Origin of the sequence: Streptomyces olivaceoviridis, assembly GCF_014650115.1 — a bacterium.
In the GTDB taxonomy this organism is placed as follows: Bacteria; Actinomycetota; Actinomycetes; order Streptomycetales; family Streptomycetaceae; genus Streptomyces; species Streptomyces olivaceoviridis.
This window is the reverse complement of the sequence record NZ_BMUI01000009.1, coordinates 1-113,918: the sequence shown is the minus strand read 5'-3', so window position 1 is coordinate 113,918 and position 113,918 is coordinate 1. Positions and strand designations below refer to the sequence as shown.

The window sequence follows — 113,918 nt, the reverse complement described above, 5'->3', positions numbered from 1 at the left end:
ATCAAGCTCAACGTCCACACCCGCCACGAAGCCGCGCGCAAGCTCCACCATCCCGAGCGCGAATAGGGCTGCGCGACGGATTCGTCACCTCAACTGAATTTGCAGTTGATGTTCTGGCTGCCGGTGAAGGTGCTGTTCCCCTGTGCGGCCTGCCCCGTGGGGTAACAGATCTGGAGGAGTGGCGGGACGCCCAGAAGCGAGAGAAGTCCCCCGCCGTCCTGCGCCTGGGTCCCGGCGAGAATGTTGTTGTTGTTGGTGTTGGTAGTCGTGTTCCTGTCCCCGTTGTTGTTGTTATTGTTGTTGTTGTTCACCCCATTACCGGCATTGTTGTTATTATTGTTGTTGGTGTTATTGCGGGTGGTCGTGTTCGTGGTGCTCTGCGTGTCGGTGCCTTCCTGTCCCCCGCCGTAGGGGGCCTGGAGCAGTGACGTGACGCCCAGGCGTGACAGGAGTCCCCCGTCGCCCTGAGCCTGTGCGCCGCCGGCGCTGAAGAGCACCACCGTGATCGCGGCGGTACTGATCGCGGCGAACCGCTTGGTGAGCTTCACTCGGCCAACCTTTCGTCGTCCCTGGTGCCGCATTCTCGAAGGACAGGATGACGACGGCGGGCCTTGGACAATCCACAGGCACGCGGTGACGCCCGCGTTTTCCCCCGGACAGCCTCAGGATTCCGCGCGGCTCACGAGGTCGGAAACAACGGCCACCGAAACGGTGAATACGGCCTTCACCGGTGGCCGCCCGCCATCTTTTCGAGCCGGGCGATGCGCTCTGCCATCGGCGGGTGCGTGGAGAACATCTTGGACAGTCCCTGGCCCGGACGGAAGGGATTCGCGATCATCATGTGGCTCGCCGTCTCGATCCGGGGCTCGGGGGGCAGCGGCAATTGCTGGGTGCCCGTCTCCAGCTTGCGCAGGGCGCCGGCCAGGGCGAGCGGGTCGCCGGTGAGCTGGGCGCCGGAGGCGTCCGCCTCGTACTCCCGGGAGCGGCTGATGGCCAGCTGGATCAGGGTGGCGGCGAGCGGGCCGAGGATCATGATCAGCAGCACGCCCAACAGGCCGGGGCCGTCGTCGTCGTCCGAGCGGCCGACCGGGATCAGCCAGGCGAAGTTGACCAGGAACATGATCACCGAGGCGAGCGCGCCGGCGACCGAGGAGATCAGGATGTCCCGGTTGTAGACATGGCTCAGTTCGTGGCCGATGACGCCGCGCAGCTCCCGCTCGTCCAGCAGGCGCAGGATGCCTTCCGTGCAGCACACGGCCGCGTTGCGCGGGTTGCGGCCCGTGGCGAAGGCGTTCGGGGCCTCCGTCGGCGAGATGTACAGCCGGGGCATGGGCTGGCGGGCCTGCGTGGACAGTTCCCGCACCATCCGGTACAGCGCCGGCGCCTCGAACTCGCTGACCGGGCGGGCGCGCATCGCGCGCAGGGCCAGCTTGTCGCTGTTCCAGTACGCGTACGCGTTCGTGCCCAGAGCGACCAGGACCGCGACGACGAGTCCCGCGCGGCCGAAGAAGCTACCGATGACGATGATGAGTGCGGACAGTCCCCCGAGGAGTACGGCGGTCCTGAGCCCGTTGTGCCGGCGGTGCACGGTGCGCCCTCCAAGTCGTGCAGCTGGGGAACACTCTGATCCAGTGGACCCTCCCGCTGATGACAACGCCAGGCGGCGGCCACGAGTTCCCCGGTGCGTACGGCGGTGCGCGACGGCCGTCCGGGTGACGTGCGGGTTCGGCCACGCGCGCGTGCCGGCACGAGTGCCCCACACGCGCGTGGCGACTCCTCAGAACAGTCCGCCGGCCGCGAAGCGGAGGACCAGCTGGGGTGCTCCGGAGAGGGCGACGGCGACGGCTCCCGTGAGGGCGAGGGTGGCGGTGACGGGCGCCGGGACGCGGTGCCGGGCGGGCTCGCCCTCGGGTGCGCGGAACAGCAGGGCCGTCCACTGGAGGTAGTAGAAGAGGGCGATCACGACGTTGACGGCCATCACGACGGCGAGCCAGCCGAGGCCCGCGTCGACGGCCGCCGAGAACACGGTGACCTTGGCGAACAGGCCGATGACACCCGGCGGCAGCCCGGCCAGGCACAGCAGGAAGAAGGCCAGCAGGAGCGCGCCGATCGGATGGGTGGCGTACAGGCCCCGGTAGTCGCTGATCCGGTTCAGGGTGCGGCTGCGGCCCACCAGGGCGGCCACCGCGAAGGCGCCGAGGTTCACGGCGGCGTACATCAGGGCGTACGCGACCGTGGAGCCGATCGCCTTCTGGGCGTCCTTGGTGTACCCGGCGGCGGCGATCGGCACCAGCAGGTAGCCGGCCTGGCCGACGGAGGACCAGGCGAGCAGCCGTACGGCGCTGTACGCGCGTGTGGCCTGCTGACGCAGGGCGGCGACGTTGCCGACGGTCATGGTGAGGGCGGCCAGGGCGGCGAGCGCGGGCCCCCAGACGTCGGCGTACGACGGGAACGCGACGACCGTGACGAGGATCAGCCCGGAGAACCCGACGGCCTTGCCGACGACGGACAGGTACGCGGCGACGGGCAGGGGCGCGCCCACGTAGGTGTCGGGCACCCAGAAGTGGAAGGGTACGGCGGCCGTCTTGAAGGCGAAGCCGACGAGGGTGAGGACGACGCCGGTCTGGGCGAGGGTGTGCAGCTGTCCGTCGACGTGCGGGAGGCGTTGGGCGACCTGGGTGAGGTAGAGGGTGCCGGTGGAGGCGTAGACGAAGCTGATGCCCATCAGGCTGACCGCGGTGGCGGTGACCGAGGAGAGGAAGAACTTCAGGGCGGCCTCGGAGGACCGCTTGTCGCCGTGCCGGATGCCGACGAGCGCGAAGGCCGGCAGGGAGGCGACCTCCAGGGCGACGATCAGGGTGGCCAGGTCCCGGGAGGCGGGCAGCAGGGCGGCACCGGCCGCCGAGGACAGCAGCAGGAACCAGAACTCGCCCGCGGGGACGCGCCGCCGCTCGTCGTCCAGGTGGGTGATGGAGAGCAGGGCCGCCAGCAGGGCGCCGCCGAGGACCAGGAACTGGATGACGAGGGTGAAGTGGTCGGCGGTGTAGCTGCACGCGCGTGCGGGGCCCGTGAGGCAGAAGGTGCTGCGGTCGCCGTCCAGGAGGGGCAGGAGCAGCAGGGTCGCCGCGGCGAGGCCCGCGACCGAGATCCAGCCGAGCAGGGCCTTGCGGGGCTCCGGCAGGAACAGGTCGGCGACGAGGACGACGAGCGCCACGACGGCCGTGAGGGTGGGCGGGGCGATCGCGAGCCAGTCGACGGACTGGACCAGCGACTCGGCAAGCGGCTGGGCGCTCATCGGGTGCCTCCTGCGAGGAGCTGCTGCACGGCCGGGTCGGTCAGGCCGAGCAGGGCCTTCGGCCACAGTCCGGCGAGGACGGTGAGGGCGACGAGCGGGGTCCAGGCGGCGAACTCGTACCCGTGGACGTCGGCGAGCTTCGGCACCTCCCGCTCCGCGTCGCCCATGCAGACGCGACGGACCACGATCAGCATGTACGCGGCGGTGAGCAGGGTGCCGAACGCGCCGATCGCCATGAAGGTGAGGAAGGCGGGGCGGCTGAGGTCGGCGGCGGGCCGGAACGCCCCGAACAGGGCCAGCATCTCGCCCCAGAACCCGGCGAGTCCGGGCAGGCCGAGGGAGGCGACGGCACCGAAGGCGAGCAGGCCGCCGAGGCGCGGGGCCCTGCCGTACAGCGCGGCGCCGCTCTGCGATCGATCCGGCGCGGCGGAGCCGCTCGGTGAGGGGTGGTGGTCGGGCGACGGGAGGGCCAAGGTGTCGAGGTCGGTGGTGCCGGTGCGGTCCTTCAGGGCGCCGACCAGGAAGAACAGCAGGCCGGTGATGAGGCCGTGGGCGATGTTGGCGAACAGGGCGCCGTTCACGCCGGTCGGGGTCATGGTGGCGATGCCGAGCAGGACGAAGCCCATGTGGCCGACGGAGGAGTACGCGATGAGGCGCTTGAGGTCGCCCTTCGCGCCCCGCTTGGCGAGGGCCAGGCAGGCCAGGGACCCGTAGATGATCCCGACGACGGCGAACGCGGCGAGGTAGGGCGCGAACGTGTGGAAACCGTCCGGCGCCACCGGCAGCAGGATACGGACGAAACCGTACGTACCCATCTTGAGCAGGACGCCGGCCAGCAGGACCGAGCCGACGGTCGGCGCGGCGGTGTGGGCGTCGGGCAGCCAGCTGTGCAGCGGCCACATCGGCGCCTTCACCGCGAGCCCGATCCCGATCGCCAGAACGGCGATGACCTGCACGGATGCGGTCAGCGACCGGCCGTTGTCAGTGGCGAGTGCCACCATGTCGAATGTGCCCGCCTTGATTCCGATCAGGAGCAGGCCGAGCAGCATGACCACGGAACCGAGCAGCGTGAACAGGATGAACTTCCACGCGGCCCGGGTCCGGCCCTCGCCGCCCCAGCGGGCGATGAGGAAGTACATCGGGATGAGCACCATCTCGAACGCGAGGAAGAACAGCAGCAGGTCGAGGACGGCGAAGGTCGCGAGGGTGCCGGCCTCCAGCAGGAGCAGCAGGGCGACGAACGCCTTCGGGGACGGGCCCGACGGCGGCTTGAAGTAGGAGTAGAGCGCGCAGAGGAAGGTCAGCAGCGCGGTCAGGACCAGAAGGGGGAGGGAGATGCCGTCGATGCCGAGGTGGATCCGCACGTCGAGTGCGGGGATCCAGCTGATGTCGGTCGTGGCCTGCATCTTCGACGGGTGGTCGTGGTCGAAGCCGAGCGCGAGGACGATCGCGGCGATGAGGACCGCGCCGGTCACGGTCACGCCGTGCCGGAGCACGGCCTGCTCGGGCGACTTCCCCTTCAGTCCGGGCGGGGCCGGAAGGAGAGCGGCGACGGCGCCGAGGAGCGGGCCGACGACGACGAATGCCAGAAGGAACTGCATCACGGACTCGTTGATATCGATCACGCCTGCTCACACTCCCGTGGCGACGAGGAGGACGGCGACCGCCAGGACGACGGTGCCGGCGAGCAGCGCGCTCACATAGGTCTGCACATTGCCGGTCTGCGCCCGCCGCACGGCGGCCCCGAGCAGCCGGGGCAGGGCGGCGGCGCCGTGGACGTAGGTGTCGACGACCTCGCGGTCCAGGAACCGGACGAGACTCGCCCCGGCCTGGACCGGGCGGACGAACAGCGCCGTGTACACGGCGTCCAGGTGGAAGCCCGCAGCCGCGTGCCGGTGCAGCGGGCCGAGCAGTAGCCGTGACGGGTCCGCCGGGTCGGGGGCGTAGGCGATGTCGCCGTAGGCCGGCTCGTGGGTGGCGATGGCCTCGGCCTCGACCAGTCCTGCGTCCTCCTCGGGGTGGGCGGCGACCGCGCCCAGCGGGGTGCCCGCGGCGAGCCGGGTGGTGCGCTGCCAGCAGCCGTACGTGAGCAGCCCTCCGACCAGGGCGAGGCCCGTGCCCAGGACCGAGGTGAGGGGGGTGGGGGTCAGGTCGCGGCCGTCGAACCAGTCGGGCAGCGCGCGGTAGGCGAGCCCGCCGAGAGCGAGGGAGGGGATCGCCAGGACCCAGAGCACCACGGTCATCGTCAGCGGCTGGCGGCCGTGGTCGGGGGCCTCGGGGCCCTGGCCGCGGAAGGCCAGCAGCCACAGCCGGGTGGCGTACGCGGCCGTCAGCACGGCGGTGAGCAGGCCTGCGACGAGGACGATCCAGCCGGCGACGGCGGGGGCGTGCCCGGTGTGGCCGGAGGTGACGTGCTCGGCGGCGCCGAGGACGGACTCCTTGGAGAAGAAGCCGCTGAAGGGCGGGATCGCGGCCAGGGCGAGCAGCGCCACGGTCATCGTCCAGTAGGCGTCCGGGATGCGGTCGCGCAGGCCGCGCATGCGGGACATGGCGGCCAGCGAGTTGGTGCCGGCGGCATGGATGATCACGCCGGCCGCGAGGAACAGCAGCGCCTTGAAGGCGCCGTGCGTAAGGAGGTGGAAGACGGCCGCACCGCGGTCGCCGACGGCGAGGGCGCCGGTCATGTAGCCGAGCTGGCCGATCGTCGAGTAGGCGAGGACCCGCTTGATGTCGTCCTGGGCGAGCGCGGCGAGACCGGAGCCGGCCATGGTGACGGCGGCCATGACGGCGAGCACCACCATCGCGGCCTGGGAGGCTTCGAAGAGCGGGAGGAGACGGGCGGTGAAGTAGACACCGGCGGCGACCATCGTCGCGGCGTGGATCAGCGCCGAGACGGGCGTCGGGCCCGCCATCGCGTCCGGGAGCCAGGTGTGCAGCGGGAACTGCGCCGACTTGCCCGCGACGCCCGCGAGGAGCAGCAGCGCGATCACCGTCGGGTGGTCGATGCCGCCGCTCGCGACGGCGCCGAGGACGCGGGTGATGCGGAAGGACCCCGCGTCGGTGGCCAGCGCGAACAGACCGATGAGGAACGGCACGTCGCCGAGCTTGGTGACCAGGAATGCCTTCAGGGAGGCGGCGCGGGCCTCGGGGGTCTCCCAGTAGTGGCCGACCAGGAAGTAGGAGCAGATGCCCATGACTTCCCAGCCGACCAGCAGCACGATCAGGTCGCCGGAGTAGACGACCAGCAGCATCGCGGAGGTGAACAGGGAGACGAGAGCGGCGTACGAGGGGTAGCGCGGGTCGTCCCGCAGATAGCCGGTGGAGTAGATCTGCACGCAGGCCGCGACGAACGCGACCAGGACGGCGACGAGCGCGGCGAAACCGTCGATGTGCAGGGCCAGCTCGATCGGCACCGATCCGGTGGGCGTCAGTTCGGTGTGGGCGTCGACGGCCGCGTCGCCGCCCTGCCGTGCGGCGACCAGCGCGGCCAGCACCAGGGAGGCCAGCGGCGGCAGCACGGCGAGCGGGCGGACGAACCCGGGCGTGGTGCGGCCGAGGAGGAGGCCGGCCGCGGCGCCCAGGAACGGCAGGAGGGGGACGAGGACGGCGAGGGTGGTCGTGGTCACGCGGTGGCCTCAGCCTTCTCGGCCGCGGGGGTGCCGGGGCCTTCGGTCTCGGGGCCCTCGGCGGTGTCGCGGAGCTTGTCGATGTCGGAGGTGCCGCGGTTGCGGTAGACGGCGAGCACGATCGCCAGGCCGATGCCGATCTCGGCGGCGGCGATGGCGATGGTGAACAGGGTCAGCGCCTGACCGGAGTGCAGGGTGTCCCGCGCGGCGCGGCTGAGCCAGACGTCGAAGGCGACCAGGTTGAGGTTGACGGCGTTGAGCATCAGCTCGACCGACATCAGGACCAGGATCGCGTTGCGGCGGGCGAGGACGCCGTACAGGCCGGTGCAGAACAGGAGGGCGGAGAGTACGGCGGGGTAGGCGAGGTGCATCAGCGGACACCTTCCTTCCCGGGGACCGCGGGGCCGGCGTCGGCCTTGGCCTTGCGGGACAGGACGATCGCGCCGACCAGCGCGGCGAGGAGCAGCACGGACAGGGCCTCGAAGGGCAGTACCCAGTGCCGGAACAGGCTCGCGCCGGTGACCTCGGTGGTGCCGGCGGCCGGGCCGCCCAGGTCGATCCAGGTGGTCCGGAAGGCGTCGACGACCACCCAGACCAGGGCGACGGCGGCGGCGACCGCGACCGTGAGGGCGGCCCAGCGGTTGCCGGAGTCGGCGTCCGGGGAGCGGCCGATGGGGGCCCGGGTGAGCATCAGACCGAACAGAAGGAGGACGACGACCGATCCGACGTAGATCAGGACCTGCACCCAGGCGATGAACTCGGCCGTGAGCAGCAGGTACTCCACGGCGAGCCCGCCGAGCGCGACCACCAGCCACAGGGCGGCGTGCACCAGTTGCCGGGTGGTGACCGTGATCAGCGCGGCGCCGAGGGTGACCAGGCCGACGAGCAGGAACGCGATCTCGACGCCGGTCGGGGACAGGAAGCCCGGTGTTCCGGAAGCGGTCACCGTGGCCGCGGCGAGGGTCACGACTCCCCCTCCCGCTGCTCGGCCGGGTCGGCCTGGGCGGCGGCCAGCTTCTCGGCGGTCTTGCGGGCGGCGGCGATCTCCTTGGGCTCCTCCGCGCCGGGGTCCAGGGCGGGCGGGGCCGGCACGGTCCACATCCACTCGCGGAGCTTGTCCCGCTCGTGGGTGAGGTCGCGGATGTCGGTCTCGGCGTACTCGAACTCCGGGGACCAGAACAGGGCGTCGAAAGGACAGACCTCGATGCAGATACCGCAGTACATGCACAGGGAGAAGTCGATCGCGAACCGGTCGAGTACGTTGCGGCTGCGCTCGCGCCCGCCGGGGGCGGCGGGCGGGACCGTCTCCTTGTGCGAGTCGATGTAGATGCACCAGTCCGGGCACTCCCGGGCGCACAGCATGCAGACCGTGCAGTTCTCCTCGAACAGGCCGATCACGCCACGGGTGCGGGGCGGGAGTTCGGGCAGGACGTCCGGGTACTGCTCGGTGACGTGTTTCCTCGTCATCGTGCGGAGGGTGACGGCCAGGCCCTTGGCGAGGCCGCTGCCGGGGATGGGGGCCATGGTTAGCTGATCACCACCTTGACGATGCCGGTGAGGGCGATCTGGGCGAGGGAGAGGGGGACGAGGAGGGTCCAGGACAGCTTCTGGAGCTGGTCCTCGCGCAGCCGCGGGTAGGTGACGCGGAGCCAGATCACGAGGAAGGCGAGGATCGCGGTCTTCAGCAGGGTCCACAGCCAGCCCAGGCCGTCGTGGCCCCACGGCCCGTGCCAGCCGCCGAGGAAGAGGACGGTGGTCAGGCCGCACAGGACGACGATCCCGGCGTACTCGGCGAGGAGGAAGAGCGCGAACCGCAGTCCGGTGTACTCGGTGTACGCGCCGAAGATGATCTCCGAGTCGGCGACCGGCATGTCGAACGGCGGGCGTTGCAGCTCGGCGAGTCCGGCGACGAAGAAGACGATCGCTCCGACGATCTGCCACGGCAGCCACCACCAGTGGAAGGCGTGCACGATGCCGGGCAGGGAGACGGTGCCCGCCGCCATCGCGACCGAGGCCGCCGCCAGCAGCATCGGGAGTTCGTAGGCGAGCAGCTGGGCGGCCGTGCGCAGGCCGCCGAGCAGGGAGAACTTGTTGGCGCTGGCCCAGCCGGCCATCAGCGAGCCGAGGACGCCGACGCCCATCACCGCGAGCACGAAGAACACGCCGGCGTCCAGGACCTGGCCGACGGCGCCCTCGCTCGGGCCGATGGGGATGGCGAGGAGGACGAGGAGGTACGGCAGCAGGGCCACGGCGGGGGCGAGCTGGAAGACGCGGCGGTCGGCGCCCGCCGGGACCACGTCCTCCTTCTGCGCGAACTTCACGCCGTCCGCGATGAGCTGGGCCCAGCCGTGGAAGCCGCCCGCGTACATCGGTCCGAGCCGGCCCTGCATGTGGGCCATCACCTTGTGCTCGGTCTGGCCCACGATCAGCGGGAAGGTGAGGAAGACGACGAAGACGACCACGAGTCGCAGGGCGACGTCCCACGCGCCGTTCACTGCGGGCCTCCTGCGGGGTCGTCGGGAGTGGTCGGGTCGGGGGTGGTGGCCGGGTCGCTCCCCGGGGCGTCGGGGCGCGGCTCGGGGGCGCGTGCCTGCTCCTGTTCCGGCTGCGGCTGCGGCTGGGGTGCCTGCGGGGGCGCGGGCGCGCGGTCGGGCTCGGGCTCAGGTTCCGGTGTCGGCTCCTCGCCCGACGCCGACGGCGACGCCGACGCCGACGTGGGCTGCGGCTGCGGCTGCGGCTGCGGCTGCGGCTGCGCGGACTGCTCCGGCTCCGCAGGCGGCTCCAGCCCCGGCCCCGGCCCCGGCTCCGGCTCCGGCTCCGGCTCCGGCTCCGGCTCGGCGAACGCCGGGCGGGCGTGGTGCCACGGGGCGTCGGAGCTGCGGGGGGCGGTGCTGCGGGGGGCGGTGCTGCGGCGGGTGGGACGGGTCGCGTCGGCCGGTCCCGCCGACTCTGCCCGTCCGGCCGACTCCGCCGACTCCGCCGGTTCCGTCGGCTCCGTCGGCTCCGCCCGTCCCGTTCGCTGTGCCGGGCCTGCCTGTTCCGCAGGTTCCGTCGGTCCGGTCCCCTTCGTCGAGGCCGGTTCCGGCGCCGTGGGGGTGCGCTGCGAGGCCGAGCCCTCCGAGGCGCTGCGGGCACGGCGCGGCCGGGCGGGTGCGGGCGTCGGGCCGGGCTCGTGCGCCACCGAGGCCTCGGCGGCCGGCCCGTCCGCGGGTCCCTGCACCGCCGCCCGGGTGGCGTCGCCCTCGGTCGCGGCCTGCTTGCGGCTCGCCGCGTCCTCGCCCGGCACCGCCGCCTGGCTCACCGAGCCCTCGCTCGCACTCCGCATCCGACGCGGCCGACCGGCGGCACCAGCGGCACCAGCCTCCCCGGCCCCACTCGCGGCAGCGGCCTGGCTGGCCGAGCCCTCCGAGGCCGAGCGGGTGCGCCGTACCGGACGCTCCCCCGCCGCGCCTCCCGCCGCCGCCCTGGCCGGGCGGGTCGGGGCGGGTGGGAGCTGGCCCTTCAGGGGGCCCCACTCGTTGGGGTCGGGGACGCCGGGGGGCAGCATCTGGCGGCGTTTCGGGCCGCCGTGTTCGGACTCGCCGGGTTCCTTCGCGCCCGGCCACGCCTTGGCGACGCGGGCGGCGAGGACGAAGTCCTTGCGGAGGGGGTGACCTTCGAAGGTCTCGGGGAGGAGGAGGTGCTCCAGCCCCGGGTGGCCCTCGAAGACGACGCCGAACATCTCGTGGGTCTCGCGCTCGTGCCAGGCGGCACCGGCGTAGACGCCGACGGCGGAGGGAAGGGCCGGGGCGTCGTGCGGCACGGTCGTGCGGACGAGGAGCCGGCGGACCGGGCGCAGGGCGACGACGTGCGCGCAGACCCGGAAGCCGGTGCCCGGCTCGTCGACCGCGCTCAGCCAGTCGAAGTAGGTGCAGGACAGGGTCGTACGGGCCGTCTCCAGGGCGGTGAGCCAGGCGGACGGCGGTACGTCCACGGTCAGGACGTCGTAGGACTCCTCGGCCGTGGCCCCCGTACCGAAGAGTTCCTCGGCGGGGGCGGGCAGCCAGCCGGCGGCCGTGCTCATCGCGGGCCCCCTTCACCGGCCGGCGCCGGGGGCCGCAGCAGGCCGCTCTGGAGGGCGGCGGCGGACGGCCGGGCGGGCCCGTTGTCGTAGCGCTCGCCCAGCGACTCGCGGGCGATCTTCTCCTGGAGCTTGAGGATGCCCTGGAGCAGCGCCTCGGGACGCGGCGGGCAGCCGGGGACGTAGACGTCGACGGGGATGATCTGGTCGACGCCCTTCGTCACCGAGTACGAGTCCCAGTAGGGGCCGCCGCAGTTGGAGCAGGCGCCGAAGGAGATGACGTACTTGGGTTCCGGCATCTGCTCGTACAGGCGCTTGACCGCCGGGGCCATCTTGTCCGTCACCGTGCCCGAGACCACCATCAGGTCGGCCTGGCGGGGGCCCGGCGCGAACGGGATCACGCCGAGGCGGATGAAGTCGTGGCGGGCCATCGACGCGGCGATGAACTCGATCGCGCAGCAGGCGAGGCCGAAGTTGAAGACCCAGAGCGAGTAGCGGCGGCCCCAGTTCAGGACGACCTTCATCGGCTCGGGAGCGAGGCGGGCGAGCGCGCCCAGCCTCTTCGGCTCCGGCAGGTACACCGACTCGGAGGTGGAGGGGTTCACGTCCATGCCAGGACGCCCTTCTTGTATGCGTACAGCAGGCCGACGGCGAGGAAGCCGAGGAAGATGAACATCTCCACCAGGGTCGTCGCGCCGTAGCCGGGGGCAGCGAAGACCGTCGCCCAGGGGAACAGGAAGATCGAGTCGACCGCGAAGATCACGTACAGGAAGGCGTAGACGTAGTAGCGGACCTGGGTGTGGGCCCAGCCCTCGCCGACGGGGTCGACGCCGCACTCATAGGTCAGGAGTTTCTCCGGTGTCGGCACCACCGGGCGCAGCAGGCGGCCCGCGCCGAAGGCGACCGCGACGAAGAGCACGCCGATGAGGGCGAGCAGTCCGACCACCGAGTAGGACCGGAAGTAGCCGGCCGCGACGACGTTCACCGCGGCGTACGACGAGTCCCCCGACGTCTCCCGCACCGTCCGTCCCTCGCTTCCTGACCTCGTTGACCTCGTTGACCTGTACGCACGGGAGTCTAGGCCCTGATAAAGAATCGGTAAGCAGCCCGTCAGGCCGTGAGACAGCCGGTACCCGGGACGGGGTGGGGTTTTCCCCCGGCGGCGGAGGGCGGCGTACCGCATGGCGTGGACGGTGCCGCGCACGGCAGGCTGATCAGCATGACCGCTCCCAGCCCCGCCGCCGACCGGACCGGCGGCACCGACGAACGTGACGGCCGCGACGGAAACGACGGACCCGACGGACCCGACGGCCTGCACCGGCTGCCGCCGCCCCGGCCGGCCTATGAGGCGCACACCTGGAAGGAGATCGCGTATCTCCTGCTGAACCTGCCGGTGGCGCTGTTTGGATTCACGTACGCGGTCACCGTGCTGGTGGCCGGCGGCACCCTCACCCTCACCGTGATCGGTCTCCCGCTGCTCGCGCTGTCCCTGCTGGGCGCCCGGCAACTGGGCAAGCTGGAACGGGCCCGGGCCCGGAAGCTGCTCGGGGTGCGGGTGGAGGAGCCCTCGCCGCTGCCGCTCGCCAAGGGCGGGGGCCCGGTGCAGCGGCTGTGGATGGCGCTGAAGGACCCGGTGGGCTGGCGCACGCTGCTGTACGACGCCATCCGGCTGCCCTGGGGCATCCTCACCTTCTGCACGGTGCTGATCTCGCTGTTCGTGCTGTGGCCGGTGCTGCCGTACCTGGCGCGGGGCATGACGAACCTGGACCGGGCGATGGTGCGGGGGCTGCTGTCGCCCTCGGACGAGCTGGAGCGCCGGATCGCCGAGCTGGAGTCCGACCGCGGGATCGTGGTGGACACGGCGGCGGCGGATCTGCGCCGGATCGAGCGGGACCTGCACGACGGGGCCCAGGCGCGGCTGGTCAACCTGGCCATGGGACTGGGCCTCGCCAAGGAGAAGCTGCTGGAGGACCCCGACACGGCGGCGGCGATGGTGGCGGAGGCGCACGGCGAGGTGAAGCTGGCCCTCCAGGAGCTGCGCGACCTGGCCCGGGGCATCCACCCGGCCGTGCTCACCGACCGCGGCCTGGACGCGGCCCTGTCGGCGGTCTCCTCCCGCTGCACGGTGCCGGTGAAGGTGACCGTGGACCTGCCGGCCCGGCCGGCGGCGGCCATCGAGGGCATCGCCTACTTCACCGTCTCCGAGCTGCTCCAGAACATCAGCAAGCACAGCGGGGCCCGGTCCGCCTCCGTCGACGTGTGGCGCTCGGAGGAGCGGCTGCTCATCCAGGTCCGGGACGAAGGCCGGGGCGGCGCCCGGCTGGACGGGGGCAGCGGGATGCGGGGCCTGGCGGACCGGCTGGGCGCGGTGGACGGCCTGTTCGTGGTCGACTCCCCGGCGGGCGGCCCGACGGTGATCACGGCGGAGCTGCCCTGGCGGGACCGGCAGGAGTAGCCCGGCCCGCACATGCACGGGAACGGCCCGGCCTGCACAGGGCACGGAAGTGGTCCCGCCCGCACAGGGCACAGGAGCAGCCCCGCCCATACATTTCACAGGAGCAGCCCCGCCCGCGCATGGCCGGCCACCGCGGCGCCACGCGCGCGTGAGACGCGGAAACGCCTCACGCGCGCGTGGCGTCGTTTCCGCGCCGCGCGTCGGCAGCGCCTGCCACGGCACTACGGCCGGCCACGGCACCGCTCCGACCACGGCGCTACGGCGGGACGGAGCGCGGGGGTGGGGAAAACCCCCCGCTCAAGACGCCGACGGACTCCATACCCCGGCAGCGCCCGGCGGACGACCCTGGAGGTACGGCTGGAACCGCCGCCGGAACGAGGAGAACGGGACGACACCGATGGTCACGGACTACGGACAGGGGTACGCCACCCGCAGCGAGCCGCGGCACCGGCTGCCCGCCGGGCTGCGGGCACCCTTCGAGGCGCGCAGCTGGCGCGAGTTCGGCTACGTGCTGCTGAGCCTGCCGGTGGCGGCCGTCCTGTTCAGCTGGACGGTGACGATGGTCACGCTCGGCGCGGGCCTGCTGGTGACCTTCCTCGGCATCCCGGTGCTCGCGGCGGCGCTCGCCGGCTGCCGGGGCTTCGGCGTGCTGGAGCGGGCGCGGGCGCGCGGCCTGCTCGGCCTTGAGGTGGCCGACCCGGAACCGCTGCGGATGCGCAAGCCGGGCGCGGCGGCCTGGATGGGCGCGATGCTCAAGAGCGGCGCCTCCTGGCGGCACGTGCTGTACGCGCTGGTGCAGTTCCCGTGGGCGGTGTTCTCGTTCTCGGTGGCGGTGACCTTCTGGTCCTGCGGCTGGGGGCTGCTGAGCTATCCGCTGTGGTTCTGGGTGTTCCCGACGTACGCCGGCGAGGGCGGGATCCAGCTCTACGGCGACGCCCACCACAGCGTCTACCTCGACAACCCCTTCGAGATCACCGTCACGGCGCTGATCGGGCTGGTGTTCACCCTGGCCACGCCCTGGCTCGTACGGGCCCTGACGACCGTGGACGGGCTGCTCGTGCGCGGGCTGCTCGGGCCCTCACCGCTGTCGGCGCGAGTGGTGGAGCTGGAGTCGGACCGGGGGGTCGTGGTCGACACGGCCGCCGCCGATCTGCGCCGCATCGAGCGGGACCTGCACGACGGGGCGCAGGCCCGGCTGGTGAACCTGGCGATGGATCTGGGGCTGGCCAAGGAGAAGCTGCGGGAGGACCCGCGGACGGCGGCGCGGATGGTGGAGGAGGCGCACGGCGAGGTGAAGACGGCCCTCCAGGAACTGCGCGACCTCGCCCGGGGCATCCACCCGGCCGTGCTCACCGACCGTGGCCTGGACGCGGCCCTGTCGGCGGTCGCCTCGCGCTGCACGGTGCCGGTGCGGGTCGAGGTCGACCTGCCGGCCCGGCCCGCGCCCGCCATCGAGGGCATCGCCTACTTCACCGTCTCCGAACTGCTCCAGAACATCAGCAAGCACAGCGGCGCCCGGTCCGCCTCCGTCGACGTGTGGCGCTCGGAGGACCGGCTGATGCTCCAGGTGACCGACGACGGCGTGGGCGGCGCCGACGCCTCCCGGGGCTCCGGGCTGGCCGGTCTCGCCGCCCGCCTGGACGCGGTGGACGGCATCCTCATGGTGGACTCCCCGGCGGGCGGCCCCACCCGGGTGATCGCGGAACTCCCCTGGCGCGGCTGAACGCCCGCCCGCCTCAGAGCCGGAGCGGCGGAGCGGCGGAGCGGCGGAGCAGCAGTGCTGCGGCGGAGCGCCGGTACACCCGCGCGGCGGAAGCGGCGGCACGCCTGGGCGCCCCAGCGACGGCGCGCCTGGGCGGCGGAACAGCGGCACGCCCGAGCACCTGAGTGGCAGAGCGGCGAGACGCCTGAACGTCAGAGCGGCCGGACGCCCGCGCCACGGAACGGCGGAACGGCCGACGCCCGCACGCCCGCACGCCCGCGCGCCCGCGCCACGGAACCGCGGGGGCGGCCGGGCGCCGGCACGGCGGCACACCCAGGCACCGGAACGGCGGAACGGCCGACCCCCACGCGCCTGGGTGACGGGGCGCGTGCGGATCCGCCCGAGCCCCGAAGACGCGCCCGGGTCGCGCCCCCGTATTCCCCCGAGATTCCCCCGGTCGGCGGCGTTCCGGGCGGATTGCTGGAATGCTGGACCCCTGGAGGACGCCCCGGGCGGACGGCGTCGCGGGGGATCGGGCTGTGGGGGGCCGGAAGAATCGTGGAGGACAGGGTGCGGGTGGTCATCGCCGAGGATTCAGTGCTGCTGCGGGAGGGCCTGACCCGGCTGCTGACCGACCGCGGGCACGAGGTCGTGGCGGGCGTCGGCGACGCGGACGCGCTGGTGAAGACCATCTCCGAGCTGGACGAGCGGGGCGAGCTGCCCGACGTGGTCGTGGCGGACGTACGGATGCCGCCGACGCACACCGACGAGGGCGTCCGGGCAGCCGTACTACTGCGCCGGCTGCACCCCGGGCTCGGGGTGCTGGTGCTGTCGCAGTACGTCGAGGAGCGCTACGCCACCGAACTGCTGGCCGGTTCCAGCCGGGGCGTCGGCTATCTGCTCAAGGACCGGGTGGCGGACGTCCGGGAGTTCGTGGACGCGGTGGTGCGGGTCGCCGAGGGCGGTACGGCGCTGGACCCGGAGGTGGTCGCACAGCTGCTCGGCCGCAGCCGCAAGCAGGACGTGCTGGCGGGGCTGACGCCGCGGGAGCGCGAGGTGCTGGGGCTGATGGCGGAGGGGCGGACGAACTCGGCCGTCGCCCGGCAGCTGGTGGTCAGCGACGGCGCCGTGGAGAAGCACGTCAGCAACATCTTCCTGAAACTCGGCCTGGCCCCGAGCGAGGGGGATCACCGGCGGGTTCTGGCCGTTCTCACCTACCTGAACTCCTAGTCGGCCGGTCCGGTGTCAGCCTCCCGTCAGCGCCCCGTCAGCCTCTCCCGCTTCGGTGGAGGCGGGTACCCGGAAGGAAGGCCCGGAGCGACCCGTAGGGGGCGACCGGGGGTCCGGTCGGGAGCCGCAGAAGAGAACCTGTACACGCGCGGGGAGCGCCTTGACCGGTGCTCAGGCGATGCGGGACATGATGGACACACAGCGCGACAGGCCGTCTCGAAATGTCGTCCAATCACTGGATGGCTCGGGAAGGCGACCCTAACCGACGTAGGGTTGATCCTGGGATGGTCCGTGGGACGACCGGCCCCGGACAGCCGCCTCGAAGGAGGTCCAGTTCAGTGACCAGCCAGGTCAGCAGCCCAGCGGAGCAGACCGACGGAACCGTCGTGGGAGAGCAGCGCAAACCGGGCGGCGCGAAGGACGTGCGGCGCCTGGACCGGGTGATCATCCGGTTCGCGGGGGACTCGGGTGACGGCATGCAGCTCACCGGGGACCGTTTCACCTCGGAGACCGCTTCCTTCGGCAACGACCTCTCCACCCTCCCGAACTTCCCCGCCGAGATCCGCGCCCCCGCCGGCACCCTGCCGGGTGTCTCGTCCTTCCAGCTCCACTTCGCCGACCACGACATCCTGACCCCCGGAGACGCGCCGAACGTCCTGGTCGCCATGAACCCGGCCGCCCTGAAGGCCAACATCGGCGACCTCCCGCGCGGAGCCGAGATCATCGTCAACACCGACGAGTTCACCAAGCGGGCCCTCCAGAAGGTCGGGTACGCGAGCGACCCGCTCCAGGACGGTTCGCTCGACGGCTACAGCCTCCATCCGGTGCCGCTGACCACGCTCACCGTGGAAGCGCTGAAGGAGTTCGACCTCTCCCGCAAGGAGGCCGAGCGCAGCAAGAACATGTTCGCGCTGGGCCTGCTGAGCTGGATGTACCACCGGCCCACCGAGGGCACCGAGAAGTTCCTGAAGTCGAAGTTCGCGAAGAAGCCGGACATCGCCAGGGCCAACGTCGCGGCGTTCCGCGCGGGCTGGAACTTCGGCGAGACGACCGAGGACTTCGCGGTCTCCTACGAGGTCGCGCCGGCCACCAAGGCCTTCCCGGTCGGCACGTACCGGAACATCTCCGGCAACCTCGCCCTGGCCTACGGCCTGATCACCGCGTCCCGCCAGGCGGATCTGCCGCTGTTCCTGGGGTCGTACCCGATCACGCCGGCCTCGGACATCCTGCACGAGCTGAGCAAGCACAAGAACTTCGGCGTGCGCACCTTCCAGGCCGAGGACGAGATCGCGGGCATCGGCGCGGCGCTGGGCGCGGCGTTCGGCGGCTCGCTGGCGGTGACCACGACGAGTGGCCCCGGTGTCGCCCTGAAGAGCGAGACGATCGGCCTCGCGGTCTCGCTGGAGCTACCCCTGCTGGTGGTGGACATCCAGCGCGGCGGCCCGTCGACGGGTCTGCCGACCAAGACCGAGCAGGCCGACCTGCTCCAGGCGATGTACGGCCGCAACGGCGAGGCGCCGGTGCCGGTGGTCGCGCCGCAGACCCCGGCCGACTGCTTCGACGCCGCCCTGGAGGCGGCCCGGATCGCGCTGACGTACCGGACACCGGTGATGCTGCTGTCGGACGGCTACCTGGCCAACGGCTCCGAGCCGTGGCGCATCCCCGACCTGGACGAGCTGCCCGACCTGCGGGTGCGGTTCGCCTCCGGCCCGAACCACACGCTGGAGGACGGCACCGAGGTCTTCTGGCCGTACAAGCGGGACCCGAAGACACTGGCCCGGCCGTGGGCGATCCCGGGCACCCCGGGCCTGGAGCACCGCATCGGCGGCATCGAGAAGCAGGACGGCACGGGCAACATCTCCTACGACCCGGCCAACCACGACTTCATGGTCCGCACCCGGCAGGCCAAGGTCGACGGCATCGACGTCCCCGGCGTGGAGGTCGACGACCCGCACGGCGCGAAGACCCTGGTGCTCGGCTGGGGCTCGACCTACGGCCCGATCACGGCGGCGGTACGGCGGCTGCGCGCGGCCGGCGAGTCGATCGCCCAGGCCCATCTGCGCCACCTCAATCCCTTCCCGCGCAACCTCGGCACGGTCCTGAAGGGCTACGACAAGGTGGTCGTCCCCGAGATGAACCTCGGGCAGCTCGCCACCCTCATCCGGGCGAAGTACCTGGTCGACGCCCACTCCTACAACCAGGTCAACGGCATGCCGTTCAAGGCGGAACAGCTCGCCGCGGCGCTGAAGGAGGCCATCGATGACTGACGCCACCAACGGGCTGCTCCAGCTGGTCCCCAAGGCCGAGGCCAAGCAGTCGATGAAGGACTTCAAGTCGGACCAGGAGGTGCGCTGGTGCCCGGGCTGCGGTGACTACGCGATCCTCGCGGCCGTCCAGGGCTTCATGCCGGAACTGGGCCTCGCGCGGGAGAACATCGTCTTCGTCTCCGGCATCGGCTGCTCCTCCCGCTTCCCGTACTACATGAACACCTACGGGATGCACTCCATCCACGGCCGCGCCCCGGCCATCGCGACGGGCCTGGCCTCCTCCCGCCGGGACCTGAGCGTGTGGGTCGTCACCGGCGACGGCGACGCGCTGTCCATCGGCGGCAACCACCTGATCCACGCCCTGCGCCGCAACGTCAACCTGAAGATCCTGCTGTTCAACAACCGGATCTACGGCCTGACGAAGGGCCAGTACTCGCCGACCTCCGAGGTCGGCAAGATCACCAAGTCGACGCCGATGGGCTCGCTGGACGCGCCGTTCAACCCGGTGTCGCTGGCCATCGGCGCGGAGGCGTCCTTCGTGGCGCGCACGATCGACTCGGACCGCAAGCACCTGACCGAGGTGCTGCGCGCCGCCGCCGACCACCCCGGCACGGCGCTGATCGAGATCTACCAGAACTGCAACATCTTCAACGACGGCGCGTTCGACGCCCTGAAGGACAAGCAGCGGGCCGAGGAGGCGCTGATCCGGCTGGAGCACGGGCAGCCGATCCGCTTCGGCGCCGACGGCGCGAGAGGGGTCGTGCGCGACCGGCGGACCGGTGACCTGGAGGTGGTGACCGTGACCCCGGAGAACGAGGCGGAGGTCCTGGTGCACGACGCCCACACCGCGTCCCCGACCACGGCGTTCGCCCTGTCCCGGCTGGCCGACCCGGACACCCTGCACCACACCCCGATCGGGGTGTTCCGCTCCGTCGAACGGCCGGTCTACGACACGGCGATGGCCGAGCAGCTCGACACCGCGATCGAGCAGAAGGGCAAGGGCGACCTGGCCGCGCTGCTGACGGGCGGGGACACCTGGACGGTCGTCGGCTGATCCGTCCGCCGGTTCAGGAGGCCCGGGACTGGTTCCCCCGGGCCTCTTCGTACGCGCCGCGGCTCGCGTCGTAGGCCTGGCGGCTCTCGTCGTACGCGCGGCGGCTCTCGTCGTAGGACCGGCGGGCCTCCGCCACCGCGTCCATGCGGGCGTGCGTCCACTGGGCGAGGGCCCGGACCTGCTCCGCCGCTTCCCGGCCGAGTGCGGTGAGCGAGTAGTCGACGCGGGGCGGGATGACCGGCTTGGCGTCCCGGTGGACCAGGCCGTCGCGCTCCAGGGTCTGGAGCGTCTGGGTGAGCATCTTCTCGCTGACGCCCCGGCCGCCGAGGCCGCTGATCGCACGGCGCAGCTCGCTGAACCGGTACGGCCGCTCCAGCAGTTCGATGAGGACGAGGACACCCCAGCGGCTGGTGACGTGTTCCAGGACCAGGCGGTGCGGGCACATCGCCTCGGCGTCCACCGCGTTCTTGCTTACCGACATACCAGTACCTTACTTCAAAGTGGGTACTTTCGTTCGGTTAGTGCAGCTCCTAGGGTGAGTGACATACCCACCGGAGAAGGAGTCACCCCTCATGAGCATCGTCGTCACCGGAGCCACCGGACACCTCGGCCGGCACGTCGTGGAGCAGCTGCTGGAGAAGGTCCCGGCCGAGCGGATCACCGCCGTCGTGCGGGACGAGGCGAAGGCCGCCGATTTCGCCGCCCGCGGGGTGAAGCTGGCCGTCGCGGACTACAACGCGCCCGAGACCTTCGACGGCCTGTTCGCCGCCGGTGACAAGGTCCTGCTGATCTCCGGCAACGAGTTCGACAAGGGCCGGGTGGGACAGCACACGGTCGTCATCGAGGCGGCCAGGGCGGCCGGCGTGGCGCTGCTCGCCTACACCAGCGCCCCGGGCACCCTGACGGCCGCGCTGGCGGACGACCACCGGGCGACCGAGCAGGTGCTCCTCGCCTCCGGCCTGCCCTACAGCCTGCTGCGCAACGGCTGGTACCACGAGAACTACACCGAGAACCTGGCACCGGTGCTGGAGCACGGCGCGGTCCTGGCCGCCGCCGGTGACGGCCGGGTCTCCTCCGCCGCCCGCGCCGACTACGCCGCCGCCGCGGTCGCGGTGCTGACCGGCGAGGGCCACGAGAACACGACGTACGAGCTGGGCGGCGACGAGGCGTGGAGCTTCGCCGAGTACGCGGCCGAGCTGAGCCGGCAGACCGGCAGGGAGATCGTCTACAACCCGGTCCCGGTGGAGGCCCTCACCGGCATCCTGACCGGCGCCGGGGTGCCCGCGCCGGTGGCCGGGATCCTGGCGGGCGTGGACGCGTCGATCGAGAAGGGCGAGCTGGTCGTCTCCTCCGGCGACCTGTCCCGGCTGACCGGCCGTCCGACGACGCCGCTCGCACAGGCCGTCACCGCCGCGCTCAAGGGCTGACCCGGGCGGGCGTCCCCGGCTGTCATGACCGTATGGCGATACGAGCATGACAGCCGGGGACGCCCGGCGTTACCTTCGTCCTCGTGCGTCCACGCCGGACGCGCGGGCGAGAAGGAGGGGACGTGGCCGCGACGTCCGAGGGTGAGCACCGCACAGGCCTGCTGAACGGCTTCGCCGCCTATGGGATGTGGGGGCTGGTGCCCCTGTTCTGGCCGCTGCTCAAACCGGCCGGCGCCCTGGAGATCCTGGCCCACCGCATGGTGTGGTCCCTGGTGTTCGTGGCCGCCGCGCTGCTCTTCGTACGCCGCTGGGCCTGGGCCGGAGAACTGCTGCGCCAGCCCCGGCGGCTCGGCCTCGTCGCCGTGGCGGCCGGTGTCATCACCGTGAACTGGGGCGTCTACATCTGGGCCGTGAACGCCGGCCACGTCGTCGAGGCCTCGCTCGGCTACTTCATCAACCCGCTGGTCACCATCGCGATGGGCGTGCTGCTCCTCAAGGAACGGCTGCGCCCCGTGCAGTGGGCGGCGGTCGGCATAGGTCTCGCCGCCGTCGTCGTGCTGACCGTCGGCTACGGCCGCCCGCCGTGGATCTCCCTCTGCCTCGCCTTCTCCTTCGCCACCTACGGCCTGGTGAAGAAGAAGGTGGACCTCGGCGGTGTCGAGTCGCTCGCCGCCGAGACGGCGATCCAGTTCCTGCCGGCGCTCGGCTACCTGCTGTGGCTGACCGCGCACGGCGACGCCAGCTTCCTGCACGACGGCGGCGGACACGCCGCCCTGCTCGCCTCCACGGGCATCGTCACCGCCCTCCCGCTGGTCTGCTTCGGCGCGGCGGCGATCCGCGTGCCCCTGTCCACACTGGGCCTGTTGCAGTACCTGGCCCCGATCTTCCAGTTCGTGCTCGGCATCCTGTACTTCCACGAGGCCATGCCGGCCGAGCGGTGGGCCGGGTTCGCGCTGGTCTGGCTGGCGCTGGTCCTGCTCACGGGCGACGCGCTGCGGTGGGCCAGGCGACCCGCACGGCTCGCGGTGCCGACGGCCCGCATGGTCGACACGTCGCCCTCGCCGTCACCCTCGGCGTCACCATCACCATCACCGTCGGCTTCGGCTTCGGCGGATGCCTGACCGGAGGACCACAGTCGCCCAAGTGGGCGGAGTACCCCCCTCCACCGACGCGTCCGGCTATAAGTGGGAGCCATGACCACACAGGCGCCCGCCCCGCTGCACTGGAAGCTCGTCGTCGACGCGGCCGACCCGCACGCACAGGCCGACTTCTGGGCCGCCGCGCTGCACTACACCCCCGAGGACAACAGCGCCCTCGTCGAACGGCTGCTGTCCCTCGGCGCGCTGTCCGGCGAGGCCACCGTCGAGTACCACGGGCGGGCCGCGTTCCGTGACCTGATCGCCGTACGGCACCCCGACGACCCGTACGACCCCGAGACCGGCACCGGGCTCGGGCGGCGGCTGCTGTTCCAGCGGGTACCGGAGCCGAAGACCGTGAAGAACCGGCTCCACCTCGACGTCCACGCCGGCCCGGAACGGCGCGCGGAAGAGGTGGCACGCCTTCAGGCGCTGGGCGCGCGGGTGGTGCGCGAGGTCAAGGAGCCCGGGGGCCGGTGGGTGCTGATGGCGGACCCGGAGGACAACGAGTTCTGCGTGCAGTGACCCCGGGTGCGCCTGCTCCGGGCGGGGCCGGTCAGGACCTCGCCGCCGCCTTGGCCGCGCGGTCGGTCAGACGGACCATGCGGGCGCGGGCGGACTCCAGCGGGCCCGGGTCGTCCGCGGCGGGGCCCGGCTCGGCGGTGAGGTCCGTCCACAGGTCGATCAGGTCGCGGCCCAGCCGCAGGCCCTCCTCCGGGTCACGCACCGCGCGCCAGGCGGTGGCCGCGCTGCGCACGTTGTCGTAGGCGGCCTCCCCGTCCCGTGCCTGGCGGCGCAGCCGGGCCACGTCCAGGGACAGCCGGAAGGCGCGGACCGGGTCACCGGCCAGGTAGGCGATGTAGGCGGACAGTTCGAGCAGGTGCAGCACCTCGGCGTGGCGCGGGCCGAACACGGCGGTGGCCTCGGCGAGCGTCCGGTCGGCCAGTTCCGCCGCCGTGTCGATACGGCCCGCCCGCACGGCCTCGTTGATCCGGCTCATCGGCTCGGTGAGCAGTTTCGCGCCCTCGGCGGTCTCGGTCAGCGGCCCGTCGCCGAGCACCTCCTCGGCGACCGCGTCGAATCCACGGGCCGGGGTGGGGGCGGGGGCGGGGGGCTCCGGCGGTACGGCGGCGAGGGCGCTGTGGGCCGCGGGGCCCTGGGGGTCCGTGCCGGGACCGTCCATCACCGGCGCCGGTCCGAACTGCCCGGTCGGGGGCTGCGCGGTCGGGGCCTGCGTGGTCCCCGGCGTCCCGGCCGCCGCCGGCCGCGGGTTCACCCGGACCGCCTTCCCCGTCACCCGGCTGGAGCCGTCCGCCGAGACCTCCAGGGGGACCACGCAGCCCGCGAGGTCGTCGTGGACCGTGGCACGTATGGGCGCGCCGACGCTGATGGCCAGGCGCTGAAGGTGGTCGAGCACGGCCTGCTGGATCTCCTCGCCCGGTGCCGCCACGACCGACGCCCCGTCCACCGACGCGCCTCCCGCGCCGAACACCCGGACGGACACCGCCGCCGCAGGCCCCACGGGCTGCCGCGCCCGCTTCTTCTCGAAGCTGACTCCAGCCATCGGTGTCCCTCACTCCCCCGGCGTCGCGATCCGGTCGTACGCGTCCTGCCCACCAGTGTGTCCGCTCCCCACGGTTTTCCACGTCACCGCGACGTCACAGCCTCGCACCAGCCGCACCCTGGCGGAGGTTGCTTGCGTATGCATAGAATGCACACGCATTCAATCGGGGTGCGACACGAACGCGTCTGGGGGACCCATGAGCCGCCGTTTCCTCTTCGTCCTGGGCAGCGCCCGCGAGGCGGGCAACACCGAACTGCTGGCCCGCGAGGCCGCCGCGCACCTGCCCGGCGACAGCGAACAGCACTGGATCCGCCTCGCCGACCACGCCCTGCCCGACTTCGTGGACCTGCGGCACGACAGCGACCACGTCCGGCCGTCCCCGGACACCCCGGCCGGCCTGCTGCTGGACGCCACGCTGGCGGCGACGGACATCGTGATCGCCTCGCCGCTGTACTGGTACTCGGTGTCCAGCCTCACCAAGCGCTACCTGGACCACTGGTCGGCCTGGCTGCGCACCCCGGGCGTCGACTTCAAGGCGACGATGGCGGGCCGTACGCTCTGGGGCATCGCCGCGCTGGCGGACGACGAGCCGTCGGTCGCCGACCCGTACGCCGGCACGCTCAACAACTCGGCCGCCTACCTGCGGATGCGCTTCGGCGGGGTCCTGCTCGGCAACGGCAGCGCGCCCGGCGACGTACGCGAGGACGCCGACGCGCTGGCACGCGCGAAGACGTTCTTCGCGCAGGACGCGCCCCTCGCGCGCTTCCCGTACGAGGCCGTCGGCACCGCACCTCGGTGAGGGGGTGCTAGGCGTTGATGTCCTTCGCCGTGAACCGCGCCCAGGCCGCCGCACCGAACACGGCCGCGTACAGCGCCTGGAGACCGAGGTTCTTCACCAGGTCGTCCCAGTAGACGGGGTCGCGCATCAGGTCGGCGAAGGACAGCCAGTAGTGCGGGAACAGGTACGGCTGGAGCGCGTGCAGCTGGGGTATCTGGTCGACGATCTGCACGGTGATGAGCAGGCCGACCGTGGTGGCCATCGCCGCGATGCCGCTGTTGGTGAGCGTCGACACGAACAGGCCGAGGGCCGCCACACCGACCAGTGACGCGGCGACGACCAGGGCGATCAGCAGGGCGCGGCCCAGTCCCTCGGCGAAGCTGATCCGGGTGCCGGAGATCGTCGTCAGCTCGCCGAGCGGGAAGAGCAACGCGCCGACGAGCAGTGCCGAGACGGCGACGACCAGCGTGGCCAGCAGGCAGAAGGCCAGCACCGTCGCGTACTTGGTGAGCAGCAGCCGGGTACGGCCGGCCGGCGCGACCAGCAGATAGCGCAGGGTGCCCGCGCCGGCCTCCCCGGCGATCGCGTCGCCCGCGACGACGCCGACCGCCATCGGCAGGAAGAACGGCAGGGTCGCGGCCAGCGCGGTGAACACCAGGAACAGGCCGTTGTTGGTGATCTGCGAGATGAACGCCGGGCCCTCGCCGCCTCCGCCCGCCGGCCCGCCGCCCCGCGTCTCGATCTTCACGGCGATCCCGACCAGCACCGGCACCGCGGCCAGCACCCCGAGCAGGGCCAGCGTGCGCCAGCGGCGCACGGTGGTGACCAGCTCGCTGCGCAACAGCCCGAGGGTCCACAGGGGGTTCGGCCGGCGCCCGGCGCCCGCCAGGAGCACATCAGCCCGCGACATCGAAGCCCTCCCCGGTCAGTGCCACGAACGCGTCCTCCAGCGAGGCCCGTTCGACGGTGAGGCCCCGGACCCGGACGCCCGCCGTGACCAGGGCCGCGGTCACCTCGGCCAGATCCCGCGCGGGTGGTTCACCGGTGACCCGGTCCCCGTCGGCCGTCACGTCCCCGACGCCCAGTTCCTTCAGCACGCGTGCCCCCTCGGCCGGGTCCGGGGTGGTCACCACCAGCCGGTCGCGCGCCCCGGCGGCCAGGTCGGCCACCGCGCCCTGGGTGACGAGCCGGCCCTGCGCCATGACCGCCGCATGGGTGCACACCTGCTCGATCTCGTCGAGGAGGTGGGAGGAGAGGAAGACGGTCGTGCCGTCGGCGGCCAACTCCCTGATCAGGGTGCGGATCTCGCGCATGCCCTGCGGGTCGAGGCCGTTGGTGGGCTCGTCCAGGACGAGCAGTCTGCGCGGCTGGAGCAGCGCGGCGGCCAGTCCCAGACGCTGTTTCATGCCGAGCGAGTACGCCTTCGCCTTCTTGCCGGCGGCGGCTGCGAGACCGACCCGGTCCAGCGCCGTGGCGACACGGGCGCGCCGGGTGCGCGGGTCGGCGGTCGGGTCCGCGGCGTCGTAGCGCAGCAGGTTGTCCCGGCCGGAGAGGAAGCCGTACAGGGCGGGTCCCTCGATGAGGGCGCCGACCTGCGGGAGGACCGTACGGGCCGCCCGCGGCATGGGCCGGCCGAGCACCCGGGCGGTGCCCGCGGTCGGCTCGATCAGGCCCATCAGCATGCGGATCGTGGTGGTCTTGCCGGAGCCGTTCGGGCCGAGGAAGCCGAAGACGCTGCCCGCCGGGACGGTCAGGTCCAGACCGTCCACGGCGAGCTGTCCGCCGCGGTAGCGCTTGGTGAGGCCGCGTGTGGCGATCACACTCGCCGCCGTGTCGCCCGGCTCCGACTGCGTGGCGGACGGCTCGTCCATCGGCTCCCCTCGGTTCATCCGGTTCGTCTCATTCGGTGCGGTGCGCCCGGGAGGTCACTTCCCCGCGTCGGCCGCCTTCACCAGGGCCTCCTTGGTCACCGTGCCGGCGTACACCTTGCCGTCGTCGGTGATCAGGGCGTTGACCAGGCGGGTGGAGAAGACCGTGCCCTTGCCGAACTTCCCGGAGACCGGGTCGCCCAGCGAACCGAGGAAGCCGCCGAGGTCACCGCCCTGGGAGCCGGTCGGCAGGCCGCCCTTGGCACCGGTGTCGAAGGTGGCGACGGACGTCCAGCCCTTGCCCAGCACCTTCAGCCCGTCCTTGCCCGCCAGGCCCCCGGCGAAGTCCTCGCCGTGCTTCGGGGCGTGCTCCCGGGCCCCGGGGGCGTCCTTCCCCTCGGTGACCTTCGCGCCCTTGGGCGGCGTGAAGGCGAACGTGGAGGCGGCCGGCCGGGCGAAGGAGACCTGGGTGAAGCCCGCGTCGAGCACGGCGGCGCCGCCGCTGCTCGGAGTCAGCGTGAACTTCAGCGGCATGCCGGTCTTCGCGTCCACGGCGATGCTGATCGCGCCGACCGTGGTGCCGGACTGCTTGGGCCGGATCAGCAGCTTGTAGGCGTCGCGCCCGGCGACCTGCGCGGTGCCGTCGACGGTGACGGACGTGGTGTCGTCCACCGACTTCAGGGCCTGGTCGGCGAAGTCCTTGGGGGTGGCCGGCGGCTCGGCCTCGCGGTCCTTGCCGGAGCCGGCCCCCGTGGAGTGGTAGACCTCGTTGCTCTTGCTGTCGTAGCCCCAGACGTCCTTGCCGTCGCGGATGAGGCTGTACTCGGCGCCGCTCTCCAGCAGCGACAGCTTCTGCCGGTCCGGGCCGTCGGCGGCGACGCGCAGGGTGTGCGTGCCGGAGACCAGCTCGGTGAGCTTGGCCTGCGGGTCGGCGGAGGAGCCGTCGCCCGAGCCGCCCCGGCCCGCGCCGGACATCAGGCCGTTCTCCAGGCCGCCGAGGTCGGGCAGGCCGAGATCGGTGCTGATCTTCACCGTGCCGGACAGCTGCTGCACGTCCGACGTGGCGATCTTCTCGATGAGCTGCTGTGCGCTGATCTTCGGCAGGTCGGGGTCACCGGAGTCGGCGAGCGCCGGGACCAGCCCGATCGTGGCCGCCGCCACCCCCACCACCGCGACCGGCACGGCGTACCGGGCGGCCTTGCGCCGGCCGGAGCGCGGGTGCTCGTCGCGCGCGGCGCCCACTGCGTCGTCGGATTCGTACGGTGCCATGTGTGCCTTACCTCCGTCGTCGGCGGCGGCTGTCCTCACGCTGGTCCACTGCTCCGCTGGTCCACCCTGAGCCGCCATTCTCACCCGAAACGGTGAGGAGTGGTGATTTCCGTGGTGTCCATCTGACCAAATCGGCTGTGAACAAGCGTCAGACCTCGGAGCCAACTCCGTCTACGCCTGCGGTATGACACCCGGCGGTGGTTTCTCCGCCCGACCCGTAGGGGTCGTGCCGGACGCCGGGGCCCGTACGGGTGACCGGCCGGGTCAGCCGGCGCGGTGCACGACCGCGTCGCACAGCTCGATCAGCGCCGCCTTGGCATCGCACTCGCGCAGCGGGGCGAGCGCGGCCCGCGCCTCCTCCGCGTACCGCACGGTGTCCCGGCGGGCCTGCTCCAGCGCGGGGTGCGCGCGCAGCGCGGCCAGTGCCTGGGCGTGCCGGGCGTCGTCGCTGAGGTCGGAGTCCAGCAGCTCGCACAGCGCGACGTCCTCGGGCAGGCCCAGCCGGGCGGCCCGCTCACGCAGCCGGAGCACCGGCAGGGTGGGGATGCCCTCGCGCAGGTCGGTGCCCGGGGTCTTGCCGGACTCGTGGGAGTCGGAGGCGATGTCCAGGACGTCGTCAGCGAGCTGGAAGGCGACGCCGAGCCGTTCGCCGTACTGGGTGAGGACATCGACGACCGTCTCGTCCGCGCCGGACATCATCGCGCCGAACCGGCACGACACCGCCACCAGGGAGCCCGTCTTGCCGGCGAGCACGTCCAGATAGTGCTCAACCGGGTCTCGGCCGTCCGAGGGACCCGCGGTCTCCAGGATCTGGCCGGTGACGAGCCGTTCGAACGCGAGTGCCTGCACCCGGACCGCCTCGGGGCCGAGGTCGGCGAGGATCTGGGAGGCGCGGGCGAAGAGGAAGTCGCCGGTGAGGACCGCGACGGAGTTGCCCCAGCGCGTGTTGGCGCTGTCCACGCCACGCCGTACGGCCGCCTCGTCCATGACGTCGTCGTGGTACAGCGTGGCCAGATGGGTCAGCTCCACGACGACGGCCGAGGGCACCACGCCCGGCGCGTAGGGGTCGCCGAACTGGGCGGCGAGCATCACCAGGAGTGGCCGGAACCGCTTCCCGCCCGCCCGCACGAGGTGCTGCGCGGCCCCCGTGATGAACGGGACCTCGCTCTTGGTGGCTTCGAGCAAGCCTTCCTCGACAGCCGCCAATCCGGCCTGGACATCGGCTTCCAGAGCCTGGTCCCGCACGCTCAGCCCGAACGGCCCGACGACGGTCACGAGGGGTCTCCTGTCTGCTGGTGTCTGCTGGCGATTACACGGTTTGTCGATAGGTCGCTGCCCTCACTCAAGTCAGCGTATCCGGTCCTGTTTCGATCACCGATAGCGCCCACCGGTCCAGCCCGGGCGATACCGGATCATGACCGGCATGGTTTTGATCACACAGTGTGAGCGGATTTTTCTCCATATAAGAGTAATCCGGACACTGTGCCCGCACCTCGGCAACGACGCTCCCCCCATGCCCGGTTCCGCCATCTCCCCGACTTCCGACGCGAATCCCTCTAATCCCCCATGTCCGAATTGAAACTGTTTGCTATTTCGTGAGTTGGGTCACGCTCCCGGCCGACCCTCCTCCGCGGGCCGACCGTCGTGACTCCTTGCCCCGTCGGCGAGTTGAGGATTGGCAACCGCAAAGGATCAAGTACCCCATACGCTGTCGATCAAGGTCAAACCGCACGTTGTATGAATCCGGCCCTTGTTCCCGACATGTGCTCTCGCATACGTTCCGGGCCGTCGGGCGGACGCCGAATCCTGCCGCCGCCCGCATACCCATCGACGAACTCATTCGTACGGCAGGAGCGGGGGACCCAGGTAAGCCGCCGGTCCGGAACGGCACACGCCGCGCCGGGACGGCCAGGGGTGAAGCCATGCCTCCGTCAGGAGCACGGCCGGGCACCTCCCCGCCCGAACCCGACAGCTCACCTCGCAGGCGCCGGAGAGGAACGCCCCCATGTCTGCTGTCGCCCAGCCCCGCCGTACCCGGAACAGCCGCCTCGTCCGCGCGCTCACCGCCGTCGGCACCGGTGCCGCCGTCCTCGCCCTGCCGCTCATCGGCGCGGCCAGCGCCTCCGCGGCCCCCAGCACCGCCACCACCACGGCGGCCACCACCCCCGCCGGCTACCCGGACAACCTCGACGGCTGGATCCGCGAGTCGCTGGCGGTCATGGCCGAGAAGCACATCCCGGGCACCTACAACGGCATCTACCGCAACATCATCCGCGAGTCCTCGGGCAACCCGAAGGCCATCAACCTCTGGGACTCCAACGCCGCCAAGGGCATCCCCTCCAAGGGCCTGCTCCAGGTCATCGACCCGACGTTCAACGCGTACCACGTGGCCGGAACGTCCTTCGACATCTACGACCCGGTCGCCAACATCACCGCCGCCTGCAACTACGCGGCCGCGCGGTACGGGTCCATCGACAACGTGTTCAGCGCGTACTGACCGGCACGGGCGGCCGGGCCGGACGCTCCCGACATCCCGGTCAGTCGGCCGGGAAGAGTCCTTCGAGGACGACGGCGATGCCGTCGTCCTCGTTCGACAAGGTGACCTCGTCGGCCACCGCCTTGAGTTCCGGATGGGCGTTGGCCATGGCCACACCGCGCCCGGCCCATTCGAACATCGGGATGTCGTTGGGCATGTCACCGAAGGCGAGGGCCCGTTCGGCGGCGATCCCGAGCCGTTCGGCGGCCAGCGCCAGCCCGGTCGCCTTCGTCACCCCGCACGGCTGGAGCTCCACCGTGCCCGGCCCCGACATGGTGACCGTCGCGAGCGAGCCCACCGCCGCTCGGGCCACGGCCGCCAACTCGTCGTCGGACAGCGTGGCGTGCCGCAGCAGCACCTTGCTGATGGGCGCGCACCACAGGTCGTCCCGCCGGCCGACCCGCACCGCGGGCAGCGTCGGGTGGGGCATCCGGTAGCCGGGCTCGATGAGCGTGAGCCCGTCCACGCCGTCCTGGTCGACCGCCGCGTAGACCTGCCCCACCTCCGCCTCGATCTTGCCGAGCGCCGTCTCGGCCAGCTCCCGGTCCAGCCGGACCGACCACAGCAGACGGTCGGTCGCCGCGTCGTAGACCTGGGCCCCCTGCCCGCACACCGCGAGCCCGGCGCGGCCGAGGTCCGCGAGCAGCGGTCGCACCCGCGGGGCCGGGCGGCCCGTCACCACCAGGTGCCGGGCGCCGGCCCGCGCCACCCGCGCGAGCGCGGCGAGGGACCGGTCCGAGACGGTGTCGTCGCCGCGCAGCAGCGTCCCGTCCAGGTCAGTGGCGATCAGTGCATATGCCGGGGTGGGTGCCATGATCAGAGAATACGGACAACACGCTCCGCCGACTCACCCCTCATGCCCCGCACTTGCGTACCGCTCCCGCCCAACCCCTCGCCGCGGACGGCGCGATGGGCGGTGCGCGGCCGTGGGCCGCGGCCGATGCGGGACCGGGCGCCGTGAAGCGACCTTGAGCAGAGGGCTGCCGTCCTCTGCCTCTGCCTCTGCCTCTGCCTCTGCCTCTGCCTCTGCCTCTGCCTCCAACCTTTCGATCACCTGGTGAGGCACTGCCCAAGACACGCGGCTCGGCCGTAACGTGTGGCCCGACCACATGGAACGCAGTGCCATGCATGGCCCGGATGAGAGTGAGGCAGCACCCCATGCCCCCCTTCGACGTCCCCGAGGGTGACCCCTTCGGTCCGCGCAACCTCCCCTACGGCGTGTTCTCGCCCTCCGGCAGCACGGAGCGGAGGATCGGCGTCCGGCTCGGGAACCACGTCCTCGACGCGGGCGCCGCAGCCGCCGCGCTCGGCTCGCCCCACCAGCCGCTGCTCGCCCGGCCCACCCTCAACCCGCTGCTGGCCGCCGGCCGCGCCACCTGGTCGGACGTACGGCGCGCCCTCACGTCCTGGGTCACGGACCCGGCGCACCGCACGGCCGTCGAGCCGCTGTTCCACCCCCTGTCCGAGGTGACCCTGCACCTTCCCTTCGAGGTCGCGGACTACGTCGACTTCTACGCCTCGGAGAACCACGCCCGGAACGTCGGCCGGATCTTCCGCCCCGACGCCGAGGACTCCCTCACCCCCAACTGGAAGCACCTGCCGATCGGTTACCACGGCCGCTCCGGAACCGTGGTCGTCTCCGGCACGGACGTCGTACGGCCCTCCGGGCAGCGCAAGGGCCCGGCCGACCCCGCGCCCGTCTTCGGCCCCTCGATCCGGCTGGACATCGAGGCCGAGGTCGGCTTCGTCGTGGGCGTGCCGTCGCGGCTCGGCACCCCGGTGGCGCTCGGCGACTTCCGGGAGCACGTCTTCGGGCTCTGCCTGCTGAACGACTGGTCCGCGCGGGACATCCAGGCCTGGGAGTACGTCCCTCTCGGCCCGTTCCTCGGCAAGTCCTTCGCCACCTCGGTATCGGCGTGGATCACCCCGCTGGAGGCGCTGGAGCACGCGCGCGTGGCGCCTCCGGAGCGCACGCATCCGCTGCTGCCCTACCTGGACGACTCGGCGCCCGGCACCGAGCCCGGCGGTTACGACCTCCGCATCTCGGTCGCGGTCAACGGCCATGTGGTCTCCGAACCGCCCTTCTCCACCATGTACTGGACCGCCGCCCAGCAGCTCGCCCACCTGACCGTGAACGGCGCCTCGCTGCGCACGGGCGACCTGTACGGCTCCGGCACGGTGAGCGGTCCCACCGAACGCCAGCGCGGCTCCCTGCTGGAACTGACCTGGAACGGCCGCGACCCCCTCGAACTCCCCGACGGCAAGCGGACCTTCCTGGAGGACGGCGACGTGGTCACCCTGTCGGCATGGGCCCCGGGCGCGGACGGCAGCCGGGTGGGGCTGGGGGAAGTCAGCGGGCGGGTGGTGTCGGGCTGACACCGCGGAGGGTTGCCGGGCGGGGGTTGCCGGGCAGAGAGCGCCGGACAGAGGGCGCCGGACGGACGGGCCGGGCGGACCGGGTGGCAGGCGGGCCGGGTGGCTTGCGTAGCGGGCCGATCGGTCGCGGCGGGGGTCGCGGGCCCGGGTCGGTCCCGGCCGATCGGTGTCGACACCTGACTCCGGCCGCCCGTCTTCGTCATACTGACGGGGCACGCACCACGCGCGAGCCGCCGTCGCGTGACGCGTGCCCGGCACCACCGTCACCCGCACACCTCTCCGACCAGAACCGGAGCCCCGGCATGACTGTCTGCCTGCTCCTGCTGAGCGTCGTCGCCCTGACGGCCGCCGTACCGGCGCCGCGCGCGCTGACCCGTGCCGCCTGGCCCGAGCGGGAACCCGTGGTCGCGCTGTGGGTGTGGCAGTGTCTCGTCGCCACCGTCCTGCTGTGCTGCCTGACCGCGCTGGTCCTGGGCGCGGCGGCCGTCTTCCACACCGTCCGCGACCATGTGTTCGCGCCCGCGCCGCCCGCCGTCACCGCCGCCTACGACCTGTCCACCGCACCGGGGTGGGCCGCCGCGCTCACCGTGCTGCTGGCCTGCGGGGCCGCCTGGACGACGGCGATGCTGGCCCGCGAACTCGTCGAGGCCCGCCGCAGCCGCGGCCAGGCCCGAGCGCACCTGCGCGAGCGCGCCCCCGAGCTGCCGGCCGGACTGCCGGCGGCGCGCGGGCCGATGCTGGTGCTGGAGGACGAGTACCCGGACGCCTGGTGGATGCCGGGGCACCCGGCCCAACTGGTCGTCACCACAGGCGCGTTGCACCGCCTCACCGACCTTCAGCTGGACGCCGTCCTCACCCACGAGCGCGGGCACGCCCGCGCCCACCACGACTGGCTGCTGCACCTGTCCACCGCCCTCGCCACGGGCTTCCCGCGCGTGCCGCTCTTCGCCCACTTCTGCGACCAGACGCACCGCCTGGTCGAACTGGCCGCCGACGACACGGCCTCCCGGCGCTGCGGGCACCTCACCACGGCCCTCGCCCTGATCGAGCTGAACCAGCACCGGGGTGTCCTGTCCTGCGACTCCAGCCGCCGCCTCCTCGGCGAGCGCGTCGACCGCCTGCTGGAGCCGCCGCCCCGGCTGCTGCGCCGGCACCGGGCGCTGACGACGACGGTGGCCGCGCTGGTGCCGCTGCTCCCACTGCTCATCACCTTCGCCCCGGGCCTGACGGCACTGTCCTTGAGGGTCTGACGGCACCGCGCAGGCTCCGCCCCGGGGTCCTGGGCTGTCCCGGGGGTCCGGGCCTCCCGGTTATATCCAGTCGTCCGGTTCCGGCTCGTCCGTCGGCTCGGGCCAGTCGGCGTCCTGGCTGTCGGCGGCGGCCGGGGCGTCGGCGGTGGCCAGGGCGGCAGCGGCGGCCGGGGCGTCGGCGGCCACCGGGGCGGCCCCGTCCAGGGAGGCCAGCACCTGGATGACCCCTTCGCCGTACGTCGCCAGCTTCTTCTCGCCGACGCCGTTCACCGTGCCCAGCTCCCGCACCGACCCGGGCCACCGGGTCACGATCTCGCGCAGGGTGGCGTCGTGGAAGATGACGTACGCCGGGACGCCCTGCTCCCGGGCCTGTTCGGCGCGCCAGGACCGCAGGGCCTCGAAGGCGGGGAGCAGCGCCTCGGGCAGCTCGACCGCGACGGCCTTGGCCTTGCGGTCGCCGCCGGAGGAGCCGGTGGAGCGCGACCGGGAGGCGGTCGGCTTCTTCGGCTCCTTGCGCAGCGGCACCTCGCGCTCCCGCCGCAGCACCGAGCCGCTCGCCTCGGTGAGCACCAGCGTGCCGTACTCCCCCTCGACCGCGAGGAGTCCCTGGGCCAGCAGTTGCCGGATGGCCCCGCGCCACTCGCCCTCGGAGAGATCCTGGCCGATGCCGAAGACGGACAGCTGGTCGTGGTCGAACTGGATCACCTTGCCGGTGCGCTTGCCGAGCAGGATGTCGACGATCTGCATCGCGCCGAACTTCTGCCCGCGCTCCCGCTGCAACCGCACCACCGTGGACAGCACCTTCTGCGCGGCGATCGTGCCGTCCCAGGTCTCGGGCGGGGTGAGGCAGGTGTCGCAGTTGCCGCAGGCCGCGGCCTCGGGGTCCTGGCCGAAGTAGGCGAGCAGCTGGCCACGGCGGCACTGGGCGGTCTCGCACAGCGCGAGCATGGCGTCGAGGTGGGCGGCGGCCCGGCGGCGGAACGCCTCGTCGCCCTCGCCGGACTGGATCAGCTTGCGTTGCTGTATGACGTCGTTCAGGCCGTACGCCATCCAGGCCGTCGACGGCAGCCCGTCGCGGCCCGCCCGGCCGGTCTCCTGGTAGTACCCCTCGATCGACTTGGGCAGGTCCAGGTGAGCGACGAAGCGTACGTCCGGCTTGTCGATGCCCATGCCGAAGGCGATGGTCGCGACCACGACCAGGCCGTCCTCGCGCAGGAACCGGGCCTGGTGCGCCGCGCGCGTGGCCGCCTCCAGGCCCGCGTGGTACGGCACCGCCTGGACGCCGTTGGCGGTCAGGAACTCCGCCGTGCGCTCCACCGAGTTGCGCGAGAGGCAGTACACGATGCCGGCGTCGCCCGGGTGCTCCTCGCGGAGGAAGGCGAGCAGCTGCTTCCTGGGGTCGGCCTTGGGCACGATCCGGTACTGGATGTTGGGCCGGTCGAAGCTGGCGACGAAGTGCCGGGCCGTCGGCAGGTTCAGCCGCTGGGTGATCTCCTGGTGGGTGGCGCGGGTGGCCGTGGCGGTGAGGGCGATCCGCGGGACGTCCGGCCAGCGCTCGCCGAGCAGGGACAGGGCGAGATAGTCCGGGCGGAAGTCGTGGCCCCACTGGGACACACAGTGGGCCTCGTCGATCGCGAAGACGGAGATCTTGCCGCGGGAGAGCAGGTCCAGCGTGGCGTCCACGCGCAGCCGCTCCGGGGCCAGGTACAGCAGGTCCAGCTCGCCGGCCAGGAACTCGGCCTCGACCATGCGCCGCTCGTCGAAGTCCTGGGTGGAGTTGATGAAGCCGGCGCGGACACCGAGGGCGCGCAGGGCGTCCACCTGGTCCTGCATGAGGGCGATCAGCGGCGAGACGACCACGCCCGTGCCGGGCCGGACCAGGGCCGGGATCTGGTAGCACAGCGATTTGCCGCCGCCGGTCGGCATGAGGACGACGGCGTCGCCGCCCGCCACCACATGCTCGATGATCGCCTGCTGCTCGCCCCGGAAGGCGCCGTATCCGAAGACCCGGTGCAGCGTGGCCAGCGCCTCGCTGTCGGCCGCGCCCGGCCCCTCGGTCACCTGTGCCATCTCGCTGATACCGCCCGTCACGCCCATCGTCCTGTCCCCCGTCGGTCCCCCGTGTGTCGTCTCTCGACCGCTGCCTCCACCATAGGGGTCCGGACCGACAGTCCCGGAGTTATCCACAGGCTCGGTCGTTTCCGTGCGGCATCGGTCAGCCGTCGCCGGCGTGACCCCGGAGAACACCGCTGCCCGGCACCCTCCGGTGAGGGTGCCGGGCAGCGGCGCGGGCCCGCGGGCGTCAGCGCACGAAGACCCCCGCCTGGTTCGCCAGGTCCAGGAAGTACTGCGGCGCCACGCCGAGGACCAGCGTCACGGCCACGCCCAGCCCGATCGCGAGCGTGGTCAGCGGTGACGGGACGGCGACGGTCGGGCCCTCCGGCCGCGGCTCGCTGAAGAACATCAGCACGATCACGCGGATGTAAAAGAACGCGGCGATGGCCGAGGAGATCACACCGATCACGACCAGCGGGGCCGCGCCGCCGTCCGCCGCCGCCTTGAACACGGCGAACTTCCCGGCGAACCCGGAGGTCAGCGGGATACCGGCGAAGGCCAGCAGGAACACCGCGAACACGGCCGCCACCAGCGGCGAGCGACGGCCGAGGCCCGCCCACTTCGACAGGTGGGTCGCCTCGCCGCCCGCGTCGCGCACCAGCGTGACCACGGCGAACGCGCCGATCGTGACGAAGGAGTAGCCCGCCAGGTAGAACAGCACCGACGACACGCCGTCCTTCGAGGTGGCGATCACACCCGCGAGGATGAACCCGGCGTGCGCGATGGACGAGTACGCCAGCAGCCGCTTGATGTCGGTCTGGGTGATGGCGACGATCGCACCGCCGAGCATGGTGATGATCGCCACGGCCCACATGACCGGCCGCCAGTCCCAGCGCAGCCCGGGCAGGACGACGTACAGCAGGCGCAGCAGCGCGCCGAACGCGGCCACCTTCGTCGCCGCGGCCATGAAGCCGGTCACCGGGGTGGGCGCGCCCTGGTAGACGTCGGGCGTCCACATGTGGAACGGCACCGCGCCCACCTTGAACAGCAGGCCCATCAGGAGCATGGCGCCGCCGACCAGCAGCAGCGCGTCGTTGCCCATGGTGTTGGCGAGGGCCGGGTCGACGTCGGTGACCGTGCCGTCGACGACCTGGGCGATGCGCGCGTACGACATCGAGCCCGCGTAGCCGTACAGCAGCGCGATGCCGAACAGGGTGAACGCGGAGGCGAACGCGCCCAGCAGGAAGTACTTGACCGCGGCCTCCTGCGACATCAGCCGCTTGCGGCGGGCCAGCGCGCACAGCAGGTACAGCGGCAGGGAGAAGACCTCCAGGGCCACGAACAGGGTCACCAGGTCGTTCGCCGCCGGGAAGATCAGCATGCCGCCGACCGCGAAGAGCAGCAGCGGGAAGACCTCCGTGGTGGTGAAGCCCGCCTTCACGGCGGCCTGCTCGCTGTCGCTGCCGGGTACGGAGGCGGCCTGCGCGGCGAAGGAGTCGACCCGGTTGCCGTGCGCCGCCGGGTCCAGGCGCCGCTCGGCGAAGGTGAACAGGCCGACCAGGCCGGCCAGCAGGATCGTGCCCTGGAGGAAGAGGGCCGGGCCGTCGACCGCGATGGCGCCCATCGCCGCGATGTGCGCCTTCGTGGTGCCGAACCCGTCGGCCGCGAGCGCGACGACCGCGGCGAACGCGGCGCACAGGGCGACGACGGACACGAACACCTGCGCGTAGTAGCGGGACCGGCGCGGCACGAACGCCTCGATGAGCACCCCGACCAGCGCCGCGCCGATGACGATCAGCGTCGGCGACAATTGTCCGTATTCGATCTTCGGCGCGTCGATCTTCGAGATCGGTTCGGCCGCGGTTGTCCACAGACTGTGGACGGCTGGTGCGCTCACTTGGCCGCCTCCACCTCGGGCTTGGGGTCCTTCTTCTGGACGTCGGACATGGTCTGCTTGACCGCCGGGTTGACGATGTCCGTCACGGGCTTCGGATAGACGCCCAGGAAGATCAGCAGCACGATCAGCGGGGCGACGACCACCAGCTCACGCACGCGGAGGTCGGGCATCGCGGAGACCTCCGGCTTCACCGGGCCCGTCATCGTCCGCTGGTACAGCACGAGCGTGTACAGCGCGGCGAGGACGATGCCGAAGGTGGCGATGACGCCGATCACCGGGTAGCGCGTGAACGTGCCGACCAGGACGAGGAACTCGCTGACGAACGGCGCCAGTCCGGGCAGCGAGAGGGTGGCGAGGCCGCCGATCAGGAAGGTGCCGGCGAGCACCGGGGCGACCTTCTGCACGCCTCCGTAGTCGGCGATGAGCCGGGAGCCGCGCCGGGAGATGAGGAAGCCGGCGACCAGCATCAGGGCGGCCGTGGAGATGCCGTGGTTGACCATGTAGAGCGTGGCGCCCGACTGGCCCTGGCTGGTCATCGCGAAGATGCCCATGATGATGAAGCCGAAGTGCGAGATCGACGCGTAGGCCACCAGGCGCTTGATGTCCCGCTGGCCGACGGCGAGCAGTGCGCCGTAGACGATGCTGATGAGCGCCAGGACGAGGATGACGGGCGTCGCCCACTTCGACGCCTCCGGGAACAGCTGGAGGCAGAAGCGGAGCATCGCGAAGGTGCCCACCTTGTCGACGACCGCGGTGATGAGGACGGCCACCGGGGCGGTGGACTCCTGCATGGCGTTGGGCAGCCAGGTGTGCAGCGGCCACAGCGGCGCCTTCACCGCGAAGGCGAAGAAGAAACCGAGGAACAGCCAGCGTTCGGTGCTGGTCGCCATGTGCAGCGAGCCGTTCGCGCGGGCCTCGGCGATCGCCGTGAGCGAGAAGTTCCCGGCGACCACGTACAGGCCGATCACCGCGGCCAGCATGATCAGACCGCCGGCCAGGTTGTAGAGCAGGAACTTCACCGCCGCGTACGACCGCTGCGTGGCGGCCGTCTCCTCGCCGTGCTCATGGGCACGGTCCCCGAAGCCGCCGATGAGGAAGTACATCGGGATGAGCATGGCTTCGAAGAAGATGTAGAAGAGGAAGACGTCGGTGGCCTCGAAGGAGACGATCACCATCGCCTCCACGGCCAGGATCAGCGCGAAGAAGCCCTGGGTGGGCCGCCAGCGGCGGCTGCCGGTCTCCAGCGGGTCGGCGTCGTGCCAGCCCGCGAGGATGATGAACGGGATCAGTACGGCGGTCAGCGCGATCAGCGCGACCGCGATGCCGTCGACGCCCAGTTCGTACCTGACCCCGAAGTCCTTGATCCAGGCGTGGGACTCGGTGAGCTGGTAGCGGGAGCCGTCCGGGTCGAAGCGGACCAGGACGGTGATCGCCAGGGCGAGCGTGGCGAGCGAGACGACCAGCGCCAGCCATTTGGCGGCGGTGCGCCGGGCGGCCGGTACGGCGGCCGTGGCCACCGCCCCGAGGGCCGGGAGCGCCGCCGTCGCTGTCAACAGGGGGAAGGACATCGGTATCAGACCGCCCTCATCAGCAGGGTCGCGGCGACCAGGAGTGCCGCGCCGCCGAACATCGAGACCGCGTAGGAGCGGGCGAAGCCGTTCTGGAGCCGGCGCAGCCGTCCGGACAGGCCGCCGAAGCCGGCCGCCGTGCCGTTGACGACGCCGTCGACCAGGGTGTGGTCGACGTAGACCAGGGAGCGCGTCAGGTGCTCGCCGCCGCGCACCAGGACCACGTGGTTGAAGTCGTCCTGGAGCAGGTCGCGGCGGGCCGCCCGGGTGAGCAGGGAGCCGCGCGGGGCGACGGCCGGGACGGGCTTGCGGCCGTACTGGGCCCAGGCGATGGCGACGCCGACGACCAGGCACACCATGGTGGCGCCGGTGACCGTGGCCGCGCTGAGCGGGGAGTCGCCCTCGCTGTGGCCCGTGACGGGCTCCAGCCAGTTGAGGAAGCGGTCGCCGATGCTGAAGAAGGCACCGCCGAAGACCGAGCCGACGGCGAGGACGATCATGGGGATCGTCATGACCTTCGGGGACTCGTGCGGGTGCGGCTCGGCGTGCTCGCCACGGGTCTCGGCGGCGGGCTCCACGCTGGGCTCGGCCGGGGACGGGGTCGGGGCGTTGCGCCACCGTTCCTCGCCGAAGAACGTCATCAGCATCACGCGCGTCATGTAGAAGGCGGTGATGGCCGCGCCCAGCAGGGCCGCGCCGCCGAGGATCCAGCCCTCGGTGCCGCCCTTGGCGAACGCCGCCTCGATGATCTTGTCCTTGGAGAAGAAGCCGGACAGGCCGGGGAAGCCGATGATGGCGAGGTAGCCGAGGCCGAAGGTGATGAACGTGACCGGCATGTACCTGCGCAGGCCGCCGTAGCGGCGCATGTCGACCTCGTCGTTCATGCCGTGCATCACGGAACCCGCGCCGAGGAACAGCCCGGCCTTGAAGAAGCCGTGCGTCACCAGGTGCATGATCGCGAAGACGTAGCCGATGGGGCCGAGGCCCGCCGCGAGGACCATGTAGCCGATCTGCGACATGGTCGAGCCGGCCAGCGCCTTCTTGATGTCGTCCTTGGCGCAACCGACGATCGCACCGAACAGGAGCGTGACGGCGCCGACGACCGTGACGGCCAGCTGCGCGTCGGGGGCGGCGTTGAAGATGGCGCCGGAGCGGACGATCAGGTAGACGCCCGCGGTCACCATCGTCGCCGCGTGGATGAGGGCGGAGACCGGGGTCGGGCCCTCCATGGCGTCCCCGAGCCAGGACTGCAACGGCACCTGGGCGGACTTGCCGCAGGCGGCGAGCAGCAGCATCAGGCCGATCGCGGTGAGCTTGCCCTCGGAGGTGTCACCGGTGTGGCTGAGGACCGGGCCGAAGGCGAAGCTGCCGAAGGTGGTGAACATCAGCATGATCGCGATCGACAGGCCCATGTCGCCGACCCGGTTGACCAGGAAGGCCTTCTTCGCGGCCGTGGCGGCGCTGGGCTTGTGCTGCCAGAAGCCGATCAGCAGGTACGAGGCGAGACCGACGCCCTCCCAGCCGACGTACAGCAGCAGGTAGTTGTCGGCGAGGACGAGCAGCAGCATCGCCGCGAGGAACAGGTTCAGATAGCCGAAGAAGCGGCGGCGGCGCTCGTCGTGCTCCATGTACCCGACCGAGTACAGGTGGATCAGCGAGCCGACGCCCGTGATGAGCAGCACGAACGTCATGGACAGCTGGTCCAGGCGGAAGGTGACGTCCGCCTGGAAGCCGGCCACCGGGACCCAGCTGAACAGGTGCTGCGTCAGGGTGCGCTGCTCCGCGCCCTTGCCGAGCAGGTCGGCGAAGAGGATGAGGCCGAACACGAAGGAGGCGGCCGACAGGAGCGTGCCGATCCAGTGGCCGACGCGGTCCAGGCGCCGGCCACCGACCAAGAGGACGGCCGCTCCGAGCAGGGGCGCCGCGATGAGCAGCGCGATCAGGTTCTCCACGATTCTTCCGACCCCTTACAGCTTCATCAGGCTGGCGTCGTCGACCGAGGCCGAGTGGCGGGCACGGAACAGCGACACGATGATCGCGAGGCCCACCACGACCTCCGCGGCGGCGACGACCATCGTGAAGAAGGCGATGATCTGGCCGTCGAGGTTGCCGTGCAGCCGGGAGAAGGTGACGAACGCGAGGTTGCAGGCGTTCAGCATCAGCTCGATGCACATGAAGACCACGATGGCGTTGCGCCGGATCAGGACGCCGGTCGCGCCGATCGTGAACAACAGGGCGGCGAGGTAGAGGTAGTTGACCGGGTTCACTTCGACGCCTCCTCGGGCCGCTTGAACGTCTCCGGCTCGATCGCCCGGCGCTCCAGGCGCTCCTCCGCGCGCTGCTCCAGCGCCCGCAGGTCGTTGAGCGCCTCGGTGGACACGTCACGGATCTGCCCGCGTTCGCGCAGCGTCTTGCTGACGGTCAGCTCGGACGGGGTGCCGTCGGGCAGCAGACCCGCGATGTCCACGGCGTTGTGCCGGGCGTAGACACCGGGGGCGGGCAGCGGCGGGAGGTGCTTCCCCTCGCGGACGCGCTGTTCGGACAGCTCGCGCTGCGTCTTGGCGCGCTCGGTGCGCTCCCGGTGGGTGAGCACCATGGCGCCGACCGCGGCCGTGATGAGCAGCGCGCCGGTGATCTCGAACGCGAAGACGTACTTGGTGAAGATGAGGGACGCCAGCCCCTCCACATTGCCGTTCGCGTTCGCCCGGCCGGTGCCGGTGAACTCCTTCAGGGAGGCGTTGGCGATGCCGGCGAACAGCAGGACCCCGAAGCCGACCCCGCACAGAAGGGCCAGCCAGCGCTGGCCCTTGATGGTCTCCTTCAGGGAGTCCGCGGCCGTGACGCCTACGAGCATCACCACGAACAGGAACAGCATCATGATCGCGCCGGTGTAGACGACGATCTGCACGATCCCGAGGAAGTAGGCACCGTTGGCGAGGTAGAACACCGCGAGGACGATCATGGTGCCGGCGAGGCAGAGCGCGCTGTGCACGGCCTTCTTCATGAAGACGGTGCACAGGGCGCCGATCACCGCGACCGTGCCGAGGACCCAGAACTGGAAGGCCTCACCGGTGGAGGTGGTGTAGGCGGCGAGGTGCTGCGCGGTCATCGGCCGATCACCTTCTCCGAGGCCGGCTCGTCCTCGCCGAAGGTGGAGGCGGCCTCCTGCGGGACCTCGCCCTTGGAGACGGCCACCTGACGGACCGTGCCGGGCGCGGCCTGCGTCACCAGGCCGCGGTAGTAGTCCTGTTCGTCGGTCCCCGGGAAGATCGAGTGCGGCGTGTCGACCATGCCCTCTTCGAGTCCGGCGAGCAGCTGCTCCTTGGTGTAGATGAGGTTGGCGCGGCTGGAGTCGGCCAGTTCGAACTCGTTCGTCATCGTCAGCGCGCGCGTGGGGCACGCCTCGATGCACAGCCCGCACAGGATGCAGCGGGCGTAGTTGATCTGGTAGACGCGGCCGTACCGCTCGCCCGGCGAGTAGCGCTCCTCGTCGGTGTTGTCGGCGCCCTCCACGTAGATGGCATCGGCGGGGCAGGCCCAGGCGCACAGCTCGCAGCCGACGCACTTCTCCAGGCCGTCCGGATGGCGGTTGAGCTGGTGCCGTCCGTGGAACCGCGGAGCCGTGGTCTTCTTCTGCTCCGGGTACTGCTCGGTCAGCCGCTTCTTGAACATGGCCTTGAAGGTCACGCCGAAGCCGGCCACGGGGTTCTGGAAGCCGGGCTCGGTCCGCCCGGACTCCTGAGGCTCCTCAGCCATCGGACGCCTCCTTTCCATCCGAAGTTCCGTCACTGACAGTGTCCGGTCCAACACTGACAATCAGCTCCCGCTCGCCCCACCGGGGGCGGCGCCGCGGCGCCGGCGGCAGCTCCTGCCCGGGCAACGGCGGCACCGGGAACCCGCCCGCCATCGGGTCGAACGCCGGCTGCCGGCCGGCGGGCTCCTCGGCCGGCCCGGCCTTGTCGCGGAACATGTCCGCGACGAAGGAGACCAGCAGCAGGGCGAGGACACCGCCGCCGACGTAGAGGGCGATGTCGGCGAAGTCGTAGTTCTCGTTGCGCAGGGCGCGGACGGTCGCGACCAGCATCAGCCAGGTCAACGAGACCGGGATGAGGACCTTCCAGCCGAGCTTCATCAGCTGGTCGTAGCGGACGCGCGGGAGCGTGCCGCGCAGCCAGATGAAGAAGAACAGCAGCAGCTGCACCTTGATGACGAACCAGAGCAGCGGCCACCAGCCGTGGTTCGCGCCCTCCCAGAAGGAGCTGACCGGCCAGGGGGCGCGCCAGCCGCCGAGGAACAGGGTGGTCGAGACGGCCGAGACCGTCACCATGTTCACGTACTCGGCGAGCATGAACATCGCGAACTTGATCGACGAGTACTCGGTGTTGAAGCCGCCGACCAGGTCGCCCTCGGACTCCGGCATGTCGAAGGGGGCGCGGTTGGTCTCGCCGACCATGGTGACGATGTACAGGATGAAGGAGACCGGCAGCAGCAGGATGTACCAGCGGTCGTGCTGCTGCGCCACGATCGTGGACGTCGACATCGACCCCGAGTAGAGGAACACGGAGGCGAACGCGGCGCCCATGGCGATCTCGTACGAGATCATCTGCGCGCAGGAGCGCAGGCCGCCCAGGAGCGGGTAGGTGGACCCGGAGCTCCAGCCCGCCAGCACGATGCCGTAGATGCCGACCGAGGCGATGGCGAGGATGTAGAGCATCGCGATCGGCAGGTCGGTGAGCTGCATCGTGGTGCGGTGGCCGAAGATCGAGATCTCGTTGCCGGCCGGTCCGAAGGGGATCACCGCGATCGCCATGAAGGCCGGGATGGCCGCGACGATCGGCGCGAGGACGTAGACCACCTTGTCCGCGCGCTTGACGATGAGGTCTTCCTTGAGCATCAGCTTCACGCCGTCGGCGAGCGACTGGAGCATGCCCCAGGGGCCGTGCCGGTTGGGGCCGATGCGCAACTGCATCCAGGCGACGACCTTGCGCTCCCAGACGATGGAGAACAGCACGGTCACCATCAGGAACGCGAAGCAGAAGACCGCTTTGACGACGACCAGCCACCAGGGGTCGCGGCCGAACATCGAGAGGTCTTCAGCGGCGAGGTACGGGCTCATGCCTCCACCTCCTTGGGGGCCTCTTCGGCGACTGCCGCCGGGCCGATGCGGACGAGGGAGCCGGGCCGTGCCCCGGTGTCGGAGGCGACGCCGGCACCGACGGAGTTCAGCGGGAGCCAGACCACCCGGTCGGGCATCTCGGTGATCTGCAAGGGCAGTCCGACCGTGCCGGCGGGGCCGGTGACGGTCAGGATCTCGCCGTCCGCGACGCCCGCCTCGGCGGCCGTCGCGGCGGACACGCGCGCGCGTGCGGCGTGCCGGGTTCCGGCGAGCGCCTCGTCGCCCTCCTGGAGGACGCCCTGGTCGAGCAGCAGCCGGTGCCCGGCGAGCACGGCCTCCCCGGCGGCCGGGCGGGGCAGCGCGCCCGCGATCTCCATGGGCCCCGAGGCACGGGGGCCGTCCCAGGAGCCGAGCCGGTCGATCTCCGCGCGCGTGGTGCGCAGGTCCGGCAGGCCCAGCAGGCGGCGCCCGTCGGCGCCTTCGGCACCGTCCATGGCGTCGGCGAGCATGTGCAGCACCCGTGTGTCGGTCGGCGCGAGCGGGCGGGTCATCTGGTCGGGCTTGAGCGCGGCCTCGAAGAAGCGCACGCGGCCTTCCCAGTTGAGGAAGGTGCCCGCCTTCTCGGCGACCGCGGCGACCGGCAGGACGACGTCGGCGCGGGCGGTGACCTCGCTGGGCCGCAGCTCCAGCGACACCAGGAAGCCGACGTTCTCCAGCGCCTCACGCGCGCGTGCCGGGTCGGGCAGGTCGGCGACCTCCACTCCGGCGACCAGGAGCGCCGAGAGTTCGCCGGTGGCGGCGGCCTCGACGATCTGGTGGGTGTCGCGTCCGTAGCGCGCCGGGAGTTCGGTGAGGCCCCAGGCCGCGGCGACCTCCTCCCGCGCGCGCGGGTCGGTCGCCGGGCGACCGCCCGGCAGCAGCGAGGGCAGCGCGCCCATCTCGACGGCGCCGCGCTCACCGGCCCGGCGCGGGATCCACACCAGTTCGGCGCCGGTCGCGGTGGCGGCGCGCAGCGCGGCGGTGAGTCCGCCCGCGACACCGGCCAGCCGCTCCCCCACGACGATGACGGCGCCCTCGGCGCGCAGGGCCTCCGCGGCGAGCGTGCCGGGCTCCTCCAGGCCGACGCCGCTCGCGAGCGCGTCCAGCCACTCCGTCTCGGTGCCCGGCGCGGCCGGCAGCAGCGTGCCGCCCGCCTTCTCCAGGCCCCGGGTGGCGTGCGTGGCCAGCGAGAACACCCGCTGCTTGCGCTTGCGCCAGGCCTTGCGCAGCCGCAGGAAGACGCCGGGTGCCTCCTCCTCCGACTCGAAGCCGACCAGCAGGACGGCGGGCGCCTTCTCCAGGGAGGTGTACGTGGCACCCGTGCCTTCCCAGGACTCCGTCCGGGGGGACCCCCCGAGGTCCCGGCCCCGGCCGGCCACCCGGGCCGCCAGGAAGTCGGCCTCCTCGCCGCTGTGCACGCGCGCGCGGAAGTCGATGTCGTTGGTGTCGAGCACCACGCGCGCGAACTTGCTGTACGCGTAGGCGTCCTCGACGGTCAGCCGGCCCCCGATGAGGACACCGGCCCGGGAGCGGGCGGCGCTCAGGCCCCGCGCGGCCACCTCCAGGGCCTCCGGCCAGGAGGCGGGCTCCAGGACACCGTCGGCGTTGCGCACCAGCGGCGTGTCGAGGCGGTCCTTCTGCTGCGCGTACCGGAACGCGAAGCGTCCCTTGTCGCAGATCCACTCCTCGTTGACCTCGGGGTCGTAGGCGGCGAGCCGCCGCATGACCTTGCCGCGCCGGTGGTCGGTGCGGGTGGCGCAACCGCCGGAGCAGTGCTCGCACACCGACGGGGAGGAGACGAGGTCGAAGGGGCGGGAGCGGAACCGGTAGGCGGCCGAGGTGAGCGCGCCCACCGGGCAGATCTGGATGGTGTTGCCGGAGAAGTACGACTCGAACGGGTCTCCCTCGCCGGTGCCGACCTGCTGGAGCGCGCCCCGCTCGACCAGCTCGATCATGGGGTCGCCCGCGATCTGGTTGGAGAAGCGGGTGCAGCGGGCGCACAGCACGCACCGCTCGCGGTCGAGCAGCACCTGGGTGGAGATCGGTACGGGCTTCTCGTAGGTCCGCTTCTTGCCGTCGAAGCGGGACTCGGCGTTGCCGTGCGACATCGCCTGGTTCTGCAGCGGGCACTCGCCGCCCTTGTCGCAGACCGGGCAGTCCAGCGGGTGGTTGATGAGCAGCAGCTCCATCACACCGTGCTGTGCCTTCTCGGCGACCGGCGAGGTCAGCTGGGTCTTCACGACCATGCCGTCCGTGCACGTGATCGTGCAGGACGCCATCGGCTTGCGCTGGCCCTCGACCTCGACGATGCACTGGCGGCAGGCGCCGGCCGGGTCCAGCAGGGGGTGGTCGCAGAAGCGCGGGATCTCGATGCCGAGCTGCTCGGCGGCCCGGATGACCAGGGTGCCCTTGGGCACGCTGATCTCGATGCCGTCGATCGTCAGCGTGACGAGGTCCTCCGGCGGGACCGCCGCCTCTCCCCCACCCGCGGGAGCACTGGTGGTCACGGTCATGCGTTCACCTCCGGGCGGTCCGCCCAGGCCGTCGACTTGGCCGGGTCGAAGGGGCAGCCCCGGCCCGTGATGTGCTGCTCGTACTCCTCGCGGAAGTACTTCAGCGAGGAGAAGATCGGGGACGCGGCGCCGTCGCCGAGGGCGCAGAAGGACTTGCCGTTGATGTTGTCGGCGATGTCGTTGAGCTTGTCGAGGTCCGACATCACGCCCTTGCCGGCCTCGATGTCCCGCAGCAACTGCACCAGCCAGTACGTCCCTTCGCGGCAGGGTGTGCACTTGCCGCAGGACTCGTGGGCGTAGAACTCGGTCCAGCGGGTCACCGCCCGCACCACGCAGGTCGTCTCGTCGAAGCACTGGAGCGCCTTGGTGCCGAGCATGGAGCCGGCGGCGCCGACGCCCTCGTAGTCGAGGGGGACGTCGAGGTGCTCGTCGGTGAACATCGGCGTGGAGGAGCCGCCCGGCGTCCAGAACTTCAGGCGGTGGCCCGGCCGCATGCCGCCGCTCATGTCGAGGAGCTGGCGCAGCGTGATGCCGAGCGGGGCCTCGTACTGGCCGGGGCTCGCGACATGGCCGCTGAGCGAGTAGAGCGTGAAGCCCGGGGACTTCTCGCTGCCCATCGACCTGAACCAGTCCTTGCCGTTTTTCAGGATGGCGGGAACCGACGCGATCGACTCGACGTTGTTCACCACAGTGGGACAGGCGTAGAGGCCTTCCACCGCAGGGAAGGGGGGACGGAGCCGCGGTTGACCACGGCGGCCTTCGAGCGAGTCGAGCAGTGCGGTCTCCTCACCGCAGATGTACGCGCCGGCGCCCGCGTGCACGGTGAGCTGGAGATCGAGTCCGCTGCCCAGGATGTTCTCGCCGAGGTAGCCCGCCGCGTAGGCCTCGCGCACGGCCTCGTGCAACCGCCGCAGAACGGGGACGACTTCACCCCGCAGATAGATGAAGGCATGCGACGACCGGATGGCGTAGCACGCGATCACGATGCCCTCGATGAGGCTGTGCGGGTTCGCGAAGAGGAGCGGGATGTCCTTGCAGGTGCCCGGTTCCGACTCGTCGGCGTTGACAACTAGATAGTGCGGTTTCCCATCGCCCTGAGGGATGAACTGCCACTTCATCCCGGTCGGGAATCCCGCGCCGCCGCGGCCCCGCAGCCCGGAGTCCTTGACGTACGCGATCAGGTCGTCCGGCGACATGGCGAGGGCCTTGCGGAGCCCCTCGTACCCCTCGTGCCTCCGGTAGACGTCCAGAGTCCAGGACCGGTCGTCGTCCCAGAAGGCCGACAGCACGGGTGCGAGCAGCTTCTCCGGGCTCGGGTCCTTGACCTCGGATACCACGGTCATCACTCCCCCTCCTCTGCGGCAGGCCCCGCGGGGTGGGCAGGGTCGGAGGCCGATGTGTCCTGCGGCGCGTCATGGGAGCTCAGGTGCTCGGCCGGCGACGGCTCGTGCACCCTGTCCTGCGACTCCTCATGCGGACCTCCGCGCGGATGGACCACGCGCGCGGGTGCGGCCTCTCCCCTTGCCAGGCGGAGGCCCACCAGCGACGCGGGTCCCGCACTGCCGCCCTCCTCGACGGCCCCGGGCCGCTCGTCGGGGAAGCCGGCCAGGATCCGCGCGGTCTCCTTGAAGGTGCACAGGCGCGCCCCGCGCGTGGGCTGCACGGGGCGCCCCGCCCGCAGATCGTCGACCAGGTGCTTGGCGCTCGCCGGGGTCTGGTTGTCGAAGAACTCCCAGTTGACCATCACGACCGGCGCGTAGTCGCAGGCCGCGTTGCACTCGATGTGCTCCAGGGTGACCTTGCCGTCGTCCGTGGTCTCGCCGTTGCCGACGCCCAGGTGCTCCTGGAGGGTCTCGAAGATCGCGTCGCCGCCCATGACCGCGCACAGGGTGTTGGTGCAGACGCCGACCTGGTAGTCACCGGACGGCTTGCGCCGGTACATCGTGTAGAAGGTGGCGACGGCGGTGACCTCGGCCGTGGTCAGACCCAGCATGTCCGCGCAGAACCGCATGCCGGTGCGCGTGACATGGCCCTCCTCCGACTGCACGAGGTGGAGCAGCGGCAGCAGGGCGGACCGGGAGTCCGGGTAGCGCGCGATCACTTCGCGCGCGTCCGCCTCCAGCCGGGCCCGGACGTCGTCCGGGTACGCGGGCGCGGGCAGTTCGGGCATGCCCAGGCTGACGCCCCGCTCCGAAGAAGAGGTGGTCACCGGTCGACGCCTCCCATCACGGGGTCGATGGACGCGACGGCGACGATGACGTCGGCGACCTGGCCGCCCTCGCACATCGCCGCCATGGCCTGAAGGTTGGTGAAGGACGGGTCGCGGAAGTGGACCCGGTAGGGGCGGGTGCCGCCGTCGGAGACCGCGTGCACCCCGAGTTCGCCCTTGGGTGACTCGACGGCCGTGTACGTCTGTCCCGGCGGAACCCGGAAGCCCTCGGTGACCAGCTTGAAGTGGTGGATCAGGGCCTCCATGGAGGTGCCCATGATCTTCTTGATGTGGTCGAGGGAGTTGCCGAGTCCGTCCGGTCCCAGGGCGAGCTGGGCGGGCCAGGCGATCTTCTTGTCGGCGACCATGACCGGGCCGGGCTGGAGCCGGTCCAGGCACTGTTCGACGATCCCGAGCGACTGGCGCATCTCCTCCAGGCGGATGAGGAAGCGGCCGTAGGCGTCGCAGGTGTCGGCGGTCGGGACGTCGAAGTCGTACGTCTCGTAGTCGCAGTACGGCTGGGCCTTGCGCAGGTCGTGCGGCAGGCCGGTGGCGCGCAGGATGGGGCCGGTCGCGCCGAGGGCCATGCAGCCGGCGAGGTCGAGGTAGCCGACGTCCTGCATGCGGGCCTTGAAGATGGGGTTCCCGGTGGCGAGCTTGTCGTACTCCGGGAGGTTCTTCTTCATCTTCTTCACGAACTCGCGGATCTGGTCCACCGCGCCGGGCGGCAGGTCCTGGGCGAGTCCGCCGGGCCGGATGTACGCGTGGTTCATGCGCAGGCCCGTGACCAGCTCGTAGATGTCGAGAATCATTTCACGATCACGGAATCCGTAGATCATGATCGTGGTGGCGCCCAGCTCCATGCCGCCGGTGGCGATGCACACCAGGTGGGAGGACAACCGGTTCAGCTCCATCAGGAGCACCCGGATGATCTTGGCGCGCTCGGTGATCTGGTCCTCGATGCCGAGGAGCTTCTCCACGGCGAGGCAGTAGGCGGTCTCGTTGAAGAAGGACGTCAGGTAGTCCATGCGCGTCACGAACGTGGTGCCCTGCGTCCACGTGCGGTATTCGAGGTTCTTCTCGATGCCGGTGTGGAGGTAGCCGATGCCGCAGCGGGCCTCGGTGACCGTCTCGCCCTCGATCTCCAGGATCAGGCGGAGCACTCCATGGGTGGACGGGTGCTGGGGACCCATGTTGACGACGATGCGCTCGTCGTCGGCGCGGGCCGCGGACTGGACGACCTCGTCCCAGTCGCCACCGGTGACCGTGTAGACGGTGCCCTCGGTGGTCTCGCGCGCGGACGCGGCCGACGCGGCGGATGCTGACTGCGTGCTCACGAGTACGACCTCCGCTGGTCCGGAGCCGGGATCTGGGCGCCCTTGTACTCGACGGGGATGCCGCCGAGGGGGTAGTCCTTGCGCTGCGGGTGGCCCTGCCAGTCGTCCGGCATCATGATCCGCGTCAGGGCCGGGTGACCTTCGAAGACGATGCCGAAGAAGTCGTAGGTCTCGCGCTCGTGCCAGTCGTTCGTCGGGTAGACGGAGACCAGGGACGGGATGCGCGGGTCGCTGTCGGGCGCGCTGACTTCGAGGCGGATCAGCCGGTTGTGGGTGATCGAGCGCAGGTGGTAGACGGCGTGCAGCTCGCGCCCCTTGTCCTGCGGGTAGTGGACGCCGCTGACGCCGGTGCACAGCTCGAAGCGCAGCGCCGGGTCGTCACGCAGGGTGCGGGCGACGCGGACCAGGTGCTCGCGTTCGATGTGGAAGGTCAGCTCGCCGCGGTCGACGACCGTCTTCTCGATGGCGTTCTGCGGGAGGAGTCCCTGTTCCTCCAGGGCGCCCTCCAGCTCGTCGGCGACCTCGTCGAACCAGCCGCCGTAGGGCCGGGTCGCCGGTCCCGGGAGTCGGACCGAGCGGACCAGTCCGCCGTAGCCGGAGGTGTCGCCGCCGTTGTTGGCGCCGAACATGCCGCGCTGGACGCGGATCTCCTCGCCGCCCTGGCCGCGCTGGCCGGGGAGGTTGGAGGCGGAGAGGTCCTTCTCGGGGTTCACCCCGTTCGCGGAGCCGTTCACCCCGTTCGCGGAGCCGTTCACCCCGTGGTTTCCCTGGGTGCCGTTCGCGTCGCTCACCGCAGCAGCCCCTTCATCTCGATCGTGGGCAGGGCCTTGAGCGCCGCCTCCTCCGCCTCGCGGGCCGCCTCTTCGGCGTTCACGCCGAGCTTGGAGGACTGGATCTTCTGGTGGAGCTTGAGGATCGCGTCCATCAGCATCTCGGGGCGGGGCGGGCAGCCGGGCAGGTAGATGTCGACCGGGACGATGTGGTCGACGCCCTGGACGATCGCGTAGTTGTTGAACATGCCGCCGGAGGAGGCGCAGACGCCCATGGAGATCACCCACTTGGGGTTGGGCATCTGGTCGTAGACCTGCCGCAGGACGGGCGCCATCTTCTGGCTGACCCGGCCGGCGACGATCATCAGGTCCGCCTGGCGCGGTGAGCCGCGGAAGACCTCCATGCCGAAGCGGGCCAGGTCGTAGCGGCCGGCGCCGGTGGTCATCATTTCGATGGCGCAGCAGGCGAGGCCGAAGGTGGCCGGGAAGACGGACGCCTTGCGCACCCAGCCCGCGGCCTGCTCGACGGTGGTCAGCAGGAAGCCGCTCGGCAGCTTTTCTTCGAGTCCCATGTCGTTAAAGGCCCCTCAGTCCCATTCCAGGCCGCCGCGCCGCCATACGTACGCGTACGCGACGAAGACGGTGAGCACGAAGAGCAGCATCTCCACGAGCCCGAAGATCCCCAGGGCGTCGAAGGTGACGGCCCAGGGGTAGAGGAAGACGATCTCGATGTCGAAGACGATGAAGAGCATCGCCGTCAGGTAGTACTTGATGGGGAAGCGCCCGCCGCCGGCCGGCGTGGGGGTCGGCTCGATGCCGCACTCGTAGGCTTCGAGTTTCGCGCGGTTGTACCGCTTCGGACCGATCAGCGTGGCCATGACCACGGAGAAGATCGCAAAGCCTGCCCCGAGGGCTCCCAGTACGAGGATGGGCGCATACGCGTTCACCGCTCCTCGCTCCTCTCAGTCGGCGCTGACTGCTGGCGGTTGCACTGGGCTCACACCGGCCTCACCGGCCCCACGAACCCCGCTCGCCCCGGCGAAGATCGCGAACATGTGAAGCAGGTCACAAGCCCAACTGCCTCGCATCTTATGCCCGCCGCTCTGTGATCTGCGACACGGGGTATTGCACAAGCTTTGTGATCTCCACCACCTGACGAAGGATCATGAAGTCGGATGATGGGTGATCTTCATACGCGAAGCGTTCAGTTGATCACCAGAAGTGACAATCTTGCATGTCACCGCAGGCCGGAGGGGGCGTCTCCATATCAAGAGACTTCCGACGCATGCAAATTGGCGGTGGACGCGCAGGGCTGGTAGTGGGGCGCGTTCACACCTCGGGGGGAGGTCGGGGCGGGATGTGGACGCGGTCGGGGCGCGTGCACGCGTTCACGAGCCGAACACGCGCCGGACGCCACCATTCCGGTAATCGTTCCGTGACGTCCGCCACATTCATGAGAGGCGTCTGAGAACCGGGCTTGGCCAACGAACCCAACCAGTGGTAAGCGGGGGGCAATTCGGACTTAATGATCAAAGACCGTGATCAAGGGCTTGATCGCGGGCGTCCACAATGTCCGTTACGGCGTCAATAAAGAGCGACACGCCCGGGTTTCCGGGTCTCGATTGAACAACTGTGGCGCAGCACACGTTTCTTGAAGATATGAAGGAGCCCCTGGTACCGGTTGTTCCCATGTCCCACACCGCTCACATACGCAGCCACCGGAAGCCCCGCCGCAGCGCGTCGACCCTCGCGATGCGGGCCGGAGTTGCCGGTGGCGTCCTCGGCACCCTGGCAGTCGCCGGGGCGTCCGGCTCGGCGAACGCTGCCGAGCCGGTGACGCAGACCCTCGAACTGCCCACCCTGACGGCCGATCTGGCCGCTCAGGCGGCCCAGTCCGCGGACGCCACCGAGCAGGCCGCCGCGAACTACCAGCTGCAGGCCGAGCGTGACGCGGCTGCCGCGAAGGCCGCGAAGCAGGCCAAGGCGGACCTCGCCGACGCCAAGGAGAAGGCGGCGGAGGCCAAGAAGAAGGCCCAGGAGGCCGCCCGCAAGGAGGCCGCCGCCCGCGCCTCCCGCACCGCGGAGCGGACCACGCTCTCCACCACGGCGGACGCCGGCTCCACCACCATCTCCACGTCCACCAGCACCAGCACGTCCACGGCCACCGGTTCGGCCGCGGCCGTCATCAGCTTCGTGAAGGCGCAGGTCGGCAAGGCGTACGTCTCCGGCGCCACCGGTCCCTCCGCCTACGACTGCTCCGGCCTGGTGCAGACGGCCTTCAAGCAGGTCGGCATCAGCCTGCCGCGCGTCTCCCAGGACCAGTCGACGGCCGGCACCCAGGTCTCGCTGAGCAACCTCCAGCCGGGCGACATCCTGTACTGGGGCAACTCGGGCGCCGCGTACCACGTCGCGGTGTACGTCGGCGACGGCATGTTCGTCGGCGCGCAGAACCCCTCCACCGGTGTCGTGGAGCGCCCGCTGTCGTACGACCCGCCCACCGGCGCCGTACGGGTGCTCTGAGCGCACCCCGCACCTCTCACACGCGTAGGGCCGCAGCCACTCGGTGGCAGCGGCCCTCGCGGCGTCCCCGGAACCCCGCGCGCCGCCCTTGGAACGCCGCGCGCCGCCCTTGGACCGCCGCGAGCTGCCCCTGACGCGCCTCGCCTCGTCCCCGACACGCCTCTCCCCCCTCCCTGGCATGCTCTGCCCGGGCCGCCGTCCGGTGGTCCGTCGCCGAGCGAAGGAGTCCACGCGATGCCACGCGTGTTCGTACAGGGAAGTCCCGCCGACCACTACCCGCGGTACGCCCCCGAGGCCGGGCGGGGCGCGGTGCGCCGCATCACCGAGGTCGGCGAGGAGGTGCTGCACAGGCCGTGCCGGGACGTCACGGAGTTCGGGCCCGACCTCGCCGCGCTCATCGACGACACGTTCCGCACCATGTACGTCGCCGAGGGCGCCGGGCTGGCGGCGAATCAGGTCGGGGTTGATCTGCGGCTGTTCGTGTACGACTGCCCCGATGACGACGGAGTCCGACATGTCGGGCACATCGTCAATCCGGTGCTCGAAACGCCCACGACCGGGCGACGGCTGCTGGACGAGGGCGAGGGGTGCCTGTCGGTTCCGGGTGCCGTGATGGCCGTACCGCGGCCCGATCGGGCCGTCGTGCGCGGACGGGACAGGGACGGCGGCGTCGTCGTCATCGAGGGCACCGGGTACTTCGCGCGGTGCCTGGCCCACGAGACCGACCACACCAACGGGTACGTCTATCTGGACCGGCTCTCGAAACGGGACAAGAAGGACGCGCTGCGGCAGATGGCGGACCGGCGGGACGCGGTGTACGCGCGCCGGGCCGCCAACGCCGCGGCCTTCAGCTCCTAGTCACGCCTTCGGGGCCACCTTGCTCAGGCCGTTGATGATGCGGTCCATCGCGTCGCCGCCCGTGGGGTCGGTGAGGTTCGCCAGCAGCTTCAGGGTGAACTTCATCAGCAGCGGGTGGGTCAGACCGCGCTGGGCGGCGATCTGCATGACCTTCGGGTTGCCGATGAGCTTCACGAAGGCGCGGCCGAGCGTGTAGTAGCCGCCGTAGGTGTCCTTGAGGACGCGCGGGTAGCGCTGGAGGGCGATCTCGCGCTGGGCGGGCGTCGCGCGCGCGTGGGCCTGCACGATGACGTCGGCGGCGATCTGGCCGGACTCCATGGCGTAGGCGATGCCCTCGCCGTTGAAGGGGTTCACCAGGCCGCCGGCGTCACCGACGAGCAGCAGCCCGCGCGTGTAGTGCGGCTGGCGGTTGAAGGCCATGGGCAGGGCGGCGCCGCGGATCGGGCCGGTCATGTTCTCCGGGGTGTAGCCCCAGTCCTCCGGCATGGAGGCGCACCACGCCTTGAGGATCTCGCGCCAGTCCAGCTCCTTGAAGGAGGCGGAGGTGTTCAGCACGCCGAGGCCCACGTTCGACGTGCCGTCGCCCATGCCGAAGATCCAGCCGTAGCCGGGCAGCAGGCGGTCCTGGGGGCCGCGGCGGTCCCACAGCTCCAGCCAGGACTCCAGGTAGTCGTCGTCGTGGCGGGGGCTGTGGAAGTACGTCCGGACGGCGACGCCCATGGGGCGGTCCTCGCGGCGGTGGAGGCCCATCGCCAGGGAGAGGCGGGTGGAGTTGCCGTCGGCGGCGACGACGAGCGGCGCGTGGAAGGTGACCTCGCGCTTCTCCTCGCCGAGCTTGGCGGTGACACCGGTGATGCGGCCGGTGCGGTCGTCGAGGACCGGGCCGCTGACGTTGCAGCGCTCGTACAGGCGGGCACCGGCCTTCTGGGCGTTGCGGGCGAGCTGCTCGTCGAAGTCGTCGCGCTTGCGGACCAGGCCGTAGTTCGGGTAGGCGGCGAGGTCCGGCCAGTCGAGCTGGAGGCGGGAGCCGCCGCCGATGATGCGCAGGCCCTTGTTGCGCAGCCAGCCGGCCTCTTCCGAGATGTCGATGCCCATGGCGACGAGCTGCTTGACCGCGCGTGGGGTGAGGCCGTCGCCGCACACCTTCTCGCGCGGGAACTCGGTCTTCTCCAGGAGCAGGACGTCGAGACCGGCCTTGGCGAGGTGGTACGCGGTCGTGGAGCCGGCTGGCCCCGCGCCCACGACGATCACATCGGCGGTGTGGTCGGAGAGGGGCTCGGTCACGGCGGGATCTCCCCAAGGTTTCGAAATCTGCGTGCCGACCGGCACTGGACATGGGCAGTCTATTCAGCGGACTTGATCGACTGGCTGAAGGGCTGCCCTGTGAAGCGACCTCTCCCCGCGGTACGGCTGCGCGTCCCCACGCACGAGGACGCGGTCGCCTGGCACCGGGTCTTCGCCGACCCGGAGGTCATGGAGTTCCACGGCGGCAGGCCGGCGGAGCTGTCGGTGTACGAGGAACTCACCGCGCGCCAGCGCCGGCACGACGCGGAGCACGGCTTCTGCCTGTGGACCCTGCTGGACGACTCCGACGAGGTCATCGGCTTCACCGGCGCGCAGCCGTGGCGGCCGGACTGGGGCCCGGTCGGCGAGACGGAGATCGGCTGGCGGCTCGGGCGGGCGCACTGGGGCAAGGGGTACGCCACCGCGGCGGCGCGGGAGACGCTGCGGCGGGTGCGGGAGGCCGGGGTGCCGGGGGTGGTGGCGATGGTCCGGCAGGGCAACGAGCGGTCGATCGCGGTGACCCGGCGGCTCGGCATGGAGCGGGCGGAGACCTACCCGCACCCCACGCTGGACGAGCCGGCCCTGTGTTTCCGGCTCCGCTTCCCTCACGCTCCGTAGCCGTCTGTCACCGAAAGGTACCGAAGCCTTCCGGCCGGGCCGGGCGGGAGTTACCCTGCCAGTACCGCTGGGGGTGACATCTGTGCCTATACCACCCAAAACACCCGAAGTGCGCGTCCCGCATCTGGTCGGTCTGATGGCCGTGGACGCGCGCGAAACGGCCAGGGCGCGGGGTCTGTTCCTCAACGCGCCGGACCGCCCGGACTTCCACCGCACCGTCGTCGACTACGTCGTACGCCAGTACCCGCAGCCCGGTGCCGAGGTGCCGCCGGACTCGATGGTCTACGTGTGGTTCGACTTCGGTGAGGGCGAGGGCGGCGGAGGCGTGCGTGAACCACGCGTTCCACGGCCCCCGACGGGCGGACTGCGACGGGAGCTGGAGCAGCCCGGCGACCCGTACGCGGTGGCCGGATTCGGCTCCTCCTGAAGCTCTCCTCGAAGCCCCGGCCCACCCGGGGCCCGCCGCTCCTCGATGCCGCTACTCCTTGAAGCCCCGGTGCAGCGCGACCACCCCGCCGGTGAGGTTGCGCCACGCCACCTTGGACCAGCCCGCCTTGCCCAGCCGCTCGGCGAGCGCGGGCTGGTCGGGCCAGGCCCGGATGGACTCGGCGAGGTAGACGTACGCGTCCGGGCTGGACGACACCGCGCGCGCGACCGACGGCAGCGCCCGCATCAGGTACTCGGTGTAGACGGTGCGGAACGGCGCCCACGTCGGATGGGAGAACTCGCAGATCACCACGCGTCCGCCGGGCCGGGTGACCCGGTACATCTCGCGCAGCGCCGCGTCCGTGTCCTGCACGTTGCGCAGCCCGAAGGAGATCGTCACCGCGTCGAAGGTGTCGTCCTTGAAGGGCAGCCTCGTCGCGTCGCCCGCCGTGAACGGCAGCCAGGTGTGCTTCTTCTTGCCGACCTGGAGCATGCCGAGGGAGAAGTCGCAGGGGACGACGTACGCGCCGGTCCGCGCGAAGGGCAGCGAGGAGGTGGCCGTCCCGGCGGCGAGGTCCAGGACCTTCTGCGCGGGGCGCGCGTCGACCGCCCTCGCCACCTCCTTGCGCCAGCGCCGGTCCTGGCCGAGCGACAGCACGTCGTTCGTCAGGTCGTACCGTTCCGCCACGTCGTCGAACATCGAGGCGACTTCGTGCGGCTGCTTGTTCAGGGAAGCGCGGGTCACCCGCCCATTCTTGCAGCCCGCCCTCCCGGCAGGAGCGTCGGCTTCCTGCGTGCCGCGACGTCCTCCACCCACCCGCACGCCGGCACGAAGAAGGCGATCAGCACCCAGCCGACGCCGAACAGGAACCACTGGCTGTCCAGCGGGAGGTACGTCTCGAAGGCCGGCACGTCCCAGAGCCGGTCGATCAGCGGGACGGCCAGCACCAGCGCGATCTGGTGCCAGAGGTAGATCGTCACCGCGCGGGCGTTGAACACGGTGACCGCGCGGTCCAGGCGCCGGAACCGGGCCAGAGCGGCGAAGCCGATCCCGAAGCGCGCCTTCGCCCACATCAGCAGCGTCACGAAGCCGGCCGACCAGAACGCCTGCGCGAGGGGGTTCTCGTCCAGGTCGTACGTCCCGAAGTCCGCCTGGTGCCCGAAGGCGTACCAGGCGCCGTAGCCGAGGGCCGCGAGCGACAGGACGATCACCAGGACCGGCTTCGCCCGCTGGAGCACGCCGTCGCGGTGGGCGAAGCCGAGCATCCAGCAGAAGAGGTACGTCGACAGGTCCCACAGGGCGCTGCCCAGCCGGTTGTCCGGGCCGGACCAGACGAAGCCCAGCACCAGGACCGGCACGAGGGACAGCACCAGGACGGGGACCGGGGCGAGCCGGAAGAGCCGCAGCAGCGGCGGGGAGAGCAGCACGAACCAGAGGTAGGTGCGCAGGTACCAGAGGATCTCCCAGGCCTGCTCGCCCCACGCGTTGCCCGGCGGGTCGCCGAGCGGGACGACCCAGTAGACGATCTGCCAACCCGGCATCCAGCCGTGGACCAGCATCGCGAGGACCACGAAGGAGCCCCAGAACCAGAACGGGGGCAGGAGCCGTCTGAGCCTGCTCCTGAGGACCTTCGGGGCCGGGCGTTCAAGGGACTTCGCCATCAGCGTCCCGGCCAGGGCGAACATGATGCCCATGGAGGGGAACACCAGCCCGCACCAGGCCCACCCGAAGGTGTGGTAGGTCACCACCCGGACCAGCGCCAGGGCCCTGAGCGTGTCGAAGTAGCGGTCGCGCCCGGCGGGCTCGGGCCGGGACGGCCGTACGGCGGCAACGGTCCCGGTTCTGCTGTGCGCCCCCATCTCAGCCCGCCCCCGCCGGTGTCCCGACCTCGCCCGTCCGCTTCAGCTTCTGCCAGCGCAGCCGGCCGCCCGTGAGCGCGGTGACGCAGGAGTGGATGAGCACGAGGTACATCATCTGGCGGTAGGCCAGTTGTTGCAGGGGCATCATCAGGAGGTAGCGGTACTTCTCGCGGTCGAGGCGGAAGGCGTAGGCCGCGCAGAGGAGCTGGACGCCGAGGACCGCCAGCCAGGCCAGCAGGGCCGCCCGGAAGTCGACGAAGATCATGGAGTAGGCGGTGAAGACGTCGATGAGCGGGGCGAAGAGCGGCGTGACCACCTGGAAGACCACCACCAGGGGCATGCCGACGCGGCCGAAGCGGCCCGACGGCCCCCGGTCCGTCAGGGACTCGCGGTGCTTCCACAGGGCCTGCATGGTGCCGTACGACCAGCGGTAGCGCTGGGACCAGAGCTGCCCCAGGGAGCCCGGCGCCTCCGTCCAGGCCCGGGCGTGCTCCTGGTAGACGACCCGCCAGCCCGCGCGGTGCATGGCGATGGTGATGTCGGTGTCCTCGGCGAGGGTGTCCTCGCTCATGCCGCCGACCGCCAGCACGGCGTCCCGGCGGAAGGCGCCGATCGCGCCCGGGATGGTGGGCATGCAGCGCAGCAGGTCGTACATGCGCCGGTCGAGGTTGAAGCCCATCACGTACTCGATGTGCTGCCAGGCCCCGATCACCGTGGTGCGGTTGCCGACCTTGGCGTTGCCTGCGACCGCGCCGACGGACGGGTCGGCGAACGGCTGCACCAGGTAACGCACGGTGTCCGGTTCGAAGACCGTGTCGCCGTCCATCATGACGACGATGTCGTACGACGCGTCGCGCACGCCGTTGTTCAGCGCGGCCGGCTTGCCGGCGTTCTCCTGGCGGACCACCCGGACGTTCGTCATGCCGAGCGACTCGGCCGCGTCGCGCGCGATCCGCGAGGTGCCGTCGGTGGAGCCGTCGTCCACCACGATGATCTCGATCGGGTGGGTGCTGCGCGCCAGCGACTGGAGGGTGTTGGCGATGCACTCCTTCTCGTTGTACGCCGGGACGATCACGCTCACCGGCCCGGTGACCGGAGGGCCCCAGGCGAACCGGCGTCCGTTGCGCTGCCGGTGGTGGCGGCGGGCGAGGACGAGCATCATCGCGAAGCGGCCCAGCACGGCCACCCCGACGATCGCCAGCCCGACCGACAGCGTGGGTACGGTCCACTCGGCGACGGCCACGGCCGCGACGAGGGCCTTGCCCTCGTAGAGGGTCAGGCCGGTGGCCTGGTGGTGGGCGGCCTGGAGGCGCAGGCCGGCCGGCGTGCCGCCGCCCGCCGCCTGCCGGTCCGCCGCGCGCTGCCGCTCCATGACCCCGCTGATGGTGGTGAAGGTGTAGCCCTTCGCCTTCATCTTCTCGATGTACCGCGGCAGCGCCGCGATCGTCTGCGAACGTTCGCCGCCCGCGTCGTGGAAGAGCACCGAGGTACCCCGGGTGCCCTTCGGGGTGGCCCACTTCACGATGTCGGAGACGCCCGGCCGCTTCCAGTCGTCGCTGTCGGTGTCGACGAAGACGCTGGTGTAGCCGTCCTTGCCGAGCCTCTGGTAGACGGGCCAGCTGTAGTTGTCGACGGCGTCCGTCTCGGAGGAGTACGGCGCCCGGAACAGGGTCGTGGTGATGCCGGCCGCACCGGCGAGGGCGAGCTGCGTCTGCTCCATCTCGCGGTCGACGCGGGACGCGGACTGGTACGACAGGTCGACGTGCGTGAACGTGTGGATGCCGACCTCGTTGCCCTGCTCGACCATCGTCCTCACGATGCCGGGGTAGCGCGACACCATCGAGCCGACCAGGAAGAACGTGCCGGGGACGTCGTACTTCCGCAGGATGTCCAGGACCTGTGGCGTCCAGGTCGGGTCCGGGCCGTCGTCGAAGGTGAGGGCGATGGTCTTGGCGGGGACGGAGACCGTGGTGGCCTGGCCGCCCCGGAAGGTGAGGATCGGGCCGCCGTCGAGGATCGCGTCCGGGACCTCGCTGGAGTCGGCCCCGCTGCGCACGCGCTGGTCGCCGCCGACCTCGGCGCGCAGATACCCGTCGAGCAGCATCACGCAGGTCAGCGCGAGCAGGAGCAGGAGGGCGAGGACGACGCGGGGGCGTTGCAGCGCCGCGGCCCTGCCTGCCGCGCGCTCGATGCGGGTGGGCGCGCGCCGGCGGCCCCGGGAGGATGTCGGAGTGGTCATGACTGCCGCTGCGCTCCGGTCAGTTGGCGTCCGCGGACGCGGAGGCGGAGGCGGACGGGGTCGTGGACGCGGTGGGGGAAGCCGTCGGCCGGATGGTGTCCGGCAGGTCCGCCTGGCGGCCGATACCGCCCTCCGGCCGTATCCGCCCGGGCGCCCGGCCGCCCTCGGCGCTGGTGCCGAAGGGCAGCAGGGACGACGGGTTCAGCGAGGTGCCCCAGCCCATGAAGGCGGCGGCGAGCACGCCCGCGTAGGCGAGGCAGACGGCGCCGAGGAACAGGCCGAGGCGGCGCAGCACCTTCGACCGGCGTCCGGTGGTGTCAACGAACACGGGTCCCCCGGTGGACCCGTTGCCATGTTCGCGGCGACGACCGCGCCCGGCGGCGCGAGTTTCGATGGCGGGTTCGGATTGCATTCCCCGGATATTAGAGAGCCTTTATGTGGCAATTTCTCGGGAATTCTTGTGAGCCACCCGAGGTTCTTGTGAGCCGCCCATGAAGGCGCCTTGAGCCTGTCGGCGAGCTGAGAGAACGCACGGAATCCACACCCTGGTGTGAGAGATTTCCCCCCATGAGGAGTCCACTGAGGCCGCTGGCCGGGGCCGGCTGCGCGGTCGCGCTCGCGGTGACGGGTTGTTCCGCCGAGGCCACGAGCGCACCGCACGCCACCGCCTCCAGCACCGCCGCCGCCCCCGCCACCAGCACCGATTACGCCCCCTACGTCAGCGCCACCGAGGCTGCGGCCACCGACTCCGCCGGGTCCCCGGCGACGTACAACCTCGCCTTCGTGATCTCCGGTGGCAGTGGCTGTACGCCGAAGTGGAACGGCACCGAGGCGATCACCGACTCCGCCGTGACGTCCCGGATATCCGCGCTGAGGAAAACCGGTGCCGGGGTCCGCGTTTCGTTCGGCGGCGCCTCCGGAAAGGAGTTGGCCGCCGCCTGCGACAGCGTTGCGGATCTCGCCGCCGCCTATGGCGAGGCACTGGACGCGGCCGGTTCCGGCGAGGCCGACTTCGATATCGAGGGTGACGAGCTCACGAACTCCGCTTCCGTCGACTTGCGTTCGCGGGCGATAGCGCGGTTGCAGGCGGAACGCCCGGACCTGAAGGTCTCCTTCACCCTTCCGGTGATGCCCTCGGGGCTCGACACGGACGGCCTCGCGCTGCTGGAGTCCGCCAACACGTACGACGTCCAGGTCTCCACGGTCAATCTCATGACCATGAACTACGGCGAGTCGTACGACGGTGACATGGGGGACTACGCCGTGGCCTCCGCGACCGCCGCGCACGCCCAGCTGACGAAGGTGTTCGGGCTGTCGGACCCGAACGCCTGGCGGGGCATGGCGCTGACCTCGATGATCGGCGTCAACGACGTGGCCGGCGAGACGTTCACGCTGTCCGACGCGGCGCAGGTGCGGACGTTCGCGGAGCGGAAGGACGTCGCCTGGGTGTCGATGTGGTCGGCGTTCCGGGACCGCGCGTGCGAGGACGGGCGGTCCGGGCAGGACGACGCGGCCACGGATTGCAGCGGAGTGAGCCAGACGTCGGGTGCCTTCGCGCGCCGCCTCTCCGGCTGAGCGGACCGCTGTGGCGGCTCAGCGGCGGCGGAACACCAGCCGTCCCGCCACCACCGTCGCCACGCACGTCCCCGCGCCCCGCTCGGCCAGCTCGTCCTCGTCGCGTACGTCGAAGACGGCGAAGCGGGCGGCGGAGCCCTGACGGCGTTCGGTCGCCGGCATGGGGGGCCGGGCGGAGCCGAACGGGTCCAGGGAGGGCGGGTCGTCAGGGGTGTCCAGCCGTCCCACGGTCCCGAGCCCGGTGCGTCGTACGGCGTCCCGCACCGCGCGGCTGCGGAAGGGCTCGCAGGCCACGGCGACCGTGCCGTACGCCAGCATGCGCTGGATGCCCCGCCGGGCACTCGCGCCCCAGCGGGCGTCGTCCAGGGTGAGCAGGGCGAGCGCGTCCCCGGTCAGCGGCTCGGTGCCGAGCTCGTCGGCCTCGCGTGGGTCCGGGTGGTACGTCCGCTCCAGCAGCTCGTTGCCGTAGAGGTTGACGAACCCGGGCGTGAGGATGCCGGGCCAGGCGCGCACCCGCACGCGTGGCTGCGCGGCGGTCAGCTCCTCCAGGGGACCGACCGCCTCGATCCACTCCCCCTTGACGAGGAAGGCGTGCCCCCTGGAGTCCGCGTGAATCGTCAGCACGGCGGCCCTAGTTCGACGCGAGCAGCTTCAGCTCGGGGTGGGCCGTGCCGCCCTCGATGGCCGTGGAGGAGATGTGGGAGACCACGCGGTCGTCCACGGGGTCGTTCGCCGGGTCGTCGTGCACGACCAGGTGCTCGTACGTCGTCGCGCGCTGCGCCGGGACGCGGCCCGCCTTGCGGATCAGGTCGATGATCTCCAGGCGGTTGGAGCGGTGCTTGGCACCGGCCGAGGAGACCACGTTCTCCTCCAGCATGATCGAGCCGAGGTCGTCCGCGCCGTAGTGCAGGGACAGCTGGCCGACCTCCTTGCCGGTGGTGAGCCACGAGCCCTGGATGTGCTGGACGTTGTCCAGGAAGAGGCGGGCGATGGCGATCATCCGCAGGTACTCGAAGAGGGTCGCCTGGGTACGGCCCTTCAGGTGGTTGTTCTCGGGCTGGTAGGTGTACGGGATGAACGCGCGGAAGCCGCCCGTGCGGTCCTGGACGTCCCGGATCATCCGCAGGTGCTCGATCCGCTCGGCGTTGGTCTCGCCGGTGCCCATCAGCATGGTGGAGGTGGACTCGACGCCCAGCCGGTGCGCGGTCTCCATGATCTCCAGCCAGCGCTCGCCGCTCTCCTTGAGCGGCGCGATGGCCTTGCGGGGGCGCTCGGGGAGCAGTTCCGCGCCGGCGCCGGCGAAGGAGTCCAGGCCGGCCTCGTGGATACGGGTGATGGCCTCTTCCACCGAGACCCCGCTGATCCGGGCCATGTGCTCGATCTCGGACGCGCCCAGGGAGTGGATGACGAGCTGCGGGAAGGCATCCTTGATGGCCCGGAAGTGCTTCTCGTAGTACTCGACGCCGTAGTCCGGGTGGTGGCCGCCCTGGAACATGATCTGGGTGCCGCCGAGCTCGACGGTCTCGGCGCAGCGGCGCAGGATGTCGTCCAGGTCCCGCGTCCAGCCCTTCTCCGTGTCCTTGGGGGCCGCGTAGAAGGCGCAGAACTTGCACGCCGTGACACACACGTTCGTGTAGTTGATGTTCCGCTCGATGATGTACGTGGCGATGTGCTCGATGCCCGCGTACTTGCGGCGGCGCACGGCGTCGGCGGCGGCGCCCAGGGCGTGCAGGGGGGCGTCGCGGTAGAGGACGAGCGCCTCTTCCGGGGTGATCCGCCCACCGGCAGCGGCACGGTCGAGGACAGACGTGAGGTCGGCCTTCTCGGTCACCAGGGTGTCCCTTTCGTCAAGGGTTGTGGACGGACTGAGTCAGCCTACGCCAGCCCCTTCTTCCGCCCGCGCTCAGGCCGCGTACGCGCCGATCAGCAGGCCGGTGAGGGCACCGGCGAGGAGGAACGGACCGAACGGCACGGCCGTCTTCCGGCCCGCCCGCCGGGCCAGGACGAGCGCGCCGCCGTAGAGCGCGCCGAACAGGAATCCGGCGAAGGTGCCGAGCAGCACGGTGGGCCAGCCGTACCAGCCGAGCACGGCGCCCGCGCCCACGGCCAGCTTCACGTCACCGAAGCCCATGCCGCCCGGGTTGACGCGGTACAGCACGTAGTAGCCGGCGCCCAGCGCGAGGGCGCCGTAGAGGGCGGTGCGCCAGTGACCGGTGTGTTCGGGGAGCAGGGCGGCGAGGCCGAGCAGGGCGAGGGCGGTGGCGGCGAGCGGGAGGGTCAGCGGATCGGGCAGCCGCCGCACCCGGAGGTCGACGGCGGCGAGCAGCACGCCGACGGGCGCGAGCAGCAGCCACACCGCCAGCTCCGGGCGGGTGCCGGTGGCGGCGGTGAGGGCGGCGCAGACGAGGGCGGTGGCGGTGGCGAGCAGGGGCGCGGAAGGGGCGTACGGCTGGTACGACGTGACGGGCACGCGCCCCTCGGCTCCCCCGCGCGCGCATTCCCCGCAGCGGACCCCGCCCAGCCACCCCCGGACCGGGTGGTGGCCGCCGGGGCAGCGGTCGCGCCACGGCTCGCCGGACGGTACGGCGAAGCGGTAGGCGGCGCGGGGCAGCAGCGCCCCCGCCAGCGCGCCCCACAGCAGGGCGCCGAGCACCAGCATCCCCGTGGTCACCCCGCCCACGCTTCCCCCCTCGGCCGGCCCGTCCCGGGTTCCTACCCCGTTCAGGGCCGGAGCAGTTCCACCTTCACGTCGGCCGGGAAGCCGGTCGTCGGGCCGACCCGGCGGGCGAACTCGGCGACGGCCTCCAGCTGCGGTGCGCCGAAGCTGAAGTCGAGGGTGGTGAAGTACTGCTCCAGGGTGGCCTCGTCGAACTCCTCCCAGCGGGCGGCCTGTTCGGCGACCTTGTGCACCTCTTCCAGGGAGAGGTCGCGGGAGGCGAGGAATGCCTCGTGGACCTTGCGGGTGATGAACGGCTCGCGTTCCAGGTAGTCGCGGCGGGCCGCCCACACCGCGAAGACGAACGGCAGGCCGGTCCACTCCTTCCACAGCGCGCCGAGGTCGTGGACCTGGAGGCCGAAGCGGGGGCCGTCGAGGAGGTTGGCGCGCAGGGCGGCGTCGCCGATGAGGACGGCGGCCTCCGCCTCCTGCATCATCAGGCTGAGGTCGGGCGGGCAGGTGTAGTAGTCGGGCTGGACGCCGTACCGCTCGGCGAGCAGGAGCTGGGCGAGCCGGACCGAGGTGCGCGAGGTCGAGCCGAGGGCGACCCGGGCGCCGTCGAGCCGGTCCAGCGGGACCTGCGAGACGATCACGCAGGACATCACCGGGCCGTCGCAGCCGACGGCGATGTCGGGGAAGGCGACGAGGTCGTCGGCGTTGCGCAGGAACTCGACCAGGGTGACGGGGCCGACGTCGAGGTCGCCGCGCACGAGCCGCTCGCTGAGTTTCTCCGGGGTGTCCTTGGTGAGCTCGAGGTCGAGGAGCGTGCCGGTTCTCGCGAGCCCCCAGTAGAGGGGCAGGCAGTTCAGGAACTGGATGTGGCCGACGCGCGGCCGGGTGCGAGAATTGTCCACATCGCGAGACTAGACCCCGGGGGGTACGGTGCTGGGACCGACCCCACCGCCGAACGGCCTAGCGGACGTTCAAACATCCGGGTGACGTGATCTTGACCCCTATTGCTTTCGGCTGCCCGGATGCTAGGCTTGCCGCAAGTTGCAGTTTGGTTTCCCTTGCAGTACAGAGCCTGCGGAGCATGTAACCGCAGGCTCTCGTCGTTTTCAGACGAATGCAGTCGTGCAGCACCGTTTCGCACTTGCAGGTTCTGGAGGCAGGGCAACCCTTTTGAGCCCAAGGAGGGCTTATGGCTACCGGAACCGTGAAGTGGTTCAACGCCGAAAAGGGCTTTGGCTTCATCGCCCAGGAGGGCGGCGGCCCCGACGTCTTCGTTCACTACTCCGCGATCAACGCCTCCGGCTTCCGCTCCCTCGAGGAGAACCAGCAGGTGAGCTTCGACGTGACGCAGGGCCCGAAGGGCCCGCAGGCGGAGAACGTCACTCCCGTCTGATCACTGCCTGATCGCAGAACCTGAGTGCAGTACCCAAGGAGCCCCGCGCCACCGGCGACGGGGCTCCTGCCTTTCCCCGTTCATTTCGTATTCACGAACACTCACATGTGCTGCATGATCAGCACAAACGTGGTCCCGGCCGCGAGCGCCTCGTACGCATGGGGCACGTCTCCCCGGTACGACATGTAGTCCCCGGGGCCGAGTTCCACGGCCTCGCCGCGCGGACCGGCTTTTACGGCCCCGTCGCTGACCACGATGTGCTCGACGGTCCCCGGAATGTGGGGCTCTGAATCCCGCACGGTCCCGGGCTCCAGCCACACGTAATAGATGTCCCGGCGCGCCCCCGGCGGGCTCGCCGACAGCAGCGCGGCCACATAGCTGGACCGCTCCGAGCCGACCGTGGGCCCCTCGCCGGCCCGGACCACCTGGACACTGGGCGCCGGTGACTCCACCAGCGCGCTGAACGGCACGCCGAGCGCCACCGCGAGCGCCCAGATGGTCTCCATGCTCGGGTTCCCGCTCGCGGCCTCCAGCTGGGACAGCGTGGACTTGGCGATTCCGGCGCGTTTGGCCAGCTCGGACAGGGACAGACCGGTACGGCCGCGCTCCCGCTTCAGGGACGCGGCGATCCACTCCATGGGGAGCCGGGCGGGCAGCTCGGACATCTTCGTTCGCTCCATCGGTACGATCGTTCGCCTTGACGGACAGGGCGCTCACTGTCCATCGTAGAGAACATGCGTTCGCCACATCGAACAACGCCCGCGCCCGGCACGGACCGCTCCCTCCTCCGCGACAGCTCGCTCGTCTGGCTGGCCAGCGGCATCGTCGGCGTCTCCTTCGGCGCCGTCTCCGTCGCCGGCGGGCTGCCGCTGTGGGTGCCGGTGCTGATGTCGCTGCTGGTCTACGCGGGATCGGCCCAGTTCAGCGCGGTGGGCGTGCTGCTCGCCGGGGGCGGCCCCGTGGCCGCCGTGGCCACCGGGCTGCTGCTCAACACCCGGACGGCGGCCTTCAGCCTCGCCGTGGCCGAGATCATCGGCACCAACCGCGCGACCCGCTTCCTCGGCGCCCACCTGGTCACCGACGAGACGGTCGCCTTCGCCCTCGCCCAGTCCGACCCGGTACGGCAGCGGCGGGCGTTCTGGATATCCGGGCTCGGCCTGTTCGCCGTGTGGAACACCGGCGTCCTGGCCGGCGGGCTCGCGGGCAGCGCCCTCGGCGACACCGCCCGCTACGGCCTGGACGCCGCGTTCCCCGCCGTCCTGGTCGCCCTGGTCCTCCCCGCCCTCCGCGCGGACGCGACGGTACGGCGGTGTGCCCTGCTCGGCGCCGCCCTGGCCCTGACGGCCACGCCCGCCGTCCCGGCCGGGGTCCCGGTCCTGCTGGCCCTGACGGGACTTGCCCTGCACCGCCGCCCGACCGACCGGGGAGCCGCCGCATGAACACCACGCTCGTCGTGATCCTCGCCCTGGCCGCCGGCACGTACGCCTTCCGGCTGGTCGGCCCGGTCCTGCACGGCCGGGTCACGGTCCCGCCCCGCGTGCAGGAACTGGCCTCGGCGGGCGCGGTGGTCCTCCTGGTCGCCCTGCTGGCCACGGGCGCGCTGACCGAGTCCGGCGGCTTCGCGGGCTGGGCCCGCCCCACCGGCGTCCTGGTCGGCGCCGCACTGGCCTGGCGCCGGGCACCGTTCGCCGTGGTGGTGCTGGCGGCGGCCGTGACGACGGCGGTGTTGCGGGGGGTGGGGGTGGGTTAGGCGGCGTTGCGCCAGACGGTCAGGTCACCCATGAGGAAGGCGATGTCGGGCATCGCGGTGGACTTCGTCTGGATCACGTACAGCCCGATGTCGCCCTCGTCGTCCTTCAGGCAGAACTCGGTCCCGTTCGTCGCACCGGCCAGCGTCCAGCTGTGCTTGGTGGCGTGCTTGAGGATGAGACGGCACTCGTCGAGGGTGGTGCCGTGTCCGCCGTACATCTGCATGAACACCACGCTGTCGCTCTTCAGTTCGCAGCCGATCGCCTGGCAGTCGAAGCGGATGTCACCCTTGCGGTCCCTCCGCTGGGGCTCCTGGTCCTTGAGGCTCAGCGAGGTCTTGGCGTCCAGCCACAACTGGGCGGACCCCTCCGGCCGCGGGTCCCGGGGAGAGGCCGAGGACCCGACGTCACCGGCACCCGGGGCGGACGCGTCCGAGGGACGGGACGAGGAATCCGACAAGGAGCCCGACGCCGACGCGGACGCCGACGAGGACGACCGTGGGGCAGATGCCGTGGCCGACGTCCGGGATCCCGCCGCGTCCCGCCCACTGGACCGGCCCTTCGCGTCCATGACCGACCACGCCAGGAGCGCCACCAGCAGCGCGCCGCCCGCCACACCCGCGACCGAGATCAGCGCGGCGCGCCGGCGGCGGGCCTTCCGCTCCTCCGGCGTCGGCTGCGGCCGGCCGACCGGCGCGGTCAGCGGCTGCTGAGCGTACGCCGGAGTGGGCACCGGCGGCTGCGCGTACGCCGGGGTCGGCTCCGGTACGGGGGCCGGGACCGCGACCTCCGGTCCGGTGATCTCCCGCCACACGGCCGGTCCCCCGCCCGCGTCGGCGTCCGCGCCCAGCCGCTGCCGGCACCACTCCACGACCTCCGCCGGAGTGGCCCGCTGCGCCGGATCGGCGGCCAGGCACCGCGCGAACAGCGGACGCAACGGCTCGGGCAGCAGATCGAGATCGGGTTCCTCATGCACGATCCGGTACAGCACGTTCACGGCCGGGCCGTCCCCGTACAGCGGTCTGCCCAGCGCCGCGAACGCGGCCGTCTGCCCGAGCGCGAAGACGTCGGTCGCCGCCGTCACCTCACCCCCGGACGCCTGCTCCGGAGCCATGAACGACGGCGTGCCGATCGTGCCGCCCGTCGCCGTGTACGAGGTCCCGTCGGCCGCCAGCGCGATACCGAAGTCGATCACCCGGGGCCCGTCGGCGGCCAGCAGCACGTTCGACGGCTTCAGGTCCCGGTGCACGATGCCCTCGGCGTGAATGGCCTCAAGCGCCTCGGCCACCCCCGCCACCAGCCACAGCACGGCCGCCACCGGCAACGGCCCGCGCCGGACCACGGCCTCCGTCAGGGACGGCCCCGGCACGTACAGCGTGGCCAGCCACGGCGGAACGCCGTCGGCATCGCCGTCGATCAGCTCGGCGGTATAGGCCCCCCGGACCCGCCGAGCCGCCTTGATCTCCCTGCCGAACCGCCGCCGGAAGTCCGGATCGTCCGCCAGTTCCGGCCGTACGACCTTCAGCGCGACGGGCCGTCCGCCCTGCGTGTGGGACAGGTAGACCCGGCCCATACCGCCCGCGCCCAGCCGCGCGGCGAGCCGGTAGCCCGCCACCACGGGTGGGTCGTCCGCCTGGAGTGGCTGGAACACCTCCGTCGACTGGTTCACCGGCCCGTACCCCCCAGTTGATGCGTCGGCCAACGACAGCAGCCTAAGCGGAGTGTCAGTGCGGGCCGCTACGGTCCCTCCCCATGACCGACACCCGCGCCTTCTACGACACCATCGCCGAGGACTACGCCGTCCACTTCCGCGACCCCCTCGCCGAACGGCCCCTGGAGCGGGCCCTCCTCAGCGCGTACGCCGAACAGGTCGGCCCCCACGGCACGGTGGCCGACCTCGGCTGCGGCCCCGGCGACGTCACCGCCCACCTCGCCGGTCTGGGCCTGTCCGTCTTCGGCGTCGACCTCTCCGACGCCATGATCGCCATCGCCCGCCGCCGGTACCCCGCGCTGCGGTTCGAGCAGGGCTCCATGCGGGAGCTGTCCGTCGCCGACGGCTCGCTGGCCGGGGTGGTGTCCTGGTACTCCAGCATCCACACACCTGTGGACGAACTCCCGGACCTGTTCGCCGAGTTCCACCGGGTACTGGCCCCCGGCGGGCGGCTCCTGCTCGCCTTCCAGGTGGGCGACGTACCGCTCCGCCTCGAACGCCCCTTCGGCCATGACGTGGCTCTGGACTACGAGCGGCGCCGCCCCGAGCAGATGGCGGAGCTGTTGCCGGGGGCGGGCTTCACCGTCCGCTCCACCACCGTGCGGGGGCCCGAGGTGACGCGCGGCGAATCACCCGTCCCGCAGGCGTTCCTTCTCGCCCAGAAGGAAGGCTGACCAGGCGGACGGGGTGACGGTGAGGTGGGCGGCGAGGGGTTGCTTCGAGTCGCGGATGTGGATGGCGGTGGGGTGGGCGGCCACTTCTAGGCACTGGCCGCCTTCGCCGTCGCTGTAACTGGACTTGCGCCAGGTGTAGGCGAGTTCGACGCACTCGCCGCCCCCGCCGCTGCTGTAGCTGCTCTTGAACCAGCTGAGTTCGTCACTGCTCATAGCCGTCCCCGCAGTTTCTCAATCAGGTCCAGCGACTCGCTGGGACGCAGGGCCTGCGCTCTCAGGAGCCCATAACGTTCGGCCAAGACGCCCACTTCTTCCGCGTCGCTGATGAGCCGTGGATACGTGTGGATCTCCACGTACGCTACCTGTTCCCCTTTGCGGACCGTCAGTAGGTTGAACGGCCCGTCCATGCTGGGCTGTTCGGCGCGGTCCATCGGCATGACCTGAAGCTCGACGGTACGCAAACCGCCGATCCTCAGCAGGTTCTGGAGCTGCTGCGCGTGCACCTCCGGGCCACCCAACGGGCGCAGCAGCACGCTCTCGTCGAGTACGAAGCTGAAGGTGGCGGACGGCCAGACGTCGAACTTCTGCTGTCGGGCCATCCGATCCGCCACCCGCTTCGCAATCGCCTCCTCGCTCAGCAAGGGCCGCCACTGCGCGAAGACGGCCTCGGCGTACGCCTCCGTCTGGAGCAGACCCGGCACCAGCAGGTTGCTGTAGACGTGTAGGGCGGAAGCCTGCTCCTCCAGCGCCGCATAACCCCGGTACCACTCAGGATGCCGCGTCCGCGCCCTGGTCATCGCCTCCTCCACCTCAGGAATCACCGCGATGAACATGCCGTTGGCGCCCAGGATCTCGTCGGCCCGCCGCAGGAACTCCGGCCTCGGCGTACGCACCCCACGCTCCATGGCCGAGATCTGATCGGGGCCGTACCCCACCAGCTGGCCGAACTCCCGCTGGTTCAGCCCCGCCCGCTCCCGAATCAACTTCAGCTGCTTGCCCAGCACGGCGAACACCGCAGCCGACCCGTTCTCCTCCGCCGGCGTCTCCGGCCTCCGCTCGCTCTCCTCCGTCACGCCATCCTCCGACTGACCCGTACTCCCACGAGACGCACCCGTACGACTACGGACAGTCGCCGGGTCTCCCCTGGTCAGCGTAGGGAGAAGTGACCACTGTCGGTGATGTGAACGTAGAAATCTCCACCCCCACAACCGAACTCGTCCAACGGCTCAGCTCCACGCCCCGAGGCGCCCGCCTGGCCCGTCGGCTCACCGGTACCGCGCTCGCCACCTGGGGATACCCCCACGACGGCGACCTCAGCCACACCGCCCAGCTCATCGTGGCCGAACTCGCCGCCAACGCGGTCACCCACGGTCGCGTACCGGGCCGGGACTTCGAACTGCGGCTCGCGCTGCTCCCCGCCAAGGACACCTTGCGTATCGAGGTGAGTGACGCCCGGGGTGACCGCGCCCTGCGGTTCCTGGACGGGCGGCTGGAGGACGAGAACGGCCGGGGTCTCGTGATCGTGCAGGTGCTGGCCACGCTGTGGGGCGTGTCCGAGCGGGACGTCGGCAAGACGGTGTGGGTGGAGCTGGCGCTCAGCGCAGGGCGGCGACCGTGTCCGCGAAGGCCCGGGCCGGCGGGCTGAGCGCGTCCCAGCGGCGGACGGCCCAGCCGACGGGGAGGGGACGGAGGCCGGGGAGCGGGATCAGGCGGAGTGGGCCGTCGCCGGGGACGGGCAGTCCCGGTACGGCCGGTACGACCGCCCTTCCGATCCCCAGCTCGGCGAGCAGCAGGGCCGTGTCCCAGTCGGCCACGTTCGGCTCGTAGGCGAACCGGACTCCCCGCTCGGCGCACGCCGCTTCCAGGTGGGCGGCGGACGTGGAGTTCGGGGGGAGCCGGATGACCCGGGCGCCGGACAGCTCGGCCGGGTCCAGGTACGGGCGGCCGGCCAGCGGGTCGTCCGCCCGGACCGCGAGGAGCCACGGCAGCTCCGCGACCGTCCGCTGCTCGATGCCCCGGACCGGCGGGCCGATGGTGATCCAGGCGAGGTCCAGCGTGCCGTCGGCGAGGGCGTCGAAGCTGCCCCGGCCCGAACTGACCGTCCGGAACTCCAGGTTGACCTTGGGGTGGCGGCGGCGGAACGTGACGACCGCGTCGGACATGAAGTGCCGGACGGTCGTCGCGCCGGTGGCCACGCGGACGTACCCGCTGTGGCCGTCGACCAGGTCGCGGAGCTGTCGTACGGCGACGTCCAGGGCGTTGATGCCCTCGTCCGCGGCGGCCTCCAGTATCCGGCCGGCCTGCGTCGGCACGACCCCGCGCGACCGGCGTTCCAGCAGGGCCACACCGGTCTCCCGCTCCAGCCGCTTGACGTGCTGGCTGACGGCGGACTGGGTGCGGCCGAGGTCACGGGCGACCGAGCTGAGGTTGCCCGCACGGCACACGGCGATGAACACGCGGAGGTCTTCCAGGGTCACAAGACCCAAGCTAACACTGGGGCTTGATGAGGAAACCCAAGGATTGACTGGGCTCGGCACAGCGCGCGAGGATCGTGCGCGGGCCGCGACCGACCCAGGCGGCAACCCGCTCCCCGCCCCGCCGAGTCCGGAGGAGGTGGGACCAGCGAGGAGCGGGTGCCGACCGTCGCCGGTGCTGTGAGGTGACCGTTGGGCCGCGGCCGGTAACGGGCCCTCAGCGCTCGTACAACCCCTCCACCTCCGCCGCGAAGTCCCGCAGGATCTGGTCCCGGCGCAGCTTCATGGACGGGGTCAGGTGGCCTGCCGCCTCGGTGAAGTCGGCCGGGAGGACGGCGAAGCGGCGGATGGACTCGGGGCGCGAGACCATCCTGTTGGCCTCGTCCAGCGCGCGTTGCAGGACCGCGCGCAACTCCTCGTCCTCCATGAGGAGTTCCGGCGGTACCGGGTGCTTGCCGATCATCTGGCGCCAGTGCGTGATGCCGTCGCGGTCGAGGGTGATCAGCGCCGCGACGTAGGGGCGGCCGTCGCCCACCAGCATCACCTGGGAGATCAGCGGGTGCTGGCGCAGCCAGTTCTCCAGCGGGGCCGGGGCCACCGACTTGCCGCCCGCCGTGATCAGGAGTTCCTTCTTGCGGCCGGTGATGGTCAGGTAGCCCTCGTCGTCCAGTTCGCCGAGGTCGCCCGTCGGCAGCCAGCCGTCGCGGGTCGCCGGGACCACTCCGCCCGCCTGGGGGTCCCAGTAGCCGCGCAGCACGTGGTCGCCGCCGATCAGGATCTCGCCGTCCGCCGCGATCCTCACCCGCGTGCCGGGCAGCGGCCAGCCGACCGTGCCGAGACGGGGTTTCAGCGGCGGGGTGACCGTGGAGGCGGCGGTGGTCTCCGTGAGGCCGTAGCCCTCGAAGATCTCGATGCCGGCGCCGGCGTAGAACGCGGCGAGGCGCCGGCCGAGCGGGGAGCCGCCGCAGATGACGTACCGGACGCGGCCCCCCATGGCGGCGCGGATGCGGCGGTAGACGAGAGGGTCGTAGAAGGCGCGCTGTGTCTTCAGGGCGCGGCCCGGACCGTTGCCCGCGCCGGTCTGGCGGGCCTCCAGCGCCTCGCCGTAGCGCTGGGCCACGGCCGCCGCGCGGTCGAAGACCGACGCCCGGCCGCCGGCCTCCGCCTTGGCGCGCGCCGTGTTGTACACCTTCTCCAGCATGTAGGGGATGGTCAGCAGGCAGGTCGGCTTGAAGGTGTCCAGGTCCGGGAGGAGGTCCCGCGGGGCCAGGCTGGGGGCGTGGCCGAGGCGGACCCGGGCGCGGACGCAGGCGATGGCCACCATGCGGCCGAAGACGTGGGACATGGGGAGGAAGAGCAGGACCGAGGGGTCTTCGCCCTTCGCCTTGAAGACCGGGTGGAGGAGTTCGATCGCGTTGTCGACCTCGGCGAAGAAGTTGCCGTGCGAGAGGGCACAGCCCTTGGGCCGGCCGGTGGTGCCCGAGGTGTAGATCAGGGTGGCGAGCGTGTCGGGGCCGAGCATGCCCCGGCGTACGCCGGTCTCGCCGTCCGGCACCGGTGCGCCCGCGTCGGCGAGCCGGGCCACGTGGTCCTTCTCCATCACCCACACGTGGCGCAGGTCGGGCAGGTGGGCGAGTTCGGGCCCGATGGCGGCGGCCTGGGAGGCGGTCTCGGTGACCAGGGCGACCGCGCCGGAGTCGTGCAGGATCCAGCGGGCCTGGAAGGTGGAGGAGGTCGGGTAGATCGGGACCGTGACCAGGCCGGCCGCCCAGGCGGCGAAGTCGAGCAGGGTCCACTCGTACGTCGTGCGGGACATGACGGCGATGCGGTCGCCGGGCATCAGCCCTTCGGCGATCAGGCCCTTGGCCACGGCCTGCACCTCGGCGGCGAAGCGGGCGGCCGTCACGTCCGTCCAGCCGCCGTCGGAGCGCTTGCGGCTGAGGACGACCTGGTCGGGGGCGGTCTGCGCGTTCTCGTACGGGATGTCGGCGAGGGAGCCGCGGGTGACCGGGGGGACGAACGGGGGGACCGCCACTTCCCGTACGGCCCCGTCGAGCCGGCGTATCTCGGGTTCGACGAGGACCGGGCGGCCGTCGTAGTCGATGGCGGAGACCGGGGTGCCGGAGGAGGCGGACGGGGTCGGGTACGACGTGGACACGGGCGGCTCCTCTGGCGTGCGTGCACCTGCGGCGAGCCTCACGGGAGGCGGTTACCGCTGGTTAGGCAGGTGATCGTACGGCTCCACTGTGAGGGGGTTGTGCGGGTTCGGGGAGGGTCCGGGGCCGGGGATGTGCAGCCTCGGGGGTTATGTGACGGGTGCTCACCTTCCCCCGCCACGCGCCCGGCCCCGCCTGGCCCCCCGCACCCGCCGGCCCGAAGCCAGGGGTGTGGCGGTGACTCACCCGGCAGTGGTCCACTGTGCCTTACCTTCGGTAACATTACTCCAGAGTAAGCACAACTCAGCTCTTCGAACCGAGTCGCTCGGGAGTCGCAGATGGCCGACCGCTACCTCAGCCCGACCGCCGTCACCCTGACCGCGCCCCCCGCGCTGGCCCCGCTGCTCGCCCGGGGCGCCCTGCGCTCGCCCTTCAAACGCCCCGCCCCCGACGCGGCCTTCCCGCGCACCCGCCTGGTGCTGCCCGGCGTGCGCGTGGACCTGACGAAGCTGACCGCGTACGAGCGGGTCTGCGGCTTCCCGACCGGCGAGCCCGACCTGCCGGTCACCTACCCCCACGTCCTCGGCTTCCCGCTGGCCATGCGGCTGATGAGCGGGCGGGACTTCCCGCTGCCGCTGCTGGGGCTGGTGCACACGTCGATCGAGATCACGCGGAGCGCCGCGCCGGCGGCCGACAGGGAGTACGAACTCGGCGTGTGGATCGCGGGGTTGGCCGCGCACCGGCGGGGGACGGAGGCGACGGTGGTGACGGAGCTGCGGTCGGGCGGGAGCGCGGTGTGGGAGTCCCGGAGCACGTACCTGGCCCGGCACCGCACCGGCCCCGGTACGCCACCCGAGCCACGCGAGGACGCCGGCGCCGCGCTGCCCGCCGTCGCCGAGTGGAGCCTCGCCGGGGACGTGGGGCGGCGGTACGGCGCCGCGTCCGGCGACCGCAACCCCATCCACCTGCACCCCCTCACCGCCCGCCTCTTCGGCTTCCCCTGCGCCATCGCCCACGGCATGTGGACCCTGGCCCGCTGCCTGGCCGCCCATGGCATGAACGGCCCCGCCGTGGTGCGGGCGCGGTTCAGGGCGCCGGTGTTGCTGCCGGGGACGGTGGTGTACGGGACGGACGGGAGCGGGCGGTTCGAGTTGCGGGGTGAGGACGGGCGGGTGCACGTAGAGGGGGACGTGCGGGGGAACTGAGGGCCGTTGCCGGGTGCGGGCGGACGGGGGTCGCCCGCGCGGTTCTCCGCACCGGTTCGCCCGCGCGGCTCCCCGCGCCCCTCAGGCCGGCTCGGTCGGCGGTGTCCACACCTGGCCCCGCATCAGGTTGCCCAGGCCCGCCCACGCGAAGTTCATCAGGGTGGCCGCGGCCTGGCGGGCCGTCGTGCCCGGGGTGGCGTTGGCCCAGGCGGCGAGGGACTCGGCGGCGCCGACCAGGGCCTCGGCCAGCCCCGCCACCTCGTGTTCCGGCAGGTCGGGGTCCCGGTGGGCCTTGCGGGCGGCGACCGCGACCAGCCGGGTCACGAACGCGACGATCTCCGCGCGCATCGCGGCGACCTCGGCCGCGAAGGGCTCCCCGTGCGTACGGGCCTGGAGGTGCAGCACCGACCAGCCGTCGGGGTGCTCGGCGGTGTGCGCGAAGAACGCCCGCAGGCCGTCCCAGAGTTGCCGGTCGGCGGGCAGCCCCGGCCGGACACCCGCGCGCACGGCCTCCGTGAGCGCGGCGGCCTCGCGGCGGATGCACGCGGTGAAGAGGTCTTCCTTCGAGTTCAGGTACAGGTAGACCAACGGCTTGGACACGCCCGCCAGTTCGGCGATCTCGTCCATCGACGCGGCCATGTACCCGCGCTGCCCGAAGATCCGTACGGCAGCGTCGAGCATCTGCTGCTCCCGCACCGCCCTCGGCATCCGTTTGGTCTTGACGGCACCCATGAGGGCAAGCCTAGTTGGGCCGGCGGCCCGATCAGCCGGACGTGGTGGCCCCGCCCTGCGCCCGCGAGGCGTCGACCGCCTCGTCCTCCTGGCTGCGGTTGGCGTCCAGGTTGGCCTTCATCCGGTCGACCTTGTGCACGATCTGCACGGAGGCCCGGTCCCGCTCCTTGCGCAGCGCCACCCAGCTGATCGGTGCGGAGAGGACCAGGGCGAGCAGCAGGACCCACAGTCCGTTGGACTCGCCGAAGCCGCGCGGGAAGATGCCCGAGTAGACGGCTCCCCAGACGATCACGAGGCAGCCCGCGAAGATACCGAGGCGCATCAGCGTGTAGCGGAGCATCTCAATCCACTCGTCCGATTCCAAAAGGGGTCATCGTCCAGTGAAGCACGAGCGGCGGGCGGTCATGCAGGGGGGTCGGCGTCAGCGGAGCGGCAGCAGCATGATGATGTCGTCGCGGTCGTCGCCGGGCGCGACCCGGATGGCGTCCGGGACGCGGCCGACCTCCTTGTAGCCGCAGGAGCCGTAGAAGCGCTCCAGGCCCAGCCCGCCCCGGCAGGTCAGCCGGACCGCCTCGATGCCCTCCATCCCGCGCGCCGCGTCCGCGGCGGCGGCCAGCAGGTCGCGGCCGTGACCCCGGCCCTGGTGGCGGGGGTGGACCATCACCGTGTACAGCCACAGCCAGTGGGTCATCAGCCGGTGGGTGTTGCGGGTGAGGAAGGCCGCCGCCACCACCTCGCCGGCCTCGTCGTGGCCGACGAGCAGCCGGGTGCGGCCCTCGGCCATCTGCGCGAAGTGCCGCACCAGCTCCGGGCGTATCTCCTCGCGGTTCGCCGGCGCTACGAAGCCGACGGCCCCGCCCGCGTCGGTGACGTCCGCCCACAGGTCGAGGATGCCGTCGCGAAGGGCCGGGGTGATGGCGGGGTCCAGGGTGAAAGTAAGAGGCACGTCGGCAGTTTACTTATTACCCAAGGGCGTGTGCAGCCACCTTCAGGTCGGCCACCAGGCCCTGGTACGCCTGCTCGCGGTCGTCCGCGCGCAGCACGGCCGACGGATGCACGGTCGGCACCAGCCGCTCCCGCCGGCCGTGGATCTCCTCCTCCAGTACCGTCCCGCGCACCTGGCTCACCCGGAACGACGACCCCAGCAGCGCCTTGCCGGCCGTCGCGCCCAGGACCACGATCAGCTCCGGCTCCACCAGCGCCAGCTCGGCCGCGAGCCAGGGGCCGCAGGCCGTCATCTCGCGCAGGCTCGGCGCCTTGTGGATACGGCGCTTGCGGGGCTCGGCCCGGGTGAACTTGAAGTGCTTGACCGCGTTGGTGACGTAGGCCGCGGAGGGGTCGATGCCGGCTTCCGCCAGGGCCCGGTCGAGCAGCTTGCCGGCGGGCCCGACGAAGGGCCTGCCCTGCCGGTCCTCCTGATCGCCGGGCTGCTCCCCCACGAGCATCACGCGGGCGTCGGTGTCCCCGGCGCCGAAGACGGTCTGGGTGGCGGCGCGGTGCAGCGGGCAACCGCGGCAGTCCGCGGCGGCTTGGCGGAGAACGTCCAGGCCGGCTCCCTCGGGAACGAAGGGAGCCGCGTCGTACCGGTCTTCGGGTGCCTTCGTGGGCATGCGCCCCGAGTACCCACCCGGGGGCGCGGGGAACTGCGCGACCAGCCCCCGCGCTCCCGCAGCCGCACGGCTACGTGCCGCGCCTCACACCCGCATCGGCTGGGGGGACTCCCGGCGCTCCGGGTCCGGGCCCTCGTACTCGCGGATGATCTCGTACCGCGTGTTCCGCTCCACCGGGCGGAAGCCCGCGTCGCGGATCAGTTCCAGCAGGTCCTCGCGGGTCAGCTTGTTCGGCGTGCCGAAGTTGTCCGCGTCGTGGGTGATCTTGTACTCCACCACCGACCCGTCCATGTCGTCGGCGCCGTGCTGGAGGGCGAGCTGGGCGGTCTGCACGCCGTGCATGACCCAGAAGACCTTGACGTGCGGGACGTTGTCGAACAGCAGCCGGGACACCGCGAAGGTCTTCAGCGCCTCCGCGCCGGTCGCCATCTGGGTGCGCGCCTGGAGGGTGTTGCGTACCTTGCCGTCCTTCATGTCCACGAAGTCGTGCTGGTAGCGCAGCGGGATGAAGACCTGGAAGCCGCCGGTCTCGTCCTGGAGCTCGCGCAGGCGCAGGACGTGGTCGACGCGGTGGCGGGGCTCCTCGATGTGGCCGTACAGCATGGTGCACGGGGTCTTCAGACCCTTCTCGTGCGCCAGGCGGTGGATACGGGACCAGTCCTCCCAGTGGGTCTTGTGGTCCACGATGTGCTGCCGGACCTCCCAGTCGAAGATCTCGGCGCCGCCGCCGGTCAGCGACTCCAGGCCCGCGTCGATCAGCTCGTCGAGGATCTCGGAGGCCGACAGGCCGCTGATGGTCTCGAAGTGGTGGATCTCCGTCGCCGTGAAGGCCTTCAGGGAGACGTTCGGCAGGGCCTTCTTCAGCTCGCGCAGGGAACGCGGGTAGTACCGCCACGGCAGGTTCGGGTGCAGGCCGTTGACGATGTGCAGCTCGGTGAGGTTCTCCGACTCCATCGCCTGGGCGAGCTTGACGGCCTCCTCGATGCGCATCGTGTACGCGTCCTTCTCGCCCGGCTTGCGCTGGAACGAGCAGTAGGCGCACGAGGCCGTGCACACGTTGGTCATGTTCAGGTGCCGGTTGACGTTGAAGTGGACGACGTCACCGTTCTTGCGGGTCCGCACCTCGTGGGCGAGCCCGCCGAGCCAGGCCAGGTCGTCCGACTCGTACAGCGCGATGCCGTCCTCGCGGGTCAGCCGCTCACCGGAGCGGACCTTCTCCTCCAGCTCGCGCTTGAGCCCGACGTCCATACCCACACCTTTCTACGACAACGCGACCCACGGTATCCCTAGACCTCGTCCGGCAGTTCCCCGACCCGGTTCTCCCACTTGGTGGACAGCACGATCGTGGTACGGGTGCGGGAGACGCCCTTCGTCCCGCTGAGCCGGCGGATGGTCTTCTCCAGGCCGTCCACGTCCGTCGAGCGGACCTTGAGCATGAAGGAGTCGTCACCGGCGATGAACCAGCAGTCCTCGATCTCCGGCAGGTCCCGCAGCCGCTGGGCGACGTCCTCGTGGTCGGCGGCGTCGGACAGCGAGATGCCGATCAGGGCGATGACGCCGAGGCCGAGGGAGGCCGCGTCCACCGTGGCGCGGTAGCCGGTGATGACACCGGCCGCCTCCAGCCGGTTGATGCGGTCGGTGACGCTGGGGCCCGACAGGCCGACCAGGCGCCCCAGCTCCGCGTACGAGGCCCGGCCGTTCTCCCTCAGGGCCTGGATGAGCTGCCTGTCCACCGCGTCCATGCGATCGAAGCCTTCCGGTGAAAGTTCCTGGAGTGATGAGGGGTACTGCTGCTTGCCTTACGTGCCGGGCGTGCCGCCGCCCAGCTCGCCCTTCCAGCGCCGGTACAGGCCGTGTGCGACACCGGCCGCGTCCAGCACGCGGCCGGCGACGAAGTCCACCAGGTCCTGGATGTGGGTGGCGCCCGCGTAGAAGGCGGGCGAGGCCGGGACGACCGTGGCGCCGGCGTCGTCCAGCGCGACGAGGTGGCGCAGCGTCTGCCCGTTCAACGGGGTCTCCCGTACGGCCACGACCAGCGTCCGGCGCTCCTTCAGTGTGACGCTCGCCGCACGCTGGAGCAGATCCTTGGAGAGGCCGAGCGCCACACCGGCCACCGAGGCGGTGGAGGCGGGCACGATGAGCATGCCCTTCGCCGGGTACGACCCCGAGGACGGGCCGGCGGCGAGGTCGCCCGCGCTCCAGTACCGCACCCCGCTGATGTCCACGTCGAAGGTGCCGGGCTTGCCGTCGGCGCCACGGGCCAGCCATTCCCGCAGGTCGTCCTGCCAGTGGGCGTCCCGGAACGAGATGCCCGTCTCGTCCAGCAGCGTCAGCCGCGAGGCCCGGCTGACCACGAGGTCCACCGCTTCCCCGGCCTCCAGCAGCGCCCGCAGCGCGGCAGCGGCATACGGCGTCCCGGAAGCTCCGGACACCCCCACGATCCAAGGCACACGCTGCGTTTCTCCTGCGTTCACACCTTGAGCGTACCGGCGCGCCCGACCGCCCTCAGGCCGGGTGGTGCCGGGCTGCTCACACGGTCAGACCGCGTACGAGGAGATCGAGCAGCGCGCACACGAACAGGGCGATGCCGATGAAGCCGTTGACCGAGAAGAACGCCCTGTTCAGGCGGGACAGGTCGTGGGGCCGGACGATGGAGTGCTCGTAGAGGAAGGCGCCGGCGACGATCAGCAGGCCCAGCCAGAAGAACGCTCCGGCGTGGGTGGCCAGGCCGTACCAGACGAACAGGGCCGTGGTGATCGTGTGGCACACCCGCGCACCCCAGATCGCGGCCGGGATGCCGAAGCGGGCCGGGACCGACAGGACGCCGATCTCACGGTCGGTCTCGACGTCCTGGCAGGCGTAGATCAGGTCGAAGCCGCCGATCCAGATGCCGACGGCGAGGCCGAGGATCACCGCCGTCCAGGACCACTCGCCGCTGATCGCCAGCCAGCCGCCGATGGGGCCCATGGACTGGGCGAGACCCAGGATGGCCTGCGGGAAGTTCGTGAACCGCTTCCCGTAGGGGTAGACCACCATCGGGACCACCGCCACCGGCGCGAGCGCCAGGCAGAGGGGGTTCAGCAGGGCCGCCGCGCCCAGGAAGACCACCAGGGCGATCAGCGCGCCCGTCCAGGCGTGCCTGACCGACATCGCTCCGGTGACGAGCTCGCGGTGGGCCGTGCGCGGGTTCCGGGCGTCGATCTCGCGGTCGATGATCCGGTTGACCGCCATGGCGAAGGTGCGCAGGCCGACCATGCAGATCGTGACCAGGAGCAGACGGCCCCAGTGGATGTTCCGGTCCCACTCGTACATCGCCGTGAGGGAGGCGATGTAGGCGAAGGGGAGCGCGAAGACCGAGTGCTCGATCATCACCAGGCGCAGGAACGCCTTGGTGCGGCCGGGCCGGGGGATGGCGGCGGAGGCCGAGGTCACAGTCCGTACTCCTTCCAGCGGCGGTCCACCAGGGCCGCCGCATCCGGGTCCGACAGGACCATGTCGGGCCAGCCGCCGTCGCGGGTGTAGCCCTCCTCGGGCCACTTCCGCGTCGCGTCGATGCCCGCTTTGCCGCCCCAGAACTGCTGGTAGGAGGCGTGGTCCAGGTGGTCGACGGGGCCCTCCACGACCGTGAGGTCGCGGGCGTAGTCGGTGTTGCCGAGGGCCCGCCAGGCGACCTCGTGCAGGTCGTGCACGTCGCAGTCGGCGTCCACGACCACGATCAGCTTGGTCAGGGACATCATGTGCGCCCCCCAGATCGCGTGCATCACCTTCTGCGCGTGCTTCGGGTACTTCTTGTCGATCGAGACGATCGCGCAGTTGTGGAAGCCGCCGGCCTCGGGCAGGTGGTAGTCCACGATGTCCGGGACGATGATCTTGAGCAGGGGCAGGAAGAAGCGTTCCGTGGCGCGGCCGAGCGGACCGTCCTCCGTCGGGGGGCGGCCGACGACGATCGACTGGAGCAGGGGGCGCCTGCGCATCGTCACGCAGTCGATCCTCAGGGCCGGGAAGGGTTCCTGCGGGGTGTAGAAGCCGGTGTGGTCGCCGAAGGGACCCTCGGGCAGCATCTCGCCGGGTTCCAGCCAGCCCTCCAGGACCACCTCGGCGTTGGCCGGGACCTGGAGCGGGACCGTCTTGCAGTCGACCATCTCGATCCGCTTGCCCGCGAGGAAGCCGGCGAAGAGGTATTCGTCGATGTCGCCGGGGAGCGGGGCGGTGGAGGCGTACGTCACCGCGGGCGGGCACCCGAAGGCGATGGCCACCGGAAGCCGCTCGCCCCTGCGCGCGGCCACCTGGTAGTGGTTCCGGCTGTCCTTGTGGATCTGCCAGTGCATGCCGATGGTGCGCTTGTCGTGGCGCTGGAGGCGGTACAGGCCCAGGTTCCGGATGCCGGTCTCGGGGTCCTTGGTGTGGGTCAGGCCCAGGTTGAAGAAGGAGCCGCCGTCCTTCGGCCAGGTGAACAGCGCCGGGAGCCGGTCGAGGTCGACGTCGTCGCCCTGGAGGACGACCTCCTGCACCGGCGCGTTGTCGGGCTTCACCTTCTTCGGCGGGACGTGGGCCATCGCGCCGAGCTTGCCGAAGGCCTCGCGGACGCCGACGAAGCCGTGCGGCAGCTCGGGCCGCAGCAGGCCGCCGATCTTCTCCGAGATCTCGCCGTACGACTTCAGGCCCAGCGCCTTCAGCAGCCGGCGGTCGGTGCCGTACACGTTCATGGCGAGGGGCATGTCCGAGCCGCGCACGTTCTCGAAGAGCAGCGCCGGGCCGCCGGACTTCTGCACCCGGTCGACGATCTCCCCGACTTCCAGGTACGGGTCGACCTCGGCCTTGATGCGCTTGAGGTCGCCCTCGCGCTCCAGCGCCCGGAGGAGGGAGCGAAGATCGTCGTAAGCCATGTGCCCAAGTATCGCCGACGTACCGCTTTGTCCCTGCGGCCACCCCCGGAAGCCGGGTCCGCAGGGCGCCGGGGAGTGGAAACATGGCTGGTGTGATTCCCACCATCGATCTGCGGATCTGGACCCAGGGGGACGCGATGCGGCGGGCCGTGCTCGCCGGCACCGTCGACCAGGCCCTGCAATCCGCCGGCTTCCTGCTGGTCACCGGGCACGGCGTGGACCCCGCGCTGCGGGCCCGGATCCGGTCGGCCGCCCGGGAGTTCTTCCTGCTGCCCGCCGGGGCCAAGCAGCGCTACGCGGCGAAGGTCGGCGGGCGCGGCTGGCTCGGGCCGGGCGCCGAGGCCAACGGGTACGCGGAGGGCACCGAGACCCCGCCGGACCTGAAGGAGTCGCTGACCTTCGCCACCGCCGAGCCGTTCGAGGACCCGGTCGTCAACGCCGAGTGGTACGCGCCCAACGTGTGGCCGGCGGAGGTGCCCGCGCTGCGCGGGCTGTGCGAGGAGTACCTGGGCCGGATGGTCGCGCTGGAGAAGGAGCTGCTCGCCCTGCTGGCCTGCGCGCTCGGGCTCGGCGCCGACTTCTTCACCCGGCACATGGACCACCCGACGTACGGCTTCAACATCAACTGGTACCCGGGCACGGAGATCGTCGGCACGCCCGAGCCGGGGCAGTTCCGGATCGGGCCGCACACCGACTTCGGGACCGTCACCGTCCTCGACCGGCAGGCCGGCAAGGGCGGGCTCCAGGTGTACACCGACGCGGACGGCTGGCAGGACGCGCCGTACGACCCGGCCGCGTTCACGGTCAACATCGGTGACCTGCTGGCCCGTTGGACCGGGGACCGGTGGCGGTCCGGGCGGCACCGGGTGCTGCCGCCGCCCGTCGACGCGCCCGCCGAGGAGCTGATCTCGCTCGTCTACTTCGGCGAGTGCACCCCGGGCACACTGGTGGAGTCCCTTCCGGCGCCGGTGGGCCGGGTGGTGTACCCGCCCGTCGACTCGCACGTGTACCTCCGCGAGAAGCTGGACTCGATCACCGTCGAGTGACCCCCTGACCGGTCACCGACCGTTATTCACTTCCGCGTTCGGCCCGCCACCCGTTCCGTTGAAATGAACCGGCCGGGCATGTCCCGCCCGCGTCCCACGGCATTGGCTTCCAGGGGGGCCCGTATCCAGGGGCCCCCTTCTGCGATGGGAGACGCGTGCGAATCACTGACATCCAGCGCTGCGAGGTCCGGCCGGGACGGCTCGTCGAGTGGACGTTGAGCCCGGCGACCGTCGCGGCGGCGACGGCGCTCCCGGAGGACTCCCGGCCGCCCGCCTACATCCAGGAGTCGCACATCAGGACGGCCAGGTGCGTCCGGGAGGACGGGCTGTTCGTGCCGACCTGGCTCGGCACCGCCTTCGACCTGCCCGGCCCGGTCGACCTCGACGTGCTGGAGCGGGCGCTGCGCGCCTGGACCGTGCGGCACGAGACGCTGCGCAGCGGCTTCCGCTGGGCCGGTGACGAACTGCGCCGGTTCACGCTCGACGCGGCCGACGTGTCCCTGCGCCGGGCGGAGGTGGGCGACTTCCCCGACGCCGGCGACCTCGTCCGGCACCTCCAGGAGCGCTTCGACACGGTCGCGGACGCGCTGCGCTGGCCCAACCTGATCTACACGGCGGTCGTCCGGGACGACGGCGCGAGCGTCTACCTGGCCTTCGACCACAGCAACGTCGACGCCTACTCCCTGCACCGGCTGGTCGCCGAGATCCACGAGCTGTACGCGGCGGGCCTGGCCGGCCGGGAACCGGACTCCGCCACGCCCGCCGCGAGTTACGTCGACTTCTGCGAGATCGAGCGCGCGGACGCGGACGGTATCGACGGCCGGCACGCGTTCGTGGACCGCTGGCGGGAGTTCATCCACCGCTGCGACGGCACGCTGCCGGGCTTCCCGGTGGACCTGGGGCTGACCCCGGGCGGCCCGCTGCCCACGCAGCGGATGCTGTGCGAGCCGCTGGCGGACGCGGACGCGGCGGCGGCGTTCGAGGCGTACTGCCGGCCGTACGGCGGCAGCCCGGTCGGGCTGCTGGCCGCGACCGGGCTGATCGTGCACGAACTCGGCGGGCAGCCGGTGTACCGGACGGTGGTGCCCTTCCACACCCGGGTGAAGTCGCGGTGGACGGACTCGGTGGGCTGGTACGTGGGCGGCGCCCCGATCGAGGTGCCCGTGGGCCGCACCCGTGGCTTCCCGGAGGCCCTGCGGGCGGTGCGCGCCGAACTCCAGGCGAACCGGTCGCTGGCCCGGATGCCGCTGGCCCGGGTGCTGAGCCTGCTCGGCGCGGACTTCCGGCCGACCTCCCCCGACCTGTACTCGATCGTGTCGTACGTCGACACCCGCGCCATCCCGGGCGCCGAGCGGTGGGCGGAGCTGAAGGCGTACGGACTGATGCGGGTGTCGTACGGCGACCAGGTGTGCGTGTGGGTGAACCGGCTGCCCGACGGGCTGTGGCTGGCGATCCGGTACCCGGACACGGACGTCGCGGCGAAGAACATGCGGCTGTACGTCGAGCGGCTGCGGGACCGGATCGCCTCGGTGGCCCACGACAGCCTGCCCGCGGTCTCCTAGGCGCTCAGCTCCGCCCCGGCTCCAGCGCCTCGATCAGGCGCTCGAAACGGCTCCGCCAGCGCTGTTCCGAGTCCTCCTCGCCCTGGAACTCATGGGTGAAGCGGAGCACGCTGCCGTCCTCCCCGTCCCGCTCCAGATGGAACCGGAGCCGCCCGCCGCCCCCGACCGTGTACTCCGCGACCCGGTCCACGTCCCACGCGGTGACCTGCCCGTCGCCCAGGTCACGCAGGGTGACCGCGCCGCCGAGCCGGGGTTCGAACACGTCGGCGGCGGTGAACCAGGACGCCAGCCCCTCGGGCGTGGCCAGCGCGGCCCAGACCTCCTCCATGCGCCGGGGGAGCCGCACCACGAAGTGCAGGATGTGCGTGTTCCCGTGCGTCTGGCTGGTGCCCTGTGCGATGGAACCGCTCATGACACCAGCCTGCCCCCGGGCCCGGGGATGCGCACGTGGTCAGGGCCCGCCTCCGGACGGCGAAGGCCGGTTCCCGTGACCCGGGTCACGGGAACCGGCCCTCTCCCGGCGGTGGCGGTCACACGCCCGCGTAGGAGTGCTTGCCGCTGACGAAGATGTTGACGCCGTAGTAGTTGAACAGCCAGCAGCCGAAGGCGATCAGCGCCAGGTAGGCGGCCTTGCGGCCCTTCCAGCCGGCCGTGGCCCGGGCGTGCAGGTAGCAGGCGTAGGCGATCCAGGTGATGAAGGACCAGGTCTCCTTCGGGTCCCAGTTCCAGTACCGGCCCCAGGCGTCGCCCGCCCAGATCGCGCCCGCGATGATCGTGAACGTCCACAGCGGGAAGACGGCCGCGTTGACCCGGTAGGCGAACTTGTCCAGGGACGCCGAGGCGGGCAGCCGCTCCAGCACCGAGGAGGCGAACTTCCCGGGCGTGCCGCCGAGCTGGAGCTTGTTCTCGTACGAGTCCTTGAACAGGTACAGGATCGTGGCGACCGCGCCGACGTAGAACACGGCACCGCAGAAGATGGCGGTGGAGACGTGGATGTACAGCCAGTACGAGTGCAGGGCCGGCACCAGCTGGTCGCTGGCCGTGTACAGCACGGTGACCGCGAGGCCGAGGTCCAGCAGGACCGTCGTGACGAGGAACAGGCCGAGCCAGCGCACGTTCTTCTTCAGCGCCAGCAGCGCGAGGTACACGCCGACGGCGACCGTGGAGAAGGTGATGTTGAACTCGTACATGTTGCCCCACGGCGCCCGCTCCACGGAGGCCGCGCGGGCGACGACGCCGCCCAGCTCCACCAGGAACGCGAGCACGGTGAGGGAGATGGCGATCCGGCCGTAGAGGTCGCCCTGCTCGTCGCCGCCGTGCGCGCCGGGCCCGTCCGGCACGTCCCGCGCGCCGGACGCCGAGCGGACGACGACCTTCGGCCGCTCCAGCACGGCGGTGCCGCCGGCCCGCTTCACGGTGACGGCGGGCGCGCCCGCGCTCCGCTCGCTGCCGGCGGTGAGCGCGGCGGCCGTACGGCCGACCTTGCTGCGGCTGCCGAACAGCCACTCGGCGATGTAGGCGAAGAAGGCCAGGGTGTAGACCGCCATCGACGAGTAGATCAGCGTGTTGCTGATGCTCGCGAGGTGTTCGTTGGTCGCGGCGGCGAGATCGGTTGCGGCGGCGAGAGTCACTTCTCAGCCCCTTCGGCAGGTACGACTTGTGGGTCGGGGGTTGCTGCGGAGTCGTCGTCGGGGTCGGGTGCCCCCGGCGCCTGGTCGTAGAGGATTCCGGCGAGGTCGCCCAGCTCCTCGGGCACCTTCGCGGACTCGCTGCGGCCGAGCCCGGCCATCTCGACCACCGTGACGCCGTCGGCCCCGCGCACCGCGCGCACCCAGACCCGGCGGCGCTGGATGAACAGGGACGCGGCGAGGCCGAAGATCGCGGCGAGGGCACCGGTGAGCGCCCAGCCGCCGCCCGGCTCCTGGACGATCTCGAAGCCGGCCCACTCCTTGACATCCTTCTCGAAGGTGATGGAACCGGCGCCGTTCGGCAGCGTCATGGTCTCGCCGGGCTTGAGGTTGTCCCTCAGCTGCGCGCCCTTGGCGTCCTTGTAGTCCTTCATGTGGGCCTTGTCGAGCTGGTACACGCTCTGCGGCAAGCCCGAGTCGACGCCCAGGTCGCCGTGGTACGGCTCCAGGTTCAGCACCGGGTTCAGCAGCGCGGGGAAGGCCGAGGCGATCTCCATGCCGGCCCCGCCGTAGGTCGGCAGGAAGAAGGCCTTGATGCCGAGCTGCTCCTTCTTGCCCTTGGCGTCGCGGTAGCCGTCCATGACCTTGACGACACCCTGGGAGGTGACGTTGCCGTCGAGCGGCAGCAGCGGCACCGCGTCGCGGTAGACCACGTCGCCCTTGCCGTCCCGGACGGTGATCACGGGCGCGTAGCCATGGCTGACCAGGTAGACCTTGGAGTCGTCGATCTTCAGCGGCTCGTTGACCTTGATGGTGGTCGTGGTCTGCTTGCCGTAGGCGCCCTTGTTGTAGGTGATCTTCGCCTGGAAGGTGCGCGCGGTGCCCCTGTTGGGGCCGGTCAGCTCGTAGGTTCCCTTGAAGTCCTTCAGTTCGAAACTGAACGGGACCAGGTCGTCGGGCTCGAAGAGGCTGCCGGACTTGAAGTCGTCGTACATCGGCAGCGCGTTGGAGAAGCCGTCGCCCTCCACCATCAGCTTGGTGCCGTCGGACTTGTACAACTGGCCCGAGGCGAAGGCGACCAGCAGCACGATCAGGGCGATGTGGAAGATCAGGTTGCCCAGCTCGCGCAGGTAGCCCTTCTCGGCGGCCACCGCGTCACCGACGACGTGGGCGCGGAAGCGCCGCTTCTTCAGCAGCGCGAGCGCGGCCTCACGGACCCGCTCCGGGTCCTCGGTGGTGCGCCAGGCGGTGTGGGCGGGCAGCCGGGTCAGCCGCTTGGGCGCGCCCGGCGGACGGCCACGCAACTGGCCGACGAACTGCCAGGTGCGGGGGACGATGCAGCCGATGAGGGAGACGAACAGCAGGATGTAGATCGCGGAGAACCACACCGAGCTGTAGACGTGGAACAGGCCGAGCTTGTCGTAGACCGGTGCCAGCGTCTTGTGGGCGGCGCGGAAGTCCTCGACCTTGCTCGCGTCGGCGCCGGTCTGCGGGATCAGCGAGCCGGGGATCGCGCCGAGCGAGAGCAGCAGGAGCAGCAGCAGCGCGACCCGCATGGAGGTCAGCTGCCGCCAGAACCAGCGCGCCCAGCCGATGACACCGAGGCCGGGCAGGCTCGTCTGCTCCTCCTGCGGCGCGGTGGACAGCTGGGAGCCGGCCGCGCCCAGCTCCTCCCGGTCCTGGCTCGTGTCGGTGTCGGTGTTGCTCATCGGTCAGATCCCCACATTGAAGCCGCCGGACCAGGTCTGCATCTGCTGCACCAGACTGTTCCAGGCGCCGGTCAGCAGCAGCACACCGGTCACGATCATCATCGAGCCGCCGATGCGCGTCACCCACACATAGTGGCGCTTGACCCAGGCGAAGGCGCCGAGGGCCTTGCGGAAGCCGATCGCGGTGAGCACGAACGGCACACCGAGGCCGAGGCAGTAGACGACCATCAGCAGCGAGCCGCGGGCCGCGCTCGACTCCTGGAAGGAGAGGAAGTTCACCGAGGAGAGCGTCGGGCCCATGCAGGGCGTCCAGCCGACGCCGAAGAGGGCGCCGAGCACGGGCGCCCCCAGCAGGCCGCCCGTCGGCCGCTTGTGGAAGCGGAACTCGCGCATGGTGAACCAGGGCAGGAGTCCCATGAAGAAGACGCCCATGGCGATCATGAGCACGCCGAGCACCTTGGACAGGGTGCCCTGGTAGTCGATCAGGTTGGAGCCGAAGTAGCCGAAGAGCGCACCGCCCGAGACGAACACGGCGCTGAAGCCGAGCACGAACAGGGCGGCGCCGGCCACCATCCGCCCCCGTCTGGCCTCGGCCAGGTCGGTGCCCGCGACGCCGGTCACATAGGAGAGGTAACCGGGGACCAGCGGCAGCACACAGGGCGAGAAGAAGGAGACGAGCCCGGCGAGCAGGGCGATCGGCAGGGCGACCAGCAGGGCGCCGTGCAGGACCGTCTCGTTCTGGCCCGTCCCGGCTGCCAGCGTCAGCAGTGCGCTCACGTCACTTCTCCGCGAGGACCGGCTTGAGCATCTTCAGCAGGCCCGTGTCGTCGAGCGCCTCCAGGGCCCGTGCGGCGACCTTGCCGTCCCGGTCGATGACGAGCGTGGAGGGGATGAGCTGCGGGTTGAGGGTGCCCTTCTTGAAGCGGAGCATCAGCTTGCCCGTGGGGTCGTACAGGCTCGGGTACGTGACGCCGTGCTCCTTCTCGAAGTTCACGGCCGGGGTGGTGCTGGTGTCCCGGGTGTTGATGCCGACGAACTGGACGCCCTTGTCCTGGTACTCCTTGGAGACCTTGGCGAAGTACTGCGCCTCCTCGCGGCACGGTCCGCACCACGAGCCCCAGACGTTGACGACGACGACCTTGCCCTTGTAGTCGGCGATGTCCAGGGTCTTGCCGTCGATGGTCCTGCCCGACAGGTCCGGGGCCGTGACGCGCTTGCCGGCGGGCACGGTGTCGATGCCGTTGTTGCCGGTGACGAAGTGGGTGTCGCCACCGCCTCCGGAGGTGCCGCCCTTACCGCACGCGGACAGGGACAGGGCCGCGACGGCGGCCACGGCGCTGAGCAGGACGGCGCGGCTACGGGTACTCATGTGAAAAGTTTCGCATGCCTGTTCCGGGGATCTCGCGCGCCCCCCTGCCGGGCGGAAAACCGCATTTCAGGGCGTATTTACACGGGACATTTCAGACACGGGGCCCGAGTCGGCGCCGGCTCAGGCGGCGTCGGAGGAGGCGGACCCGCCGCCCCGCAGGAACTCCTTCCAGCCGCCCGCCGGCCGCTGCCCGACCCCGAGCGTGCGCAGCTTGGCGAGCACCTCGGGCTTCTGCACGTCCATCCAGTCCACGAACTGCCGGAAGGAGACCAGCCGCACGTCGGCGCCCTTCTCCTTCTCGCGCGCGATGTGCTTGAAGGCCTCCTCGACGGAGTCCATGTAGATGCCGCCGTTCCACTGCTCGAAGTGGTTGCCGACGAAGAACGGTGCCCGGTTTGTCTCGTATGCCCGCTGGAAGCCCTGGATGTACGCCTGCGCGGACTGCTTGCGCCAGCCGGGGTAGTTGTAGGCGGGCGCCTTGGTGGTGTTCAGGGACTGGTTGGCGAGCATGTTGTAGTCCATGGAGAGGACCTCGAAGGAACGTCCGGGGAAAGGTATCTGCTGCAACGGCAGGTCCCAGATCCCCAGCTTCTTCTCCGGCCACACCTGACGGCCGCCCGGCGAGGAGGCGTCGTAGCGCCAGCCCAGCTTCCGGGCGGTGGGCAGCAGGTTGTTCTGGCCGAGCAGGCAGGGTGTACGGCCGCCGACCAGTTCCTTGTCGTAGTCGAACGGCAGCGCGGGCAGGTCGGTCCAGCCGGTGTTGGTCCGCCACTCCTTCACGAACGCCTTGGCCTGCCGGATCTCGCTCTCCCACTGCTGCGGGGTCCAGTTGCCGACCGTGCCCGTACCGGCGCAGAAGTGCCCGTTGAAGTGGGTGCCGATCTCGTGCCCCTCCAGCCAGGCCCGGCGCACGTTCGTCAGCGTGGCCTTGATGTGCTCGTCGGTGAGGTAGCCGATGTCGGAGGCGCCGCGCGGGTTGTTCGGCGGCTCGTACAGCCGCTTCTTCGACTCGGGCAGCAGATACAGCCCCGAGAGGAAGAAGGTCATGGCCGCGCCGTGCTCCTTGGCCAGGTCCAGGAAGCGCGGGAAGAGCCCGTTGCCGACCTCGCCGGCGCCGTCCCAGGAGAAGATCACGAATTGGGGCGGGGTCTGTCCCGGCTCCAGCGGCTCGGGCTTGGCCGGCTGGTGCGGCTGCTTGCCGGTGAAGGAGGTGGAGCCGTCGCCGATGGGCCGCGCCGGGTGCGCGGTGCTCCCCTTGCCGTCCCCCTGTCCGGGCTTCGCCTGGCCGGAACCGTTCGGGTGGCCGCCGCCGTCCGAGGACGTGAGGCTCCCGCAGCCGGCGAGCGAGGCGGCGGCCGCCGCCCCCGCGCCGAGGCCGAGCATTCCCCGCCGGGAGAAGGTCCGGGAGAAGGTGGGCATGGAAATCCCCGATTCGTCGCTGCCTGCTGGTCACCCAGTCAGAGGGCAGGACGATCGGGGAGGTTCCGCAGATTCTTGTGTTTTTCGTAACAGGGACCGCAAAAGTGCGCTAAGCGATATCAAACGGACCGTCAGTGACGAGTGGTACCGGTCAGGCGCCGAAGGCCTTCCCCTGCGCGGTGCCCTTCCCCTTCTGGGGCTTGGCGCCGGCGCGCAGATGGACCGGGACCAGATCGATGGCGGGCTCGCTGTAGCCCACCGACACGATCTTGTCACCCAGGTATGTGAAAGTCGTCAGCGAGGCGAGCGTGCACTGCCGCTTGCGCGGATCGTGCCACAGCCGCCGCCGCTCGACGTACGAGCGCACGATCCAGATCGGCAGCTGATGGCTGACCAGCACCGCCTCGTGCCCGCGCGCCCGGTCCTTGGCCGCGTTCAGCGCGCCCATCATCCGCACGACCTGGTCCACGTACGGCTCGCCCCAGGACGGCCGGAACGGGTTGACGAGGTGCTTCCAGTTGTCCGGATTGCGCAGCGCGCCGTCACCGACGCCGAACGTCTTGCCCTGGAAGACGTTCTCGGCCTCGATCAGCCGCTCGTCGGTGTCGAGATCCAGCCCGTGCGCCTTGGCGATCGGCGTGGCGGTCTCCTGCGCCCGCTCCAGCGGGGAGGCGCAGACATAGGTGACGTCCCGCGGGGCGAGGTGCTCGGCGACCCGCTCGGCCATCTGCCGGCCCAGCTCGGACAGGTGGTAGCCGGGCAGCCGCCCGTACAGGACCCCGTCCGGGTTCGCGACCTCGCCGTGCCGCATGACGTGGACGACGGTGACGTCCTTGGTGCTGTCGCTCATTCTGCCGTGGCCTCCGCAGCCGCCCGGGCCGCCGCCGGAAGGGCGTCGGCGATCTTCTGAAGGGCCCGCTCGTCGTGGGCCGTGGACACGAACCAGGACTCGAAGGACGACGGCGGCAGGTAGACGCCGTTCGCCAGCATCGAGTGGAAGAACGCGGTGAAACGGTACGACTGCTGCCGCTTGGCGTCCTCGTAGTCGCGCACCTGCCGGTCCGTGAAGAACACGGAGAACATGTTGGAGGCGGTCTGCACCCGGTGCGCGACGCCCTCCTTCGACAGCGCCTCGCTGACGAGCGCCCGGATCTGCTCGGAGACGGCGTCGACCTTGTCGTAGGCGGCGTCGTCGAGCAGCCTCAGCTGGGCGAGACCGGCGGCGGTGGCGACGGGGTTACCGGAGAGGGTGCCGGCCTGGTACACGGGCCCGGCGGGGGCGAGGTGCGCCATCACATCGGCACGCCCGCCGAACGCGGCGGCCGGGAAGCCACCGCCCATGACCTTGCCGAAGGTCATCAGGTCGGGCGCGACGCCCTCGACGCCGTACCACCCGGCGCGGCTGGTGCGGAAGCCGGTCATCACCTCGTCGGAGATGAAGAGGGCGCCGTTCCTGCGGCAGGAGTCCTTGAGGGCCTGGTTGAAGCCGGGGTCCGGCGGCACGACGCCCATGTTGCCCGGCGAGGCCTCGGTGATCACACAGGCGATCTCCCCGGGGTGCCGGTGGAAGGCCTCCTGCACGGCCTCCAGGTCGTTGTACGGCAGCACGATCGTGTCGCCGGCCTGGGCACCGGTGACACCGGGCGTGTCGGGCAGCGCGAAGGTGGCGACCCCGCTGCCGGCCGCGGCGAGCAGCGAGTCGACGTGCCCGTGGTAGCACCCGGCGAACTTGATCACCTTGGACCGCCGGGTGAACCCGCGGGCGAGCCGGATGGCGGACATGGTCGCCTCGGTCCCGCTGCTGACCAGCCGTACCTGCTCGACGGGCGCCACCCGGGCGACGATCTCCTCGGCGAGCGCGACCTCGCCCTCGCCGGGCGTGCCGAAGGACGTACCGCGGGCCACGGCCTCCTGGACGGCGGCGATGACCTCGGGGTGCGCGTGCCCGAGGATCATGGGCCCCCAGGAGCACACGAGGTCGACGTACTCGCGCCCGTCGGCGTCGGTCAGGTAGGCCCCCTTGCCCGACACCATGAACCGCGGCGTGCCGCCGACGGCGCGGAAGGCACGCACCGGGGAGTTGACGCCGCCCGGGGTGACGACGGAGGCACGGTCGAAGAGCGCCTGTGAGACGGGCGCGTCGTAGGGATAGGGCGTTTCGCTCATGGCACTCATGACGTGCGACTACTCCGGCTTCTCGGACTCCGGTTGCGGGGTGACCTCCTCAGGGTAGGCCGAAGGCGGCGCGGAGCCCCGGCCGGACCGGGGTCGGTGTCGCGGCCAGGCGCCGGGGGGATCAGGCGCGGTCGAGGCCGCGGCCCGACGCGGCGGGGTGGTTGATCAGGCGCGGCGGGTGGTTGATCACGCGTGGCGGGTGGTTGATCAGGCGCGGCGAATCCCAAGATCACAGCGGGGCCATCCCTCATCTGCGAGACTGAGACCTGATACACAAAGCCCATACGCACGTACTCATCAGGGGCCGGAGATCAGGGCCGGGAATCCCCCCGCGTGGACTGTTGTTCCACCGCACGTTTCGGCGGGCGGCCGTGGGGGAGGTCACTGACACGATGATCGGGTTGCGCGGCGGGGGCCACGCGTCCTAGAAAAGCAGTCGGGTGGAGATATGCATCGCGGTGGCGGACTGGGCGAGGGGACTGATGACCTGGGTCCTCGACGTGCCCGGCGGGGAAGGCACCGGCGCGACGCGGAGGAAACGACCGAGACACGTCAGACCGACGCACGGCAGACACAGGGTGTACCGAGTGAGCCCGAGCGGTACGACCAGCAGATCGACCGGGATCTCGACCGTCGGCTCGACCAGCGGGCCGACCGCCTCCGGGCGGGGAGCAGGAATGGTGGTCGGGTGGGGGTGACGTACAAATACTTCGGCGCGCCGGACGGCGCGACCGCGGCTCGCGTCCCCATCTCGATGCGTCCCGAGGAACTCGGCGGCGACGAGCTGGGCATGAACGGCATGTTCACCAAGATCAAGCCGGAGACGATGGCCGCGATGGTGCTGACCGGCATCGAGGGCGTCCCCCTGCACAAGGTGCCACCCCTGGAACTGGTCGTCCTGCACCCCGACTACGCGGTCGTCAAACTCCCCATGACGGTCGTCGACCCCCTCCGCGGCATCGGCGAGGAAGCGGTCGGCGCGGCGGCCTTCATCTGGTCGACGGTGCCCGACCGGGGCGGGCCGCGGGACGCGTTCAATGTGTACCAATTGCTGCACGAGTGGCAGGACTTCAGCCACCGGCTGCATGAGGCGGGGCATCAGCCGTACTGCCTGGTGTGGCCCTGAGCCGGGGTTTCTTAGGTAGCGGGCGGGGTTTTCGGACCCCGCGCGTTTCCTGAGTGAGCGCTCTTCGCCAAGGGACACGCCCTCTTACCGGGCGAAGGGCGGCGTCACCGCACCATGCCGACCACAGGCTCCAGCAACTCCAGTGCTTCCTCCCAGCGGAAGCGCTCCGCAGCGCCGTCGGCCTTCGGCCGGTGCGGTTCGCGGGAGCTGATCAGGACACCCATCCCCCGCAGCCGGTCCAGGCTCTGCCGGTAGGCGGGGTGGGCGGCCTGGGCGGCGTTCAGGCAGGGCAGGGCCACGGTCGGGATGCCCATGCCGTACGCCTCGCACAGGATGCCCAGGGCGAGGGTGTCGGAGATCCCGGCGGCCCACTTGTTGATCGTGTTGAAGGTGGCGGGAGCCACGGCGATCGCGTCCGCCGGGGGCAGGGGACGCGGGTCTCCCGGCGAGCGCCAGGCGGAGCGGATCGGGTAGCCGGTCTGTGCCTCGATCGCCTTGGTGTCGATGAAGCCGAGTCCCTGCGGTGTGGCGATGACGCCCACATCCCAGTTCGCCTCCTGGGCGGCCGTGATCAGCTTGCCGACGTCACCGGCGACACCGCTCGCGCACACGACGACGTACAGGAAGGGCTTCTTGTCCGGAGCGGTCCGTTCGGTCACGCGGGGACTCCTCAGTCGGCGGCTGAAGCGGTGCGGTTCCGGCAGGGTACGTCGGCTGTCGCCTGGTTGTACGAGTGGGCGGGCAGGGCTCCGGCGCTCCGGCCCCTGCCCGCCCCGAAGACTCAGCCGACAGCGCGGAAGGTCGGCAGGTTCTTGGGGTGGTTCCGTTCGATCCAGCCCTTTCCGTCCGCCGCGATTCCTTCCAGGAGGCGGAAGGTGTGGATGAAACCGGCCGCACTGAGGTTGATCTCGGAGATCTCCTGGGCGTTCTCGTCCGGCGCGAGTTGATGGGTGTCGGCGTCCGCGACACGGATGTTCCTGGCCGGCCCGTTGGTGAGGATGAGCTCCAGGTCGTAGCCGACCTCACTGCGCTCGGTGACCTGTACGGAGGACAACGCGTCGAACCGGTAGTTGCTTCGCTGCCTGGTCCCGCGTTTCGCGTCGGTGAAATCGAATTCCGCGCTGATCTCACGAACGCCGTCCTGTGTGACCAGGAAGAGACGGAAGTTGTAGCGCGAGTACCGCCAAGGGCCGCCCTTCACCCGCCCTCGCCTGTAGGGGCGTGCGGGTGTCACCAGGATGGTGTGGGTGATCAGGTCGCGCCAGGTGAGCTGGTAGTGGTGGAGTGCTTCGTCGACGAACAGCGTCTTGTCGCAGGTGAGCCAGGTCTCCATTTCCAGCTCGCTGGGCCGCGTGGCGTCCAGGAACGACTTCCAGTTCTGGTACGCGGCTTGCCGCGCGGCCAGCCGCTCCTGGTACTCCTGGGTTTCCTCGGCCACTCGGCGCTCCTCGCCCCGGGCCTCCAACCACGAGGACGCAGCCGCGCGTCCGGACCAGACCACGCCGACCACGGCGAGGACGGCCAGCACCATGTGCGACGCACCGGCACCTGAGGCCACCGTGCCGAGCAGGGCCAGAGTCGTGAAGCCGAGGATGACGAGGGCGACCACACACAGCGCCTTCGCCGACGCCGACGTCTGGTTCTGGTGGCGGCGATCGAACAGGGTGCCTGTGCTGTACCGGTCCCGGGCGTCCTCGGCGAGATGGCGGATCAGCCAGTTGACCCGGTCCACGCTGATTCGGCTCTCGCGGTAGAGAACCGCGATCTCGGCGACGAGGCTGTCGCGGATGTGGCCGGTGAGACCGAGCCATTCCTGCGGGGCCAGTCCATGAGGCACACGCACACTGAAGTAGTGGTCGAACGAATGGCGGACACGGTTGGTGAACCCGTCCCCGGGCGAGGCGGGATCGCGCGTGTGCGGTACCTGGAACATACGGTTCCGGGCCCTCAGTTGGTGTTCCTGGTACCACCATCGGCTGCCGAAGTGCGTCGCGGTCGCGCCCGCACCGAGCGCCACCAGTAACTCGACGGCTGCCGCGGCCGGAGCCGCGATCAGGGACACGACGCAGAGGAACGCGGTGACGAGGACGAACAGGCCGACTCGGACCGGGATGGCCGCCCGGGCGGCGGCAGCGGTGCTCGGGCGGGGCGGCAGGGCCCGTGGCCCGATGGGGTCGGGTTCGAAATAGGCCCAGACCCGTTGGATCCGGCCGTTGCCGAAGCGAGCCGCCTCGGCCCGCTCGCGGTTCTCGGCCCACAGGCTGTCCTTCAGCCCTCCGGTGAGCACGAGGTCGAAGTGGTGGAGGATCTCGTCCCGCCGGTGAGGTGGCAGGGCTCGCAACCGCTCCCCCACGCGTCCTGCTTCGCCGTCCGCCGTGCTGAGCGTCGCCAGCAGTTCGAAAGCGACGCGCAGAGCGTCTTTCCACTCTCCCTCGGCGTAGGTCCCTACGCGCCCGGAGGCTTCGTGCAGCCACCGGAGTTCCTCGGTGCCGAGGTCGTGGTAGGCGCGTCCACTGAGCATGGCGAGCACCCCGTGGAAACGGACCTCCGCGCTGTCGTATCCGTGGGCGATCGCGTCACTGATCATGTCGCGGGCACGGCTGGGAATGCCGTCCTGAAGGAACCGCACACCGACCTTGTACTTCTCCTGAGGCGACGCGTCAGGATGGACGAAGTAGACGTTGGAGTTGTGCACGGTCTCGGCCTGGATTCCGACGGTGGAGTCGTACGCGGCCGAATTCTGCGTGACATGGCTGCCGTCGATCATGACAAGTCACCCGCCGCGACGACCAGTGGTACCAGCCTGGAGACCAGCTCGGGGAACTCCGCGACCAGACCGCGTAACCTCTTGAGTGCCATGGTCGCCCTCTTGGACGGCTCGGGAGTGTTCTCCGTTGCTGCCCGGCGGGCGAAGCCCAGCTCGGCCAGTGCCTCTCGGTAGGTGTCGTCGTCGAGGGCGCCCTCGGCGCGGTGACGCTTCAGGTGCTCACGGAAGGCGTCCAGCTCCGCGACCAGGTCCGCCGGACCGGCCACCTTCGGATCCGCGTTCACGTAGACGCTGCTGCCCTTGACGGAGCCGGCCATGATGCCGACGGTGCTGTTGTGGGCGGTGTTGCTGACGCGCTCTTCGAGTCTGTCGGCCGTGGGGGCCCTGTCTGCCTGGGACATTTCGATCTGCTCCTGTTCCCTCACCAGTTCCACGGCCAGCCGTGTGGCGAACGCCGCCGCGTTCGCCGCGGCCCGTGGTTGCCAGTTACGGTCCTTCGCGCTGTTCTTCGTACCGTCCGCCCGGTCGCTGATCCCCCGGATGATGGCCACCGGTGCCCCGTTGAGATGACCCGCCTGCGCCACACCGGCCGCCTCCATCTCGATCGCGAGCGCGTCGTTGTAGTGCTGCCGGATCCACCGCGCCTCGGCGGAGATCTTCGAGTTCTGTACGACCTCGCCGGCGGCGATCGCGCCGAAGCGCACCTGCGGGGCGCGCCCCTGACCGGGCGTGTCGTCGGCCCAGTCGTTCACGCGCGCCAGATGCGAGCCGAGCTGGCTGATGCCGTGCGCCGTCTCCCACACCCGGGGACGGGACTTGAGCCCGTCGTCCTCGCTGGTCCCGCCGTGGTAGGCGTACACGTGTGTCGCCATCACCACGTCGCCCAGCCTGGCGGTGTCCCACAGGGCACCGGCGACGCCGACGAACAACACGGCCACCGGCGAGAACTCCTGTATCGCGCGCTCGGCGATCACCGCGGCGGAGTGATTCCCCTTGTTCGTCAGGCCGAGCGCGACACGACACGAAGTGCCCTGCACGGTTCCCACCTCGAACAGCGTCCCGCGCTCATGGCGGTGCACCTGCGCACCGGCCAGTTTCCGGCGCACGGCCTGGTATTCAAGATTGAGGGCGGTGAGGATCACCACCAGGTCCTTCGACATCTATTCCCCTTCCTCTCTCGTGCCCTCTTCCGTTGTGGACGGCACAGGTCGGATCAGCGGCGGGAACAACACCTTCTTGGGGCCGGCCCGGTACAGCCGGGCGGGCCGTCCTCCCGTGCTCCTGCGTCCGGAGTCGGCGGGAATGATGAATCCCTCCACGGCCTGGACTTTCCGGTAGAAATTACGGGTGTCGAGTTCGGTGCCCCACACCGCCTCGTACACCTGCTGCAACTCGGCTATGGTGAAGAGTTCTCCGCAGAACGCCGTGGCGAGCGCCGAGGATTCGAGCTTGGTACGCGCGCGTTCGATTCCGTCGGTCACGATCCGGCGGTGGTCGAAGGCCAGTTCCACTTCGCCGGACAGGACGGCTTCCGCGGGAACCCACGCGGCGTCCATGGCATCCGTTCCCGCGACCGGTTCGGGGAGTCCCGGCGCGATCGCCAAGTGGGCCACGGAAACGACTCGTCCCCTTGGATCGCGGCCTACGCCCCCGTAGATGGCCAGTTGTTCGAGATGCACCCACCCGGCAGTCAGAGCGGTCTCCTCACTCAGCTCACGGTGGGCGGCGTCCAGGATCTCCTCGCCGGCGTGATTGAGGAATCCGCCGGGCAGAGCCGGCATGCCCTGGAAAGGATCTTCGCCCCGCTCCACGAGCAGGACACACAGCCGCCCCTCGCGCAGCGTCAGGATCACGAGATCGACCGTCAGGAGCACAGGTGAGGGTGACCACGCGTCATCTTGCATGGTTCTTAAGGTACTTGGGTTCCTGTCACTTTAACAAGAAGGGGGACACGGAGGCCGCTCGTACGGTAAGGCGGAGGCGCTCGGAGCGGTCACGTCGTCGTGGAATCACCGCGCACCGGGTGCGCGCGTCCGCTGCGGGCTGATCAGGAGCAGGGCGACGTCGTCGCTGCGCGGCGCGGTGTGCTGGGCGCCGGTGACGAGGGTGTCGGCCAGGGCGTCCACGGGCTGGTTCCGCGCGTGGGCGAGCCGGCCGGCGAGAGCCCTGATCGCGTCCTCGATGTCGGTGCCGGGGGCCTCGACGAGCCCGTCGGTGTACAGGACGAGCACGGCACCGGGGAGCAGCGGGATGTTCGCCGTCGGGTAGTCGGCGGCGGGGTCGATGCCGAGCAGGAGCCCGGGAGGCAGCTCGACGATCTCGGTGTGGCCGTCCGGATGGCGCAGGATCGGCGGGGGATGTCCGGCGGTGGCCAGGCAGGCGCTGTGCCGGGCGAGGTCGAGGTCGGCGTAGAGGCAGCTGGTGAACAGGCCGGCGTCGAGATCGGTGAGCAGGCGGTTGGTGCGGGCGAGGACCTCGCCGGGGGGTGCGCCGGCGGAGGCGTGGACGGCGGTGCGGACCTGTCCCATCAGGGTGGCGGCCTGGACGTTGTGCCCCTGGACGTCTCCGATGGTCGCGGCGGCGGCTGCCTCGTCGAGGCGGATGAGGTCGTAGAAGTCCCCGCCGACGTCCATGCCGTAGCTGGTGGGAAGGTAGCGGGCGGCCACGTCCAGGCCGGGGACGCGGGGCAGGGTGCGGGGCAGCAGACCGGCCTGGAGGTCGTGGGCGAGCTGCTGCGTGGCGTCGTAGAGGCGGGCGCGGTCCAGCGCCTGGGCGATCAGCCCGGCGGTCGAGGTGAGGACGGAGCGCTCCTCGGCGGGGAAGGCGCGCGGCCGGTCGTAGGCGAGGACCAGCGAGCCGACGGGGCGTCCGGAGGTGATCAGCGGCAGGAACGCCCAGGCCGCCATGTCGTCCTGGAGGACGGCGGGAGGGTAGGCCGCCTTGAGGGCGTCGAAGGTGCCGAAGAAGCTCGGTATCCCTGTCGTCAGGACGTGCACCGCCGGGGTGTCGGACGTGAGGGGAACCGCGTCGAAGCGGTGCATGAGCGCGGCGGAGTAGCCGTGGTAGCCGATGATCCGCAGTCTGCCCTCCTCCGCGGCCATCAGAGCGAGGGCCTGGGCGCCGAAGGCGGGCAGGATCTGGTCGGCGACCCTTTCGACGACGTCTCGGACGCCGACCGCTTCGGTGAGCGTGGCGGCCAGATGCATCAGGTGGTAGAGGGCCGTGGCCCGGCCGGGTTCCGCCGCGGGCGCGGGGTGCAGCAGGTGCGCAGGGGGTACGGCGTCGGCCGAGGACGTGGGGACGATGCGCACGCTGATGCCGGACGCGTCCGGGTACAGGTGGAACGACAGCCACTGGTCGGGGGGCCGACGGGCGGTGAAGGACGTCGGCCGGCGGCTCAGCACGGCGGCCCGGTAACGGTCTTCGGCGACCGGGTTGTCCAGCCACGCGAGCGCCTCCCAGGGCCGGGCGCCCAGCAGGTCGGGAATGCCGGCCCCGAGCAGCTGTGCCGCGGTGGTGGTGAGGAAGGTGATCCGGCCGTCCGGGTCGAGGGCGCAGCAGCCGCTGGGAAGGCGCTCGGCGAAGTCGGCCGCGGCCTGGGCTTCGGCCGGTCCGGCGGCGCGGTTCCGCGGCGGGGACAGGATCCGCGGCTCGGGCCCGGCCAGGACGCGACCGCTGTCGGCGGCCTGCCGCAGGATCGGCCCCAGCCGGCGGCAGGTGTCGTCGATCACCGCACGCTCCTGTGCGCTCAGCGTGGCAGGGTGCGCGCTGGACCAGTGCAGCACCAGACCGCCCCATGTCCGGGCGCCGGTGCTGATCGGCGCGGCGACCATGGCGAACGGATGCGGCAGGACCAGCGCCAGCTGCGGGTAGCGGCGCGCCAGCTCCTCCTGGCTGCCGATCCACACCAGGCCGCCCTGCCGCACGGCGTCGCTCACCGGGCTCGCGGCCGGCAGCGGAACGCGTGCCCAGGGCGTGGCGATCCGCCGGGAGATCCCGCTCAGCACCGCGAGCTGGAGCATCTGCCCGTCGGAGGACAGGACGTAGACCGCGCCGGCGTAGGCACCGGTCTCCCGTGCGCAGTGGCCCAGGACGGAGTCCACGGCGTCCGGTCCGAAGCCGTGGGAGCGAGGGTCGGTGACCGTGTCGGACACGCTTCACCCTCCTGTGCGGGGGCACCGGCGGCGACCAGAGGGCGGCTCCGGCGGCGCGGCACCGCGCCGGCCGGACCAGACGGCACTCATATACGGACCATACGTCCGGCGGGCGGTCACGGCAGCGCGCTGTGCCCACGGGTCGGTCAGCCTCTCCGGCCGGGCGGCGGGCACCGAGGCCGGCGTCACCGCACCGTGCTGACGACGGGGAGCACATCGCCGCGTTCACGGAGGCGGTGGGCACCGTCACGGGGGCGTGGTCGGCGACGAGTACGGGGCCGCCTCGATCGGGTGGCTTCTTGGTTCCGGGGACTGCTTCGCGCGGGTCGATCCGGCGGTAGCGTGACCGTCATGACGGCTGAGGGTGAGGCGCTGGCCGGCGGGATGGCGAACGCGGGGGCGGTCTTCCGCCGGGGTGCGTTGGTCGAGCGCCCGGCGCCGCGCAACGCGCGCGCTCTGCATGCCTGTCTCCTCGCGCTGAGGGAGCACGGCTTCGACGGCGCGCCGGTCCCTGTCGGCCTCACCGCGGATGGCCGCGAGCGGCTGACCTTCATCCCCGGCGACGTGGCGCTGCCGCCGTTCCCGGACTGGGCGATGACGAAGGCCGCCCTCGAATCGGTGGGGAGCCTGCTGCGGCGCCTGCACGAGGCCGGCGCGGCCGTCGCGGTCGACAGCCGTGCCGAGTGGCCCCGGGACCTGGCCGACCCGGAGGGGGGAACGATGCTGTGCCACAACGACGTGTGCCCGGAGAACGTCGTCTTCCGCGACGGTCGTGCCGCTGCCCTGATCGATTTCGACCTGGCGGCCCCTGGCCGCCCCCTGTGGGACATCGCCATGACCGCCCGCTACTGGGTGCCCATGCTGGATCCCGGATCCGCCGCCGCTCTCCACCCCCGTGGGCTGGACGCGCCCGCACGGCTGCGGATGCTGGCCGACGGCTACGGCCTCCCGGGGCAGGAGCGCGCCGCGTTGCCGGGCGTCATCGAGCAGGCCACGCAGGTGTGCCGGGCCTTCGTCGCCCGCCGCGTGGCCGACGGTGACCCCGTCTGCCTCAAGGCGTTGGCCGAGCGTGGTGGATGGGAACGCTGGGACCGCGTGCAGACCTGGCTGGTGGACCACCGCGAGACGTTCACGGCTGCCCTGCTGAACTGACCGGCCCGTCACCTGTCGACCGTGTCGGCCCTCGTCGACGGGACGGGTGCGTACGGTCGGCACGGCGGCGTGCGCGCCCGAGTCCGCCGGCGCCCGGTGCCCGGACCGTTAGCGGGCGGCGGCCCCGCTGCTCACCTGGCTGCCGACCCTGCCGACGGGGCCGGGGACCGCGATGGTCAGGCGCGGGCCGGCCGGCGGCGATCCCCCCGTCTCCTCGGTCCTCGCCGGTGGGTCAGTGCGCGTCCAGCGCGGACAGCCCCGGCTCGGCGGGGGCCGTCGTACCGGCCAGGAGGCGCAGGGCCGCGTCGGACGGGGTGCCGGGCGCGGCCGTGTAGGCGATGAGGCGCTGGCCCGCGGGGCCCGGGAGGCACAGGTTCTCGAAGCTCAGCTCCAGCGTGCCGACCGCCGGGTGGCGCAGGGACTTGCTCCCCGAGGCGCAGGTGCGGACCGGGTGCCGGGCCCAGAGGGCGGTGAACTCGTCGCTCCGGATGGACAGATGGCCGATCAGCTCGGCCAGTGCGCGGTCGTCCGGGTGCCGGCCGGCGACCAGGCGCAGGGAGGCGACCGCGAGGTGGGCCTCCTCCTTCCAGTCGGCGTACAGGGCCCGGTAGCGCTCGTCCAGGAACAGCATGCGGATGAGGTTGGGGCGGACGGTGGGGGTGTCCGGGGCGTCCCCCGGCAGGTGCGGGGCGAGCAGGGCGTGGCCCAGCCGGTTCCAGGCCAGGACGTCGTTGCGCCGGTCCAGGACGAGCGCCGGTACGTCGGTCATGGCGGCGAGCAGCTGACGGGCCGACGGGGTCGCGTGTTCGGCGCGGGGTGCGGCCGGGCGGCGCCGGGCGGCGGGGCGGGCCAGGTCCCTGAGGTGGGCGGTCTCGTCCTCGGTGAGGCGCAGGGTGCGGGCGACGGCGTCCAGCACGGAGTCGGAGACGCCGGCCGCGCGGCCCTGTTCGAGGCGGGTGTAGTGGGTGATGCTGACGCCCGCGAGCAGGGCCAGTTCCTCGCGGCGCAGCCCGGCGACCCGGCGGCGGGCCGGCGCGGTCGCGAGGCCGACGTCCTCCGGCCGCAGCGCGGCACGGCGGGACTTGAGGAAGGCTCCCAGCTCGGACGACGCGTCCATGTTGGCCTCCGGGTGATGGGGCGGGTGCCCGCGCGGGTGCGGGGCGTGCGCCTCCGGGTGTACGGCGGTCGTCGTCCATCCTGCCCGGCCCGCGGCGCGAACGGGATGCCCGAGGGTGGTCACGCGATGACCACCCTCGCGGCGGCCGGTCGCAGGGGGGTGCTGGTTGGGGCGGACAGCACGGACGAGTCTTCTGCCCGGCGGCTCCGCCGAACACCGGCGGCTCCGCCGGCACAGCAACTCCGTCGAACTCCGGCGACTCCGCCGAACACAGCAACCCCGGCGAGCACAGCAACCCCGGCGAGCACCGGCCAGCCACTCCAGCGAACACCGGTGACTCCGCCGGACACAGCAACACCAGCGACCACCGGCGACTCCGCCTAACACAGCAACCCCAGCGAACACCGACCAGCCACCCCAGCGACCACCGGCGGCTCCGCCGAACACCGGCACCTCCGCCGACCCCCCCGCAACGTCGCCGCACACCGCGAACCCCCGTCCCGCATGAACGCCTCCGTCACCAGAGGGGACCGTCCCGTCATGTCCGTCACCGTCACCCACCAGCCGCCCGGCGCCTCCCCCGTCCTCACCCCCCGGCTCCGCCTGGTGCTGGTGCTGCTGCTCGCGGCCCAGTTCATGCTGGCCGTGGACTTCTCCATCCTGAACGTGGCCCTGCCGGTGATCGGCGCCGGTCTCGGCTTCCGGCTCGCCCATCTCCAGTGGATCGGCACGGCGTTCGCCCTCTGCGCGGCCGGGTTCACCCTGCTGTTCGGGCGGGTCGCCGATCTCTTCGGCCGCCGTCGGCTGTTCCTGGCCGGTCTCGTCGTCCTCGGCGCGGCCTCGCTGGCGGGCGGACTGGCGCGGAGCCCCGAGGTGCTCATCGTGGCCCGGGTGTTCCAGGGGCTGGCCACCGCGGCGGTGACCCCGGCCGGTCTGTCACTGCTGACGACGTCCTTCCCGGAGGGCCCGCTGCGGGAGAAGGCGCTCGGGCTCAACGGGGCGCTGATGTCGGCCGGTTTCACCACCGGGGCGGTCCTCGGCGGTCTGCTGACCGACCTGCTGTCCTGGCGCTGGGCGTTCTTCGTCAACGTACCGGTGGCCCTCGCCGTGCTCCTGGTCGCGCCCGCCGTCATCGCCGAGTCCCGGCCCGAGGAGCGTCCGAAGCCGGATGTGCCGGGTGCCGTCACCGTGACGCTCGGACTGCTGGCCGTCGTCCTCGGTCTGACGCAGGCGGGTGAGCACGGCTGGGGCGCGCCGGCCACGCTGCTGCCGCTCACGGCCGGGGTGATGCTGCTGGGTGTGTTCGGGGCGGTGGAACGCCGGGTGTCCGCGCCGCTGGTGCCGCCGCACGTGCTGGGCAGGCGGTCGGTGGCGTGGGGGAACGTCGCCGGTCTGATCGCGTTCCTGACCGAGACGTCCCTGGTGTTCCTGCTGACCCTGTACCTCCAGGAGGTGCTCGGCTTCTCGCCGTTGGCCGCCGGGCTGACGTTCGGCGTGCTGGGCGCGGGGACCGTCGTCGGCGGTGCCCTCGCCCCGCGGCTGATCGGCGGGCTCGGCGCCACCCGGGTGCTGCTGGCCGGCGGCCTCGGTCAGGCCCTCTGCACGGCGGCCCTGCTCGGGCTCGGCACCGGCCGTTCCTCGCTGTGGCTGCTGTCGGCCGCGACCTTCGCGGGCGGTGTGGGCAACATGCTGGTCATCGTCGGTTTCATGGTGACCGCCACCTCGGGTCTCGCCGACCGGGAGCAGGGGCTGGCCACCGGGCTCGCGACGATGACCCAGCAGGTCGGGATCACCATGGGTACGCCGGTGATGAGCGCCGTCGTCACCGCCGCCATGAGCGGTACGGGCGCCCTGGCGGTCCTCGGCGGCCTGAAGACGGCGATCGCGCTGAACGCGGCCCTCGTGCTCCTGGGCACCGTCACGAGCGCGCTGTTCCTGCGGGACAGGCGACGCTGACACCCGGTCGACCGGCCCAGCCGAACGGTTCCGGCCGCTCGGTCCGGGTGCGGCCGGCCGGGAGGGCGTTGTCCAGGGCGGGCAGGCGGCCCGCGCCCACGCCCGCCGCGCGGCCGGCGGGCGTCAGCAGTACGGCGGCTGGTTGGTGAGCGACGCCGCCACCCGCATCCACACCCCGAACTGCCGGTACAACGCGGGCAGTTCACCTCTCGCCCGGACCGTCCTGGGGTCCTCGGCCGTCACCCCGGGGATGCCGAGCAGGGTGGCGGCGACCGAGGTCGACTGCCAGCGGACGGTCAGGGTGGCCTCGGCGGCGGAGGGGGCGGGGCGGGGCGGGTCCTGGGACAGCGCCCGGGCGACCGCCTCCTCGATGGCCTCCCGCGCCTCCGCCTGAGGCCGCAGCTCGGCCGCGAACCGGTCGCGTGCGTACTTCACCGGGACGGTGACGACCGACGCGTCCCACTCCGTCATCTCCGCGCACGCCGCGTCGTCACCCGTGAGGGCCACCACGGGCACCCCGAGGGCCGCGGCCGTGGCGTGGGCCAGGCCGATCTCGCCGACCGGGCGGCCGTCCAGCCACATGTCCTCGATCTCGTGGCCCATGAAGCTGTGGCTGAGCACGCCCGGCGCACCGGCCCGGGAGTGGTAGCCGACGCACAGCGCGGCGTCGTACTCCCCGGTCAGCCCTTCCAGCATGCCGAGCTGCTTGGGCCTGCCGCGCACCAGGCGGGCCGCCGGGTGCAGCGCCTCGGGGAGCAGGTTGCGCATCGGTCCGTGGGCGTCGTTGACCAGGATGCCGGTCGCGCCGGCCGTCAGCGCGCCCCGTACGGCGGCGTTCACGTCCTCGGCCATCAGGGCGCGGCCCCGCTCGTAGTCCCGGCCGCCGGGCTGGACGTCGTCGGCGTCGACGAGCCCGGTGATGCCTTCCATGTCCACGCTGATGTAGATCCGCACGGCGTCGAGCCTAACCGACCCTACGTATTGTAGGTTCCCAAGCGCCGACGGCCACCGGGCTGTGCACACGTCTGTTCAACGGGGGACCCATGCAGGACATCACGGAAGCGGAGCCCGGCACGGAGGTCTGCGCGCGCAGTCTCGCGCCGACGCTGACCGTGCTGATCGTCAGCCTGGTGATCGCCGCCGTCGGCGTGTACGAGCTGTGCGGCTTCGGGCTGCACAGCCTGGACCGGCGCCCGCACCTGTTCAGCGACGGCCTCGCGACCGGCGGGGTGATCGTCGCCGCGGTGGCCGCCGGGGCGGCGGTGGGCAATCTGGCCTGGCTGCTGACGGCGGCCCGGCGAGGAGGCGGCGACTGAGGGACGCCGGGGGGCTGTGCGCCGGCTGTGCGGATTCCCGTCCGCCCGTTACCCTACAAGCTGTAGGGTCTGCGGTGCCCCGTCCCCGTCCCCAAGGGTGACCAGTCGCCATGCCCGCACCACAGACGACGTCCGAACAACGGATGACCACCGCACGACAGCCGTCCCCGCCCCCGCAGCGGATCCCCGCTCCCCGCCGCGCCGTCCGCGTCCCCTCCCCCCGTCTCCTCCGCATCGGCGGCGACCACCGGCTGCGCACCCGCGCCGCCACGGCCACCGTCTGGTACCTGCGCCTGCTGGCCGTGCTGAACCTGGCGGCGGTCGTGTCCCTCCCCTTCCGCGAAGAGGTGCACGAACACAACGCGGGCGAGTACTTCACCCCGTACCTGGCCACCGCCGGCCTGGTCTCGGCGGCCCTCGCCCTGTTCCTCGCGGTGGTGATGCGCCGTCGCAAACGAGCCGCCTGGCTCTTCAACCTCCTCCTCGCCGGCCCCCTCTTCGGCCTCTACGCCGTCGCCCTCACCCGCGCCCCCTACCGCGAGCACGCCTTCAACTGGGTCTCCACCGCCCTCACCGGCCTGTTCGTCGCCGCCCTGCTGCTCGGGCGCCGCGAGTTCGACGCCATCGGCGACCGCTCCAACCCGCGCCTGGCCCTCGCCACCGGCATCGGCGGCACCCTCGCCGGCGGCGGCCTCGGCACGCTCCTGGTCCACACGACGAACAAGGTCACCGGCGCCGGCCTCAAGGACGAGATCGCCTACACCCTGCTGCGCGGCATCAGCGTCGGCCCGCTCGCCGACCACGTCACCGCCGTCCAGGCCCCCCGCTGGGTGGACGTCGTCGTCAACATCGCGATGGCCGTGGTGTTCCTCGCGGTCCTCTACGCCTGCTTCCGCGCCCCGCGCGGCGCCTGCCTGCTCGCGGAGGAGGACGAACACAGGCTGCGCGACCTGCTGGAGCGTCACGGCGAGCGCGACTCCCTCGGCTACTTCGCCCTGCGCCGCGACAAGGCCGTCATCTTCTCCCCCAGCGGCAAGGCCGCCATCGCCTACCGTGTCGTCGGCGGGGTCAGCCTCGCCTCCGGCGACCCGCTCGGCGACCCCGAGGCCTGGCCCGGCGCCATCGACGCCTGGCTCGCCGAGGCCCGCCGGCACGCCTGGACCCCGGCCGTGATGGGCGCGAGCGAGGAGGCGGGCACCGTCTACGCCCGGCACGGCCTGGACGCGCTGGAACTCGGCGACGAGGCGATCGTGGACCTCGCCGACTTCACCCTCGAAGGCCGGGCCATGCGCGTGGTCCGCCAGGCCCACAACCGGGTCCGCCGGGCCGGCTGCACGGTCCGCGTCCGCCGCCACGAGGACATCCCCGCCGAGGAGATGGCCGTCCTCGTGGACCGCGCCGACCACTGGCGGGACGGCGCCACCGAACGCGGCTTCTCCATGGCCCTCGGCCGCCTCGGCGACCCGGCCGACGGCCGCTGCGTGATGCTGGAGTGCCGGGACGCGGACGGCGAACCCCGCGCCCTGCTCAGCTTCGTGCCCTGGGGCGAGCGCGGCCTCTCCCTGGACCTGATGCGGCGCGACCGCGCCTGTGAGAACGGCCTGATGGAGTACATGGTCGTCGAACTGCTCCTCCAGGCGAAGGAGCTGGGGATCGACCGGGTCTCGCTCAACTTCGCGATGTTCCGCTCGGTCTTCGAACGCGGCGCCCGCCTCGGCGCGGGCCCGGTGCTGCGCCTGTGGCGCTCGACCCTCACCTTCTTCTCCCGCTGGTGGCAGATCGAGTCCCTCTACCGGGCCAACGCCAAGTACCGGCCGGTGTGGGAACCCCGCTTCCTGCTCTTCGCCAAGAGCAGCGACATCCCGAGGATCGGCCTGGCGAGCGCCCGCGCCGAGGGCTTCCTCACCCTGCCGGGCCGCTCATAGCCGAACCCTGCCGGGCCGCTCATGGCCGACCGGGCCCGAGGGCGGGCGGGCGCACGGACCGGGCGGCGTCACCGGGGGAGTAGGAGTCCGTGCCGCCGTCCGTCCATCCGGGGTCGTAGGCGCAGGGCGCGGTGCTGCCGCCGATGAAGTACTGCTGGTCCGGGTCCCAGGTGAAGGACATCCGCTCGTCCTCGCCGTCCCGCCGCACATACAGCGACCAGTCCTTGCCCTTCCCGCCCTCGCGGTACGAGGAGACCTCCCAGCCGTCGTCCTTCAGCCGCTGGTGCAGCCGGCGCAGGCCGGGGACGGCCTGGCTCGCGGGCACGTGGTCCACCGCCCACGAGTGGGACATCCGGTAGGCGCCGTCGACGGTCTTGTCCTCCAGCCCCAGCAGCCCTCCGTCGTAGCAGTAGCCGGCGTCCACCGTGTTCTGCGTGCTGACGCCGACGCGCTCGGCCCCCGGCCGCACCGTCCGCGTGAACCCCAGGACGTCGTACGCCTCCTGCGAGTGTCCGAAGACACGGTCGGCCATCTCCTCGGGCGCGACCCGGGGAAGGTCCGTCGCGTCCTCCGCGTTCCAGGCGAGCCGGATGAGCAGAGCGACCACGGCGACGAACAGCACCCCGGCGCAGCCGAGACAGCCGAGGCCGAGCGAACGGGCCCCGGACCCGGCGGTGCCTGCGGCGGTGGCGGTGTCGGCGGGGGTGTCGGCGGCGGTCGGTGCGGTCTCCTCAGGCACAGGGCGACGCTACGGCGGCCGGCCCGGCGGGCGGATGGGCGTACCTACCCGTCCCGGGATGGGTACGCGTACTCAATCGCCGGCAGCGGCCGGGAACGGCACCCCACGCATCCCCGCCCGCTCGTACGCGGCGACGGCCACCGCGTCGGCGGCGTCCACCGCCTGCGCGGCCCGCACCCCCTGCCCGGCGCCCCGCCCCCTCAGGTGTCCTCCACCGGCCCGCGCCCGTCAGGTGCCGCTGCCGCCGCCCGGGACGATCCCGCCGCCCACCGTGAAGCCGATGACCGCTCCTCCGCCCTCCCGGCGGAAGGCGAACGGCGCCCCGCCGTGGGCCATGGCGACCTCGCGGACGATGGACAGGCCGAGACCGGAGCCGGGCAGGGAGCGGGCGTCGGCGGCACGGTAGAAGCGGTCGAAGATGCGGACGAGGTCACCCTCGGCGATCCCCGGCCCCCGGTCCCGCACCTCCACCCGGACCGTCCCCGGCCGCGCCGGCCCCATGACGCCGATCTCGATCGGCGCCTTGCCGTCCCGGTCGAACTTGGCCGCGTTCTCGACCAGGTTGGAGATGGCCCGCTGGAGCATCCCGGGCCGCCCGTCGGTCGTCGTGTCACCGCTCGCGTGCAGCACGATCTCCCGCCCGGTACGGCGCCGGGCCAGCCCCACGACGTCCTCGGCGAGGTCGGCGAGGTCCACCCGCTGGGGCGGCTCGCTGTCGGACTGCCCGGCGGCGAGGTCGACCAGCTCGTTGACCAGGTCGGTCAGTTCCCGGGCCTCCTGGGAGAGGTCGGCGACCAGGTCCTCCCGGGTGGCGGGCGGGAGTTCGTCGATCCGCCGCAGCAGCGAGATGTTCGTACGGAGGGAGGTCAGCGGCGTGCGGAGTTCATGGCCGGCGTCCTGCACCAGCCTGCGCTGGTCCTCCTCCGACTGCGCGAGCCGCCCCAGCATCCGGTCGAAGGCACGGCCCAGACGCCCCACCTCGTCCAGCCCGGCCACCGGCACCTGGATGCCCAGCTGCCGGGTGCGGGCGACGTCCTCGGCGGCCGACGTCAGGATCACCAGGCGCCGGGTGATCCGCCGGGCCAGCCACCAGCCGAACAGCCCGGCCGCCACCACGACCGCCGCCATCAGGATCAGCGTCCGCTGCTGGAGCGCCCGCAGCAGATCCTCGGTGTCGCTGAACTCCTGCGCGACCTGGACGGCCCCCCGCCCGTTGCCGAGCGAGACGGTGGCGATGCGGAACAGGTCCGCGTCCACCCGCACGTCCTTGTGCTCGACCACCTCCCCGGCCGTCCGCGCGAGGGCCATGGCCCGGTCCCGGGAGGTGACCGGCAGCACCGGGCTGCCGTGGTCGATGATCTGCCCCTGCGCGCCGAGCACCTGGACGTCGGTGCGGGCGGGACGGACCAGATCGTGCCCCGGCCGGGAGGAGGAGAAGTCCTCCGGACCCATCGTGTGCTGCCGCACCTCGCCCCGGACGTCCTGCACGACCTGCGTGAACACCGACTGCTGGTCCACCCGGACGAGCCGCGCGGCGGAGTTGTACGACATGATGCCGACGAGGATCGTGACCGCGGCGGTGACGGCCGCGAAGGAGACCGCGAAGGTGGTGCGCAGGGAGACCAGCTTCGGCCGGGGCCGGTCCGGCAGCCACCGGCGGCCCACCTAGTCCTCCCGCAGCACGTAACCCACGCCCCGCACGGTGTGGATCAGCTGGGGGGCACCGGGCTCGTCCAGCTTGCGGCGCAGATAGCCGACGTAGACGGCGAGGTTCTTGGAGCCGGGGCCGAAGTCGTAGCCCCAGATGCGGTCGTAGATCGTGGAGTGGTCGAGCACGATGCCGGCGTTGCGCGCCAGAAGTTCCAGCAGCTCGAACTCGGTACGGGTCAGTTCCAGCTCGCGCTCGCCGCGCCAGGCCCGGCGGGCCTGGAGGTCCATGCGCAGGCCGGCCGCCTCCACCTGCCGGTCGGAGGGCACCTGCGCCTCACGGACCGGGCCCTCCGCGCCCCCGCCGGGGACGGGCACCGCGCTGGTACGGCGCAGCAGCGCGCGCAGCCGGGCGAAGACCTCCTCGACGTCGAACGGCTTGACCACGTAGTCGTCGGCGCCGGCGTCCAGACCCGCGATGCGGTCGGCGGTCTCCACGAGGGCGGTGAGCATGAGGATGGGCGTGCGGTCCCCCTCGGCGCGCAGCACCCGGCACACCTGGAGCCCGTCGATGCCCGGCATCATCACGTCGAGGACGAGCACGTCCGGCGGGTTGCGGTGCGCCTGCGCCAGCGCTTCCACGCCGTCGGCCACCGCCGTCACCTGGTACCCCTCCAGCGTCAGGGCACGCTCCAGGGCATGACGGATGGCACGGTCGTCTTCGGCGAGCAGCACAGTCTGGGGCACATCCCCAGTCTGCCAAGGCCGCCCGTGGTTCGACCGGGCCCGCCAGCCCTACGATCACCCTTTTTACCGGCCTCTCACCGTCACAGGGGCAACCGGCGAACCCCCCGGCCCACTCCCCCGAGCGGGTCGGCACCCACCCGGGACGGCGACCTCTCGGTCGGCCGCGCCGGGTGGGTGGGCGACGTCAGCGCTGGAGCGCCGCGAGCTGTTCGGCGAAGGGCACAACGGCCTCCTCCCCCCGCCGCGGAGCCAACGGCATCAGCGCGGTCAGCTCCGCCGCGGCCCGGTCGGTCCGTTCGGCGAGTCCTTCGGCGCCCCAGTCCTCGGAGG

107 protein-coding genes, 1 pseudogene and 1 riboswitch (1 of these 109 running past the window's edge) are annotated in these 113,918 nt (G+C 71.5%); of the genes and pseudogenes, 31 read left to right on the top strand and 77 right to left on the bottom strand.

All coding sequences use genetic code 11. The annotated features are described in order from the left end of the window. Positions 1-66 carry the final stretch of an ATP-binding protein gene (locus IE273_RS19205; protein ID WP_189816431.1) on the top strand. It extends 2,526 nt beyond the left edge of the window, so only the last 66 of its 2,592 coding nucleotides appear in the window; its start codon lies beyond the left edge, outside the window; the stop codon is at positions 64-66. 23 nt (positions 67-89) lie between these two features. Here the strand turns inward: IE273_RS19205 and IE273_RS19200 are convergent, their stop codons facing one another. The 12 genes from IE273_RS19200 to IE273_RS19145 form a co-directional block, all read right to left on the bottom strand. Continuing rightward, complete coding sequence (locus IE273_RS19200) at positions 90-548, bottom strand: hypothetical protein (protein WP_189816430.1); 459 nt, start codon at positions 546-548, stop codon at positions 90-92. Positions 549-724: 176 nt separating this feature from the next. Next, positions 725-1,588 carry a zinc metalloprotease HtpX gene (htpX, locus tag IE273_RS19195; RefSeq protein ID WP_189816429.1) on the bottom strand — a complete coding sequence of 288 codons (864 nt, stop codon included), beginning with the start codon at positions 1,586-1,588 and terminating at the stop codon, positions 725-727. Between the two features lie 189 nt (positions 1,589-1,777). Then, positions 1,778-3,295: an NADH-quinone oxidoreductase subunit N gene (locus IE273_RS19190; protein WP_189816428.1), complete on the bottom strand. Its 1,518-nt coding sequence runs from the start codon at positions 3,293-3,295 to the stop codon at positions 1,778-1,780. Then, positions 3,292-4,920, bottom strand: a complete 1,629-nt coding sequence (locus IE273_RS19185; protein ID WP_189816427.1) for an NADH-quinone oxidoreductase subunit M — start codon at positions 4,918-4,920, stop codon at positions 3,292-3,294. Before IE273_RS19185 ends, IE273_RS19190 begins: the two co-directional genes overlap by 4 nt. 6 nt (positions 4,921-4,926) lie before the next feature. After that, positions 4,927-6,921 (bottom strand): NADH-quinone oxidoreductase subunit 5 family protein, encoded by a 1,995-nt coding sequence (locus tag IE273_RS19180; RefSeq protein WP_189816426.1) that lies wholly within the window; start codon positions 6,919-6,921, stop codon positions 4,927-4,929. Continuing rightward, complete coding sequence (gene nuoK / locus IE273_RS19175) at positions 6,918-7,292, bottom strand: NADH-quinone oxidoreductase subunit NuoK (RefSeq protein WP_189816425.1); 375 nt, start codon at positions 7,290-7,292, stop codon at positions 6,918-6,920. The genes IE273_RS19180 and nuoK (IE273_RS19175) overlap by 4 nt, the downstream gene beginning before the upstream one ends. After that, positions 7,292-7,888 (bottom strand): NADH-quinone oxidoreductase subunit J family protein, encoded by a 597-nt coding sequence (locus IE273_RS19170; protein WP_189816424.1) that lies wholly within the window; start codon positions 7,886-7,888, stop codon positions 7,292-7,294. Before IE273_RS19170 ends, nuoK (IE273_RS19175) begins: the two co-directional genes overlap by 1 nt. Then, the gene (locus tag IE273_RS19165) at positions 7,885-8,445 is read right to left on the bottom strand and encodes a NuoI/complex I 23 kDa subunit family protein (RefSeq protein WP_189816423.1); all 561 of its coding nucleotides are present in this window, start codon (positions 8,443-8,445) and stop codon (positions 7,885-7,887) included. Before IE273_RS19165 ends, IE273_RS19170 begins: the two co-directional genes overlap by 4 nt. A 2-nt stretch (positions 8,446-8,447) precedes the next feature. Beyond that, a complete protein-coding gene (locus IE273_RS19160; protein ID WP_014674319.1) occupies positions 8,448-9,416 on the bottom strand; it encodes a complex I subunit 1/NuoH family protein in 969 nt (322 codons plus the stop codon). Then, on the bottom strand, positions 9,413-10,984 hold the full coding sequence (locus IE273_RS19155) for an NADH-quinone oxidoreductase subunit C (RefSeq protein ID WP_189816422.1): 1,572 nt from the start codon (positions 10,982-10,984) through the stop codon (positions 9,413-9,415). The genes IE273_RS19160 and IE273_RS19155 overlap by 4 nt, the downstream gene beginning before the upstream one ends. Beyond that, positions 10,981-11,592, bottom strand: a complete 612-nt coding sequence (locus tag IE273_RS19150; RefSeq protein WP_189816421.1) for an NADH-quinone oxidoreductase subunit B — start codon at positions 11,590-11,592, stop codon at positions 10,981-10,983. Before IE273_RS19150 ends, IE273_RS19155 begins: the two co-directional genes overlap by 4 nt. Next, complete coding sequence (locus IE273_RS19145; RefSeq protein ID WP_189816420.1) at positions 11,583-12,002, bottom strand: NADH-quinone oxidoreductase subunit A; 420 nt, start codon at positions 12,000-12,002, stop codon at positions 11,583-11,585. The genes IE273_RS19150 and IE273_RS19145 overlap by 10 nt, the downstream gene beginning before the upstream one ends. 198 nt (positions 12,003-12,200) lie before the next feature. On the opposite strand from IE273_RS19145, the gene IE273_RS19140 reads away from it, so the two are divergent. The 5 genes from IE273_RS19140 to IE273_RS19120 all read left to right on the top strand — a co-directional run bounded on the left by IE273_RS19140 (position 12,201) and on the right by IE273_RS19120 (position 19,689). Further along, on the top strand, positions 12,201-13,436 hold the full coding sequence (locus IE273_RS19140) for a sensor histidine kinase (RefSeq protein ID WP_189816419.1): 1,236 nt from the start codon (positions 12,201-12,203) through the stop codon (positions 13,434-13,436). A gap of 397 nt (positions 13,437-13,833) precedes the next feature. Beyond that, positions 13,834-15,159, top strand: a complete 1,326-nt coding sequence (locus IE273_RS19135; RefSeq protein ID WP_189816418.1) for a sensor histidine kinase — start codon at positions 13,834-13,836, stop codon at positions 15,157-15,159. 549 nt (positions 15,160-15,708) lie between these two features. Next, complete coding sequence (locus IE273_RS19130; protein WP_506005254.1) at positions 15,709-16,368, top strand: response regulator transcription factor; 660 nt, start codon at positions 15,709-15,711, stop codon at positions 16,366-16,368. Positions 16,369-16,706: 338 nt separating this feature from the next. Next, positions 16,707-18,635 (top strand): 2-oxoacid:acceptor oxidoreductase subunit alpha, encoded by a 1,929-nt coding sequence (locus IE273_RS19125; RefSeq protein ID WP_189816416.1) that lies wholly within the window; start codon positions 16,707-16,709, stop codon positions 18,633-18,635. Next, entirely contained in the window at positions 18,628-19,689 is a 1,062-nt protein-coding gene (locus tag IE273_RS19120; protein WP_189816415.1) for a 2-oxoacid:ferredoxin oxidoreductase subunit beta, read from the top strand. Before IE273_RS19125 ends, IE273_RS19120 begins: the two co-directional genes overlap by 8 nt. Before the next feature lie 13 nt (positions 19,690-19,702). On the opposite strand, the gene IE273_RS19115 is transcribed toward IE273_RS19120, so the two are convergent. Then, positions 19,703-20,170, bottom strand: a complete 468-nt coding sequence (locus IE273_RS19115; RefSeq protein ID WP_189816414.1) for a winged helix-turn-helix transcriptional regulator — start codon at positions 20,168-20,170, stop codon at positions 19,703-19,705. Positions 20,171-20,261: 91 nt separating this feature from the next. On the opposite strand from IE273_RS19115, the gene IE273_RS19110 reads away from it, so the two are divergent. The 3 genes from IE273_RS19110 (at position 20,262) to IE273_RS19100 (ending at position 22,777) form a co-directional block, all read left to right on the top strand. Further along, positions 20,262-21,116: an SDR family oxidoreductase gene (locus tag IE273_RS19110; RefSeq protein WP_189816413.1), complete on the top strand. Its 855-nt coding sequence runs from the start codon at positions 20,262-20,264 to the stop codon at positions 21,114-21,116. A 122-nt stretch (positions 21,117-21,238) separates the two neighbouring features. Then, positions 21,239-22,237: an EamA family transporter RarD gene (gene rarD / locus IE273_RS19105; RefSeq protein WP_189816412.1), complete on the top strand. Its 999-nt coding sequence runs from the start codon at positions 21,239-21,241 to the stop codon at positions 22,235-22,237. Positions 22,238-22,309: 72 nt separating this feature from the next. Then, a complete protein-coding gene (locus IE273_RS19100; RefSeq protein WP_189816411.1) occupies positions 22,310-22,777 on the top strand; it encodes a VOC family protein in 468 nt (155 codons plus the stop codon). 31 nt (positions 22,778-22,808) lie between these two features. Here the strand turns inward: IE273_RS19100 and IE273_RS19095 are convergent, their stop codons facing one another. After that, the gene (locus tag IE273_RS19095; RefSeq protein ID WP_229887289.1) at positions 22,809-23,816 is read right to left on the bottom strand and encodes a tetratricopeptide repeat protein; all 1,008 of its coding nucleotides are present in this window, start codon (positions 23,814-23,816) and stop codon (positions 22,809-22,811) included. 196 nt (positions 23,817-24,012) lie between these two features. Between IE273_RS19095 and IE273_RS19090 the strand changes: the two genes are divergently transcribed. Then, a complete protein-coding gene (locus IE273_RS19090) occupies positions 24,013-24,615 on the top strand; it encodes a flavodoxin family protein (RefSeq protein ID WP_189816410.1) in 603 nt (200 codons plus the stop codon). A 7-nt stretch (positions 24,616-24,622) separates the two neighbouring features. On the opposite strand, the gene IE273_RS19085 is transcribed toward IE273_RS19090, so the two are convergent. From IE273_RS19085 to IE273_RS19070, 4 genes are all read right to left on the bottom strand, one after another. Then, positions 24,623-25,504, bottom strand: coding sequence for an ABC transporter permease (locus IE273_RS19085; protein WP_189816409.1), 882 nt, complete (start codon positions 25,502-25,504; stop codon positions 24,623-24,625). Further along, a complete protein-coding gene (locus IE273_RS19080) occupies positions 25,491-26,465 on the bottom strand; it encodes an ABC transporter ATP-binding protein (RefSeq protein ID WP_189816408.1) in 975 nt (324 codons plus the stop codon). Before IE273_RS19080 ends, IE273_RS19085 begins: the two co-directional genes overlap by 14 nt. A gap of 54 nt (positions 26,466-26,519) precedes the next feature. Beyond that, on the bottom strand, positions 26,520-27,731 hold the full coding sequence (locus IE273_RS19075) for a LolA family protein (RefSeq protein WP_189816407.1): 1,212 nt from the start codon (positions 27,729-27,731) through the stop codon (positions 26,520-26,522). A gap of 264 nt (positions 27,732-27,995) precedes the next feature. Beyond that, positions 27,996-29,006 (bottom strand): polyprenyl synthetase family protein, encoded by a 1,011-nt coding sequence (locus IE273_RS19070; protein WP_014674300.1) that lies wholly within the window; start codon positions 29,004-29,006, stop codon positions 27,996-27,998. 543 nt (positions 29,007-29,549) lie between these two features. Then, positions 29,550-29,731: riboswitch (cyclic di-AMP (ydaO/yuaA leader) on the top strand. 5 nt (positions 29,732-29,736) lie between these two features. Here IE273_RS19070 and IE273_RS19065 point away from each other — a divergent pair. Continuing rightward, positions 29,737-30,228: a transglycosylase SLT domain-containing protein gene (locus IE273_RS19065; protein ID WP_189816406.1), complete on the top strand. Its 492-nt coding sequence runs from the start codon at positions 29,737-29,739 to the stop codon at positions 30,226-30,228. A 40-nt stretch (positions 30,229-30,268) separates the two neighbouring features. Here the strand turns inward: IE273_RS19065 and IE273_RS19060 are convergent, their stop codons facing one another. Next, the gene (locus tag IE273_RS19060; RefSeq protein ID WP_189816405.1) at positions 30,269-31,081 is read right to left on the bottom strand and encodes an HAD family hydrolase; all 813 of its coding nucleotides are present in this window, start codon (positions 31,079-31,081) and stop codon (positions 30,269-30,271) included. Positions 31,082-31,425: 344 nt separating this feature from the next. Here IE273_RS19060 and fahA point away from each other — a divergent pair, with 344 nt between their 5' ends. Together fahA and IE273_RS19050 are read left to right on the top strand one after the other, a co-directional pair. Beyond that, the gene (gene fahA, locus IE273_RS19055) at positions 31,426-32,643 is read left to right on the top strand and encodes a fumarylacetoacetase (RefSeq protein ID WP_189816404.1); all 1,218 of its coding nucleotides are present in this window, start codon (positions 31,426-31,428) and stop codon (positions 32,641-32,643) included. A 302-nt stretch (positions 32,644-32,945) separates the two neighbouring features. Continuing rightward, on the top strand, positions 32,946-33,893 hold the full coding sequence (locus IE273_RS19050; RefSeq protein WP_189816403.1) for a M56 family metallopeptidase: 948 nt from the start codon (positions 32,946-32,948) through the stop codon (positions 33,891-33,893). 60 nt (positions 33,894-33,953) lie between these two features. On the opposite strand, the gene recQ is transcribed toward IE273_RS19050, so the two are convergent. The 15 genes from recQ to IE273_RS18975 all read right to left on the bottom strand — a co-directional run bounded on the left by recQ (position 33,954) and on the right by IE273_RS18975 (position 52,344). Then, on the bottom strand, positions 33,954-35,990 hold the full coding sequence (gene recQ, locus IE273_RS19045) for a DNA helicase RecQ (protein ID WP_189816402.1): 2,037 nt from the start codon (positions 35,988-35,990) through the stop codon (positions 33,954-33,956). 205 nt (positions 35,991-36,195) lie between these two features. Next, entirely contained in the window at positions 36,196-37,845 is a 1,650-nt protein-coding gene (nuoN, locus tag IE273_RS19040) for an NADH-quinone oxidoreductase subunit NuoN (RefSeq protein ID WP_189816401.1), read from the bottom strand. Further along, positions 37,842-39,413 (bottom strand): NADH-quinone oxidoreductase subunit M, encoded by a 1,572-nt coding sequence (locus IE273_RS19035; protein WP_189816400.1) that lies wholly within the window; start codon positions 39,411-39,413, stop codon positions 37,842-37,844. Before IE273_RS19035 ends, nuoN begins: the two co-directional genes overlap by 4 nt. Positions 39,414-39,418: 5 nt before the next feature. Beyond that, entirely contained in the window at positions 39,419-41,365 is a 1,947-nt protein-coding gene (gene nuoL / locus IE273_RS19030) for an NADH-quinone oxidoreductase subunit L (protein WP_189816399.1), read from the bottom strand. Positions 41,366-41,380: 15 nt separating this feature from the next. Next, the gene (gene nuoK / locus IE273_RS19025; protein ID WP_189816398.1) at positions 41,381-41,680 is read right to left on the bottom strand and encodes an NADH-quinone oxidoreductase subunit NuoK; all 300 of its coding nucleotides are present in this window, start codon (positions 41,678-41,680) and stop codon (positions 41,381-41,383) included. Next, entirely contained in the window at positions 41,677-42,522 is an 846-nt protein-coding gene (locus IE273_RS19020; protein WP_189816397.1) for an NADH-quinone oxidoreductase subunit J, read from the bottom strand. The genes nuoK (IE273_RS19025) and IE273_RS19020 overlap by 4 nt, the downstream gene beginning before the upstream one ends. Continuing rightward, positions 42,519-43,169, bottom strand: coding sequence for an NADH-quinone oxidoreductase subunit NuoI (gene nuoI / locus IE273_RS19015; RefSeq protein WP_189816396.1), 651 nt, complete (start codon positions 43,167-43,169; stop codon positions 42,519-42,521). Before nuoI ends, IE273_RS19020 begins: the two co-directional genes overlap by 4 nt. Further along, positions 43,162-44,529 carry an NADH-quinone oxidoreductase subunit NuoH gene (gene nuoH, locus IE273_RS19010; protein ID WP_189816395.1) on the bottom strand — a complete coding sequence of 456 codons (1,368 nt, stop codon included), beginning with the start codon at positions 44,527-44,529 and terminating at the stop codon, positions 43,162-43,164. Before nuoH ends, nuoI begins: the two co-directional genes overlap by 8 nt. Next, entirely contained in the window at positions 44,526-47,081 is a 2,556-nt protein-coding gene (locus IE273_RS19005; protein WP_189816394.1) for an NADH-quinone oxidoreductase subunit G, read from the bottom strand. The genes nuoH and IE273_RS19005 overlap by 4 nt, the downstream gene beginning before the upstream one ends. Further along, on the bottom strand, positions 47,078-48,424 hold the full coding sequence (gene nuoF, locus IE273_RS19000) for an NADH-quinone oxidoreductase subunit NuoF (RefSeq protein WP_041665426.1): 1,347 nt from the start codon (positions 48,422-48,424) through the stop codon (positions 47,078-47,080). The genes IE273_RS19005 and nuoF overlap by 4 nt, the downstream gene beginning before the upstream one ends. Beyond that, entirely contained in the window at positions 48,424-49,290 is an 867-nt protein-coding gene (gene nuoE / locus IE273_RS18995; RefSeq protein ID WP_189816393.1) for an NADH-quinone oxidoreductase subunit NuoE, read from the bottom strand. Before nuoE ends, nuoF begins: the two co-directional genes overlap by 1 nt. Beyond that, positions 49,287-50,627 (bottom strand): NADH-quinone oxidoreductase subunit D, encoded by a 1,341-nt coding sequence (locus IE273_RS18990; protein ID WP_189816392.1) that lies wholly within the window; start codon positions 50,625-50,627, stop codon positions 49,287-49,289. The genes nuoE and IE273_RS18990 overlap by 4 nt, the downstream gene beginning before the upstream one ends. Continuing rightward, positions 50,624-51,418 (bottom strand): NADH-quinone oxidoreductase subunit C, encoded by a 795-nt coding sequence (locus IE273_RS18985; protein ID WP_373309369.1) that lies wholly within the window; start codon positions 51,416-51,418, stop codon positions 50,624-50,626. The genes IE273_RS18990 and IE273_RS18985 overlap by 4 nt, the downstream gene beginning before the upstream one ends. Continuing rightward, on the bottom strand, positions 51,415-51,969 hold the full coding sequence (locus IE273_RS18980; RefSeq protein ID WP_007383964.1) for a NuoB/complex I 20 kDa subunit family protein: 555 nt from the start codon (positions 51,967-51,969) through the stop codon (positions 51,415-51,417). Before IE273_RS18980 ends, IE273_RS18985 begins: the two co-directional genes overlap by 4 nt. Positions 51,970-51,984: 15 nt before the next feature. Continuing rightward, a complete protein-coding gene (locus tag IE273_RS18975; RefSeq protein WP_003992243.1) occupies positions 51,985-52,344 on the bottom strand; it encodes an NADH-quinone oxidoreductase subunit A in 360 nt (119 codons plus the stop codon). Between the two features lie 742 nt (positions 52,345-53,086). On the opposite strand from IE273_RS18975, the gene IE273_RS18970 reads away from it, so the two are divergent. Beyond that, the gene (locus IE273_RS18970; RefSeq protein WP_189816391.1) at positions 53,087-53,917 is read left to right on the top strand and encodes a C40 family peptidase; all 831 of its coding nucleotides are present in this window, start codon (positions 53,087-53,089) and stop codon (positions 53,915-53,917) included. Between the two features lie 234 nt (positions 53,918-54,151). Beyond that, complete coding sequence (def, locus tag IE273_RS18965; RefSeq protein WP_189816390.1) at positions 54,152-54,775, top strand: peptide deformylase; 624 nt, start codon at positions 54,152-54,154, stop codon at positions 54,773-54,775. On the opposite strand, the gene IE273_RS18960 is transcribed toward def, so the two are convergent. Further along, a complete protein-coding gene (locus IE273_RS18960; RefSeq protein ID WP_189816389.1) occupies positions 54,776-56,059 on the bottom strand; it encodes a geranylgeranyl reductase family protein in 1,284 nt (427 codons plus the stop codon). A 99-nt stretch (positions 56,060-56,158) separates the two neighbouring features. Between IE273_RS18960 and IE273_RS18955 the strand changes: the two genes are divergently transcribed. After that, complete coding sequence (locus tag IE273_RS18955) at positions 56,159-56,677, top strand: GNAT family N-acetyltransferase (protein WP_189816388.1); 519 nt, start codon at positions 56,159-56,161, stop codon at positions 56,675-56,677. A 109-nt stretch (positions 56,678-56,786) separates the two neighbouring features. Next, positions 56,787-57,104, top strand: coding sequence for a PASTA domain-containing protein (locus IE273_RS18950; protein ID WP_189816387.1), 318 nt, complete (start codon positions 56,787-56,789; stop codon positions 57,102-57,104). A 51-nt stretch (positions 57,105-57,155) separates the two neighbouring features. On the opposite strand, the gene IE273_RS18945 is transcribed toward IE273_RS18950, so the two are convergent. The 4 genes from IE273_RS18945 to IE273_RS18930 are packed head-to-tail and all read right to left on the bottom strand — an operon-like array spanning position 57,156 to position 61,530. Beyond that, positions 57,156-57,848, bottom strand: a complete 693-nt coding sequence (locus IE273_RS18945; protein WP_189816386.1) for a demethylmenaquinone methyltransferase — start codon at positions 57,846-57,848, stop codon at positions 57,156-57,158. Next, positions 57,845-58,963: an acyltransferase family protein gene (locus IE273_RS18940; RefSeq protein WP_189816385.1), complete on the bottom strand. Its 1,119-nt coding sequence runs from the start codon at positions 58,961-58,963 to the stop codon at positions 57,845-57,847. Before IE273_RS18940 ends, IE273_RS18945 begins: the two co-directional genes overlap by 4 nt. 1 nt (position 58,964) lies before the next feature. Continuing rightward, a complete protein-coding gene (locus tag IE273_RS18935; protein WP_189816384.1) occupies positions 58,965-61,202 on the bottom strand; it encodes a bifunctional polysaccharide deacetylase/glycosyltransferase family 2 protein in 2,238 nt (745 codons plus the stop codon). A gap of 19 nt (positions 61,203-61,221) precedes the next feature. Further along, complete coding sequence (locus tag IE273_RS18930) at positions 61,222-61,530, bottom strand: hypothetical protein (protein ID WP_189816383.1); 309 nt, start codon at positions 61,528-61,530, stop codon at positions 61,222-61,224. Positions 61,531-61,769: 239 nt separating this feature from the next. Between IE273_RS18930 and IE273_RS18925 the strand changes: the two genes are divergently transcribed. Continuing rightward, positions 61,770-62,777 (top strand): chitinase, encoded by a 1,008-nt coding sequence (locus IE273_RS18925; RefSeq protein ID WP_189816382.1) that lies wholly within the window; start codon positions 61,770-61,772, stop codon positions 62,775-62,777. Between the two features lie 18 nt (positions 62,778-62,795). Here the strand turns inward: IE273_RS18925 and IE273_RS18920 are convergent, their stop codons facing one another. From IE273_RS18920 to IE273_RS18905, 4 genes are all read right to left on the bottom strand, one after another. Then, the gene (locus tag IE273_RS18920) at positions 62,796-63,401 is read right to left on the bottom strand and encodes a hypothetical protein (RefSeq protein WP_189816381.1); all 606 of its coding nucleotides are present in this window, start codon (positions 63,399-63,401) and stop codon (positions 62,796-62,798) included. A gap of 7 nt (positions 63,402-63,408) precedes the next feature. After that, the gene (mqnC, locus tag IE273_RS18915) at positions 63,409-64,608 is read right to left on the bottom strand and encodes a cyclic dehypoxanthinyl futalosine synthase (RefSeq protein WP_189816380.1); all 1,200 of its coding nucleotides are present in this window, start codon (positions 64,606-64,608) and stop codon (positions 63,409-63,411) included. Positions 64,609-64,680: 72 nt separating this feature from the next. Then, entirely contained in the window at positions 64,681-65,448 is a 768-nt protein-coding gene (locus tag IE273_RS18910) for a prepilin peptidase (protein WP_189816379.1), read from the bottom strand. A gap of 50 nt (positions 65,449-65,498) precedes the next feature. Next, positions 65,499-66,347, bottom strand: a complete 849-nt coding sequence (locus IE273_RS18905) for a menaquinone biosynthetic enzyme MqnA/MqnD family protein (RefSeq protein WP_189816378.1) — start codon at positions 66,345-66,347, stop codon at positions 65,499-65,501. A gap of 287 nt (positions 66,348-66,634) precedes the next feature. On the opposite strand from IE273_RS18905, the gene IE273_RS18900 reads away from it, so the two are divergent. Continuing rightward, positions 66,635-66,838 (top strand): cold-shock protein, encoded by a 204-nt coding sequence (locus tag IE273_RS18900; protein WP_003992177.1) that lies wholly within the window; start codon positions 66,635-66,637, stop codon positions 66,836-66,838. A gap of 101 nt (positions 66,839-66,939) precedes the next feature. On the opposite strand, the gene IE273_RS18895 is transcribed toward IE273_RS18900, so the two are convergent. Beyond that, entirely contained in the window at positions 66,940-67,503 is a 564-nt protein-coding gene (locus tag IE273_RS18895; RefSeq protein ID WP_189816544.1) for a helix-turn-helix domain-containing protein, read from the bottom strand. A 69-nt stretch (positions 67,504-67,572) separates the two neighbouring features. Between IE273_RS18895 and IE273_RS18890 the strand changes: the two genes are divergently transcribed. Together IE273_RS18890 and IE273_RS18885 are read left to right on the top strand one after the other, a co-directional pair. Further along, positions 67,573-68,277, top strand: a complete 705-nt coding sequence (locus tag IE273_RS18890; RefSeq protein WP_189816377.1) for an AzlC family ABC transporter permease — start codon at positions 67,573-67,575, stop codon at positions 68,275-68,277. Next, positions 68,274-68,588 (top strand): AzlD domain-containing protein, encoded by a 315-nt coding sequence (locus tag IE273_RS18885; protein WP_189816376.1) that lies wholly within the window; start codon positions 68,274-68,276, stop codon positions 68,586-68,588. The genes IE273_RS18890 and IE273_RS18885 overlap by 4 nt, the downstream gene beginning before the upstream one ends. On the opposite strand, the gene IE273_RS18880 is transcribed toward IE273_RS18885, so the two are convergent. After that, positions 68,585-70,255: a serine/threonine-protein kinase gene (locus IE273_RS18880; protein ID WP_189816375.1), complete on the bottom strand. Its 1,671-nt coding sequence runs from the start codon at positions 70,253-70,255 to the stop codon at positions 68,585-68,587. The genes IE273_RS18885 and IE273_RS18880 overlap by 4 nt on opposite strands. Before the next feature lie 83 nt (positions 70,256-70,338). On the opposite strand from IE273_RS18880, the gene IE273_RS18875 reads away from it, so the two are divergent. Further along, complete coding sequence (locus IE273_RS18875; RefSeq protein ID WP_189816374.1) at positions 70,339-70,971, top strand: class I SAM-dependent methyltransferase; 633 nt, start codon at positions 70,339-70,341, stop codon at positions 70,969-70,971. Here the strand turns inward: IE273_RS18875 and IE273_RS18870 are convergent. Beyond that, positions 70,927-71,184 (bottom strand): DUF397 domain-containing protein, encoded by a 258-nt coding sequence (locus IE273_RS18870; RefSeq protein ID WP_189816373.1) that lies wholly within the window; start codon positions 71,182-71,184, stop codon positions 70,927-70,929. The genes IE273_RS18875 and IE273_RS18870 overlap by 45 nt on opposite strands. Further along, positions 71,181-72,044 (bottom strand): helix-turn-helix domain-containing protein, encoded by an 864-nt coding sequence (locus tag IE273_RS18865; protein WP_229887287.1) that lies wholly within the window; start codon positions 72,042-72,044, stop codon positions 71,181-71,183. The genes IE273_RS18870 and IE273_RS18865 overlap by 4 nt, the downstream gene beginning before the upstream one ends. 107 nt (positions 72,045-72,151) lie before the next feature. Here IE273_RS18865 and IE273_RS18860 point away from each other — a divergent pair, with 107 nt between their 5' ends. After that, positions 72,152-72,616 carry an ATP-binding protein gene (locus IE273_RS18860; RefSeq protein ID WP_189816372.1) on the top strand — a complete coding sequence of 155 codons (465 nt, stop codon included), beginning with the start codon at positions 72,152-72,154 and terminating at the stop codon, positions 72,614-72,616. Here the strand turns inward: IE273_RS18860 and IE273_RS18855 are convergent. Together IE273_RS18855 and IE273_RS18850 are read right to left on the bottom strand one after the other, a co-directional pair. Continuing rightward, positions 72,567-73,448 (bottom strand): LysR family transcriptional regulator, encoded by an 882-nt coding sequence (locus tag IE273_RS18855; RefSeq protein WP_189816371.1) that lies wholly within the window; start codon positions 73,446-73,448, stop codon positions 72,567-72,569. The two genes, IE273_RS18860 and IE273_RS18855, sit on opposite strands and share 50 nt — an antisense overlap. A gap of 214 nt (positions 73,449-73,662) precedes the next feature. Beyond that, a complete protein-coding gene (locus tag IE273_RS18850) occupies positions 73,663-75,603 on the bottom strand; it encodes an AMP-dependent synthetase/ligase (protein WP_373309368.1) in 1,941 nt (646 codons plus the stop codon). Between the two features lie 336 nt (positions 75,604-75,939). Between IE273_RS18850 and IE273_RS18845 the strand changes: the two genes are divergently transcribed. Beyond that, on the top strand, positions 75,940-76,806 hold the full coding sequence (locus IE273_RS18845; protein ID WP_189816370.1) for a MaoC family dehydratase: 867 nt from the start codon (positions 75,940-75,942) through the stop codon (positions 76,804-76,806). 81 nt (positions 76,807-76,887) lie between these two features. Here the strand turns inward: IE273_RS18845 and IE273_RS18840 are convergent, their stop codons facing one another. The 9 genes from IE273_RS18840 to IE273_RS18800 all read right to left on the bottom strand — a co-directional run bounded on the left by IE273_RS18840 (position 76,888) and on the right by IE273_RS18800 (position 84,034). Next, on the bottom strand, positions 76,888-77,538 hold the full coding sequence (locus tag IE273_RS18840) for a TetR/AcrR family transcriptional regulator (RefSeq protein ID WP_189816369.1): 651 nt from the start codon (positions 77,536-77,538) through the stop codon (positions 76,888-76,890). A gap of 31 nt (positions 77,539-77,569) precedes the next feature. Continuing rightward, complete coding sequence (locus IE273_RS18835) at positions 77,570-77,878, bottom strand: DUF4229 domain-containing protein (RefSeq protein WP_014674255.1); 309 nt, start codon at positions 77,876-77,878, stop codon at positions 77,570-77,572. Positions 77,879-77,959: 81 nt separating this feature from the next. After that, complete coding sequence (locus tag IE273_RS18830; protein ID WP_189816368.1) at positions 77,960-78,484, bottom strand: GNAT family N-acetyltransferase; 525 nt, start codon at positions 78,482-78,484, stop codon at positions 77,960-77,962. Positions 78,485-78,500: 16 nt separating this feature from the next. Next, entirely contained in the window at positions 78,501-79,148 is a 648-nt protein-coding gene (locus IE273_RS18825; RefSeq protein WP_189816367.1) for a UdgX family uracil-DNA binding protein, read from the bottom strand. An 84-nt stretch (positions 79,149-79,232) separates the two neighbouring features. Then, positions 79,233-80,396: an aminofutalosine synthase MqnE gene (gene mqnE, locus IE273_RS18820; protein ID WP_189816366.1), complete on the bottom strand. Its 1,164-nt coding sequence runs from the start codon at positions 80,394-80,396 to the stop codon at positions 79,233-79,235. A gap of 38 nt (positions 80,397-80,434) precedes the next feature. Beyond that, positions 80,435-80,890 (bottom strand): Lrp/AsnC family transcriptional regulator, encoded by a 456-nt coding sequence (locus tag IE273_RS18815; RefSeq protein WP_189816365.1) that lies wholly within the window; start codon positions 80,888-80,890, stop codon positions 80,435-80,437. Between the two features lie 57 nt (positions 80,891-80,947). Continuing rightward, positions 80,948-81,598, bottom strand: coding sequence for a UbiX family flavin prenyltransferase (locus IE273_RS18810; RefSeq protein ID WP_189816364.1), 651 nt, complete (start codon positions 81,596-81,598; stop codon positions 80,948-80,950). A 79-nt stretch (positions 81,599-81,677) separates the two neighbouring features. Next, complete coding sequence (gene mqnP, locus IE273_RS18805) at positions 81,678-82,580, bottom strand: menaquinone biosynthesis prenyltransferase MqnP (protein ID WP_189816363.1); 903 nt, start codon at positions 82,578-82,580, stop codon at positions 81,678-81,680. Continuing rightward, positions 82,577-84,034, bottom strand: a complete 1,458-nt coding sequence (locus IE273_RS18800) for a menaquinone biosynthesis decarboxylase (protein ID WP_189816362.1) — start codon at positions 84,032-84,034, stop codon at positions 82,577-82,579. The genes mqnP and IE273_RS18800 overlap by 4 nt, the downstream gene beginning before the upstream one ends. A gap of 83 nt (positions 84,035-84,117) precedes the next feature. Between IE273_RS18800 and IE273_RS18795 the strand changes: the two genes are divergently transcribed. Beyond that, positions 84,118-85,080, top strand: coding sequence for an isopenicillin N synthase family dioxygenase (locus IE273_RS18795; RefSeq protein ID WP_189816361.1), 963 nt, complete (start codon positions 84,118-84,120; stop codon positions 85,078-85,080). Between the two features lie 155 nt (positions 85,081-85,235). Beyond that, positions 85,236-86,642 (top strand): condensation domain-containing protein, encoded by a 1,407-nt coding sequence (locus IE273_RS18790; protein WP_189816360.1) that lies wholly within the window; start codon positions 85,236-85,238, stop codon positions 86,640-86,642. 4 nt (positions 86,643-86,646) lie between these two features. Here IE273_RS18790 and IE273_RS18785 read toward each other — a convergent pair whose 3' ends face one another. The 8 genes from IE273_RS18785 to hemL form a co-directional block, all read right to left on the bottom strand. Further along, the gene (locus IE273_RS18785; RefSeq protein WP_189816359.1) at positions 86,647-87,054 is read right to left on the bottom strand and encodes an SRPBCC domain-containing protein; all 408 of its coding nucleotides are present in this window, start codon (positions 87,052-87,054) and stop codon (positions 86,647-86,649) included. Between the two features lie 118 nt (positions 87,055-87,172). Beyond that, entirely contained in the window at positions 87,173-88,273 is a 1,101-nt protein-coding gene (gene ccsB, locus IE273_RS18780) for a c-type cytochrome biogenesis protein CcsB (RefSeq protein WP_189816358.1), read from the bottom strand. Further along, positions 88,270-89,979, bottom strand: coding sequence for a cytochrome c biogenesis protein ResB (resB, locus tag IE273_RS18775; RefSeq protein WP_189816357.1), 1,710 nt, complete (start codon positions 89,977-89,979; stop codon positions 88,270-88,272). The genes ccsB and resB overlap by 4 nt, the downstream gene beginning before the upstream one ends. 3 nt (positions 89,980-89,982) lie before the next feature. After that, entirely contained in the window at positions 89,983-90,756 is a 774-nt protein-coding gene (locus tag IE273_RS18770) for a cytochrome c biogenesis CcdA family protein (RefSeq protein ID WP_189816356.1), read from the bottom strand. Between the two features lies 1 nt (position 90,757). Beyond that, positions 90,758-91,348 (bottom strand): TlpA family protein disulfide reductase, encoded by a 591-nt coding sequence (locus tag IE273_RS18765; RefSeq protein WP_189816355.1) that lies wholly within the window; start codon positions 91,346-91,348, stop codon positions 90,758-90,760. Between the two features lie 120 nt (positions 91,349-91,468). Next, positions 91,469-92,767, bottom strand: a complete 1,299-nt coding sequence (locus IE273_RS18760) for a polysaccharide deacetylase family protein (protein ID WP_189816354.1) — start codon at positions 92,765-92,767, stop codon at positions 91,469-91,471. 151 nt (positions 92,768-92,918) lie between these two features. After that, positions 92,919-93,617 (bottom strand): histidine phosphatase family protein, encoded by a 699-nt coding sequence (locus tag IE273_RS18755; protein ID WP_189816353.1) that lies wholly within the window; start codon positions 93,615-93,617, stop codon positions 92,919-92,921. Beyond that, the gene (gene hemL / locus IE273_RS18750) at positions 93,614-94,933 is read right to left on the bottom strand and encodes a glutamate-1-semialdehyde 2,1-aminomutase (RefSeq protein ID WP_189816352.1); all 1,320 of its coding nucleotides are present in this window, start codon (positions 94,931-94,933) and stop codon (positions 93,614-93,616) included. Before hemL ends, IE273_RS18755 begins: the two co-directional genes overlap by 4 nt. Positions 94,934-95,630: 697 nt before the next feature. Between hemL and IE273_RS18745 the strand changes: the two genes are divergently transcribed. Beyond that, positions 95,631-96,068, top strand: coding sequence for a hypothetical protein (locus IE273_RS18745; protein WP_003974483.1), 438 nt, complete (start codon positions 95,631-95,633; stop codon positions 96,066-96,068). Positions 96,069-96,172: 104 nt separating this feature from the next. Here the strand turns inward: IE273_RS18745 and IE273_RS18740 are convergent, their stop codons facing one another. The 5 genes from IE273_RS18740 to IE273_RS18720 form a co-directional block, all read right to left on the bottom strand. Continuing rightward, positions 96,173-96,727 (bottom strand): flavoprotein, encoded by a 555-nt coding sequence (locus IE273_RS18740; protein ID WP_189816351.1) that lies wholly within the window; start codon positions 96,725-96,727, stop codon positions 96,173-96,175. A 122-nt stretch (positions 96,728-96,849) separates the two neighbouring features. Next, the gene (locus IE273_RS18735) at positions 96,850-98,835 is read right to left on the bottom strand and encodes a hypothetical protein (protein ID WP_189816350.1); all 1,986 of its coding nucleotides are present in this window, start codon (positions 98,833-98,835) and stop codon (positions 96,850-96,852) included. Next, positions 98,832-99,995, bottom strand: coding sequence for a 5'-methylthioadenosine/S-adenosylhomocysteine nucleosidase family protein (locus IE273_RS18730; RefSeq protein ID WP_189816349.1), 1,164 nt, complete (start codon positions 99,993-99,995; stop codon positions 98,832-98,834). Before IE273_RS18730 ends, IE273_RS18735 begins: the two co-directional genes overlap by 4 nt. Beyond that, positions 99,996-100,739: an NUDIX hydrolase gene (locus tag IE273_RS18725; protein ID WP_189816348.1), complete on the bottom strand. Its 744-nt coding sequence runs from the start codon at positions 100,737-100,739 to the stop codon at positions 99,996-99,998. It abuts the gene before it with no gap. Positions 100,740-100,844: 105 nt separating this feature from the next. After that, the gene (locus IE273_RS18720; RefSeq protein WP_189816347.1) at positions 100,845-102,989 is read right to left on the bottom strand and encodes a SpoIIE family protein phosphatase; all 2,145 of its coding nucleotides are present in this window, start codon (positions 102,987-102,989) and stop codon (positions 100,845-100,847) included. A 351-nt stretch (positions 102,990-103,340) separates the two neighbouring features. On the opposite strand from IE273_RS18720, the gene IE273_RS18715 reads away from it, so the two are divergent. After that, entirely contained in the window at positions 103,341-104,141 is an 801-nt protein-coding gene (locus tag IE273_RS18715; RefSeq protein WP_189816346.1) for a phosphotransferase, read from the top strand. Between the two features lie 232 nt (positions 104,142-104,373). On the opposite strand, the gene IE273_RS18710 is transcribed toward IE273_RS18715, so the two are convergent. Then, positions 104,374-105,258: a helix-turn-helix transcriptional regulator gene (locus IE273_RS18710; RefSeq protein ID WP_189816541.1), complete on the bottom strand. Its 885-nt coding sequence runs from the start codon at positions 105,256-105,258 to the stop codon at positions 104,374-104,376. 540 nt (positions 105,259-105,798) lie between these two features. Here IE273_RS18710 and IE273_RS18705 point away from each other — a divergent pair. Next, entirely contained in the window at positions 105,799-107,214 is a 1,416-nt protein-coding gene (locus tag IE273_RS18705; protein WP_189816345.1) for an MFS transporter, read from the top strand. 123 nt (positions 107,215-107,337) lie between these two features. Here the strand turns inward: IE273_RS18705 and IE273_RS18700 are convergent, their stop codons facing one another. Then, positions 107,338-108,168, bottom strand: a complete 831-nt coding sequence (locus IE273_RS18700; RefSeq protein ID WP_189816344.1) for a M55 family metallopeptidase — start codon at positions 108,166-108,168, stop codon at positions 107,338-107,340. Positions 108,169-108,257: 89 nt separating this feature from the next. On the opposite strand from IE273_RS18700, the gene IE273_RS18695 reads away from it, so the two are divergent. Both IE273_RS18695 and IE273_RS18690 read left to right on the top strand, forming a co-directional pair. Then, entirely contained in the window at positions 108,258-108,530 is a 273-nt protein-coding gene (locus IE273_RS18695; protein WP_189816343.1) for a hypothetical protein, read from the top strand. Between the two features lie 110 nt (positions 108,531-108,640). Beyond that, positions 108,641-110,455 (top strand): phosphatidylglycerol lysyltransferase domain-containing protein, encoded by a 1,815-nt coding sequence (locus IE273_RS18690; protein WP_189816342.1) that lies wholly within the window; start codon positions 108,641-108,643, stop codon positions 110,453-110,455. Positions 110,456-110,474: 19 nt separating this feature from the next. On the opposite strand, the gene IE273_RS18685 is transcribed toward IE273_RS18690, so the two are convergent. From IE273_RS18685 to IE273_RS18670, 4 genes and pseudogenes are all read right to left on the bottom strand, one after another. Further along, the gene (locus IE273_RS18685) at positions 110,475-111,194 is read right to left on the bottom strand and encodes a hypothetical protein (protein WP_189816341.1); all 720 of its coding nucleotides are present in this window, start codon (positions 111,192-111,194) and stop codon (positions 110,475-110,477) included. 228 nt (positions 111,195-111,422) lie between these two features. Beyond that, positions 111,423-112,859 carry a sensor histidine kinase gene (locus IE273_RS18680; RefSeq protein WP_189816340.1) on the bottom strand — a complete coding sequence of 479 codons (1,437 nt, stop codon included), beginning with the start codon at positions 112,857-112,859 and terminating at the stop codon, positions 111,423-111,425. After that, the gene (locus IE273_RS18675) at positions 112,860-113,588 is read right to left on the bottom strand and encodes a response regulator transcription factor (protein ID WP_189816339.1); all 729 of its coding nucleotides are present in this window, start codon (positions 113,586-113,588) and stop codon (positions 112,860-112,862) included. Positions 113,589-113,772: 184 nt separating this feature from the next. Next, positions 113,773-113,918: pseudogene (locus IE273_RS18670) on the bottom strand (oxidoreductase); the annotation flags it as partial.

Excerpts from the sequence above, each read along its gene's own strand:
- IE273_RS19090 (WP_189816410.1), top strand. The coding sequence starts at position 24,013 with ATGAGCCGCCGTTTCCTCTTCGTCCTGGGCAGCGCCCGCGAGGCGGGC.
- nuoH (WP_189816395.1), bottom strand. The coding sequence starts at position 44,529 with ATGAGCCCGTACCTCGCCGCTGAAGACCTCTCGATGTTCGGCCGCGAC.
- nuoI (WP_189816396.1), bottom strand. The coding sequence starts at position 43,169 with ATGGCTGAGGAGCCTCAGGAGTCCGGGCGGACCGAGCCCGGCTTCCAG.
- IE273_RS18900 (WP_003992177.1), top strand. The coding sequence starts at position 66,635 with ATGGCTACCGGAACCGTGAAGTGGTTCAACGCCGAAAAGGGCTTTGGC.
- IE273_RS19120 (WP_189816415.1), top strand. The coding sequence starts at position 18,628 with ATGACTGACGCCACCAACGGGCTGCTCCAGCTGGTCCCCAAGGCCGAG.
- IE273_RS19100 (WP_189816411.1), top strand. The coding sequence starts at position 22,310 with ATGACCACACAGGCGCCCGCCCCGCTGCACTGGAAGCTCGTCGTCGAC.
- IE273_RS18785 (WP_189816359.1), bottom strand. The coding sequence starts at position 87,054 with ATGAGCGGTTCCATCGCACAGGGCACCAGCCAGACGCACGGGAACACG.
- IE273_RS19065 (WP_189816406.1), top strand. The coding sequence starts at position 29,737 with ATGTCTGCTGTCGCCCAGCCCCGCCGTACCCGGAACAGCCGCCTCGTC.
- IE273_RS19060 (WP_189816405.1), bottom strand. The coding sequence starts at position 31,081 with ATGGCACCCACCCCGGCATATGCACTGATCGCCACTGACCTGGACGGG.
- resB (WP_189816357.1), bottom strand. The coding sequence starts at position 89,979 with ATGAGCAACACCGACACCGACACGAGCCAGGACCGGGAGGAGCTGGGC.
- IE273_RS18840 (WP_189816369.1), bottom strand. The coding sequence starts at position 77,538 with ATGGGTGCCGTCAAGACCAAACGGATGCCGAGGGCGGTGCGGGAGCAG.
- IE273_RS19165 (WP_189816423.1), bottom strand. The coding sequence starts at position 8,445 with ATGGCCCCCATCCCCGGCAGCGGCCTCGCCAAGGGCCTGGCCGTCACC.
- IE273_RS19080 (WP_189816408.1), bottom strand. The coding sequence starts at position 26,465 with ATGGACGAGCCGTCCGCCACGCAGTCGGAGCCGGGCGACACGGCGGCG.
- IE273_RS19050 (WP_189816403.1), top strand. The coding sequence starts at position 32,946 with ATGACTGTCTGCCTGCTCCTGCTGAGCGTCGTCGCCCTGACGGCCGCC.
- IE273_RS18710 (WP_189816541.1), bottom strand. The coding sequence starts at position 105,258 with ATGGACGCGTCGTCCGAGCTGGGAGCCTTCCTCAAGTCCCGCCGTGCC.
- fahA (WP_189816404.1), top strand. The coding sequence starts at position 31,426 with ATGCCCCCCTTCGACGTCCCCGAGGGTGACCCCTTCGGTCCGCGCAAC.
- IE273_RS19085 (WP_189816409.1), bottom strand. The coding sequence starts at position 25,504 with ATGTCGCGGGCTGATGTGCTCCTGGCGGGCGCCGGGCGCCGGCCGAAC.
- mqnE (WP_189816366.1), bottom strand. The coding sequence starts at position 80,396 with ATGGACGTCGGGCTCAAGCGCGAGCTGGAGGAGAAGGTCCGCTCCGGT.
- IE273_RS18885 (WP_189816376.1), top strand. The coding sequence starts at position 68,274 with ATGAACACCACGCTCGTCGTGATCCTCGCCCTGGCCGCCGGCACGTAC.
- IE273_RS18890 (WP_189816377.1), top strand. The coding sequence starts at position 67,573 with ATGCGTTCGCCACATCGAACAACGCCCGCGCCCGGCACGGACCGCTCC.
- IE273_RS18765 (WP_189816355.1), bottom strand. The coding sequence starts at position 91,348 with ATGAGTACCCGTAGCCGCGCCGTCCTGCTCAGCGCCGTGGCCGCCGTC.
- IE273_RS18935 (WP_189816384.1), bottom strand. The coding sequence starts at position 61,202 with ATGACCACTCCGACATCCTCCCGGGGCCGCCGGCGCGCGCCCACCCGC.
- IE273_RS18725 (WP_189816348.1), bottom strand. The coding sequence starts at position 100,739 with ATGCAAGATGACGCGTGGTCACCCTCACCTGTGCTCCTGACGGTCGAT.
- IE273_RS19115 (WP_189816414.1), bottom strand. The coding sequence starts at position 20,170 with ATGTCGGTAAGCAAGAACGCGGTGGACGCCGAGGCGATGTGCCCGCAC.
- hemL (WP_189816352.1), bottom strand. The coding sequence starts at position 94,933 with ATGAGCGAAACGCCCTATCCCTACGACGCGCCCGTCTCACAGGCGCTC.
- IE273_RS19155 (WP_189816422.1), bottom strand. The coding sequence starts at position 10,984 with ATGAGCACGGCCGCCGGCTGGCTGCCCGCCCCCGCCGAGGAACTCTTC.
- IE273_RS18970 (WP_189816391.1), top strand. The coding sequence starts at position 53,087 with ATGTCCCACACCGCTCACATACGCAGCCACCGGAAGCCCCGCCGCAGC.
- IE273_RS18800 (WP_189816362.1), bottom strand. The coding sequence starts at position 84,034 with ATGGCTTACGACGATCTTCGCTCCCTCCTCCGGGCGCTGGAGCGCGAG.
- IE273_RS18755 (WP_189816353.1), bottom strand. The coding sequence starts at position 93,617 with ATGAGCGACAGCACCAAGGACGTCACCGTCGTCCACGTCATGCGGCAC.
- IE273_RS19150 (WP_189816421.1), bottom strand. The coding sequence starts at position 11,592 with ATGGACGTGAACCCCTCCACCTCCGAGTCGGTGTACCTGCCGGAGCCG.
- IE273_RS18870 (WP_189816373.1), bottom strand. The coding sequence starts at position 71,184 with ATGAGCAGTGACGAACTCAGCTGGTTCAAGAGCAGCTACAGCAGCGGC.
- IE273_RS18925 (WP_189816382.1), top strand. The coding sequence starts at position 61,770 with ATGAGGAGTCCACTGAGGCCGCTGGCCGGGGCCGGCTGCGCGGTCGCG.
- IE273_RS19005 (WP_189816394.1), bottom strand. The coding sequence starts at position 47,081 with ATGACCGTGACCACCAGTGCTCCCGCGGGTGGGGGAGAGGCGGCGGTC.
- recQ (WP_189816402.1), bottom strand. The coding sequence starts at position 35,990 with ATGGGCGTGACGGGCGGTATCAGCGAGATGGCACAGGTGACCGAGGGG.
- IE273_RS19190 (WP_189816428.1), bottom strand. The coding sequence starts at position 3,295 with ATGAGCGCCCAGCCGCTTGCCGAGTCGCTGGTCCAGTCCGTCGACTGG.
- nuoK (WP_189816425.1), bottom strand. The coding sequence starts at position 7,292 with ATGCACCTCGCCTACCCCGCCGTACTCTCCGCCCTCCTGTTCTGCACC.
- IE273_RS18695 (WP_189816343.1), top strand. The coding sequence starts at position 108,258 with ATGCAGGACATCACGGAAGCGGAGCCCGGCACGGAGGTCTGCGCGCGC.
- IE273_RS18690 (WP_189816342.1), top strand. The coding sequence starts at position 108,641 with ATGCCCGCACCACAGACGACGTCCGAACAACGGATGACCACCGCACGA.
- IE273_RS18730 (WP_189816349.1), bottom strand. The coding sequence starts at position 99,995 with ATGTCGAAGGACCTGGTGGTGATCCTCACCGCCCTCAATCTTGAATAC.
- IE273_RS19075 (WP_189816407.1), bottom strand. The coding sequence starts at position 27,731 with ATGGCACCGTACGAATCCGACGACGCAGTGGGCGCCGCGCGCGACGAG.
- IE273_RS19035 (WP_189816400.1), bottom strand. The coding sequence starts at position 39,413 with ATGTCCTTCCCCCTGTTGACAGCGACGGCGGCGCTCCCGGCCCTCGGG.
- IE273_RS18705 (WP_189816345.1), top strand. The coding sequence starts at position 105,799 with ATGTCCGTCACCGTCACCCACCAGCCGCCCGGCGCCTCCCCCGTCCTC.
- IE273_RS18815 (WP_189816365.1), bottom strand. The coding sequence starts at position 80,890 with ATGGACGCGGTGGACAGGCAGCTCATCCAGGCCCTGAGGGAGAACGGC.
- IE273_RS19140 (WP_189816419.1), top strand. The coding sequence starts at position 12,201 with ATGACCGCTCCCAGCCCCGCCGCCGACCGGACCGGCGGCACCGACGAA.
- IE273_RS19020 (WP_189816397.1), bottom strand. The coding sequence starts at position 42,522 with ATGACCGCGCAGCACCTCGCCGCCTACACCACCTCCACCGGTGAGGCC.
- IE273_RS18715 (WP_189816346.1), top strand. The coding sequence starts at position 103,341 with ATGACGGCTGAGGGTGAGGCGCTGGCCGGCGGGATGGCGAACGCGGGG.
- IE273_RS18760 (WP_189816354.1), bottom strand. The coding sequence starts at position 92,767 with ATGCCCACCTTCTCCCGGACCTTCTCCCGGCGGGGAATGCTCGGCCTC.
- IE273_RS19135 (WP_189816418.1), top strand. The coding sequence starts at position 13,834 with ATGGTCACGGACTACGGACAGGGGTACGCCACCCGCAGCGAGCCGCGG.
- IE273_RS18835 (WP_014674255.1), bottom strand. The coding sequence starts at position 77,878 with ATGCTCCGCTACACGCTGATGCGCCTCGGTATCTTCGCGGGCTGCCTC.
- IE273_RS18735 (WP_189816350.1), bottom strand. The coding sequence starts at position 98,835 with ATGATCGACGGCAGCCATGTCACGCAGAATTCGGCCGCGTACGACTCC.
- IE273_RS19095 (WP_229887289.1), bottom strand. The coding sequence starts at position 23,816 with ATGGCTGGAGTCAGCTTCGAGAAGAAGCGGGCGCGGCAGCCCGTGGGG.
- nuoF (WP_041665426.1), bottom strand. The coding sequence starts at position 48,424 with ATGACCGTGGTATCCGAGGTCAAGGACCCGAGCCCGGAGAAGCTGCTC.
- IE273_RS18895 (WP_189816544.1), bottom strand. The coding sequence starts at position 67,503 with ATGTCCGAGCTGCCCGCCCGGCTCCCCATGGAGTGGATCGCCGCGTCC.
- IE273_RS18845 (WP_189816370.1), top strand. The coding sequence starts at position 75,940 with ATGGCCGACCGCTACCTCAGCCCGACCGCCGTCACCCTGACCGCGCCC.
- IE273_RS19110 (WP_189816413.1), top strand. The coding sequence starts at position 20,262 with ATGAGCATCGTCGTCACCGGAGCCACCGGACACCTCGGCCGGCACGTC.
- IE273_RS18825 (WP_189816367.1), bottom strand. The coding sequence starts at position 79,148 with ATGCCCACGAAGGCACCCGAAGACCGGTACGACGCGGCTCCCTTCGTT.
- def (WP_189816390.1), top strand. The coding sequence starts at position 54,152 with ATGCCACGCGTGTTCGTACAGGGAAGTCCCGCCGACCACTACCCGCGG.
- IE273_RS18795 (WP_189816361.1), top strand. The coding sequence starts at position 84,118 with ATGGCTGGTGTGATTCCCACCATCGATCTGCGGATCTGGACCCAGGGG.
- IE273_RS18940 (WP_189816385.1), bottom strand. The coding sequence starts at position 58,963 with ATGGGGGCGCACAGCAGAACCGGGACCGTTGCCGCCGTACGGCCGTCC.
- IE273_RS18875 (WP_189816374.1), top strand. The coding sequence starts at position 70,339 with ATGACCGACACCCGCGCCTTCTACGACACCATCGCCGAGGACTACGCC.
- IE273_RS18980 (WP_007383964.1), bottom strand. The coding sequence starts at position 51,969 with ATGGGACTCGAAGAAAAGCTGCCGAGCGGCTTCCTGCTGACCACCGTC.